Raw genomic sequence first — 111,367 nt, 5'->3', positions numbered from 1 at the left:
CGCCGACCTGATGCGGTCGCAAACCGTGCAGATGTTCCACGACCACGTGCTGGTCAAGGAGCCGGGCACCTCGATGGCGACGCCCTGGCACCAGGACGGGCCCTATTACTTTGTCGAGGGGCGGCAGACCGTCAGTTTCTGGTCGCCGCTGGACCCGGTGACCGAGGCGACGCTGCGCTGTGTGGCCGGGTCGCATCGCTGGGAGAAGGAGGTTCTGCCGACCCGCTGGGTGTCCGAAGAGGGGTTCTTTGCCGATGAAGGCCAGTACATGCCGGTGCCCGACCCCGAGGCCGAGGGGATGCGGATCGTCGAGTTCGAGATGGCGCCGGGTGATGCGGTGGCGTTTGACTATCGCACCCTGCACGGCGCGCGCGGCAATACCAGCAATTCGCGGCGCCGCGCCTTCTCGCTCCGGCTGGTTGGGGATGACGCGCGCTATGTGGAGCGTCCCGGTCGTACCTCGCCGCCCTATCCGGGGCACGACATGATGCCCGGTCAGCGCCTGCGCGAGGATTGGTTCCCGGTGCTGCTGCGACGCTAGAGGGGGCGCTGCCCCCGGCGCTGGCGCGCCTCCCCCGGAGTATTTATGGCGAAATGAAGGGACAGGCCGGGATCAGAACCACTGTCCCGGTTCCATCAGCCCCAGATCGAGCAGCTGGCGGGAATGCCATTCGAAGGGGGTGGAGTTGTGCCAGCGGAAGCTGTGGATCTCGAAGGTTGATCCGGGGTTCTTCTTCAGCGCCTTGGCGGTGCGGAAGGAACAGATCGCCGCCGTCAGGTTGTGATGCCAGGGACAGGCATAGGTGTTGTATTCCTGGTCGTCGAAAGTGTGATCGGGACGCAGATGCAGGCCGGGCGCCGATTTGAACAACGAAATGCGGTCGATCTTGCGGCTGTCCTTGGGGATATGTTCCTCGTAGCGCCAGCGCACGCCGCCGAAGAAATCGAGCTGCCGTTCGCGCGGATGGCCGGTTTCCGGGTCCTTGCGGGCCTGGGCGTAATAGCCGGATCTGTCCAGAAAGGCGCGGTCGAGCGAGACCCCGATGGGAAAGGCGCTGAGGTCGTCGGCATAGAGGTCGATGACATAGGTCAGCATGGCATCGCGCCGCTCTTCGCCGTGAAAGGCCAGCATCTCGCCGATGCTGCGGGTCTCGCAGAACGGATAGAAAAGGTATTCGGCGTTGAAGCAGTAATACATCCAGATGCCCGGCGCCGCGGCGATGATGCGGTTGATGGCATTGGTCACCGCCAGGCGCGGGCCGCAATCGAAGGGGATGCGATGGACCCGGTTTTCCACGTCGGGGGGCAGGGTAAAGGCATCGGGCATCAGCGCCAGCACCGATTTGAACCCGCATTGGATATGGTGGCGCATGGTGGTGGCCAGTTCGACATCGTCCTCGACGAAGATCATCGCCACCGGCCCCTTGGCCAGGGCCTCGGCCCCGGTTTTCAGGAAATGATCGAGTGAGGCGTATTCCATGCCTGTCCAGCCTGCCTTGCGTCTTTGCCTGTCTGGCATTCTGGGCCAACTTCGGTTAATTGCGCGTGCATTGCAAGCGGCGCCCGAACCCTGTAGAGGCCGCCGCTGATCCCGCGAAAACAAAGGTCCGTCCGATGTCCGACCCCAAGAAGCTGTTTATCAAGACCTATGGTTGCCAGATGAACGTCTATGACAGCGAGCGCATGGCCGAGGCGCTTGGCGGGCAGGGCTATGTCGAGACGCAAAGCGTCGAAGACGCCGACATGATCCTGCTCAACACCTGCCATATCCGGGAAAAGGCAGCGGAAAAGGTCTATTCCGAACTGGGCCGGTTCAAGGGGCTGAAGGCCGCCAAACCCGATCTCAAGATCGGGGTTGCGGGCTGCGTGGCCCAGGCCGAGGGTGAAGAGATCATGCGCCGCCAGCCGCTGGTCGATCTGGTGGTCGGGCCGCAAAGCTATCACCGCCTGCCGGAACTGGAGGCCAAGGCGCGCGCCGGGGAAAAGGCGCTGGACACCGATTTCCCCGAGGAAGACAAGTTTGAAAAGCTGAAAGGCCGCCCCAAGGCGAAGCGCGGCCCGACCGCGTTCCTGACGGTGCAAGAGGGCTGTGACAAGTTCTGCGCCTTTTGCGTGGTGCCATATACCCGCGGTGCCGAGGTCAGCCGGCCCGCCGACCGCATCCTGCGCGAGGCCAACGAACTGGTCGAACGCGGCGTGCGCGAGATCACGCTGCTGGGCCAGAACGTCAATGCCTATCACGGCGCGGGGCCGAACGGCGACATGACACTGGCCGGGCTGATCTGGGAGCTGGACAAGATCGACGGGCTGGAGCGTATCAGGTTCACCACCAGCCATCCCAATGACATGAGTGACGACCTGATCGAGGCGCATGGCGCCTGCGCCAAGCTGATGCCCTATCTGCACCTGCCGGTGCAGGCGGGGTCGGACAAGATCCTGAAGCGGATGAACCGCAGCCATACCGCCGAGAGTTATCTGCGGCTGATCGAGCGTATCCGGGCGGCGCGTCCCGACATCCTGATGTCGGGCGATTTCATCGTGGGCTTCCCCGAAGAAACCGAGGCCGATTTCCAGGCCACGCTCGATCTGGTGGAAGAGGTGCGGTACGGCTATGCCTATTCCTTCAAGTATTCGACCCGCCCCGGCACTCCGGCGGCCGAGCGCGCGCAGGTCGACCCGGCCGAGGCCGACGACCGGCTGCACCGGTTGCAGGCGGTGATCACCCGCCACCAGCGCGAGATCCAGGACAGCATGGTCGGGCGCGAGGTCAGTGTCCTGTTCGAAAAACCCGGTCGCCTGCCCGGCCAGATGGTCGGCAAGAGCGAATACCTGCACGCGGTCCACGTGCAGGATCCGGGTCTCGAGGCCGGGCAGATCGCCCGCGTTCGGATCGTCGCCTCGGGCGCCAACTCGCTGGCGGGCGAGCTGGCCTGAGCCGATATCGGATCAGTGCGACGGCGGCGTCTTGGCCACGATCTGAAGAAGCGACGAGCGCATGTAGTCGTGCTGGCCAACGCCCCATTCATCGCGGCAGATGCGCTCGCCGATGGCATGGGCCTCGGGATAGGTATACCCCATCCGCACCAGATCCTCGACAAACACCGCGTTGGGCCGATCCCAGATCACGCTGCTGGTCGGTCCGCGAAAGCAGCTGATGGTGATGTGATGGACATCCGACCCCGGTTTGGTCGGGCGCTGTTGCGCCTCGGGTGACGTCGCCATGACAGCGGTTAGCGCCAGGGCAGCCCCGGCGCGCAGATAGGCTTTCATGTCAATACCCCCACGTCTGACAAGAAAAATGTAGCGCCGCCACACAGCCCGTGACAGCGCACCGGTCCCGGAGGGGAACCCGGCACCGTCGATGCTAGCCGATCCGGAGGAGTCGCGGAAGCCACCGCTTCAGGGAGTTGATCGATGGTGATTGTCAACTGGAGCGAGAGTAATGCGTGGCAAGAAACGCTTCTGTTTCCAATCGCTCCTCAATCGCCTTGCAGAGCCGGATCGGCAGTTCACGTGGGGTGACGAGAATCGGATCGGTACGAACCCGCAAAACCCGCCCGAGAGCCACCGATTCGTTACAATTTCGGGGAAACATTGGTGAGTGTCGACAAAAACGCCACAATATCTGGTGGATTTCGCTTCACAGAAATGTCGAATTTTCCTAAGCTTGCACCAGTTTCGCGTCCGGCGAGCGGCCCTTGTCCGCCGCATGTCGGCAGTGGGGGAACCAGGTGAGGAATTTTCGGTGACTGATTTCAAACTCAAGAGCGTGGCTGCCGCGCTTGCAACCGTCCTTGCGCTGACCGGGATTGCGACGACCCCGGCTGTCGCACAATCCAGCAGCGGGGGCACCACCCGGACCATTATCGGCGAGCGCTATGTGCCGACCATCTGGGTCGATCCCGATGGCTGCGAGCATTGGGTGATGGATGACGGCGCCGAGGGTTTCATGACCCCCCATGTCCGCCGCGACGGAACCCCGGTCTGCCGCCGGGGCGCGCTGTGCGGCACGATGCCGACGGACCAGTTCTTTGCGACCGACAGCTATCGCATCTCGTCCGAGGGACAGGCGCGGCTGCGTCAGTTCTTTCAGGAGACGGGTGCCAACGGTTACATCATCACCGGCCATACCGACAGCCGGGCCTCGGATGCCTATAACCTGCGGCTATCGGTCAACCGGGCCAATTCGGTTGCGCGGGTGGGCCGTGCTTCGGGCGCCCGCATCGTCGATGTGCGCGGTTACGGCGAGCGTGATCCGCGCGTGCCAAATACCAGCGCCGCGAACATGGCGCAGAACCGCCGCGTCGAAATCATCTGTGTGAACTGAGGAGAGCGACATGAAACTGATCAAGGGGATCGCCCTTCTCGCGGCTCTGGGTGGGCTTGCCGCCTGTGAAGCCACCGACAAGACCCGTGACCGCGGCATCGACGCCAAGGACCTGTCGCAGCTCAAGGCCGGTATATGGGTCGACCCGACCGGCTGCCAGCACTGGATCATCGACGACGGTCTTGAGGGCTATCTGTCGCAGCGGATGGATCGCCACGGAAAGCCGGTCTGCGACGACTCGTTGCCCAAGGGCGTGGCCACCGGCCCGTTCAAGGAAGGTTCGAATATCGTCGACGCGATCTGAGTGCCGAACATGTCATCAAGGCCGCCCCACGGGGCGGTCTTTTTGTTTCAAAAGGGTGAAAACTTTGCGGTCCCGCTTGCACCGACCGCAATATCTTGGCTACGCTTGTCCCAGGACTGCGACTACAGGAGAGCGGATGGCCATCAGCGCCCTCACACCACCGCAAGACAGCAGCACCCCTGCGGAGCTGCAACTCGAATTCCCCGATAACCGGCTGTTGATAGATTTGTGCGGCGAGCATGACCGCCACCTTGTGCTGATCGAACAGGTACTGGGTGTGCAGATCGTGCGGCGCGGCAATCTGCTGTCGGTGCTGGGCGAGGCCGGCGCGCGCGACCGCGCCGCCGAGGTGCTGGAGGCGCTGTACGAGCGCCTGCAATCGGGCCGCCCGGTCGAGGGCGCCGATGTGGACCGCGAATTGCGCATGGGACGCGGCGAAGAGGCCAGGGATACTCCGGCGGAGGACCAGCTGGAGATGTTTCTGGGCGGCCGGATCGAGATCAAGACCCGCAAGAAGCCGGTCGAACCGCGCACCGACGCGCAAAAGGCCTATGTCAAATCACTGTTCGAGAACGAACTGGCCTTTGGCATTGGTCCGGCGGGCACCGGCAAGACCTATCTGGCGGTCGCGGTGGGTGTGTCGATGTTCATCAACGGTCTGGTCGACCGTATCATCCTCAGCCGTCCGGCGGTCGAGGCGGGCGAGAAGCTGGGCTATCTGCCGGGCGACATGAAGGACAAGGTCGACCCCTATATGCAGCCGCTTTATGACGCGCTGAACGATTTCCTGCCGGGCAAGCAGGTGGCCAAGCTGATCGAGGAAAAGAAGATCGAGATCGCGCCGCTGGCCTTCATGCGGGGGCGCACGCTGGCCAATGCCTTTGTGGTGCTGGACGAGGCGCAGAACGCCACCACCATGCAGATGAAGATGTTCCTGACCCGTCTTGGCGAGGGCAGCCGCATGGTGATCACCGGCGATCGCAGCCAGGTCGATCTGCCGCGCGGGGTGACCTCGGGTCTGGCCGATGCCGAACGGCTGTTGAAGCCGGTGCCGGGCATCAGCTTCAACTATTTCACCTCCAAGGATGTGGTGCGACACCCGCTTGTCGCCGCCATCATCGAGGCGTATGAGGCCGACACGGGCTGAACGGAGTTGGGTTTGTGAGTAGGATCGCTGGGTATTTGGCGGCGCGGAGCGTGGAAGCATGACGCTGGATCTGACGCTGGAGGATTCGCGCTGGACCATCCTGCCGCCGCTGGCTGACCGGGCGATTTCGGCGACGCTGGCGCAGATGGGGCTGGACCCAGAAGTTTGCGAAATCAGCTTGCTTGGCTGCGACGACGATCGCATCGCCGCGCTGAATGCCGAATTCCGAGACAAGCCCGCCCCCACCAATGTCCTGAGTTGGCCCGCCGAGGATCTGGCCGCCGAGGAGCCGGGCGGCGAGCCCATGGCGCCCGAGGCCGATTTCACCGGAGCGATTCCGCTGGGCGATATCGCCATCGCCTTTGACACCTGCCAGCGCGAGGCCGAGGCCGCGGGCAAGCCAATGGACGACCATGTGACACATCTGATTGTTCATGGCCTGTTGCATCTGCTGGGTTATGATCACATCCGTGACGAAGACGCCACGCTGATGGAGGGTTTGGAACGCCGGATACTTGGCAATCTGGGCCTTGATGACCCATATAATATGGAGTGAGGGGCCAAGGGGCCTCGATTTGGAACAGGATTGATGGGCGACATAGAAGGCAGTTCTAGCGCAGCGCAAAGCGCGCAGCCGGAGGAAACCGGCGAAACGAACGCAGACAAGACAGGGTTTTTCACCCGTATCATGGATGCATTTTCATCCGGTGAAAGCCACCAGGAACAGGCCCCGAACGGGGCCACGACGGCGCCCACCCCGGTTCCGGGAATACTCAACCTGCGCCGCATGCGGGTCGAGGATGTGGCGATCCCCACGGCCGAGATCGTGTCGGTCCCGCTGTCCATCTCGAAGGAGGAGCTGGTCCAGATCTTTCGCGATAGCGGCATGACCCGTATTCCGGTCTACGAGAACACGCTCGATACCCCGCTGGGCTTCGTGCATCTCAAGGATTTCGCGCTCACCCACGGGTTCAACGGCAACTCTACGGTGTTCGATCTGGGGTCGATGCTGCGGCCATTGCTGTTCGTGCCGCCGTCGATGCCGATCGGGGTGCTGCTGACCAAGATGCAGACCGAGCGTCGCCATATGGCGTTGGTGATCGACGAATATGGCGGGGTCGACGGCTTGCTGACCATCGAGGACCTGATCGAACAGGTCGTCGGAGAGATCGAGGACGAGCACGACACCGACGAGGCGCAGACCTGGATAAAGGAACGGCCCGGCTGTTATATCGCGCAGGCGCGGACGCCGCTTGACGAGTTCGAGACCGAGATCGGTCGTTCGCTGACCAGCCACGAGGATGTGGACGAGGAAGAGATCGACACGCTGGGCGGCCTCGTCTTCATGCTGTCGGGCCGGGTGCCCGCGCGGGGCGAGGTGGTGCCGCATCCCGATGGCGTGGAATTCGAGGTCATGGATGCCGACCCGCGCCGGATCAAGCGCTTGCGGGTGATGATCCCCGACGCCGCCGAATGAACTTTGTTGCAGCTTGGCCGCTGAGCCAGCGTATGGCGCTGGCAGCGGTGCTGGGGGTCGTGGCCGCGCTTGGCCTGGCGCCGTTATCGCTGTGGGGCGCCACCGTCGCCGCATTGCTGGCGGTGCCCGCACTGTTCCTTGCGGCGCCGGGCTGGCGTCAGGCGGGCTGGACCGGCTGGGCCTTTGCCACCGGCTATTTCGGCCATGCGCTGATCTGGATCGTCGAGCCGTTTCTGGTGGATGTGGCGCGGCATGGCTGGATGGCGCCGTTTGCGCTGGTGCTGATGGCGGGGGGGTTGGCCCTGTTCTGGGCCGTGGCCTTTGCGCTGGCGGCGCGGCCCGGGCTGGGGCCTTTCCGGCGGGTGACCCTGCTGGTCCTGACACTCGGCCTGATGGAACTGGCCCGAGGATATGTGTTCACGGGCTTTCCCTGGGCCGGTCTGGCGCAAATCTGGGTCGAGACCGATATGGCCCTGCTGCTGGCCTGGATCGGGCCCAACGGTCTGGCGGTGTTGACGCTTGCGGCGACCATGATCCCCGGTGCCGGGCTGGCGCGGGGATTGAGGGGGCGTGTGCTGCTCTCCTGCGCCCTGCCGCCGCTGGCGCTGGGTCTGGCCGTGCTGGCCGCGGATGCGGCGCGCGTGCCGGTTGAAAGCAGCGGCAAGGTGGTGCGTCTGGTGCAACCCAACGCGCCGCAGCATCAGAAATGGGATCCCGATTGGTATCCGATCTTTCTGGAGCGCCAGATCCGCTATACCGCTGCCGACACGCCACCCGATCTGGTGGTCTGGTCGGAATCGGCGTTGCCCTACTGGTTGGAGGAAGCCGGGCCGGTGCTGGAGCAGATCGCCGCCGCCGCGCGCGGCGCGCCGGTGCTGCTGGGGGCGAACCGGGCCGAGGGGCCACGCATCTACAACGCGCTTGCGATGATCGGCCCGGGCGGGCGGGTCGAGGCCACATATGACAAGCATCATCTGGTTCCGTTCGGCGAATACGTTCCGTTGGGTGATCTGCTGGAGCAATTCGGCATCGCGGGCTTTGCCGCTCGCAGCGGGCGGGGCTTCAGCGCCGGTCCCGGGCCGGAAACCTTGCCCATCCCGGGCATTGGCGCGGCGCTGCCGCTGATCTGTTACGAGGCGGTGTTCCCGCGATATGCGCGTGGCCCGGCCGGGCGGCCCCGGCTGCTGGTGCAGGTCACCAACGACGCCTGGTTCGGCACCTGGGCCGGCCCGTATCAGCATCTGGCTCAGGCGCGGATGCGGACCATCGAACAGGGTCTGCCGATGGTGCGCGTGGCCAATACCGGCATCTCGGCGATGATCGATCCGCAAGGGCGTATCACCGCCGCACTGCCACTGGGGCAGGACGGCTATGTGGATGCGGATTTGCCACGGGCCTTGCCGCCGACACTCTATAGCCGGACCGGCGATCTGCCCTGGCTGCTGGTGCTGGTTTTGCTGGCTGGTGCAGTGCGGATACAGGGCTGGGCGCTGCGTCCAAATAGCGATTGACCTTGCCAATGGCCCCGCGTATCCCGGCTTGGACCTGCCACAACGGCTTCCTGGCGTGGCGAGGGAAACCTTTAATGGAGCACTTTTCATGTCCCGACAGAACTACATCTTCACTTCGGAATCCGTCTCCGAAGGGCACCCGGACAAGGTGTGCGACCGTATCTCGGATGCGGTGCTTGACGCCTTTCTGACCGAAGAACCCGAGGCGCGCGTCGCCTGTGAAACCTTTGCGACCACCAACCGTGTGGTGATCGGTGGCGAGGTGGGCCTGTCGGATCAGGCGAAGCTGCGCGAATACATGGGCCGGATCGACCGGATCGCCCGCGACTGCATCAAGGATATCGGCTACGAGCAGGACAAGTTCCACCACGAGACGGTGGAGATCACCAATCTGCTGCACGAACAGTCGGCCCATATCGCCCAGGGCGTCGACGCCGCCGAAGGCAAGGACGAGGGGGCTGGCGACCAGGGCATCATGTTCGGCTATGCCACCACCGAAACACCGGCGCTGATGCCGGCGCCGATCCAGTACAGCCACGCGATCCTGCGCCGCCTGGCCGAGGTGCGCAAGAACGGCACCGAACCGGCACTGGGGCCGGATGCGAAATCGCAACTCTCGGTCATCTATCGCGACGGGCAGCCGGTCGGCGTCTCGTCGCTGGTGCTGTCGACCCAGCATCTGGACCCCGCCCTGACCAGCGCCGATATCCGTGCCATCGTCGAACCCTATATCCGCGAAGTCCTGCCCGAGGGCTGGTTGACCGCCGAGACCGTCTGGCACGTCAATCCGACCGGTAAGTTCGTGATCGGCGGACCCGATGGCGATGCCGGCCTGACCGGGCGCAAGATCATCGTCGATACCTATGGCGGTGCCGCGCCGCATGGCGGCGGCGCCTTCTCGGGCAAGGATCCGACCAAGGTGGACCGCTCGGCCGCCTATGCCGCGCGCTATCTGGCCAAGAACGTGGTCGCCGCCGGCATGGCCGAGAAATGCACCATCCAGCTGAGCTATGCCATCGGCGTGTCGGCGCCGCTGTCGATCTATGCCGATACCCATGGCACCGGCACGGTCGCCGATGCCGAGATCGAGGCGGCAATCCCCAAGGTCATGAACCTGACCCCGCGCGGCATCCGCACCCATCTGGGTCTGAACAAGCCGATTTACGAGCGCACCGCCGCCTATGGTCATTTCGGTCGCGAGCCCGAGGCCGATGGCGGCTTCAGCTGGGAGCGCACCGATCTGGCCGAGGCGCTGAAAAAGGCGGTCTGAACCGGCGCATCGTGATCGACAAGAGGGCGGCCAGTGGGCCGCCCTTTTTCGTGGATCAGGGTGTTTCCGCTTGACCCGCGCGGCGTGGTTTTTCACCCTTGCGGAAACCATGAAGGAGACCCCGCATGCGCCAATTTGCAAGGCTTTCGCTTGTCGTGGGGCTGACACTCGGCTGGGTGATTGCGGCGGGTGCCAAAGCGGACGACCCGGTGTTCCGCGTCGCGGGCGATACGCTGATCTATGACACCACGCAGGAGCACGAAGCGGGCGGTTCGACCGATATCGAGGTGGCCCATATCGACCGGCTGCTGGAGTTGTTGCGGCAGAACCCCGAGATCCGGGTGCTGGACCTCAACAGCACCGGTGGCAGCCTGTATGCCGGGCGCGAGATGGCGCGGATCGTGCTGGATTTCGACCTCGATACCCTGGTGTCGGGCGAATGTTTCAGCGCTTGCGTGCGTATCTTTTTGGCCGGGGCCGGGCGGCGGATGCTGTTGGGCGCCAAGATCGGCTTTCATCAGACCACCTGGTCACCCCGTTCGGTCGAGGAGTATTATACCGCAAATCGCGAGGCCGATGGCTGGGAGACGCCGTTCGATTTCGTCTCGTGGGTCTATGAGGATACCCAGAGCGAGGTGCATGACGATCTGGTCTATATGATCGACCGGGGTGTGGATGCGGGGTTTGCGGTGCGAACCAAGGGCGTGCGCGCGGATGACAGCTGGTACCCCTCGCGGCTGGAACTGACCCGCGCCGGGGTGCTGCGTGAACGTGCCCGCGCCGCCGAATGAGGCACCGGGCCGCGCGGCAGACCCTTGCACCGGGCGCGCGGGCGCAGTAACCCCGCGGCCATGAGCAAGACGACACCCGACCGCCCGCGCCGCAACTTTTACGGCCGCATCAAGGGCAAGACCCTGAAACCGAACCAGCGGACCTATCTGGACGAGGACCTGACGCCCCTGTCGCCGGGTCCGGTGAGCTGGCAGGACAATCCCAGCCGCCAGCCGCTGGATCTGGACGCGCTGTTCGGCGGGCGCGAGACCTGGCTGGAGATCGGGTTCGGCGGTGGTGAGCACCTTGTGCATCAGGCGGCCTCGAACCCCGGTATCGGCATCATCGGTGCCGAACCCTATATCAACGGGGTGGCGATGCTGTTGGGCAAGATCCGGGCGGCAGGCGCTGACAATGTGCGGGTGCATCCGGGCGATGTACGCGATCTCTTCGACGTGCTGCCGGCGCAGAGCATCGCGCGCGCTTTCCTGCTCTATCCCGATCCCTGGCCCAAGAAACGACATCACCGCCGCCGCTTTGTCACGCCCGAGCATCTGGAACCGCTGGCGCGGGTGCTGAAACCGGGTGCCATCTTTCGCGTGGCCACCGACATCCCCGACTATGTGCGCCAGACGCTGGAAGAAGTGCCGCGTGCTGGTTTCGAATGGCTGGCCGAGGCACCCGCCGACTGGCGCCAGCCCTGGGGCGACTGGATCTCGACCCGGTATGAGCAGAAGGCGCTGCGCGAAGGCCGGGTGCCGCATTACCTGACCTTTCGCCGGTTGGAGGGCTGAGGCAAGGGGGCGCTGCCCCCCGCGCCTGCGGCGCGTCCCCCGGAGTATTTTCCGCGGAATGAAGAGGGGGGTCGTGCGCCGGTTCCCGCTGGACCCTGACGGGGCAATTGGGTAATCGCGGGGGGAGTTTTTGCGAAGGAGCGCGCATGTCCGGACACGGCACCCCCATCCCGATGACCTCGCATCCCTGTGGCCCGCTGAGCGGCGTGGCCGAGGTGCCGGGCGACAAGTCGATCTCGCACCGGGCGCTGATCCTTGGCGCGATGGCGGTGGGCGAGACCCGTATCACCGGCCTGCTCGAAGGCGAGGACGTGCTGGACACCGCCAAGGCGATGCGGGCCTTTGGCGCCGAAGTGACCCGGCACGCGGATGGGTCGTGGTCGGTGCACGGGGTAGGCGTGGGTGGCTTTGCCGAGCCGGACCAGGTGATCGATTGCGGCAATTCCGGCACCGGTGTGAGGCTGATCATGGGGGCGATGGCAACCTCGCCCATCACGGCGACCTTTACCGGCGATGCCAGCCTGAACAAGCGGCCGATGGCGCGGGTCACCGATCCGCTGGCGTTGTTTGGCGCACAGGCGGTGGGTCGCGAGGGTGGCCGGCTGCCGATGACCATCGTGGGCGCCGCCGATCCGGTACCGGTGCGTTACGAGGTGCCGGTGCCGTCGGCCCAGGTGAAATCGGCGGTGCTGCTGGCCGGGCTGAACGCACCGGGTCAGACCGTGGTGATCGAGAAGGAGGCCACCCGCGACCACTCCGAGCGGATGCTGGCGGGGTTTGGCGCCGAGGTCACGGTCGAGGACACCGTTGAGGGCCGGGTCATCACCCTGACCGGGCGGCCCGAGTTGCAACCGCAGGTGATCGCGGTGCCGCGCGACCCGTCGAGCGCCGCCTTTCCGGTCTGCGCTGCGCTGATCACGCCCGGCTCGGACGTGCTGGTGCCCGGCATCGGGCTGAACCCCACCCGCGCGGGGCTGTTTACCACGCTGCGCGAGATGGGCGCCGATCTGACCTATGAGAACGAGCGCACCGAGGGCGGCGAGCCGGTGGCTGACCTGCGCGCGCGCTATTCGCCCGACATGAAGGGCATCACCGTGCCGCCCGCGCGCGCGGCCAGCATGATCGACGAATACCCGGTTCTGTCGGTGGTGGCCGCCAATGCCCAGGGCGTGACCATGATGGGTGGCGTCAAGGAACTGCGCGTCAAGGAAAGCGACCGGATCGACGCCATGGCGCGCGGGTTGCGCGCCAATGGCGTGACCGTGGAAGAGGGCGCCGACTGGTGGGCCGTGCATGGTCTGGGTATCGGCAAGGTGCCGGGCGGCGGCACCTGCGAGAGCTTCCTCGATCACCGCATCGCCATGTCCTTCATGGTGATGGGCATGGGGGCCATGGCGCCGGTTTCGGTTGACGATGGCAGCCCGATCGCCACCTCTTTCCCGATCTTTGAGCCGCTGATGGGCGGTCTGGGCGCAAAGCTGGAGCGGACATGACGTTTACGGTTGCAATCGACGGGCCCGCCGCAGCGGGCAAGGGCACGATTTCGAAAGCTGTCGCAGCGCATTTCGGGTTCGCCCATCTCGACACCGGGCTTCTCTATCGCGCGGTGGGTCGCCGCACGCTGAAAGGTGAGGCGGCCGATGCAGCCGCGCGCGCCCTGCGGCCCGAGGATCTGGAGCGTGATGACCTGCGTACGGCCGAGGTGGCACAGGCCGCCAGCAAGGTGGCGGTGATCCCCGAGGTGCGCGCGGCGCTGGTCGATTTCCAGCGTGCCTTTGCCCGCCGGGCAGGCGGCGCGGTGCTGGACGGGCGCGATATCGGAACGGTGATCTGCCCCGAGGCCGAGGTGAAGCTGTTTGTCACCGCCAGCGCCGAGATACGCGCCGAACGCCGCTATCTGGAACTGACGGGCAAGGGCCACGACACCACGCGCGAGGCGGTTCTGGCCGATGTGCGCGAACGTGACGCCCGCGATGCGGACCGCGCCACCGCGCCGATGAAACCGGCCAAGGATGCGGTGTTGTTGGATACCAGCACGATGGACATTCCCACCGCGCTGTCCGCCGCGATTGCCGAGATCGAGCGGAAGATGCCCGCGAAGGGTTAATTCCTTCGCGGGCGGGTCGGGGCGCCGGGAAGCGCGCCCCTGAGGCCGGGATCAGAGGTCGCCCACCGCGACATGCTTGATCTTGGCCCAGTTGCCATCGGCGGTGGCGGTGGTGCCGGCCACGTCCTCAAGGAACTTGTCGCGGGTCGCGGTGTTCAGGAACAGGAACAGCTTGCCATCCGCCAGAACGTATTTGTCCGGGTCGCCGTCGAACTTCTTGCCCACGGCCACGCCGTACGAGCAGAAACCGCCGTGCTGGGGCAGGTAACGGGCCGGTTCCGATTGGAATTCCTTGAGGTTCTCTTCGGAGGTGAAATAGTAGGATGCCCCGTCGATGGTTGCCGAGTAGTTGGCAAAGCCCTCGACCGGGTTGCCGTCGCGCACCAGGGTCACAAGGTCGACGCCATGCACGGCCAGCGGCGCGCCGCCAGCCGAGATGCCGTTCGAGACGTTGACTTCGTCCGCGGCAAAGGCGGGGGCGGCCAGCATCGGCAGCGCAGCAATCAGGGCAGTGAGTGCGAAAGTCTTCATGTTGAGATCCTTCCAGTGTGGTTTCAACCGGGCGGACCGGCCCGGTGACCAACAGATAGAGGCCGCAACGTGAACCTGTTATGGCAGATGGTTCCGAAAGATTTGCAGATCGTACAGAGATTAGAATGATCGGTATGGTGCGAGGGTAGGTTTACATAGCCGCCGCCAGGCCTGCCACGGCAACGCCCAGATAGTTGCCCACCGCATAGCCCAGGATCGCAATGGCGATGCCAGGCACCAGCAGCGCCCGGTTGCGCAGCGCGCCGCAGATCACCGGGATGAAGGGCACCGACATGATCGCGGCGCCCGACGCGACCAGATATGTGTCGCGGTCGATCCCGAACAGGCGGCAGAGCAGCGCGTGCAGCGCCATCGCCCCCAGCAGGATAAAGGCGAAGTAACCGCCAAGGGCCCAGTTCATCCCGGTCAGCACCGACAGATCCAGGAGGGTGGCCGAGCTGAGGCAGAAAATCAGGATCAGGTACATGCCAAGGTGAAAGCTGGTCGGGCTGGTATGCAACCGGGGAACAAAGGCGCCCAGCAGGCCGAATGTGGTGATCAGAAGGATGGTCGCGGTGCCGGACCACGCCGCGGGCAGCAGGCCGGCCAGCGCCACCGCCACACCGACACACAGCCCTGCCGCGCCAAAGGCGAGCGCTGACCCCGCCAGCCCAGAACGCTGGATCAGCCGCGCATATCCGCGCGCGCTGTCATCGGTGATATGGGAGGTGTTGGCCGCATGAGCGCCTTGGGAGTGGGGCTCAAAGGGCGGCAGGATCAACCCGGCCAGTCGCTGGCCCACAAGTACGATGACCAGCATGTAGCCGATGGAAAACACGATGTCATAGGTCACCATGCTCAGGAACAGCGCGTCGCTGACCCCGGTCGCGCTCTTGATTGCGCCCATGTTGACCCCGCTGCCGGTATAGGCGCCCACCGCCATGCCCGCGACCTGCGGCAGGTTCTCGACCCGGCCCTGAAACAGCAACACCCCCAACAGGCTGGCCACACAGACCGAGACCAGCGACAGCGCCATGGCCAGCCCGGCACCGCGCGCCTCAGACAGGGCGCGGCGCAGGTTGGCGGCAAACAGGATGAGCGGCAGGGCCAGCGCCACGCTCACCTCTTGCAGCGTGGTCTGCATGTCGGCAAAGGCGCTCAGGTCGAGGCTCAGCGCCAGCGCAAAGCCGGTGGCAAAGGTCAGCGGCACCACGCCGATCCGGTCCAGCGCCGGTATCCGCGCCGCCAGCCAGATGATCAGCGCAGGGAGTATCAGCAGGATCAGGGCAAACGGCATCGGCGTCTCCTAATGTGTCTCGTGCCAGACCGGCCACCAATCGGTGATCGCGGTGCCGTCGAACACGGCGATATCGCCGAATTGCAGGAACAGCGCCTCGCTCTGGCGCGGGCGGAAAAACAGGAAATCACCGGGTTTCAGGGTGCTGCTTGCAGGCAGATCATACATTTCCTGATTGCTGGAATGCCCGAACAGGGGTGATCGCCGTGCGCCTGCCGGGTGGCAGGGATCGGCCAGCCAGTTGCCGCCATAGATGAAACAGGCCTTTTGCGGTGACCGCCCCATGAGGCGCAACACCCGGCTCAGCCCCGGCGCCATCGGGATATCGGGCCGCTCCACGGTTTTCAGCACCGGCGTGGCGATAAAGGTGGCCGGTTGCAGCGCCTCCAGCGCGGGCAGGTCGAAATCGGTCGGTTTGACCAAGGCCGAGGCCAGCGCCACCTCGGTTTCCGGTCCGGTCCCGTCATAAAGCATGAAGGTCGTGCTGCCGCCGGTGTTATTGATCAGCTTGGCGGCGGCCTCTGGCCCCAGCGTCTGGACCGCCAGCGCATGGAACCGGGCATAGGCCGCCCGCGCCGCATTCAACGCACGCGCCGGGCTGGCGATCAGGCGGGGCAGGCGGGCGATATGCGGCTCATACCCCATCAGCCCGGTCAGGTGCAGGTTGGGATCGTCGCGCAGGCGGGTCAGGGCGGCGGTGAACTCCCCGGCACGGTCCAGCGAGAATCCGCCCCGATGCAACCCGATATCCACCTCCAGACAGATGCGCAGGCGGCGGCCCGACTGTGCCGCAAGCGTGGCATATTCCGTCAGTCGTTCCGGGCTGTCGATCAGCCAGTGCACTTGGGCGTCCAATGCGGGCGATATGCCTGCCACGGCACCCACCGGCATCGGCTTGCCGAGCAGGATATCGGCCTCTGGAAACGCCGCCGCCGTCTGCTGGACAAAGGGCAGGTGAAAGCTCATCAGCCTGCTGGTCTCCAGCCCGTCCATCACCAGCCGCAGCAGGTCCGGCGCGGGCAGCGATTTTTCGACCACGCGCAGCGCCAGACCGGGCGCCGTCATCCGGCGCACCGCCGCCATATTGGCGGCCAGCCGTTCGCTATCCACCACCAGCGTCGGCAGGTACCGCCCCGCCGCGACCAGTGCCGCCTGCAACTTCTGAAAATAGGCCTCAGACATCCCCGGCCCCAAACAGCGCGGCGGTATGAGGATTAAGGAACTTGCCCGCCGGATCAAGCCGCGCCCGCAGCGCGGCGAACCGGTCGAAATCGGGATAGAGCGCAGCCAGATCGGGGGCGGTCAGTGCATGCAGCTTGCCCCAATGCGGCCGCCCGCCATATGCGCGCAGGATCGGTTCAATCGTGTCAAACAGCATGTCCAGCGGTTCCGAGGCCAACTTGTGCACCGCGACCGAGACCCGCGTGCCGTCGTTGAAGGGCGACAGCCACGCGTCGTCCTGTCCGGTGAACCGCACCTCCATCGGGAAAAAGCTCTCCTTGCGCGACTCCAGCGCCGACACCACCGCGCGCACCGCCTCTTGTGCGCGGTCCTCAGGCAGGTGGTATTCCATCTCGTTCATCCGGGTGGCGCGGGCGGTCGAAAGGAGTTTCCAGTATTCGTCGGTCGTATCCTCCAGCACCCCGTCGGCGGGCACCTCCAGAGCTACATAGGCGCCAAACGCGCGGCGCCGCAGCCAGGGCCACCAGCCCAGGATATCGCGCAGATCCTTGAGCGTGGCGATCCAGTCCTCGTCCTCGCTGGGCACCCGCCCGGCGATCTCTCCCTGATACAGGTCATGGGTGATCACCGCCGCATAGCCCAGATTGGGCAGCACGTAGAATTCGAAGTTGCGATGCGCGGCGGCCAGATCGTGCATGCGCGCGATCGCCTCATTGGTGGGCAGGATGAAGAGCTTACGGTTCAGCGCATAGCTGGGAACCAGTTTCAGCGTATAGCGGGTGATCACCCCCAGCGTGCCCAGCGACACCCGGCCCGCGTCGAAGAGATCCGGGTCGCTGTTGCGGGTCACGTCGCGGATGGTGCCATCGGCGGTGATCAGGCGGAACCCTGTGATACAGCCATGCAAGGCCTGCAATCCGCGCCCGGTGCCATGGGTGGCGGTGCTGAACGACCCGGCCAGGGTCTGCACGTCGATATCGGGCAGGTTGGCAAAGCCCAGACCGTGTTCAGCGGCCAGCATTGCCGCCTGCCGCAGCCGGGTCCCGGCGCCAAAGGTCGCCATCCCCGCCGCCGCATCGACCGAGATCAGGCCCGACAGCCGCCCGGTATCGAGGATCATATCCTCGCAAGGTACCAGCGCCGAAAAGGAATGGCCCGATCCCACCGGGCGAATGCGACCCGGCCATGCGGCGATGCGGGTGGCCAGTTCCTCTTCCGAGGCGGCAGAGTAAATCTGCTCCGGTGTGGCCACCTGATATCCCGACCAGTTGCGCCAGATCTGGCGGCCCGGTGGGGCAGGGGGGATCTCGGGGCTGTAACCGGGCCGGGTGAAATCGCGGCTCAGCCAATGGGCCTGCATCGCTACGGGTACCGCCAGCCCAGCCAGCGCGCCATAGCCCAGCAATTTGCGCCGTGTCAGTGTCATTGCTTCCCCTCCCCGGACATGAAGATGATCAGCGCAGTCAGTTGATCGTCCGAACAATCGAGGCAGAGGCCCATCGCAGGCATGTTGCCGAACCCGTTGCGCGCCGATAGCAACAGGCCATGATCCCCGCGCTCTTTTTCCCGCGCCGCCCAGGCAGGGGCAAAGCCTGTCAAAGGCGCCTGCGCTTCGACCAATGCGTGACAGGCCATGCAGGACCGCTCATAGATCGCTGCCAGTTCCGGGTCGGTCGGGCGCAGGGTCTCGGCCCGGGCTATATCGCTCGCCTCCGGTTCCGGAGGTGCCCCGTCACCGGAAAGCCACCACCAGAGCGCCGCCAGAACCAGTGCCGAGACCAAGAGGATCAACGCGCGCATCAGGTCTCCTCCGCAGGAGAGCGCCGCAGGTAGAGCGACAGATAGGCATCCAGCGCGCGGACCATCTCGTCGTGATACTGTGCCTCCAGCGCGGGGGTGGCCTGTCGTGCCATCCGGTCCTCCAACGTCAGGGCGATCTGCACGGCGGTGGTCGCCACCACCTGCGGGTCGCCGCCGGTAAACCCGTCGAGCCCGCGTGCCCAGCGGTCGGTCAGAAAGCCCACCAGTTCCGCATTGTCGTCATCCTCGACGCTCTGCACCCCGCGCAGCGAGGCCAGCAACAGCAGGAGGCCCCGGTAATAGGGATGTTCGGCCATGAACACGCGGATCCCCTCCAGCGTGCGGCGGATGCGCAGCACCAGATCGGGTTCATCTTCGGTGGCGGCAATCGTCTCCATGAAATGTTGGCGCAGGTCGCCCGCGGCGCGGGCCGACAGTTCGTCCAGCAGATCGCGCAGGGTGGGAAAGTAGCGATAGATCGAGCTGACCGGCACGCCCGCCCGCTCGGCAATCAGCGAGGTGTTCAGATCGCCCGGCGGCCGCTCGGCCAACAGCGCGGCGGCGGCGTCCAGGATATCGGCAACCCGCTGGCGTGCGCGGGCCTGTTTCGGCGTCGCGCGGGTATGCATCGGGGTGTCGGTTTCAGATGAAGCCATGGCTCCGCTCTCCTCTCGTCAGAAAGCGGAAACTTTTTCCGAAAAATTTTCAACTTCTTTCGCGCCTGACGTGGCGGCAGGTGCTCGTCAGGCGAAATTGACCGAGACCGCGCCAAAGGGGCCGAAATCCGCCTCGATCCGGGTGCCGGGCGGGCATTCGACCGGGCGAATGAAACTGCCCGACAGCACGATATGGCCCGGTTCAATGCTTTGCCCGTATTGCGCCATGCGGCGGGCGAGCCAGACCACGCTTTCGACCGGATCGTTCAGCACACCGGCACCCAGCCCGGTTTCCTCGATCTCGCCATTGCGAAAGGTCAGCGCCCCGACCCAACGCAGGTCAAAGGCATCGGGCGCATGGCGCTGCTTGCCCAGCACCACGCCCGCATTGGCGGCATTGTCGCTGATCGTGTCGCAGACATTGCGCGCCCGCCCTGTTTCGGGATCGACCCGCAGGATGCGGGTGTCGAGGATTTCCAGCGACGGGGCGACATAGTCGGTGGCGGCCAGCACATCGTCGCGTGTCACATCTGCCCCGCCCAAAGGGGCCTTCATCACAAAGGCGATCTCGGCCTCGACACGGGGCTGGATGAACCGCCCCTTGGGCACCGTGGCGCCATCGTCAAAGGCCATGTCGTCGAACAGGATACCGCTGTCGGGAATGTCGATGTTGAGCGCATATTGCATCGCTTTCGAGGTCAGCCCGATCTTCCACCCGATCACGTGGCGCCCGGCGGTCTGCTTATGCGCCGCCAGTGCCTGTTGGATGGCATAGGCATCGTCCATGTCCATGCCCGGATAGGCCAGCGACAACAGCCCGATCTGGCGGCCGGTTTCCTCGGCCTCGATCAGCCGCGCGGCGGCATCGGCGTGCTGTTCGGGCGTCATGCCTCGTCCTCCACCCCGTTGACCAGCGTGCCGACGCCTGTCACCTCGACCTCGACCATGTCGCCGGGTTTCAGGTAGCGCGGCGGGTCGAACCGCGCGCCCGCGCCGGTGGGGGTGCCGGTGACGATGATGTCGCCGGGGTTCAACGTGGTAAAGGTCGAGATATAGGCGATCTCTTCGCGCACGGAAAAGATCATGTTGGCCAGCGCATCGTCCTGCCGCACCTCGCCATTGACGCGGGTGGTGATCCGCGCCGCGTCGATCTGGGCGGGATGGGTGAAGGGCACGATCCACGGCCCGATCGCGCCCGACCGGTCCCAGTTCTTGCCTTGTGTCACGTTGAACTTGGCATGCCGCACCCAGTCGCGAATGGTGCCCTCGTTGCAGACGCTCAGCCCCGCGATATGGTCATAGGCATCCTCGGCCTGGATGCGCCGCCCCCCCTTGCCGATGACCACCGCCATCTCACCCTCGTAATCCAGCGTGTGGTTTTCGGGCGGGCGGATCAGCGGCTGGCCATGTCCGACAAAGCTCGAGGCAAAGCGGGGGAACAGCGACATGTATTTCGGCGCGGCGCTGCCATCCTTGTATTCCGCATTGCGGTCGGGAAAATTGACGCCGACACAGATGATCTTGCCGGGGTTGGGGATGGGCGGCAGATAGGTGAAATCGGTATGCGTCACCGCCCGACCCATCGCCGCCTTGGCGAGATCGTGCAGCCCCCCCGCCGCGATCACCGCGCGCAGGTCGGGCCAGTGCGGGAAATCGGGCGACAGCGCCACGAACCCGTCGTCACGGATGATGCCGTAAAGCTCCTGCCCGTCGGCGGCAATGGTGGCGAACTTCATGCTGTTCCTCTCGTCTGGCCCGGAGATCAAACCGGGAAAATCACGTTGGTCTGCCCGGTGCCGGAGGAGGGGAAGTACTCGGTCACCACCTCACACGGCTTGTCATAACTGTCCCAGCCAAGCGCACCGTAGAGCATCGCGGTATCGTGCATAGACCCCTCGCCGCAGCAAAAGCGCGCATAATCGCCCAGCATCTTGAGGAACGTGGCATGATCGCCGCGTTTCCACATCTCGAGCACATGCAGGTCCATCTGCCGGTTGAACTCGGAACTGATGGTAAAGGTGCCATTGTTGGCGGCATAATCCTTATTGGGCCAGATCTTGTGCGACAGCGAGCCGGAGGCCACCAGCAAAACCTTGCTATCGCTGGCCTCTACCGCGGCGCGGATCGCCTCGCCCACGATGCGGCTTTCGTCATGGTCATGCACGGTGCACCAGGCCGCGACCGACACCACCTTCATCCGGTGTTCCCGGCTCAGGAACCGCATCGGCACCAGCGTGCCGTATTCCAGTTCCAGACTGTCCAGGTGATGGGCCAGCGTATAGGCACCGCGCGCGCTGGCCTCTTTGGCGATGGCATCGCCCAGGCCCGGATTGCCCTCGTAGTCATAGGGCATGTTCTGGATGAACTGAGGAAACTCGTTCGAGGTGAACAGACCCTGAAACCGGCTGTTTGCGTTGATGTGGAACCCTGCATTGATCACCCAATGGGTGTCGCAGATCACCACGGTATCGGCGCCGAGCGCGCGGGCGCGGCGGGCGATTTCCAGATGCCCGTCGATGGCCGCCTGCCGCTTGCCCTTCACTGGCCCCTCCTGCTCCGACATCAGCATTGTCGGCACATGGGTGCATTTGGCGGCAAGGACGATCTCTCCCATTTCTCTCCTCCGTCACGGGATGGTCGCGCGTTTCCCGGTGAGTGGTTCAGGCGCCGAGGCGCTGGATCTTGTGCTGGCCGGTGGCAAAGCCGATGTGCTTCTGCTCCATGTAGAATTCAAATGACCAGTCGCCGCCGTCGCGGCCGATACCGCTGGCCTTGACCCCGCCAAAGGGGGTGGGCAGATGGCGCACATTCTCGGAGTTCACCCAGATCATCCCCGCCTCGAGCTTGTCGGTAAAGCGCAGCGCGCGGGTCAGGTCATTGGTCCAGAGATAGCCGGTCAGCCCATAGGGCGTGTCATTGGCAATCTTAAGCGCCTCTTCTTCCGTCGAGAACGGGATCGAGGTCAGCACCGGGCCGAATATCTCTTCGCGCGCGATGCGCATGTCGTTATGCGCGCCGGTGAACAGGGTGGGGCGCACGAAATAGCCTTGATCACCGACCACCTCGCCACCCGCCGCAACGGTGGCGCCGTCCTGGCGCGCAATGTCGAAATAACTGGTGACCTTGGCAAAATGCTCCTCGCCGATCAGCGGCCCGATCTCGGTCGCCGGGTCCAGCGGATGGCCCACCTTGATGTTGTTCACCCGCTCGACCAGCCGCGCCTCGAACTCTTCGCGGATCGTGTCCTGCACCAACAGGCGCGACGACGACGTGCAGCGCTCGCCGTTGATCGAGTAGATCATGAAGATCACCGCATCCAATGCGCGCTCGATATCGGCATCGTCGAAAACGATCACCGGGTTCTTGCCGCCCAGTTCCAGGTGCACACGCTTCAGCGTGTCGGCCCCCTGTTTCACGATCATGCTGCCGGTGCGGCTTTCGCCGACAAAGGCCACGGCCTTGATCAGCGGATGTTCGGTCAACGCCTTGCCCGCATCCTCGCCAAACCCGTTGACCAGGTTCAGCACACCGGGGGGCAGGCCCGCCTCCTCGGCGATCTCGATCAGCAGCCGCGCGCTCAGCGGGCTGAGTTCGGCGGGCTTGTGCACCACCGTGCAACCGGCGGCCAGCGCAGGGGCAATCTTCCACGTGGACAGCATGAACGGCGTGTTCCACGGCGTGATCACCCCCACCGGGCCTATCGGCACGCGGGTGGTGATGTTCATCAGCGTCGGCGATTTCAGGTGCTGGCCATCGCGCGCCTGCACCACCTGATCGGCGAAATAGCGGAAATTCTCGGCCCCGCGCAGCGCCGCCTTGGACATGAAGCGCCAGGCCTGCCCGGTGTCCCAGCATTCACACAGCGCGATTTCCTCGGCCCGCGCCTCGATCCCTTCGGCGATGCGGATCAGGATCGCGCGCCGCTCGGTCGCGGGCATGTCGCGCCAGGCGGGATAGGCCGCATGCGCGGCCCGTGCTGCCGTATCCACATCGGCGGCATCGGCCCGCGCCACCGAACAGATCACCGACCTGTCGACCGGAGACGTGCTGTCGAACCGGCCCGCGCCGCCGGGCATGTCCTGACCGCCGATCCGGTTCATCACCCCGTCGCGGCGGAATCGCTCCAGATGTCGGTCAAGATCGGCCAGCCGTGCGCTGAGGTCGGGCATCGGGAATGTCTCCTGCGGTGAGCTTATTATTCACATGTTAATGAAAATAACAGTGCGAGTCAACCCGGCGGCAGGCGTGACACTGCTGCGCTGCGGCATTTTCGCCCGACCTGTTTCGGCAAATTTGCAAATCTGGATTGGAAAAATGCCTGTTAGCGACCAAACAACCGGGAAAATCCGACACAAATCTGCCAAGTGTGTTTGATTTCGCCGCCCCCCTCCCGTAAAGCTGCGCGCCAAGCGGGACATTATTCAAATCAGATGCCTCGGCATCATGCGAAGCTCTCAGGGTTTCCGGGTATTTGCCCGGGCCGTCCCATGAAATAGGTAGGGCCCGCGACGGGATTCGGACACGAGAAGACGTAGCGATCATATGCAGAATTTCAGATTGAAAAAGGGATTGGACCTGCCGGTGAAAGGCGCACCGGTTCAGACCATTCATCCCGGCCCGACAATCGGCTCGGTGGCCGTGCTGGGTGCCGATTATCTGGGGCTGAAACCCCGGATGCTGGTTCAGGAAGGCGACGAAGTGCGCCGGGGCACGCCGCTCTTTTGTCACAAGGACGCGCCCGAGGCGATGATGGTGTCACCGGTGACGGGCCGTGTCGCCGCGATCAACCGGGGCGCCCGCCGGGTTCTGCAAAGCGTTGTGATCGAGGTGACCGATGCCGCCGATCCCGGCCTCGATTTCGCCACCACCGGCAATGGCAAGACGCGTGAAGGGCTGATCGAGAAGCTCTGTGCCGCGGGTCTCTGGACCGCGTTCCGCACCCGGCCCTATTCCAAGATGCCGGTGCCGGGCGATACGCCCGACGCGATCTTTGTCACCGCGATGGACAGTGAACCGCTGGCCGCGGATGCCGCCACCATCATCGCCGACGCGGGCAGCGCCTTTGCCAGCGGTCTGGCAGCGGTCGCGCTGCTGAGCGACGGGCCGACCTGGCTGTGTCACAAGCCGGGTGATGCGATCCCGGGCGGCGATGTGGCGGGCGTATCGGTGGCCACCTTTGACGGGCCGCACCCGGCGGGCCTGGCGGGCACCCATATCCATTTCCTGGCGCCGCTCTCTTCGGAAAAATCTGTCTGGACCATCGGCTATCAGGACGTGATCGCCATTGGTCGGTTGATGGAAACCGGCCATCTCGACCCGTCAATCGTGATCGCTCTTTCCGGCCCCGCCGCGCGCGAGCCGCGCCTGATCCGTACCATCATGGGCGCCTCGACCGGCGATCTGACCACCGCCGAGATCTCGCTTGACGCGCCGGTGCGTGTCATCTCGGGCTCGATCCTGAGCGGACGGCAGGCCGAGGGGCCGTTTGGCTATCTAGGTCGGTTCGCCCGGCAGGTGACCCTGATCGAGGAAGACCGCAAGCAGCATACGATGGGTTGGATCCTGCCGATGCCGTCGAAATTCGCGGTGCAGCCGGTGCTGGGTTCGGCCTTTTCGCGCAAGCTCTATGCTTTGACCTCGAACCTGAACGGGGGCCGTCGCGCCATGGTGCCCACCGGCACGTTCGAAGAACTGATGCCGCAGGATTACTTGCCCACTCAGCTCTTGCGCGCGCTTCTGGTGATGGATACCGACACCGCGCAGGCACTGGGCGCGCTGGAGCTGGACGAAGAGGATCTGGGCCTTGTCGGCTTTGCCTGTCCGGCGAAATACGAATACGGGCTGGCGCTGCGCGACAGCCTCTCCAAGATCGAAAAGGAGGGCTGAGCCCATGGGGTTGCGCAACTTCTTTGACCGGATCGAGCCGAATTTCACCAAGGGTGGCAAGTACGAAAAGCTGTTCCCCATCTACGAGATGGTCGAAAGCTTTATCTACACGCCCAAAACGGTGACCACGGCCGCACCGCATGCCCGGTCTTATGTCGATATGAAGCGGATCATGACCTATGTCGTGATCGCCACCATCCCCTGTATCCTGTGGGGGATGTGGAACACCGGCTATCAGGCCAATTCGGCCATCGCCATGCTGGGCACCGATGCGGCCACCGGCTGGCGCATCGCCATCCTCCAGGCGCTTGGCATCTCGCTGGATGCGGCCAACCCGCTGGCCAACGTGGCGCACGGGTTTCTGTATTTCCTGCCGATCTACCTGACCACGCTGATCGTCGGCGGTATCTGGGAGGTGGTTTTCGCCACCGTGCGCGGGCATGAGGTGAACGAGGGCTTTCTGGTCACCTCGATGCTCTACACCCTGATCATGCCGGCCAGCGCGCCCCTGTGGCAGGTGGCGCTTGGCATCTCGTTCGGGGTGGTGATCGGCAAGGAAGTGTTTGGCGGCACCGGCAAGAACTTTCTCAACCCCGCGCTGGTCGGGCGTGCGTTCCTGTATTTCGCCTATCCCGCCAACATGTCGGGCGACAGCGTCTGGACCCCGGTCGACGGGTTTTCCGGCGCCACCGCGCTGGCGGTGTCGGCGGCGGATGGCTATCAGCAGCTGGCTGCCAATGGCATCACCTGGATGGATGCGTTCTATGGCACCATTCAGGGCAGCTTTGGCGAGACCTCGACGCTCGCCTGCCTGATCGGGCTTGCCTTCCTGCTGATGACCAAGATCGCCAACTGGCGCCTGATCGTGGGCTGCATGGCGGGCATGATCGGCTTTTCGCTGCTGCTCAATGTCATTGGCTCCGACAGCAACCCGATGTTCGCCATGCCCTGGTACTGGCACCTAGTGCTGGGCGGCTATGCCTTTGGCCTGGCCTTCATGGTGACCGAGCCGGTTTCGGCCAGCCACACCAATACCGGCCGCTACATCTATGGGGCGCTGATCGGGGTGATGGTGGTGCTGATCCGGGTGATCAACCCGGCCTTCCCCGAGGGGATGATGCTGGCCATCCTGTTCGGCAACGTCTTTGCGCCGCTGATCGACTATTTCGTCGTGCAGGCCAATATCAAACGGAGGGCGCGCCACCATGTCTGAGACCGAGAGCAAGGGCGTGATCGCCCGTTTCCTCGCCGCGCCGCCGGATTCGGTGGGTAAGACCATCTTTGTTGCCGTCGCCGTCTGTCTTGTCGCCTCGATGATCGTGTCCTCGGCCGCCGTCGCCCTGCGCCCGGTGCAAGAGGTCAACAAGCTCAAGGACAAGCAGATGAACATTCTGCAGGTCGCGGGGCTGTTCGAGCCGGGCCAGAACGTGGCCGAGGCCTTCAAGGCGTTCGAACCTCAGGTGCTGGAACTGGCCACCGGCCAGTTTACCGACCAGTTCGATGCGGCCACGTTCGATGACAAGGCCGCCGCCAACGATGCCGCGCTGAGCCGTGCATTGACCGAAGATCCCGCCGGGATCGGCCGTCAGGCGCTTTACCGCACCGTCTATCTGCTGCGGGACGAGGCAGGCGGTATCGACAAGGTGATCCTGCCGATCCACGGCTATGGCCTGTGGTCGACGCTTTATGGTTTCATCGCGGTCGAAGAGAACGGCAACGACATCTTTGGCCTGCAATTCTATCAGCATGGCGAAACGCCGGGCCTGGGCGCCGAGGTAGACAACCCGCGCTGGAAGGCGATGTGGAACGGCAAGAAGCTGCGCGACGATGCGGGTGAACTGCAAATCACCGTCGCCAAATCGCAGCCCGCCGCCGGTGCCGATTTCTATGTCGACGCGCTGGCCGGCGCCACGCTGACCTCGGTCGGGGTGGACAACCTGGTGCGGTTCTGGATGGGCGAGCAAGGCTATGCGCCCTTCCTCGAGGCCCTGAAAGCGGGAGAGATCTGATGAGCCAGACCAAGAAAGAACTGCTGGTCGATCCGCTGGTCGACAACAACCCGATCACGCTTCAGGTGCTGGGCATCTGCTCGGCGCTGGCGGTCACCTCGTCGCTGCAAGTGGCCTTTGTCATGGCGCTGGCGGTGACCTTTGTGACCGCGTTTTCCTCCTTCTTCATCTCGATCCTGCGCAACCAGATCCCCAGCTCGATCCGGATCATCGTGCAGATGGTGATCATCGCCAGCCTGGTGATCCTGGTCGACCAGATCCTCAAGGCCTATGCCTTTGAAATCTCGAAAACCCTGTCGGTCTTTGTGGGCCTGATCATCACCAACTGCATCGTGATGGGCCGGGCCGAGGCGTTTGCGATGAAAAACCCGCCGGTCGCCTCGTTCATCGACGGGGTGGGCAACGGGCTGGGATATGGCCTGATCCTGATGCTGGTGGGCGTGATCCGCGAGCTGTTCGGCTCGGGCAGCCTGTTCGGGGTGACTATCCTGCAAACCGTCAACAATGGCGGCTGGTATGTGCCCAACGGGCTGTTGCTGCTGCCGCCCTCGGCGTTTTTCGTGATCGGCCTGTTGATCTGGGCCTTCCGCACCTGGAAACCCAAGCAGGTCGAGGAACGTGAATTCAAGATCCAGTCGGTGGAGGCGCATTGATGGAAGGGCTGATTTCCCTCGCGGTCAAGGCCGTATTCGTCGAGAACCTGGCGCTCAGCTTCTTTCTCGGCATGTGTACCTTCATCGCGGTGTCCAAGAAGATCTCGACCGCACTGGGCCTGGGTATCTCGGTCATGGTGGTGCAGGCGATCACAGTGCCGGCCAACAACCTGCTGCTGAATACGCTCTTGAAACCCGGCGCGCTGGCCTGGGCGGGCTTTCCGGATGTGGACCTGACCTTTCTCGGTCTGATCTCGTATATCGGGGTGATCGCGGCGATGGTGCAGATCCTCGAGATGATCCTCGATAAGTACTTCCCGCCGCTCTACAACGCGCTTGGCATCTTCCTGCCGCTGATCACGGTGAACTGCGCCATCCTGGGCGGCTCGCTGTTCATGGTGGAGCGTGATTACAACTTTGCCGAGGCAACGACCTATGGCCTGTCCTCGGGCTTTGGCTGGGCGCTGGCGATCACCGCGATGGCGGGCGTGCGCGAGAAGCTGAAATATTCCGACGTGCCGGACGGGCTTCAGGGTCTGGGCATCACCTTCATCACCGCGGGGCTGATGGCGATGGCCTTCATGTCCTTCTCGGGCGTCAAACTGTAAGGAGGCGGACAGATGGAAACCTTTTCGCTGGGCGTCGTCCTCTTTACCCTGATCGTGATCGCGCTGGTTGGCGTGATCCTGATGGCCCGCTCGCGGCTGGTCTCGACCGGCAATGTGAACATCACCATCAACGGGGAAAAGACCATCTCGGTCCCCGCCGGTGGCAAGCTGTTGCAGACGCTGGCGGCGGAGAAACTGTTCGTGCCCTCCGCCTGTGGCGGCGGCGGCACCTGCGCGCAATGCCGGGTCAAGGTGCATTCGGGCGGCGGCTCGATCCTGCCGACCGAGGAAAGCCATATCACCAAGCGCGAGGCCGCCTGTGGCGACCGCCTGTCCTGTCAGGTCGCGGTCAAGCAGGACATGGATATCGAGGTGCCGGAAGAGGTGTTCGGCGTCAAGAAATGGCGCTGCAAGGTGCGGTCGAACGACAACGTCGCCACCTTTATCAAGGCGCTGGTGCTGGAACTGCCCGAGGGCGAGAACGTCAATTTCCGTGCCGGCGGCTATATCCAGATCGAGGCGCCCGCGCACCAGCTGTCCTATACCGATTTCGATGTTCAGGACGAGTATCGCGAGGACTGGGACCGCTTCAATCTGTGGCAGTACAAATCCGTCGTGGACGAGCCGGTCGAGCGCGCCTATTCGATGGCCAACTACCCCGAAGAGAAGGGCATCATCATGCTCAACGTCCGGGTTGCCTCGCCCCCACCGGGCAGCAGCGACATTCCGGCGGGCAAGATGTCGTCCTACATCTTCAACCTGAAACCGGGGGATGAGGTCACCATCTCGGGCCCCTTCGGCGAGTTCTTTGCCCGCGATACCGACAAGGAAATGGTGTTCATCGGCGGCGGCGCCGGCATGGCGCCGATGCGCAGCCATATCTTCGACCAGCTGAAGCGGTTGAAATCCAAGCGCAAGATCTCGTTCTGGTATGGCGCACGGTCCAAGAAAGAGATGTTCTTTGTCGAAGATTTCGACATGCTGGCCGCCGAGAACCCGAATTTCGAATGGCATGTGGCCCTGTCGGACGCGCAGCCCGAGGACGACTGGAAAGGGTATACCGGCTTCATCCACAACGTGCTGTTCGAGGAATATCTCAAGAACCACCCCGCGCCCGAGGATTGCGAGTTCTACATGTGCGGACCACCGATCATGAACCAGTCGGTGATCAACATGCTGCTGGATCTGGGCGTGGATCGCGAAGATATCATGCTCGACGATTTCGGGGGATAAATTGGGAACCGGCGCAGCAATGCGCCGGTTTTTTCATGCCGGGGCTGCCCATGGTTCGTTCCGGGCACATCGCCTCGGGATCAGTTCTTTCGAAACAACGGTTTTCCAGGCTCCGCCGGTCAAGAGCATCAGGCTCGGCACAACACACTCATACGGCAGAGATGCGTCCGGTTCCGCGAACGGTTTCTAAAGACGGGACACACCGCTACCGGGCTGACCCGGTTCAGGCCGATGTCAACCGAACGAGGTACGTGTCCGGTTGGCAAAGGCCACCAGCGACAGCATCACCGGCACCTCGACCAGAACTCCGACCACCGTGGCCAGCGCGGCGCCAGAATTCAGGCCGAAAAGGCTTATCGCTACCGCCACCGCAAGCTCGAAGAAATTCGAGGTGCCGATCAATGCACAGGGGGCTGCGATCCGGTGCGGAACCCGCAGCGCCCAGGCCGATGCATATGCCATCGCGAAGATACCATAGGACTGGATCAGGATCGGCACTGCGATCAGCGCGATAACCTGAGGCCGGTCAAGGATCACCTGCCCCTGAAGGCCGAACAGGATGACAACCGTCGCGATCAGGCCCAGGATCGACCATGGCTTGACGCTGTCTCGGAACCGGTCGATGCGCTCTGCACTGCCAAGCCGCCGACGCGTCCAGATACCTGCCGCCAGCGGCAGCGCAACAAACAGCACGACCGAGAGAAACAGCGTCTCCCATGGCACGGCGATATCCGTGACGCCCAAGAGAAAGGCAACGATGGGTGCAAAGGCGAAGACCATGACCACATCGTTTACCGAAACCTGCAACAGCGTATAGCTCTCGTCACCACGTGTAAGCTGGGACCAGACGAACACCATTGCCGTACAGGGCGCAGCCCCAAGCAGGATGAGCCCAGCAATGTATTGTTGTGCATCTTCGGGTGCGATGAGATCGGCAAAGACATAGTCAAAGAACACAACGCCAAGCGCAGCCATCGTGAACGGCTTGATCAGCCAGTTCACCGCCAACGTGATTGCCAAACCCTTTGGCTGTTTTGCCGCGCCTTTGAGGCTGCCGGGATCGACCCCCACCATCATCGGGTAGACCATCGCCCAGATCAGAACCGCAACCACCAGGTTGACGTTGGCAATTTCGGCGGCGGCAACCGCCTCTACCAGACCGGGAACCGCGCTGCCCAGCAGGATCCCGGCGGCCATCGCCAGCGCGATCCAAAGAGAGAGATACCGCTCGAAGACACTCATCGTAGGTCAAATACTTTGCTGCGCGAACCAAATCGAGAACTTGCGCTCGCAATTTCTAGAACATCGGCGCCTTTTCCCCTATCCCGGTTTTCGCCGTGACCAGCAAGGATGACGCGCTTCGCAAAAGCCGCCTTCGACTTCAGATCTGGTTTCGGGGTCCGACCCTAGCCGACGATCATCTGCTTCATCTTCAACGCCTCGTATTCAAGCTCGCGCAGGCGGAAATTCACCACGTCGCCGATGGTCACCATGCCGCAGAGCTTGCCGTCGCGCAGCACCGGCAGGTGACGGAACCGGCCTTCGGTCATCCGTTTCAGCACCGCGTTCAGCGTTTCGTCCGGCTCACAGGTCTGGACTTCGCGGGTCATCAAGCCCTCGACCTGTTGCGGCAGCGTCTGGCCGGGCGTGTCCGCCATGCGGCGCACGATATCGCGTTCGGACAGGATACCCACCAGGGCGCCGTTCTGGTCGGTCACCAGCACCGCCCCGATCCGCTTGTCCTTCAACACGTTGACGACCTGCCCGATCGTGTCGCCCGGCCGGACCGAGAACACCGCGTCGCCCTTGCCGCCAAGCAGATCGGCAACGGTCGATTGTGACTGCGCCAGGTTCGAACTGGCCGACTGGCTATAGGTCGTCTTGTCGGCCTTGTCGCCACGGGTTGGGGCCTGATATGAGGATGGGGCCATGGGCTGGGTCTCCTGCTTTCTTGTTGCGGGTCAGCCCATCTTACCCCGGCATCCCGATCCGCAAAGGGCCAATCGGCCGCAGCCAGGACAAAACCGCAGCCAGCCCATGTTCGACACCCTGTACCTGACCCCGGCCAGCGCGGCGCTGATCTTTTTCATGGTCGTCGTCTGTGGCCATGGCTACCGCAAAAGCTGGAAGGCCGAGCCACCGGCACCACGCTGGCATCTCTGGGCCTATGGGGTGCCGGCGGCAATCGGCCTTCTGACGCTGGCCTTCCTGCCGCTCGAGGGCTGAGCAGGTTTGACTCCACCGCGCCGCTGGCCTATGCCGCAGCAGCGAAATATCCGAGGTTGGCCCATGTCCCGTTGGCTTGCACTGCCCGTTGCCCTCATGCTGTCCGGCTGTCTTTTCGATGCCGAGCCGGAGGTGGTGAAACTCTCTGGCGACACGATGGGAACGACCTATCATATCACGGCCATCGGCGAAGACCTCGACCCCGAAGCGCTGGGGGCCGCGGTCGATGCGACATTGGCCGACGTCAATGCCAAGATGTCGAACTGGGATCCGAAATCCGAAGTTTCGACCTTTTCGGCCCGCGCGGACACGGCGCCGATGCAGGTCTCGCCGGAATTCGTCACAGTGATCGGGGCCGCAAACGAGGTTCATGCAAAATCGGGGGGCAAGTTCGACATCACGCTGGGCCCGCTGATCGAGCTATGGGGCTTTGGCCCGCGCAAGCCCGAGGATCCGATCCCCTCGGATGCCGAGATTTCCGCTGCGCTTGAGGGCGTTGGTCAGGCAAGGCTGCTGACGCTGGATACGGCCGCCGGCACCCTGGCCAAGGCGCGGCCCGAGACAGGTATCAATCTGAGCGCAATCGCCAAGGGATACGGTGTCGACGCGGTGGCCAAGACGCTGCGCGGGTTCGAGATCGACGACTACATGGTCGAGATCGGCGGCGATCTGGTGACACGCGGCAAGAACGACAAGGGCGAGGCCTGGCGCATCGGCATCGAGCGGCCCGACCATGGCGCGCAGAGCGTGCAACTGGTGGTGCCTGTCAGTGATTACGGCATGGCCACCTCGGGCGATTATCGCAACTATTTCGAGCATGAGGGTCAACGCTATTCCCACATCCTCGATCCGGTCACCGGGCGCCCTGTCACCCATCGCACCACCTCGGTCACCGTGATTGCCGACAGCGCCATGATGGCCGATGCCTGGGCCACCGCGATGCTGGTTCTTGGGCTGGACCAGGGGCTGAAGGTCGCAGAGGCGCATAAACTTGCCGTGTTCTTCATCGAAAGGGATGCGCAGGGCGTCGCCGAGGCTTATATGACGGCGCAGAGCAGCGCATTTGCCGATCTGCTGAACGACACCGACTGACACCGCGAAAGGGTTTCGCCATGACGACCTTCCTGCTGGCCTTCTTTCTGCTGATGATCGTCGTGCTGGGAATGTCTCTGGGCGTGATGCTGATGGGCAAGCGGATCAAGGGCAGCTGTGGCGGGCTGAACGCGATCTCGGGCGCGGATCGTTGCGTCGTCTGTTCCAAGGAGATCGATCCCGACAGCCCGCTGCGCGAGCGGCTGCAATGCCCGCGCGCCCGCAAGATGGCGGAACAGATGCAGCAGGCCGATTGACCCCCCGCAGGATCAGTCGCGTACCAGGAATCCCGACGAGATATTGGTGGCCATGCGAATGGCCTGGGTACGGTTGTCGCAATTGGATTTCGACAGGATCGACTTGACCTGAGAGTTGATCGTGTCCAGCGAGCGTCCGCGTTCTTCGGCGATCTGCTTGTTGGTCTTTCCTTCTGCCATCAATTCGAACACCGCGCATTCGGCCTCGCTCAGATCGAACAGGGCGGCAATCGTAGGCATTTCCAGCCGATAGGTGCGGCTAGTATCTGTGCTCATCAGCAGGAACCCATCCACGGCGCCGTCACCCAGTTCATCTGCTTTGTGAAGCGGCGAAATATCGATGCACAGCGCGTCGCCGATAGAGGCGGGCGCCCGCTGATCGGCCTCCAGCGCCTCCTTGCGGGGGCGGGCACCGAACCTGCCGTGTTGCAGCGGGCTGCCCAGCAGGGCCCGTGCCCGGCTCAGGTCGTCATCGCTGCGAAAGTTCAGCTTGCCATGTGGGTCGCGGCGGAACACGCCGCTTTCTTCGGTCTGCCGGCGGAATTCCTCGTTCCCGGCAACGACATTCATGCGATTATCCAGCACGCAGAACCCCACGTCCAGCTTGTCGAGCGCGCTTAGCACCGTCTTGTGCCGCTTCATCACGGCCTGTACCGGGCGTCCGATGCTGAGAGCCTTGGCGATATGCGGCAGCAGCCGCGAGGCTCGCGCCAGGCGTTCCGGCAGATCGTCAGAGGCGTCGGACCCGAACTGCATCGAGAACCGGTCGTGGAACAGCTGATCCTTGTTCAGCAGCGCGCCACAGCGGTAACGGATGCCGTATTGCATCATCGTCTTCTGGTTGGGGCGTGCCAACAGTTCGGCTTCGGACGACGCCAGAACCGAGTCCGGGATCAGCTGAATGTCGTCCGAGGCGCGGGAATGACGCGCAAAGATGGCCTGATCGGCGATCTCGAGATCGTTGTGCTGGCTCAGATACCCTTCGACCAGTTCCATCTGGTAGGTGTCGCTGAAATGCGAGGCCAGCAGATGCGGCCGGTCTCCGGGCGTTTCGACCTCGAAGATCATTGCGCCGATGCCACCGGCATAATGCGCGATCCGTGTCAGAAGATCCGGCCATTTTCCCGGGTCCAGCGCGGCATCGTATATGGAAAGAACGAGTTGATCGTGCTGGTCAGTTGGGGCCATGGGTCTTGGTGATTCGGCTGGACTTCTAAGGAATATAGCGTGTTTCACCATTTCGGGTGATTATTGTCACCTGTCCAAGCTTTACCCTACGTCCCATTGATAGCTGAGAGTGAGTGGCTTGGCGAAAATCATAGTCGTGCTGAGTTGGTGCCCGTTCAAGGCCGTTCACCGAACCGTACAGGGTCCCGCCGGGGAAATTACGACCCGGTCCTGAGCCTAGAGCGGTTGGAAGCGGGTCACCACTCAGCATTCCATGTGATTTGAGACCTCAGGGTTTAGAGACCAAATAATTGAAAAAGATATTTGAAAAACACGCAGGAGCAGCGGCAGAGTGGTGTTGCCGCCCTTTCGTTTCCATCCCCTTGGGGCAAGAGACGCGTACGGGGCAGAAGACCGGAGATAGATTGATGATTTCGAGACATGTGATTGGTATCGCCCTGGCAACCGGGCTCGCCGCCATTGCCGCGCCCGTTGCACTGGCGCAATCGGGGTGGAGCGTCTGTCGCGACGTCGAGTGCCTGGATCAGGGCTGGAACGATGCGCAGCGCCGCTGGTGGTATACCACCACGCAGGGTTCGCGTCTGTTGCCGCTGTCCTGGATGCGTGCGCTGGAACAACCCGGTGACGGGGATGGGGCGATCCGCGCCTTTCTGGACCGTGCCTATATGGACGAGCTGGGCTATATCGCCAATCCCGACCCGGTGCACAATCCCGAGGGGCTGCCGCTGGGCTGGGTCGTGGATCAGGACAAGACCCTGGATGCCGACCTGATGTGCGATACCTTCCCGGAAACCTGCGATGCGCTGACCATGCGTGAACCCTGGGTCGGGCTGACCTGCTCGGCCTGCCACACCAACGAGATCACTCATCAGGGCCGCCGCCTGCGGGTCGAAGGCGCGCCGACGCTGGCCGATTTCCAGCGGATGGAAGAGGACCTGTTGCAGGCGCTCAAGGACACCGTCGCCGATCGTGACCGGTTCGACCGTTTCGCGCGCGCGGTGCTGGGGTCCGACCAGACGATCGACGGGCGCGAATCGCTGGAGCTTCAGCTCAATGAACAGATCGTCTGGCAACAGGCGCTGGCTGACAAGAACGCAGCACCCAAGGTACGCTATGGCCATGCCCGGCTGGATGCGCAGGGCCATATCCTGAACAAGGTTGCGCTGACCATCCGCCACCCGAACCAGATCACCAATGTGCTGGCCGACGCGCCAGCCAGCTATCCGCATATCTGGAACACCTCACAGCAGGACCAGCTGCAATGGAACGGCATCGCGCCGCGCATGTTCAAGATCCGGTTCCTGGGTGAGAATACCGAGCTGGGCGCGCTGGTGCGCAATACATCCGAGGTGATTGGCGTCTTTGCTCATCTCGAAACGGACAAGTCCAAGGTCCTGCGCGGCTACCCCTCCAGCGCCCGGGTGCGTGAGTTGATTTCGCTGGAACGCCAGCTCGAAAGCCTGCAATCGCCGCGCTGGCCCGAGGAGATGCTGGGTGCCATCGACTGGGATCTTGCAGCGCGCGGGCGCGAGGTCTTCACCCGCAAGATCGAAGGTGAAAGCTGCGCCGACTGCCACAGCCACATGGCGCCGACCGATACCAGCAGCAATATGAAAATCAGCATGACGCCGCTGGCAGAGTTGGGGACGGATGTGTTCACCACCTGCAATACCTTCCTGCATCGCTCGAAATCGGGCAATTTCGGCGGCCAGCTTGTGGACACGAAATTCACCCGCATCGACCGGGACGAAGACTATACCCGCCTGATGCTGGTCAACGCGACCGTGGGCACCATCCGCGGCAAACTGTTCGAGGTTCTGGCCGCGATCCTGGGCGAGGATGACCGACCCAGCGGGATTCGCACCGAGACCGGGCTGGTGACCGAATACCTGCCCGGTGTCAGCGACGCGAAGAAGAAGGCCGATGCCGAGGAATGCCTGACGCAGGAGCATCCCCTCTTGGCCTACAAGGCCCGTTCGCTGAACGGGATCTGGGCCACCGCGCCCTATCTGCATAATGGTTCGGTGCCGACGCTCTATGACCTGCTGTTGCCCGCGCGCATGCGCAACGTCGCCACCGCGCTTGACGCGGAACTGCCCGAGGACGCGGCCACCCGGCCCGAGGTCTTTGGCGTCGGCAGCCGCGAGTTTGACCCGGTCAAGGTCGGTTTCGTGTCGGGTCTTGACCAGAACCCGTTCACCTTCCGCGCCCGTGGCGAGGATGGTGAGCCGATCCCGGGCAACTTCAATTCGGGCCACGATTATGGCACCGCGGGTTTGAGCGAGGAGGACCGCCGCGCGTTGGTCGAATACCTCAAGACGCTGTAACCAGGCAGTGCGCCTTCGGCGCGCTCGGGATCTCGTCGTCGTTCCTCCTCCTCGGCGCGGGACGAGAGGTGACGTATCCTCGCCCCGGCTGCGCGGTTTGCCGGGTGCGGCGCCTCCGGCGGGAGTATTGTGAACCAGAAAGAAGCAGGGGTCTTCTGGTTTCTTTCTGGTGGGAAATACTCCAGGGGGTCTGGGGGACTGGTCCCCCAGCGCGGTCGTCAGGATCAACCGCCCAGATGGGTGCCCAACAGGTAGACAAGCGCGCAGAGCGCCACGCTGGCGAGGATGTTGACGGCGGCGCTGGCGATCGAGCGGGCGCGATGCAGGTCGAGCGTCTGATAGGCAAAGCTGGAGAAGGTGGTGAAGCCGCCACAGAAACCGAGGATCAGTTGGCGGCTCTGGTCCGGGTCCGTTGCGCCGCTTGAGGGTTGGCCGAGCCAAATACCCAGCAGCAGGGTACCGAGCACATTGACCAGCAGGGTTGCGAACGGCAGGTCATGTGTCACGCGACGCGCGACCCAGTGGCGCAGGACCGCCCCGAGACCGCCGCCGAGTGCAAAGAGCGCATGCAGGGCAACGGCCGTCATCGTCGTACCTCGCGGCCGCGCCCCAGCGCTTCACCCAGGATGGCGGCGGCAAGGCCCGCCGCGATTTCCACCGTCATGGCGACGAGGCCGATGGACCAGCCGCCGGAATTTGTGAGCCGGTCCAGTTCGAGGATGAATGAGGAAAAGGTCGAAAGACCGCCACAGAACCCCACTGCGCCCAGATGAAGCAGATGGGGGTGCAGCCGGTGGCGGATGGCAAAAAGCCAGCCGAGCACGAAACAGGCGGCGGTGTTGATGCCGAATGTGGCGGTGAGGAAGGGTAGTCCTGGCAGTTGGGTACCCAGCACCTCGCGCAGGACAGAGCCGATTGCCCCGCCCGCGAATACCGCCAGATAGCTGCCCGCCTTTTGTCTCATCGGGTCCGCATAGCGGGGTGTGCGCCCGTTTTCAATTTCGCGCCGTTGCCGGAAGGTCGAGAAGCTCACGTGCCTGTTGCCAACTGGCGACGGGGCGCTGATATTTCTCGCAAAGGTCGACGCTGCGCCGCACCAGCGCGGCGTTGGAGGGGGCAAGCGTGTGCCGGTCGAGCCGGATATTGTCCTCTAGCCCCGTGCGGGTGTGTCCGCCCGCAGCGATGGCCCATTCATTCACTGCCAGTTGATTGGCGCCGATGCCGGCGGCGCACCATTCGGCCTGCGGCGCACGCGTCTGCATCATCCGGACGTAGAAATCGAACACTTCGCGATCGGCGGGCATCGCGTTCTTCACCCCCATCACGAATTGCACATAGAGTTTGCCGTGGAGCAGCCCGCGTCCGTGCATGTCGATGGCGCGCAGGATATGGCTGAGGTCGAAGGCCTCGATTTCCGGGGTGACCTGATGGGTCCGCATCTCGGAGGCCAGCCAGTCGACCAGGTCGGGCGGGTTCTCGTAGACCCGCGTGGGGAAGTTGTTGGACCCGACCGAGAGCGAGGCCATGTCAGGTTTCAGTGGCAACATGCCACCGCGCGCCCGACCGGCCCCTGACCGACCGCCGGTCGAGAGTTGCACGATCATACCCGGGCAATGCGTGTGCAGCCCCTCCATCAGCCGGGCAAAACGGTCTGGATCGCTGGTGGGGGTGCCGTCATCATTGCGCACATGACAATGGGCGATGGTGGCGCCGGCCTCGAACGCCTCATGTGTGCTCTCAATCTGTTCGCTGACCGAGATCGGCACGGCGGGATTGTCGGCCTTGGTGGGAACGGAGCCGGTGATTGCAACGCATATGATGCAGGGCTTGTCCATGGGCGGTCTCCGGTCTCAGATATCGAAAAAGACGGTTTCCTGCGGGCCTTGCAGGTGAATGTCGAAACGGTAGAGCGGTTTGCCCTCGCGTTCGCCTCGGACAGCGATCAGGGTCGCGCGGCGGTTTTCCCATTCGATCAGGTTCAGCACCGGGTCGGCGGCATTGGCCTCGGACTCGTCGCTGAAATAGAGCCGGGTGTTGAGGCCGATATTGATGCCGCGCGCCACAATCCACAGGGTCAGGTGCGGTGCCTGCTTTGAACCGTTGCGTCCGGGTACCGGGCCGGGTTTGACGGTGTCGAAACCCCACTCGCCGGTCTCGAAATCGGTAATCACCCGGCCCCAGCCGCGAAACCCTTCCTCGACCTCGCCGGCGTGTTCGGGATGGGCATGGATGCCGGCGGCATTGGCCTGCCAGACCTCGATCAGTACATCCTTGACCGGGCTGCCGGTGCCGTCGATCACCCGGCCCTCGACCCGGATACGCTCTCCGGCGGCATTGGGTCCGGCGATGTCCCAGCCCAGTTCACGGTCATAGATGTCGAAACCGGCGGCGCCTGGGGCCAGGCCGATATGGACATAGGGACCGGCAGTCTGGGACGGGGTTTCCTTCAGGTAGTCGAGTCTCTGGGCCATGATCATCTCCTCTTTGTTGCGTTTCCCAACCGGAAATCTGGGCTTTATTTCGCGGGAAACGCTTCAGTTCCCTTCAAGCCGGTTTTCGAACAGGGTCGAGCGGCGCCCGCGCAGCACCACGTCGAAGCGATAGGCCAGACAGTCGAAGGGGATCGCGGCATTCATGTCGAGCGGAGCGATCAGGCGGTCGATGGCGGCGGGGTCGGGGATGGTGTTGACGATCGGGCATTTGTGGATCAGCGGGTCGCCCTCGAAATAGAGTTGGGTGATCAGCCGCTGGGCAAAGGCGGTGCCGAAGATCGACATGTGGATATGGGCGGGTCGCCAGCTGTTGACCCAGTTGCGCCAAGGATAGGCGCCGGGTTTGACGGTGCGGAAGTAGTAATAGCCGTTCTCGTCGGTCAGGATGCGACCGCAACCCCCGAAATTGGGGTCAATCGGGGCGAGATAGGTATCTTTCTTGTGGCGATACCGCCCGCCCGCATTGGCCTGCCAGATTTCCACCAGCGTGTTCGGCAGGGGTCGAGAATTTTCGTCGAAAATTCTCCCATGCAAGAGGATCCGTTCGCCGATGGCGCTTTGGCCCGTCTGGGCGTAGTTGTGGATCAGGTCATTGTCGCCGTCGCCAATATCGGCATGGCCGAAAACCGGGCCGGTTATCTCGCTCACCGTGTTCTCGAGGCTGATCAATGCCTGCCGGGGAGAGCGCGCCACCGAGGTCTTGTAGTCGTGGACATGCGCGGGCGGGTGCCAGGCGCGGTCACGCTGGTAGAATTCGCCGGGTTTGGTCATCTGGGCCGTCTCCTCTTGGCTGGGCCGTTCGCGCTCCGGTCCGCTCATTCCGCTTCCATCTCGTCATAGGTCTGCCGCGCCAGCTTCAGCGCCTGATTGGCGCGCGGCACGCCGGCATAGATCGCCACATGCTGGAAGGCCTCGAGCACGTCCTGCTTGCTGGCGCCGGTCCGCGTGGTGGCACGGATGTGCATGGGAATTTCGTCGAAATTCCCCAGCGCCGCCAACAGCGCCAGCGTCAGCATCGACCGTTCCCGGTCGCTGATCCCGTCGCTGGCCCAGACCGTGCCCCAGGCGCCTTCGGTGATCAGGGTCTGGAACGGGCTTTCGAACTCGGTCCGGTTCGCCTCGGCCCGGTCGACATAAGCATCCCCCAGCACCCGGCGGCGTACCTTCATTCCGTTGTCATAGCGTTCAGACATTCGTCTTCCTTTCCGCCACGCCCTAGTAGGGCAGACCGACATAGTTCTGTGCAAGCACCGTTTGCGCATCGCGGCTGTCGCGCAGGAATTCCAGCTCGGCGCGCTGGATGCGCAGGTCGAATTCGGTCTGCTCGGGAAAACGGTGCAACAGCTTGGTCATCCACCAGCTGAACCGCTGGGTTTTCCAGATGCGGGCCAGTGCCTGTTCGGAATAGCGATCGATCCCCTCGGTCTCGCCGGTCTCGAACACCTGCACCAGCGCGTGATACAGGTAATGGATATCGCTCGCCGCCGTGTTCAGCCCCTTGGCGCCGGTTGGCGGCACGATATGGGCCGCATCGCCGCACAGGAACAGCCGCCCCCAGCGCATCGGTTCGCAAACAAAGGACCGGAGCGGTGCGATGGATTTCTCGATCGATGGCCCGGTGACCAACCGGTCCCCCACCGCGCGTGGCAGCCGCTGGCGGAACTCGGTCCAGAAGGCATCATCGCTCCAGTCCGTGACCTTGTCGGACAGCGCACACTGGATGTAGTAGCGGCTGAGCGTGGCGTTGCGCATGGAACAGAGGGCAAAGCCGCGCTCGGACAAGCTATAGAGCACTTCGTCGCTCACAGGTGGCGTTTCGGACAACAGCCCCAGCCATCCAAACGGATAGACCTGTTCATATTCCTTGCGGATGCCGGCCGGAATGGTTTGTCGACTGATCCCGTGGAACCCGTCGCAGCCCGCAACATAGTCGCAGTCGATCCGGTGTTCGGTGCCGTCACTGCTGTAGGTGACATAGGGTGCGTCGCTGTCGGCATCGTGGATCGTGACACCCTCGGCATTGAACACCGTCTTGCCGCCCACAGCATCGCGGGCGTCATACAGATCATGCGTCAATTCGGTCTGGCCATAGACCACCACGTGTCGCCCGATCAGATCCTCGAAACTGATGCGGATCTGTTCTTCGCCATGGGCCAGGATGGTGCCGTGATGCACGAAACCTTCGCGGTCCATCCGCTCGGCGACACCGGCCTCGCGCATCAGGTTGACGAATCCCGCCTCAAGCACACCGGCCCGGATGCGGCCCAGCACATGCGCGCGTGACTGGCGTTCCAGCACAACCGTGTCGATGCCCTTGCGATGCAACAGCTGCCCCAGCAGCAAGCCCGAAGGGCCACCTCCGACAATCACTATTTGCGTGCGCATCGTGTCTCCTCCCATTGGGCAGAGGATGAATGATTGAATGCGTGATGTAAAATGAGTAAAGAGGCAGTTTAATTTCCAAAATAGGAAAGTAAATGATCGACCGTCGCATCAAGTTCCGCCACATCCAGTGCTTTGTGGAAATCGCGCGCGAGGGCAGTCTGAAGACGGCGGCGGAGAAACTGTTCCTGACCCAGCCGGCCATGTCCAAAACCCTCAAGGAGTTGGAAGAGATCACCGGCACCAACTTGATGCGCCGCAGCCGGGCGGGGGTGGAACTGACCAAGCCGGGCGAGGTGTTCCTGCATTTCGCACGGATGTCGCTGGCCAGCCTGCAACAGGGGCTCGACGGGATCGAAACCGAGGGGCGCCGTCAGCGGGAAACGCTGTCGGTGGGGGCCTTGCCCAGCGTGGCGGCCTATCTGATGCCGCGCGCGGTGGGTGAATTCGCGCGACTGGCACCGCATGCGTTGTTGCGGATTCAGGACGGGCCGCATGGTTATCTGGTCGAACGGCTGCGTTTGGGAACGTTGGATCTGGTGATCGGGCGGATGGGGCCGCCCGAGACGATGCAAGGGCTTTCGTTCACCCAGCTCTATCAGGAACAGGTGGTGTTTGTGGTGCGCCCCGGTCATCCGCTGCTGGCTGCGCCCGATCTGGCGCGGGTGGCTGACTGGCCGGTGATCTATCCGCCGCCCGGCGCCGCGATACGGCCCCTGGTCGAACAGATGCTGATCGCAAACGGGATCGGCGAGTTTCCCAACCGGCTGGAAACCGTCTCGGGCGCCTTTGGCCGGGTGCATACACGCCGCTCGGATGCGGTCTGGATCATCTCGCGCGGGGTGGTTGCCAACGAGATTGCCGAGGGGCGACTGGTGGCGTTGCCGTTCCAGACCGGGCTGACCAGGGGGCCGGTGGGGTTGATGACGCGGCCCGACCGGCCGGATAGCCCGGTCGCGCAGCTCTTTGCGCTGGCGTTGCGGAATGTGATCGCAGCCGGGGCGGGGGCCTGACCAAAGTCAAGTAAGCGGCGCGGCGGGACGCATAGGACTCGGGCCAGACGCAATCCCGTGCCCGAGGTGCTTATGCCCCGCCAGACCGACATACCGGACCCGATCCGCAGCGCCCTGCGCCGCGTCGGCGGTGTTTTGGGCATCGTGCTGATGGTGCTGCAACTGCTGGCGCCGCAACTGGCCCAGGCTAGTGAGGGCGCGTGGATCGAGATCTGCTCGGAAGAGGGCGCGGTCTGGATCCAGATGCCGGTCGAGGGCACGGATGATCCCTGCCCTGATTGCGGCGATTGCCTGATGTGTTCGACAGCGGTTGATTTCATGACGCCCGCCTATGGCGGTGTCGTCGAACCGGTCCTCCTCGACGCCCGGCAACGGACCCGAACCGACATGTCGGCTCGGGTGGTGTGGAACCGGCTCTGGCCCGAGACCCGTGGCCCCCCAATCCAAGACAAGAGAGGTGCGATGTGCTGATCACACGCGTCATCCGGGTTCTGTTGACCCTTCTGTTTCTGGCCCCCATCCCGGCGCTGGCCAGCGACCTGCCCCGGTTTCTGGCCGCTCTTGCACCCGCCGATCTGGCCCCCGGCGCCGACGCCTTTGGCCCGCTGCGCGAGGATGTGCCGGTGGCGCCGGTGCTCAAGGGTGGCGAGACCGTTGCCTGGGCCTTCCTCACCTCGGATTTCGTGGGCACCACCGGCTATTCCGGCAAGCCGATCCATGTGATCGCCGCCATCGACGCCGACGCGGTGCTGACCGGCGTCAAGCTGGTGGAGCATTCCGAACCGATCGTGCTGATCGGCATCCCCAATTCCAAGATGGTCGCCCTGACCGAGGGCTATCAGGGTCTTGACCTGAAGCGCGAGGCCGAGACCGGCGGCGAGGGGCATGATCTCGACATCATCTCGGGTGCCACCGTCACCATCATGGTGATCGACGACAGCCTGGTGCGCGCAGGGCTCAAGGTGGCCCGCGCGCTGGGGCTGGGCGGCCTGTCGCCCGCCACCCCCGAAGGTCCGCGTCGCGAGATCGACATGGGCCAGACCGGGACCAGTGACTGGTTCACCCTGTCGGGCGACGGCTCGGTCCGGCGGATGACCCTGGACATCGGTCAGGTCAACGCGGCCTTTGAGGCCACCGGCGACGGCCGCGCCATCAAGCGCCCCGAACCGGGCGCGCCCGAGGATACGTTCATCGACATGCACCTGGCGCTGGTCTCGGTCCCCGAGATCGGCCGCACCCTTTTGGGCGAGGCGGAATATGCCAACCTGCAAAACTGGCTTGAGCCGGGCGAGCAGGCCATTCTGGTACTCGGGCGCGGCGCCTATAGCTTCAAGGGATCGGGCTACGTGCGCGGCGGCATCTTCGACCGGATCCAGCTGATCCAGGGCGACAGCGCGGTGCGCTTCTTCGACCGCCAGCAGCGGCGCCTGGGAGCGGTCGCGGCGACGGATGCCCCTGCGTTCTCGGAACTTGACCTCTTCAAGATCCCCGCCGATGCCGAATTTGACCCCGCCGCCCCCTTCCGCCTGCAACTGTTGGTGCAACGCGCCGTGGGTGCGGTGGAGAAAAGCTTCCTCACCTTCGATCTGGGCTACCGCCTGCCGGAACGCTTCCTGCTGCCGGCCGCCGCCCCGGCGGTGGTCGAGGACGCGGGCGACGAAGCCGCCGCCAAGGCCGCGCTGTGGCAACGGATCTGGAAGGACCGCACCGTCGAGATCGGCATCCTGAGCGTGATGCTGCTGGTGTTGACGGCGACCTTCTTCTTCCAGTTCCAGGCCACCATGAATGCCCGCGTCTTCTACTGGTTCCGCATCGCTTATCTGACCGCAACGCTGTTCTTCATCGGCTGGTACGCCAATGCCCAGCTGAGCGTTGTCAACCTGATGGCGCTGGCGGGCAGCCTGCGCACGGGCTTCAGCTGGGATGCGTTCCTGCTTGACCCGCTGGTGTTCATCCAGTGGTTCGCCGTGGCCGCCGCGCTGATCTTCTGGGGTCGGGGTGCCTATTGCGGCTGGCTCTGCCCGTTTGGCGCGCTGCAAGAGCTGACCAACAAGGTCGCCCGCGCCTTGCGCCTGCCGCAATGGACCCTGCCCTGGGGCCTGAACGAGCGGCTATGGCCGGTGAAATACATGATCTTCCTGGGTCTGTTCGGTCTCAGCTTTGTTTCGATCCCGCTGGCCGAAACCTATGCCGAGGTCGAGCCGTTCAAGACCGCGATCATCCTCAAGTTCATGCGCGACTGGCCGTTTGTGGTGTTTGCGCTGCTGCTCTTGCTGATCGGCCTTTTCATCGAACGGTTCTATTGCCGCTACCTGTGTCCGCTGGGCGCGGCGCTGGCGATCCCCGCCCGCATCCGCATGTTCGACTGGCTGCGCCGCTACAAGGATTGCGGCAACCCCTGCCAGACCTGCGCCAACGAATGCCCGGTTCAGGCGATCCACCCCACGGGCGAGATCAACCCGAACGAATGCATCACCTGCCTGCATTGCCAGGTGCTCTATCAGTCCGAGGCCAAATGCCCCGTCGTCATCCGCCAGATCAAGCGGCGGGCGCGCACAGGGACGGTCGACCCGAAACTGACCCTCGGACACCCACCGGCGAACCATCCAAACGCCAAACCGCAAGAAGCTTCCTGAAAGGAGGAACGATCATGTCGGACCACGAAAACAACCTGAGCGTCACCCGCCGCGGCCTGCTGGGCGCGACAGCCACCGGGGCCGTTCTCGCCAGCACCGGGCTGGGGGCCACCCTGATGACCGCGCGCGAGGCATCCGCCGCCGCCAAGGCCAATCTGGAGCCCGGCGAGCTGGACGAATATTACGGCTTCTGGTCCTCGGGCCAGACCGGCGAGCTGCGCATCCTCGGCATCCCCTCGATGCGCGAGCTGATGCGGGTGCCTGTGTTCAACCGCTGCTCGGCCACCGGCTGGGGCCAGACCAACGAGTCGCTCAAGGTGCTGACCGAGGGCCTGCTGCCCGAGACCAAGCAGTACCTGGCCGCCAATGGCAAGAAGACCTATGACAACGGCGACCTGCACCACCCGCATATGTCGTTCACCGATGGCACCTATGACGGGCGCTACCTGTTCATGAACGACAAGGCCAACACCCGCGTGGCCCGCGTGCGCTGCGACGTGATGAAATGCGACAAGATCATCGAGATCCCCAACGCGCATGACATCCACGGCCTGCGGCCGCAGAAATACCCGCGCACCGGCTATGTCTTTGCCAATGGCGAGCATGAGGCGCCGCTGGTCAATGACGGCCAGATCCTCGACGATCCGTCGCAATATGTGAACATCTTCACCGCGATTGACGGCGACAGCATGGAAATCGCCTGGCAGGTGATCGTGTCGGGCAACCTCGACAACACCGATTGCGACTATCAGGGCAAATACGCCTTCTCGACCTCGTACAACTCGGAAATGGGCATGAACCTGGCCGAGATGACCGAGAACGAGCTGGACCATGTGGTTGTGTTCAACCTCAAGGAAATCGAGGCCGGCATCGCCGCGGGCGACTATCAGGAGCTGAACGGCGTCAAGGTCGTCGACGGGCGCAAGGGCGCGGGCAAGAACTATACCCGCTATATCCCGATCCCCAACAGCCCGCATGGCTGTAACGCCGCCCCCGACAGGCGCCACATCATGATCAACGGCAAGCTGTCGCCCACCGTGTCGGTGATCGACGTCGAAAAGGTCGATGCGCTGTTCTCGGACAATGCCGATCCGCGTTCGGCCATCGTGGCCGAACCGCAGCTGGGTCTTGGGCCGCTCCACACCGCGTTCGACAACAAGGGCAACGCCTATACCACCCTGTTCCTGGACAGCCAGGTGGTGAAGTGGGACATCGCAAAGGCGATCGAGGCCTATGCCGGTGCAGATGTCGACCCGATCCTCGACAAGGTCGATGTGCAGTATCAGCCGGGCCACAACTCGACCTCGATGGGCGAAACCGCCGAGGCCGACGGCAAATGGCTGATCTCGATGAACAAGTTCTCGAAGGACCGGTTCCTGAATGTCGGCCCCCTGAAGCCCGAAAACGAGCAGCTGATCGACATCTCCGGCGACAAGATGAAGGTGGTGCATGACGGTCCGACCTTTGCCGAGCCGCATGACAGCATCATCGTGCACCGGTCCAAGGTGAACCCGGTCAATGTCTGGGATCGCAACGACCCGATGTGGGAAGACGCCCGCCAGCAGGCCGCCGCCGATGGCGTCGACCTTGAGGAAGGCGCCGAGGAACCGATCCGCGACGGCAACAAGGTGCGGGTCTACATGACCTCGGTCGCGCCGACCTTCAGCCTTGAGAAGTTCACGGTGAAACAGGGCGACGAGGTGACAATCTATGTCACCAACCTCGACGATGTGGATGACGTGACCCACGGGCTGTGCATGGCCAACTTCGGCATCGCGATGGAAGTGGCGCCGCAGGCCACCGCCTCGGTCACCTTCATCGCCGACCGTCCGGGCGTGCACTGGTTCTATTGCCAGTGGTTCTGCCACGCGCTGCACATGGAAATGCGCGGCCGGATGTTTGTCGAACCGCGGGGGGCATAAATCATGCGCTGGCCCCTGTTGATCGCTTCTCTTTTTGCCACGCCCCTTTGGGCGGCGGATTGGGACGTGCCCAACCGGGCGGGGGCCATCTCTGGAACAATGGCCCAGGCGGCGGATGGCGACACCCTCCGCCTGGCGCCCGGCACCTATGCCGAAACCCTGGTCCTGTCCCGGCCCGTTACCCTTGACGGGATGGGGCAGGCCACCATTGACGGGCAGGGCGCGGGCAGCGTGATCACCGTGACCGGCCCGGATGTGATCTTGCGAGGATTGACCGTGATCGGCTCGGGCTCGGACCATGACGGGATCGACAGCGGTATCCAGTTAACCAAGACCGCCCGCGCGCCGGTGGTTGAAAACAACGTGCTGATCGGCAATCTCTACGGCGTCGATATCCACGGCGCCAAGGATGCGCTGGTCAAGGGCAACCGGATCGAGGGCCGCCAGGACCGCCATATGAACGCGCGCGGCAACGGCGTCTATGTCTGGAACGCCCCCGGCGCGGTGGTCGAGGACAACGATATTCAATACGGGCGCGATGGCATCTTCGTGAACTCCTCGCGGCGCAACATCTTCCGCAACAACCTGTTCCGCGACCTGCGCTTTGCCGTGCATTACATGTATGCCGACAATTCCGAGGTCACGGGCAATGTCTCGATCGGCAACGACCTGGGCTATGCGGTGATGTTCACCAGCCGGGTCAAGGTGGTTGACAATGTCTCTATCGGCGACCGCGAACACGGGGTCATGCTGAACTATGCCAATGACAGCGTGATCTCGGGCAATGTGGTGAAGGGGGCAAAGGAGAAATGCACCTTCCTTTACAATGCCAACAAGAATGAATTCACCGACAACTGGTTCGAAGGCTGCGGCATCGGCATCCATTTCACCGCCGGGTCCGAGCGGAACCGGATCGTCGGCAACGCCTTTGTCGGCAACCGGACCCAGGTGAAATATGTCTCGACCCGCTGGGTCGAATGGTCCGAGGACGGGCGCGGCAACTACTGGTCCGACTTTGCCGCCTATGACGTCAATGGCGACGGCATCGCCGACGCCCCCTATCGCCCCAACGACAGCATGGACCATGTGTTGTGGACCCAACCGGCAGCCAAGCTGCTGCTTGGCTCCCCCGCCGTGCAGCTGGTGCGCTGGTCGCAATCCGCCTTTCCGGCGCTGTTGCCGGGTGGGGTGATCGACAGCAACCCGCTGATGCATGCCCCCGAACCCTTAGCCCTGAAGAAGGTGCCCCATGACGGATAAGGCCCTGATCATCCATCAGGCGGTCAAGGATCGCGGCAGCGCCCGCGTTCTGGACCATATCGACCTGACCCTGGCCCCAGGTGAGCGCGTGGCGCTGCTGGGCCATAACGGTGCCGGCAAATCGACGCTGATCAAATCCATCCTCGGCCTGACCCGGATCGACGAAGGCAGCATTCGCATCGGTGATGCCACCCCCGGCAGCGCGCAGGCGCGGCGCGAGACCGCCTATCTGCCCGAAGCGGTCTCGTTCCATCCGGCCCTGACCGGGCGCGAGCAACTGACGCTGTTCGCGCGCCTGTCCGGCGAGCGGGCCCATGTGCCCGGTCTGCTGGAGCGGGTCGGGCTGGCCGACGCGATGGACCGCCGCATCGGCGCCTATTCCAAGGGGATGCGGCAGCGGTTGGGCCTGGCTCAGGTGCTGCTGGGCAAGCCCCGCGTGGCGCTTCTGGACGAGCCGACATCGGGGCTCGACCCGATCTCGCGGCAGGATCTCTATGCCATCATCGACGAGTTGGCGGGGCAGGGGGCGGCGGTGCTGATCGCCAGCCACGCCCTGACCGAGGTCGAGGCCCGCACCGACCGCATCGCCATCCTGCGCAAGGGGGTCAAGGTGGCCGATGACACGCTGGCCAACCTGTCGGCGCTGGCGGGTCTGCCGATCCGCCTGCGGGTCAGGGCGCGCGAAAACGCCGATGCGCTGGCCGCCCGGCTGGGCGGCAGCCGGGTCAACGGTGCCTCGGTCGAGTTGCTGTGCGATCCTGCCGACAAGATGACCGCGCTGCGCAGCATCGCCGCCATGGGCGAGGCGGTTGTCGATGTCGACATGACCCCGCCCCGGCTGGAGGACCTCTATCGCCACTATGCAAAGGAGACGTTGCAATGACCCGTTTTCTTGCCGTTGCCCAAACCGAAATGCTGATCCTGCGCCGCAACCGCTGGCTGTTGGTCGCGACCCTGATCATGGTGCTGTTCGCGCTGGCGCTGACATTCGCGGGCAGCGCGCCCACCGGCACGCTGGGGGTCGACATGCTGACGGTCTCGGTGGCCTCGATGACCACGCTCAGCGTCTATCTGGCGCCGCTCTTGGCGCTGATGATCTCGTTTGACGCTGTGGCGGGCGATATGGACCGGGGCAGCCTGCCTTTGCTGCTGTCCTATCCGGCGGGGCGGGGCGAGATCCTGCTGGGCAAGTTCGCCGCGCATCTGGCCGCGTTGGCATTCGCCATGACCGTCGGTTTTGGCGCCGCGGGTGCGGTGGCTGCCTGGTTCGGTGGTGCGGGTCCTGAAAGCCTGATGGCGCTCTTGCGCCTCATCCTAACCTCGATCCTGCTGGGCGCTTCCTTTCTGGCGCTGGGATACCTGCTGTCCGCGACCGCCCGAGGCTCGGCCGCGGCGGCGGGTCTGTCGGCCGGGCTCTGGCTGGTTTTTGTCGTCCTTTACGATCTTGGCCTGTTGGGGGCCGTGGTCATGGACAAGGGCGGCAGCTTCACCCAATCTGTCTTCCCCTGGGTGATGGTGGCCAACCCGGCCGACGCCTTTCGGCTGTGGAACATCGCCGCGACCGAGGGGGTTGCCATGGCCTCGGGCATGACTGGCGCCGCGCAGGCGCTGCCGGTCTGGGCCGCGCCTGCCTCGCTGCTCATCTGGCCGGTGCTGGGGCTGTGGCTGGCCCGCGCCGCGTTCCGGAGGGTCGAACCATGAGAACCCTTGCCCTGATCGCGCTGATTGCGCTGGCCGCCTGCAAGGAGGAAGAGGCCGCCGCGCCGCCCGCACCGGTCGATCTGACCGAAAGCGCGCTCAGCTATTTCTGTCAGATGAACGTCGCCGAACATGGCGGACCCAAGGGGCAAATCCACCTCAAGGGGCATCCGGCGCCGCTGTTCTTTGCCCAGGTGCGCGACATGGTGGCCTATCTCAAAAGCCCCGAGCGCGAGGCCGAGATCACCGCCATTTATGTCAGCGACATGGGCGCCGCGCTCAGCTGGGCCGAGCCGGGGCCGGGCAACTGGATCGCCGCCGACAGCGCGTTGTTCGTCACCGGCGCCAGCGTGGCGGGCGGCATGGGCGCGCCTGAACTGGTGCCCTTTGCCACGCCCGAGGCCGCCGCGCGGTTCATCGCGCGTCATGGCGGTCAGGCGCTGCCCCTCAAGGACATTCCCGATGCCGCGGTCCTGGGTCCGGTCGACCTGACCCAGCCGCTGGCGACACCGGTGCTGTAACCCCGCACCCGCAACCCCGAGAGAAGGAGAAACCCATGTTCAAAAACCAACTGATCCTGACCGTCCTGGCCGCCGGGCTGGCTTTGCCCGCCCTGGCCGATGGCGATGCCGACAAGGGCAAGAAGGTGTTCAACAAGTGCAAGGCCTGCCATGCGGTCGGCGAAGGCGCGGCCAACAAGGTCGGGCCGCAGCTGAACGGCATCATCGGCGCCGTTGCCGGTCAGGTCGAAGGGTTCAAGTATTCCGACGCCCTGATCGAGGCCGCCGCCGGAGGTCTGGTCTGGGATGATGAGAGCCTGGCCGCCTTTCTGGCCAAGCCCAAGGATTTCATGAAAGGCACCAAGATGTCCTTTGCCGGGCTGAAGAAGGAGGATGAGATCGAGAACGTCATCGCCTATCTGAAAGAGTTCTGAGCCTTTCGGGCGGGACGGTTGCCGTCCCGCCCTGAGGTTCAGGAACTAGCCTTCGAGAGATACCCACAGTACCCGCGCGTCCTCGTCGCTGGTCGAGACGCAGCCATGGCCCATACCGCTGTCGTAATAGACGCTGTCGCCCGCCTTCATCGGCAGGGGCCGGTAATGTTCGGTATAAAGGGTCAGCTCGCCGCTCAGCACGAACATGAACTCCTCCCCCCGGTGGCGCACCCAGGTGTCGAACTCGCTGACATCGCGCGCCTTGATCGTGCTGATATAAGGCAACATCCGCTTGCTGGTCAGTTCGGTGCACAGCAGTTCGTGATCATAGGTGCGGGTGACCTGATGTTCGCCCTGATCCTTGCGGGTGAAATCGCGGCGGCCCGAGATGTCGCTCTTGCCCGATTGCACGAACAGTTGTGGCGTCTCCAGATCCAGCGCCTGCATCAGGCGGCGGATGATGTCGAAGCTTGGCCGGGTCTGATTGTTCTCGATCTTGGACAGGGTCGAGCGGCCGATCGCGGCCGACCGCGCCGCTTCCTCCAGCGTCAGGCCCTTGTCCTTGCGGGCGTCACGAATCATCTTGCCCAGCGTTTCGCCATCGGGCGCTTCCAGCATGTCGGGGCTCATCCCCTCGTCGTCGGCCTGTATCGGCTCCATCGCAGTTGTCCTTGTTTTCCCGATCTCCCTGCGAAGCAGCCTAACCCATTCAAATTTTCTCATGCAAATCTTTTGTTGCTAATAGGGGAAAAGTTTCCTATAGGAGAAATACCTTGTGTGCGACGGGATACAAATGTCGCGCCAGCAGGGCATTCAGGGGGGTTCTCGTGAGCGAGCGCGTTTCGTCACTGATCTGCAAGAGGGAGCGCCAGCCTGGCCGCGCCCCAACCGTGGGCCACGGGCTCACCCCCAAGAAACTGCCGTTCCGGTCCGCGCCTGTCACCGGACTCTCTCTCCTCCTCCCGGCCTGTACGGGCGCGGGCCGGAACGGGTTCTTCTCCGCCGCATCCTGTCTTTCAGTCCAAGGGACCCCCCAGTCATGACCGATACGCCCAAACGCACCCCGCTTTACGACCTGCATGTCGAGCTTGGCGGCAAGATGGTGGATTTCGCCGGATGGGAAATGCCGGTGCAATACCCGATGGGGATCATGGGCGAGCACAAGCAGTGCCGCGAAAAGGCGGCTCTGTTCGATGTCAGCCACATGGGGCAGGTGATCCTGCGCGGAGAGGATATTGGCGCCAAGCTGGAAAAGCTCTGCCCGCAGGTGTTTTCCACCCTGCCCGAAGGCAAGGCGCGCTATGGCTTCTTCACCAACGCCCAGGGCGGCATCATGGATGACCTGATCGTGTCGAATGCGGGCGAGTATTTCTTTGTGGTGGTGAACGCGGCGCTGCGCCATCAGGACATTCCGCATATGGCGGCGCATCTGGACGGGGTCGAGGTGACCGAGATCTTCGACCGCGCGCTGGTTGCGGTGCAGGGCCCCAGTGCCGAGGATGTGGTGGGCCGTCTTTGCCCCGCAGCGCGCGATCTGAAGTTCATGGAGACGATGCTGGGCCAGATCGACGGCGTCGAGTGCCGCATCTCGCGGCTGGGCTATACCGGCGAGGACGGTTACGAAATCTCGATCCCCGAAGGCGAGGCGATCCGCATCTCGCGCCTGTTCCTGGCGCATGAGGATTGCGAACCGGCCGGTCTGGGTGCGCGCGACAGCCTGCGGCTGGAGGCGGGGCTTTGCCTTTACGGCAATGATATCGACAACGAGACCTCGCCCATCGAGGCGAGCCTGCTCTGGGCGATCCAGAAACGCCGCCGCGAAGAAGGCGGATTTCCTGGCGCCGAACGCATCCTGAAGGAAATCGCCGAAGGCGCCCCACGCAAGCTGGTCGGCATCAAGCCCGAAGGCCGGGCGCCTGCCCGCCAGCATGTGGAGATCCAGAGCCTTGACGGCGAGACCATCGGCGAGATCACCTCGGGCGGGTTTGGCCCCACCGTTGGCGCGCCGGTGGCGATGGGCTATGTCGCCAGCGCTCATACGGCACCGGGCGACAAGGTCAACCTGATCATCCGGGGCAAGGCCCAGCCTGCCGAAATCGTCTCGCTGCCCTTTGTTGCGCAGAATTACAAACGCTAACACATCCCTGCCGCGCGGCAGGGGCGCAAAGCCTTGTAAAGGCTTTGTCCACAAGGTTTTTACAAAACCTTGCCCCCGCCCGAGGTAACTGAAACACACCATCTGAAGGATCGACCAAATGACCATCTATTACTCCGAAGATCACGAATGGCTCAGCGTCGAGGGCGAGATCGCCACGCTGGGCATCACCAAACACGCCGCCGACCAGTTGGGCGAGGTGGTGTTCATCGAGCAGAAAGAGGCCGGTGACGACTTTGCCCAGGGTGACGAGATCGGCGTCATTGAGTCGGTCAAGGCCGCCTCGGAAATCTACGCCCCGGTCGATGGCGAGGTGGTCGAGGTGAACGAAGACCTGGCCGACAATCCCGGTGCCCTGAACGACAGCCCCGAAGGCGACGCCTGGATCTACAAGATCAAGCTCAGCGATCCGTCGCAGCTTGACGGTCTGATGGATCTCGCCGCCTATAACGACATGATCGGCTAAGCCGCCGGCCGCCGGCCCTGCCGGCGGCGCCAACCGCCTGACGAGGACCCAGAGCCATGGCCTTCAAACTCACCGATTACGAAGCCTACGATTTCGCCAACCGCCGCCATATCGGACCCAGCCCGCGCGAGATGGCCGATATGTTGCAGGTGATCGGCTTCAAGACGCTCGACCAGCTGATCGACGCCACCGTGCCGCCGTCGATCCGGCAGAAAGAGGCGCTGGACTGGGGTCCGGCCATGACCGAGCGCGACGCGCTCTATCACATGAAACAGGTGGCCTCGAAGAACAAGGTTCTGACCTCGCTGATCGGCCAGGGCTATTACGGCACCACCACCCCGGCGCCGATCCTGCGCAACATCCTGGAAAACCCGGCCTGGTATACCGCCTATACCCCCTATCAGCCGGAAATCAGCCAGGGCCGACTTGAGGCGTTGTTGAACTTCCAGACCATGGTCAGCGACCTGACCGGGCTGGACGTGGCAAACGCCTCGCTGTTGGACGAGGCCACCGCGGCGGCCGAGGCCATGGCCATGGCGAAACGCTCCAGCCGGTCCAAGGCCAACAACGCGGCCTTCTTCGTCGACAAGAACTGCCACCCGCAGACCGTCGCGGTGATCCGCACCCGGGCCGAGCCCTTGGGCGTGGATGTGCAGGTGGGCGACCCGTCCGAGCTGGAGGCCGGGGCGGTGTTTGGCGCCATCTTCCAGTATCCGGGCACCTATGGCCATGTGCGCGACTACACCGCCGAAATCGCGGCGCTGCACGAACATAACGCCATCGCCATCGTTGCCGCCGACATCCTGTCGTTGGCGCTGCTGAAATCGCCCGGCGAGATGGGTGCCGATATCGCCATCGGTTCGACCCAGCGCTTTGGTGTGCCGATGGGCTATGGCGGCCCGCACGCGGCCTATATGGCCACCACGGACAAGCTCAAGCGGGCGATGCCGGGCCGGATCATCGGCGTCAGCATCGACGCGCGCGGCAACAAGGCCTATCGCCTGGCGCTGCAGACCCGCGAACAGCATATCCGCCGCGAAAAGGCCAATTCGAACGTCTGCACCGCCCAGGCGCTGCTGGCGGTGATGGCCTCGATGTATGCGGTCTATCACGGACCCGACGGGATCAAGGCGATCGCGCAATCGGTACATCGCAAGACCTCGCGCCTGGCTGCCGGGCTGGAAGAGCACGGGTTCAAGGTTGAACCCGACGTGTTCTTTGACACCATCACCGTCGATGTTGGCCCGCTGCAAAAGACGGTGATCGAGGCCGCCGTGGCGCGTGGCGTCAACCTGCGCAAGGTGGGCAGCGACCGGATCGGCATTTCGCTGGACGAACAGACCCGCTCCGAGACCATCGAGGCGGTCTGGGGCGCCTTTGGCATCGACAAGAAGGATGACAGCGTCAAGAACCGCGCCTATCGCCTACCCGATTACGCGCTGCGCGATACGCCCTATCTGACCCATCCCATCTTCCACAAGAACCGGGCCGAGGCCGAGATGACCCGTTATATGCGGCGTCTGGCCGATCGCGACCTGGCGCTGGACCGGGCGATGATCCCGCTGGGCAGCTGCACGATGAAGCTGAACGCCACCATCGAGATGATCCCGGTGACCTGGCCGGAATTTGCCAACCTGCACCCCTTCGTGCCCGAGGATCAGGCGCAGGGCTATCTCGAGATGATCGACGACCTGTCCGAGAAACTGTGCCAGATCACCGGCTATGACGCGATCTCGATGCAGCCCAATTCGGGCGCGCAGGGGGAATATGCGGGCCTGATGACCATCCGCAACTATCACGCGGCTCAGGGGCAGGGGCACCGCAACATCTGCCTGATCCCCACTTCGGCGCATGGCACCAACCCGGCCACCGCGCAGATGGTGGGCTATCAGGTGGTGCCGGTCCGCTCGGACGATCACGGCAATATCGACCTAGCCGATTTCCGCGCCAAGGCCGAGCAGCACAGCGCCAATCTGGCGGCCTGCATGATCACCTATCCCTCGACCCATGGCGTGTTCGAGGAAACCGTGCGCGAGGTCTGCGACATCATCCATGAACATGGCGGCCAGGTCTATATCGACGGGGCCAACATGAACGCGATGGTGGGGCTGGCGCAGCCGGGTGAGATCGGCGGCGATGTGAGTCACCTGAACCTGCACAAGACCTTTTGCATTCCGCATGGCGGCGGCGGCCCCGGCATGGGTCCGATCGGGGTCAAGGCGCATCTGGCCGAGCATCTGCCGGGTCACCCGGAATATGGCACCGCCGTGGGCCCGGTTTCGGCGGCGCCCTTCGGCTCGCCCTCGATCCTGCCGGTCAGCTGGGCCTATGTTCTGCTGATGGGCGGCGCGGGCCTGACTCAGGCCACCAAGGTGGCGATCCTGAACGCCAACTATATCGCCGCGCGGCTCAAGGATGCCTATCCGATCCTCTACACCTCGGCGACGGGGCGGGTGGCGCATGAATGCATCCTCGACACAAGGCCGCTGAACGACGAGGCGGGCGTGACGGTGGACGACGTGGCCAAGCGCCTGATCGACAGCGGGTTCCACGCGCCGACGATGAGCTGGCCGGTGGCGGGGACGCTGATGGTCGAACCCACGGAATCCGAGCCCAAGGACGAGTTGGACCGGTTCTGTGACGCGATGCTGTCGATCCGGGCCGAGGCGCAGGAGATCATCGACGGCAAGATCGACGCCGAGAACAACCCGCTGAAACACGCGCCCCATACGGTGCGTGATCTGGTGGGGGATTGGGATCGTCCCTATAGCCGCGAACAGGCCTGTTTCCCTCCGGGTAACCTGGGCGTCGACAAGTACTGGCCGGCGGTGAACCGGGTCGACAATGCCTATGGCGACCGTCACCTCGTCTGCACCTGCCCGCCGATGGAGGCCTATGAAGAGGCTGCCGAGTAAGATCATGATCCGGGGCGGGCGCCAGCGTCCGCCCCGTTTTTGACAGCACGGGGAGGATAGCATGATCTGCCCTGACCAGGCTCGCGCCGCGCATCCGGCGCGGGACATCGACATCATTCTGCCCGATGCCAGCCCTCCCTCGGCGGCGCGGATGCTGGCCGACCTGTTTCGCACCACGAACGAAATCCTGGGCGCACCGGTCTATCGGGTTTCGGTACACCGGCTTGCCGCGCAACCTTGTGCCGATCCGCGCCGCTGGACCCGGCGTACCGTCATCCTTTTGGGCGATATCCGTACCCGCTGGAGCGTGACCGACCCGCTGCGCCCGCTGTTGCGGGTGCTGCTGGCGCAGGCGCCGCGCCGGGTGCTGGTGGGGGGCGCGGTCTTTCTGCTGAGTGATGCCGGTTTGGCCCGGGGCTGCGCGCTGGCGATTCACCCCAATTTTCGCGCTGCTGCCGCAGAAGAAGGTCTGGAGGCGCTACCCGACGCGCCTCTCTCGGGGGTGGCGGGTCCGGTTGCAAGCGCGGTCAGCGGTTTTGCCGCGGTGCCACTGATGCTCGACCTGATCGCCGAGGATCACGGGCAGGTCACCGCCAACGCGCTGCGCGCCTATCTGGGCCTTCCCGCGCCCGAGGCGCAATCGCGCAGCCGTCTGAGTCTGGGCCTGTTGCAAAGGGCGCGTGGTGACCGGTTGATCGACCGCTCGCTGGCGTTGATGCAGGAGCATATCGAAGAGCCGCTCAGAATCGGTGATCTGGCACGGATGCTTGGCGTATCGACCCGCAAGCTGCAACGCCAGTTTCTGGAACTGACCGGCGAGGGACCGCTTTCCGTTTATCGAGCGCTGCGGATCGAGCGGGCGCGGCAATTGCTGGAACAGACCAATTTGCCGCTGGTCGAGATCATCGCGGCGACCGGATTTGGCACCCATTCCAACCTGGCCCGGTGGGTGCGCAAGGAGCATGGTGTCAGCCCGCACGCTTTGCGACAGCGCGCCATGTCCGGGCGCGCAGCATAGATTACACGCGAACGGGGCGGCCAAGGCCGCCCCGTCCTGTTTGCAACGCGTCCCGGTTCAGTTCAGGTCGAACCGGTCGGCATTCATTACCTTGACCCAGGCGGCGACGAAATCGGCCACAAAGCTGGCCTCGGCATCGTCCTGGGCATAGCGTTCGGCCAGCGCGCGGAGCTGCGAGTTGGAGCCGAACACCAGATCAACCCGTGTCGCGGTCCAGCGCGGCGCCCCGCTTGCGCGGTCGCGGCCTTCGTAGACGCCCTTGCCCGACGGTTTCCACTCGGTCCCCATGTCCAGCAGGTTGGTCAGGAAATCGGTGCTCAGCACGCCGGGACGGTCGGTCAGGACCCCATGGGACGAACCGCCATGATTGGCGCCCAGAACCCGCAGACCGGCGACCAGAACCGTCATTTCCGGCGCGGTCAGACCCAGAAGCTGGGCACGATCGACCAGCATCTCCTCGGGCGAGGTGGAAAGCTCGCGCGCCTGATAGTTGCGGAACCCGTCCATCACCGGTTCCATCACCTCAAAGCTCTCGGCGTCCGTCTGCTCGGCGCTGGCATCGCCCCGGCCCGAGGTGAAGGGCACCTCGATCTGGTGACCGGCGGCCTTTGCCGCTTCCTCGACACCGGCGCAGCCCGCCAGCACGATCAGGTCGGCCATCGACACCGATTTACCGCCGCTGTTGAACCCGGCCTGGATCCCTTCGAGCACGCCCAGCACGCGGGCCAGTTTCGCGGGCTCGTTGACGTCCCAGTCCTTTTGCGGGGCCAGGCGGATACGGGCGCCATTGGCACCGCCGCGCATGTCAGAACCGCGATAGGTCGAGGCCGAGGCCCAGGCGGTCGACACCATGTCGGACACGCTCAGGCCCGAGGCCAGGATCTGTGCCTTGAGCGCAGCGGCATCCGCCGCGTCGATCTGGGCACCGGCGGGAACCGGGTCCTGCCAGATCAGTTCCTCGGCGGGCACTTCCTTGCCCAGATACCGGGCGCGCGGACCCATGTCGCGATGGGTCAGCTTGAACCAGGCGCGGGCAAAGGCATCGGCAAACTCGTCGGGATTGGCATGGAACCGGCGCGAGATCTTCTCGTATTCCGGGTCCATCCGCAGCGACATGTCGGCGGTGGTCATCATCGGCGCGTGGCGTTTGTCCGGGTCAAAGGCATCGACAACCATATGCTCGGGCTTCACGTCCTTGGCACGCCACTGGTTTGCACCTGCCGGGCTTTTGACCAGTTCCCACTCATAGCCGAACAGCACGTCGAAATAACCCATGTCCCACTTGGTGGGGTTGGGTTTCCAGGCGCCTTCGATGCCGCTGGTGATCGCGTCACCGGCCTTGCCGGAGCCATAGGTGCTGAGCCAGCCCAGGCCCATCGCCTCGACCGGGGCCGCCTCGGGTTCAGCGCCCACATGGGCGGCATCGCCCGCGCCATGCGCCTTGCCGAAGGTGTGGCCGCCCGCAACCAGTGCCACGGTTTCTTCGTCATTCATCGCCATGCGGGCGAAGGTTTCACGCACGTCGCGTCCCGAAGCGATGGGGTCGGGGTTGCCATCCGGGCCCTCGGGGTTCACGTAGATCAGGCCCATCTGCACGGCGGCCAGCGGGTTTTCCAGATCGCGGTCGCCCGAATAGCGGCTGTTGGGCTTGTCCGAGGTGGCAAGCCATTCGCCTTCGGACCCCCAATAGATGTCCTCTTCGGGTTCCCAGATGTCGGGGCGGCCGCCGGCAAAACCGAAGGTCTTGAAGCCCATCGACTCCAGCGCCACGTTGCCGGCGAGGATCATCAGGTCGGCCCACGAGATCTTGTCGCCGTATTTCTTCTTGATCGGCCAGAGCAGGCGGCGGGCCTTGTCGAGGTTGCCGTTATCGGGCCAGCTGTTGAGCGGGGCAAAGCGCTGGTTGCCGGTGCCGCCACCGCCGCGCCCGTCGGCCAGGCGATAGGTGCCCGCGCTATGCCAGGCCATGCGGATGAAGAGGGGGCCGTAATGGCCATAGTCGGCGGGCCACCAGTCCTGGCTGTCGGTCATCAGCGCGGTCAGATCGGCCTTGAGCGCGTCGAGATCGAGCGACTTGAACGCCTCGGCATAGCTGAAATGGGCGCCCATCGGATCCGATTTGGACGAATGCTGGTGCAGCAGTTTCAGATTGATCTGGTTGGGCCACCAATGATGGTTGCGCATGCCGCTGCCTGCGGCATGTCCATGCATCACCGGGCATTGGCCTGCGCTGGGGGCGTCGTTTCCGTCCATGTCTGTCTCCGATCGTGAGTTGATAGAATGGGTTCAAGCACCAGAAGGAACCGGCACTGACCGGGGCATCCTGATGTCATGAGGCGAGACTAGCAAAGGAAATTGATCGGAATAAGTTGCATTTTCCGATCTATTTCATAATGAAAAACTATTACTCTTCGCGTGTATGATCGCGGATCGCTTCGGCCAGCACATCGACCGTGTCCATGACAGGCGGGGTACTGGGCAGGCTGTCGGCAATCAGAGAGAACTCGGAGCAGGCGACAAAGATGAGCGCTGCGCCTTTCTCTGCCAACTCCTCTGCCGCGCTGGTCAGGATCGCGCGCGCGGCGGGCACCGGCCCTTCGGCCTTGATGGTGCGAATCGCGGTCAGCATGCGGTCGGCATCCTCTGGCCAGAGCGGGGTCAGTTCGGCCTCGTCGAGGGCAGCGTCAAAGACGCCTGCCATCCGCACGGCGGGCGAGGCGAGCAAACCCACCCGCGCCCCCGGCGCCAGCAGGGCGCGCGCGCGCGCAACTGACAGGGTCACCATGTTCAACAGCGGGATCGACACCGCCGCCTCGATCGCGGGGGCATAGTGGTGCGCTGTGTTGCACGGCATGCCAAGCGCGGTGGCACCGGCCTGTTCCAACCGCTGCGCCATCCGGGCAAGGGTAGGGCCGGGATCGGTGCCGGTGCCCTGGATCAGATGCGCGATGCGCGAAGGCACCTGCGGGTTCATGTCGATGAGCAGCGGCAGATGATCGGCATCATCGGTCGCCTTTACCGTTGCCAGCAACCGCTGTTGCAGCAGGATCGTCGCCTCGGGGCCCATGCCGCCAAGGATACCGACCACGCGCCGGGTCATGCCGGGCACCGGTCAGGGCAGGGGAGAAGGCTGGGCATGTCGGTGTCCTTTCGGTTCGTATGCATCAGTGGGCTGCGCTAACGAAAGCTGCAACCGGGCGGATAGGCAAGGGTCAGCCGCGCATGCGGGCATGGTCGGGATCATAGGGCGAAGGCGCGATCACATGCGCGGTCACCATGTCACCGCAGAGATCCAGCATCATGCTGCTGCCCGGCGCCGCCATCGCGGGATCGACAAAGGCATAGGCCAGGTTCTTGCCGATCCGATAGCCCCAGCCGCCGGACGTCACGGTCCCGACCACCTGTTGCCCCTGCATCAACGAGGCGCCCGGATGCGCGGGGGCGTGGGTGGTGTCGACATACAGGGTCACCAGCTTTCTGCCGGGGTCCTTGCCTTGCCGGTCCAGCAGCGCCTGCTTGCCGATGAAATCGCCCTTGTCGAGCTTGACGAACCGGCTGAGCCCGGTCTCGAACGGATCGAATTCGGTGATCAGATCGGCTTTCCAGTGCAGGAACCCTTTCTCCATGCGCATCGAGTCCACCGCGCGGGCGCCGAACAGGGTCAGGTCATGCTCCGCACCCGCTTTCCTGAGCGCCAGATAGGCGGCATAGAGCGCGGCATTGGGGACGTGGATCTCATAGGCCAATTCGCCCGAGAAACTGACGCCCAGCACAGTGGCAGGCGCAAAGCCGATGAAACATTCGCGCACCGAGAGCCAGGGAAAGGCCGCGCGCGACCAGTCGCCTCGGGCGCAGGCTGAAAGCACGTCGCGCGCCCGGGGACCGGCCAGAACCAGGATGGTCTGGTCATTGGTGAGCGAGCGGAGATGCACGTCCTCATCCGCGCGCAGGTGGCTTTGCAGCCAATCCATGTCATGAAACTCGCTGGCGGCGGCGGATCCGTACCAGACCCGGTCAGGGCCCCGATCCGAGGCAGGCAGGTTCGCCACCGTCGCCTCGCCCTTGATCCTGCCATGATGGTTCAGCAGATAGCACAGCCCGACCCGGCCTGCGCGTTTGGGTACGGCGCCGCAGATCATCCGGTCAAGGAAGGCGTGCCGGTCGGCACCGGTGATCTCGATCCGGTTGAAGCCGTTCACCTCGGCCAGGCCGACGGCGGTCTGTACCGCGTGTACCTCGGCCCCGATCAGGTCAAAGGCCTCGTCAAAGGTAAAGCCGAGCGTTGGGTGAAAATCGGGCGCAGGCTTGATGTAATCCACCCGCTCCCATCCGTTGACAACGGTGAATTCGGCGCCCTCGGCGGCCAGAACCGGGGTCAGTGGAGTTGTCTTGGCGGGGCGTCCGGCGGGGCGGTGTTCATGCGGAAAATGAAAGCGGAACTCGTTCTGATAGTCCTCAACGGCTTTCAGCGCAGTCAGTTCCACATTGGCGTGTCCGGTGAACCGGCGCGGGTCGATCACCCAGGTGTCATAGCAGGCCTCGCCATGTACGATCATCTGCGCCAAGAGCCAGCCATGACCGCCACCTTCGCCCAGACCGGCACGCAGGCCGATGGCGCAGAACGCGTTACGCTTGCCGGGAATGGGGCCGATCAGCGGGGCGCCGTCGATCGTATAGGTAATCGGGCCGTTGACGATGGCGCGGATACCGGTCTCGCGCAGGGCGGGCATGCGGGCAAAGGCCCCTTCGAGCACGTCCATCACCCGATCCACATCGTCGGGGCAAAGGGCGTTGACGAAATTCGGGTCGATCCCGTCCATGCCCCAGGTCTTGCACGCCTGCTCGTAGAAGCCGATCAGCAACCCGTTCTTTTCCTGCCGGCAGTAATAGTCCGAGATCGGGCAGCGGATCAGCGGCATGCGGTGGCCTGCCGCCACGATTTCCGGGATATCCTCGGTCAGGAAATACTGATGCTCCATCGAGGCGACCGGGTGATGCACGCCCATCATGGCGCCCACCTCGTTGACGCGGTAGCCGCAGGCATTCACCACGATGTCGCAGTCGATATCACCGTGTTCGGTATGCACGGTCCAGGTGTCGTCCTTGTGCTGGGTCAGCGCGGTCACCGGCGTGTTGCGATAGATCTCGGCCCCGGCCTTGCGCGCGTGATAGGCCAGCGCCTGGCACAGCTGGGCCGGGTCGATATCGCCATCCAGCGGATCCCACAGCCCGCCCAGCAGGTTCTCGGTCGAGATCAGCGGGTGGCGGCGGGCGCATTCGGCGGCGTCGATCACCTCGAAATGCACATCCATGCCGCGTGCCATCGAGGCGAAATGACGATAGCCCTGCATCTGCTCGGGCGTGTTGGCCAGCCGGATGCCGCCATCGCCATGGTGATAGTTGATCGGGTATTCCGGGTTCTCGGCCAGCGCCTTGTAGAGCGCGATGGAATGGCTTTTCAGGCCCACCATGGTCTGGTTCATGCCGAAATTGGTCACCTGTGCCGCCGAATGCCAGGTGGTACCGCTGGTCAACTCGTTGCGTTCGACCAGAACCACATCCGACCAACCCTCTTGCGTCAGGTGATAGAGGGTCGAACAGCCGGCAATGCCGCCGCCTATGACAACGACCCGTGTACGCGATTTCATGTGCGCTGCCTCCAGAACTCCCGCCCGATTAGGGCATGGGTTTCTCGTCACCGGCAACAACCCGTTAGCGGATCAAGCAACACCAAAGAAAGTTTTGGAAGTTCGAAATCCGTGCCCTCCCCGTGCCGGGGAGGGTGCCGGTTCAGAACCGCAGCGACAGGCAGGACATGCCGCCATCCAGCTTGGCGCATTCACTGTTGTCGATTTCCACAACCTCGAATCCGGCCTTGTCGAGTGTCTCGGCTGTTTTCGGAAACCCGGCGGGCATCAGCACCAGATTGTTGAACCGGATCGTGTTGGCGGCGGCCTCTTCTCCCGGGGCGGTGTGGATCACCCGGTAACCTTCGAAACAGCCCGAGGCATCCAGCCGCTGGGTCGCCAGAATGGTCTCGCCATCCAACAGCGAGCAGTCGGTCTTGAAATGCAGCACGCCGGGCGGGGTAAAGACCTCGCGCAGGGTATGGCCCCAGTCGGCGACGATACCGGCCAGTTCGGCCACCCCGGCGGCATCGGTCCGGTCGGAACGGCCCACCAGGATCTCGCGCCCGGTGACCAGGATATCGCCGCCCTCGATATGGCCGGGGCCGGTGATTTCGCGTAGCTCGGCGTAACAGGCGCGCAGGGTCGGGGCCATCTCGGCCACCTCGCCCATGCGGCTGGGGGCGCCCGGGCGCATCAGCACTGCGCCCCGGGGCAGGCAAAGCGCGGTATCCTCGACAAACAGCGCGTCGGGATAGGCATCGAGCGGCGGCAGTTCGATCACCTCGGCACCGGTGCTTTTCAGGGTGGCGACATAGTGGTCATGCGCCTTTTGCATGCGGGCCAGATCGGGTGTGCCGATATCCTCGGCCCTGAGCCCGTCGATAACGCTGGGCGCGGGGCGGCGGGTGATCGCGCGGGTGAATTCATAGGTCGGGTCGGTCATGGCGGATCAATCCTGTTCCGGCGCATAAGGCGCGTCGATTTCGATGAGCGTGGGACCGGCATGGCGCCGGGCCTTGGCAAGGGCAGAGGCAAAGCCCGCCGGATTGTCGGCGGCGCAAATGCTGTAGGGCATGCCGCAGGCGGCGGCGATGGCGGTAAAATCGGGCGGGGTCGGGTCGCAACCGACTACCTCGACACCCACCGCGCGCATCGACATGTCGATTTCGCGATAGCCGCGACTGTTCCAGATCACGAATGTGATGGGCAGCGCCTCGTCGCGGGCGACCATCAGCTCGGTCAGGCTGAACTGCGCTCCGCCATCGCCCGCGATACAGATCACCGGCGTTTCGGGGGCGGCAATGGCGGCGCCGATGGCGGCAGGGATACCATAGCCCAGGGCACCGAACCCGGTGGCGGCGTTGAACCAGCCGCCGGGGTGGTCGTGGTCGTAAACAAGGTTGCCGGCATAGATCGGCTGGGTCGAATCCCCCACCATCAGCGCGCCGGGCACCGCATCGCGCGCGGCTTCCAGCATCTCGACCATGCTGCGCATATAGGGGCCGATTTCCTCACGCGCCGCGTGCCGGGCGGCGCTGGCGCGGGCGGCGCCGTCGTGGTTGCGCGTACCCTCGGACAGCCGCGCCAAAAGCCCCGCCACGGCGGCACCCGCGTCGCCCCGGATCGTCAGGTCGGCGGGGTGGCGGGCAAGCTGAGCGTTGCAGATGTCGATGCGGATCAGCCCCGCCATCTGTGGCATGGTGCCGGTGGCATACATGTCGTAATCGGTCGGGCCCAGCTCGGTCCCGATGGCCAGCACCCGGTCGGCGCCTGCGATCAGGTTGCGCACCGCATCAAGGCTGGGGCTGGCGGCAACGGTCAGGGGATGACCATGCATCAACCCACGCGCGTTCACCGTCTGCACCACGGGCGCATCCAGCCGTTCGGCCAGCGCCAGAACAGCCGCTTCAATGCCCTTTGCCCCACCTCCGATCAGGATCACCGGGCGTCGCGCGGCGTCGAGCCGCGCGGCGGCAGTGTCGAGCAACGTGGCCTCTGGTTCATCGGGCTTTGCGGGCGCAGCGGCGGGCAGGGCACCGTCGAAATCGATCCCGGCCACGTCCAGCGGTACCTCGATATGACAGGGACCGCCGCGACCTGTTGCGAGCCGGTCAAACACCGATCCCAATGCCGGGGCCAGTTGATCCGCCTGCGAGACGCGATGCGCCTCCAGCGCCACCTGCGAGACCAGCCCCAACTGGTCGGGCAATTCGTGCAGATGCCCCATGCCGCGCCCCAGGCTGGCGCGGGTGTTCACGCCCGAAACCACGAGCATCGGCACGCTGTCGGCGCGGGCCTGTCCCATCGCGGTCAGCGTGTTGGTCACCCCCGGTCCGGTGATGACAAAGGCCACGCCGGGCCGCCCCGAGGCCCGGGCATAGCCATCGGCCATGAACCCGGCGCCCTGCTCGTGGCGCGGGGTGACATGACGGATACCCGAAGCAGCCAGACCGCGATACATCTCGATCGTGTGTACACCGGGAATACCGAACACACAGGTCACCCCGCGTGCGGCAAGACCTGCCACCAGCGCCTCTCCCACAGTTGTCATCAGGCGTCCTCGCTCTGGAATTGGGCCGCATGGGCGGCGATGCGCTCGCAGGCGGTGTCAAAGGCCGCGTCTCCTGCGGTCAGCGCCACCCGGACCCAGCCGTCGATCGTGTCGCCGAACGAGGCGCCCGGCATCACCGCCACTCCGGCATGATCCAGCAGGTGTTCGGCATAGGCCTCGCCCGTCATGCCGGTGCCGGTGACATCGATCATCGCGAACATGCCGGCCTGCGGTTTCAGCACGCGCAGGCAGGTCTGCCCGTTCAGCCGCGCCGCCAGCCGGTCCGCCCGCGCGGCGAACCGCGCCCGCATGCCCGGTGCAACAGAGGAGCCGTTGCGCACCGCCGCCTCGGTCATGTCGGCGATAAAGGGCTGGTTGCCGAAGAGCATGGTTTCCGACAACGGCAGCAGCGCGGCGGTGAACACCTCGGGTCCGATGCACCAGCCACTGCGGAACCCTGGCGCGGCGTGGGATTTCGAGATCGACGAGACCACGATCACCCGGTCGGCCAGATCGGGCCGGGCCAGCGGCGAGGTAAAGCGTTGCCCGTCGAAAACCAGCTGCTCGTAAACCTCGTCCGAGATGATCCACAGATCATGCTTGCGGGCGAGGTCGCCAATTGCGGCGATATCCTCGGGCGTCAGGATGGCGCCAGTGGGGTTGTGGGGCGTGGTAAGCAGGATGGCGCGGCTGCGCGGCGTGATGCGCGCGGCGATATCGTCGGCTGAAATGCGAAACCCGTTTTCGGGCCGCAGCGGCACCGGCACCAGATCGGCGCCGGTGGCGCGGATCACCCCGGCATAGGTGGCATACATGGGATCGCCCACCAGCACCTCGTCGCTTTCCTCGGCCACGCCCATCAACACCGCGTAAAGCGCGGTCTGGGTGCCCGGAAAGCACATGACCTGCGCGTCCGAAATCGCCCGCCCGGTGCTGGCGCTGTAGCGTTCGGCAAGCGCCGCGCGCAGGCCCGGCTCGCCCGCGCCGTCGGAATAGGTGGTGCGCCCGGCGCGCATCGCGGCCTCGGCTACATCCATCAACTCGGTCGGTGGCGGCACGTCCGGCTCGCCGATGGTCAGGCTGATCACATCGGCGCCCTGGGCGATCATCGCCTTGGCGCGCAGGTAGATGCCCCATTTGGCGCCGCCCAGATCGGCCAGGCGGCGGGTAATGGCGGTGGTTTTCATGCCTCTTCTCCCGGATCGTTCAGGGTCAGTCCCAGAATGGCGCCGACCGAGGTCAGGCCGATGTTCACAAGTTCGCCCGGATCAAAGGCATCGGGCAGCGCTCCGCCCTCCAGCCAGAGCCCGTCGATGACGGCGTTACAGGCGATGGCCAGCGCGCGCAGCCGCTCGGGCGTGGGGGTTTCACCTGCCTCTTCCAGCGCAGGGGCGATCAGTGCCTGCAAGCGGTCGCGAAAGTCGTAATAGGTGCGGCTGTGCACCTCGGCCATGCGCGGGTCGCGCTGCACCATGTTGAGGAACCCGGCCCACAGACCCACTGCCTGTGGGCTGCTGACCGGGGGGGTCAGGCTGGCGCGCACAATGCGCGCCAATTGGTGCGCCGCCGGTTCGCCCGCCCGGCTGGGGCCTTCCATCGTGGCATCGGTCAGCTGGCTCATATGTGCCTGATAGGCGGCATAGATCAGCTCGTCTTTGCCATCGAAATAGTGCCGGATCAGACCCAGCGTCACGCCTGCCTCGTCCGCGATGCCGCGCACGGTCGCTGCCTGCACACCCTTGCGCCCGATCAGGGTCAGCGTCGCCCGGATCAGCGCCTCGCGCCGGTGTTCGGCGGATTCGCGGGTAAAGCTGCGGCGTGGGCTGTCCAAGGGTGGGGCCTCCTGCGGGGTTAAAAGCGGGCTTGATTTGCGTCGCTCATGTTGTTATACAGTTGTATAAATATAAGCAGAGCCGGGCCGAAAAGGCAACCGGAAAGTCAGGGGGATGGCGTGACAGCAACGCAGGAACTGACGCCCGACGCGGGGGCCGCCAGCGATTTGGCGGGGACATTGCTGATCGAGGATTTGCATAAATCCTTTGGCGATCTCGAAGTGCTCAAGGGCGTGTCGCTGACCGCCAACCGGGGCGATGTGATCGCGATCATCGGCGGCTCGGGCTCGGGCAAGTCGACCATGCTGCGCTGCATCAACTTTCTGGAAACTCCCAGCTCGGGCCGGATCGTGATCGGCGGCGAGGAAATCCGCATGCGCGCCGATGGCACCGCTGCCGACCGCAAGCAGTTGGAGCGGGTGCGCACCCGGCTGGCGATGGTGTTCCAGTCGTTCAACCTGTGGACCCACCGCACCCTGCTGGAAAACGTGATCGAAGTGCCGGTGCATGTGCTGAAAGTGCCGCGCGCGCAGGCGATCGAAAAGGCGCGCGCGCTGCTTGCGCGGGTGGGCCTCGCCGAGAAGGAGGACACCTATCCGTTGTTCCTGTCCGGCGGTCAGCAGCAACGCGCAGCCATCGCGCGCGCTCTGGCGGTGGACCCGGCGGTGATGCTGTTTGACGAGCCGACCTCGGCGCTGGACCCCGAACTGGTGGGCGAGGTGCTGGGCGTGATGCGTGATCTGGCTGCCGAGGGACGCACCATGCTGGTGGTCACGCATGAGATGAACTTTGCCCGCGAGGTCGCTGACCATGTGGTGTATCTTTATCAAGGCCGGATCGAGGAGCAGGGGCCGCCCGACCAGATCTTTGGCAGCCCGCAATCCGAGCGGCTGAAACAGTTTCTGAAATCCATCAACTGAACCCCAAGAATGAAAAACAGGGAGACCAACATATGAACATCAAGACATCGCTGCTGGCCGGTCTGGCCGCATTGGCCCTGGGCGCGGGCGCCGCGGCCGCCGAAGAGGTCAAGATCGGCATCGCGGCCGAACCTTATCCGCCCTTCGCCTCGCCCGATTCCGCGGGCAACTGGGTCGGCTGGGAGGTCGAGGTGATCGACGCCGTCTGCAAGGCCGCCGCACTGGATTGCGTGCTGACGCCGGTCGCATGGGACGGCATCATCCCCTCGCTGACCGGCAAACAGATCGATGCCATCATGGCCTCGATGTCGATCACCGAAGAGCGGATGCAGACCATCGATTTCTCGAACCCCTATTACAACACGCCCGCCGTGATCGTGGCCGACAAGTCGCTGGATATTGATGCATCGCCCGCCTCGCTGGCCGGGAAGATCATCGGGGTGCAGGCTTCGACCATTCACCAGGCCTATGCCAACGCGTATTTCGGTGATGCCGAGATCCGTGTCTATCAGACCCAGGACGAGGCCAATCAGGACCTTTATGCCGGTCGTATCGACGCCACCCAGGCCGACAGCATCGCCATGGCCGATTTCGTTGCAACCGATGCGGGCCAGTGCTGCGAGATCAAGGGCAACGTGGCCAATGACGAAGCGATCCTGGGCAAGGGCGTAGGCGCCGGAGTGCGCAAGGGTGACGATGCGCTGCGCGAGGCGCTGAACAAGGGTATCGCCGCGATCCTCGCCGATGGCACGCACGAGGCGATCACCGCGCGTTACTTCACCGCGCCCATCTACAGCGAATAATCGCAGTCGATGGAGGGGCTTCTGGACCTGCTCGGCCTGGCGAAAAGCGCCGAGCTGTTGTCGCTGTCACCACCGGGCTGGGGGATGAACCTGCTGCGCGGTCTGGGCAAGTCGCTCCAGATCGCGTTCGGGGCCTTTGGTTTCGGTCTGGTGATCGGGCTGTTCGGAGCCTATGGCAAGCTTTATGGCGGGCCGGTCATCCGTGACCTGCTCGCCATTTACACCACCGTTGTCCGGGCCGTGCCCGAACTGGTGCTGATCCTTATTCTCTATTTCGTCGGCACCGACCTGATCAACCGAGCGTCCGAGGCGCTGGGATATGGCCGGGTCGAGATCAGCGGCGTTGCCGCCGGTATCTGGGTGCTGGGCGTGGTTCAGGGCGCCTATTCGACCGAGGTGCTGCGCGGCGCCATCCTGGCGGTGCCGCAGGGCCAGATCGAGGCGGCGCGCGCCTTTGGCATGCCGCCGGTGATGCTGATGCGGCGGGTGACCATTCCGGCGATGCTGTCCTTTGCCCTGCCGGGGCTGGCGAACCTGTGGCTGATCGCCACCAAGGATACCGCGCTGCTGGCGGTTGTGGGCTTTAGCGAGCTGACACTGGAAACCCGGCAGGCGGCATCGAGCACGCGGGCCTATTTCACCTTCTTCCTCGCCGCGGGCGCGCTGTACCTGATGGTGACGCTGATGTCGTCCGCGCTGTTCCAGCTGCTTGAGCGGCGGTCGCGGCGCGGGCAGCCCTCTCTCAAGGGGGCGGGCCGATGATGCGGATGATCCGTCCGATGCTGATGCCGCACCGGCTGGTGCTGATCGCGCTGGCCGTGGCGCTGGTGGTATGGTGCGCCCTGACGCTGCGCTGGGATTGGCTACCGAAGTATCTGCCGCTGGCGATGGAGGGGCTGTGGCGCACTGTCTGGCTGCTCGCGGCAAGTACATTCCTGGGCTTCCTGCTGGCGGTGCCGCTGGGTTTTGCCCAGGCGGTGGGGCCCTGGTACCTGTCGACGCCTGCGCTGGTGTTCTGCACCCTGATCCGGGGCACGCCGCTGCTGTTGCAGATCTGGCTGCTCTATTACGGGTTGGGTTCGGTCTTTCCCCAGATCGACGGTATCCGAGACAGCGTGTTGTGGCCCTATCTGCGGCAGGCCTGGCCCTATGCTCTGCTGGCCCTCACCCTCTCCTTTGCCGGGTACGAGGGTGAGGTGATGCGTGGAGCATTCGCGGGGGTCAACCGCGGCCAGCTTGAGGCCGCGCGGTCCTTCGGGATGCCTCGTTTCACCCTTTTCCGCCGCATCTGGCTGCCGCAGGCGATCAACAACGTGCTGCCGACGCTGGGTGGCGAGACCATCCTGCAACTGAAGGCAACGCCGCTGGTGGCGACGATCACGGTGGTCGAAATCTTCGCAGTATCGTCGCGGGTGCGGCAGGACACGTTCGTGATCTACGAACCGCTCCTGTTGCTGGCGCTGGTCTATATGGTCATCGCGGGGCTGATCGCGCTGGCGTTCCGCTGGCTGGAGAACCGGGTACCCACGCGGCGCCCCGGCAGCTGATCGCGCGTCACGACACGTTGCCCATCACAAACCCATGGTGTAGGTCTGTCCCGATCTATCGAACAGGCACCCGTGACGATGAGCCGTATTTCTCATATCGAGCTGGATGACAGCAACCTTCCCCCGCCCACGCCCGAGATCGAGCAGGAGCGCAAAGTCGCGATCTATGATCTGCTGGAGGAAAACAGCTTTGCCCTGCCAGCACGCGACGACCGCGCGGTGCCAGACGGGCCCTACCGGGTGAACCTGTCGATCCGCGACAAGCGGCTGGTCTTCGATATCCAGACCGAGGACGAAGAGAAGGCGGCCGAATTCCACCTGTCGCTGGGCCCGTTCCGGCAGGTGGTCAAGGATTACTTCCAGATCTGCGAGAGCTATTTCAACGCGGTCAAGACCCTGCCGCCCAGCCAGATCGAGACCATCGACATGGCCCGGCGCGGCATCCACAACGAGGGCAGCCGGGTGTTGCAGGAACGGCTGGACGGCAAGGCCGAGATCGACACCGACACCGCCCGGCGCCTGTTCACCCTGATCTGCGTTCTGCATTTCGGGGGCTGAATGGTGCACCCGCTTCCGCAGTCGGTCCTGTTTTGCTGCGACCACAACGCGGTCCGCTCGCCCATGGCGGAAGGCATCATGAAGAAATTCTATGGCACCGGCACCTATGTGCAATCCGCCGGTGTTCATAACGACATGGAAATCGACGGGTTCTGTATCGCCGTCTGCCAGGAGATCGACGTCGAACTGGCGCGTCACCGGTCGCGATCCTTCGACATGATGCAGGAATGGGGTGACGACCTCAGCTCTTTCGATCTGGTGGTGGCGCTGTCGCCTGCCAGCCAGCGCCGGGCGCTTGAACTGACCCGTTTTTTTCACCTCGATGTCGAATATTGGCCAATTATGGACCCTACCGGACTGGGCGAGACGCGGGCGGAGAAGCTACACCACTATCGTCAGACCCGCGATCAGATCATCAAACATCTGAAAGAGCGCTGGGGAGAGCCAACGGAGAGATCATGAGCGAGACCGTCAAACGCTATTTCGACGCCTTCAACGCGGGCGATGTGCAGGGCATGCTGGACTGCCTGTCCGAGGATGTGGCCCATCACGTGAACGAGGGCCAAATCCGTGTCGGCAAAGAGAAATTCGCCGAATTCTGCGCCCATATGAACCGCTGCTACAAAGAGCTGTTGACCGACATCGTCGTGTTCGAGGCCGAGGGCGGCACCCGCGCGGCGGCGGAGTTCATCGTCAACGGGACCTATCTGCAAACCGATTCCGGCCTGCCCGAGGCTCATGGCCAGACCTATCGTCTGCCGGCGGGGTCGTTTTTTACGCTGACGGGTGACAAGATCTCGCGCGTGACGACGTTCTACAACCTGGCCGATTGGGTGAAACAGGTCTCGAATGGCTGAGGTGACCGAGGTTCGGGCGCTGACCGGCGCGGCGCTGGACGCCGCGCTGGACGATGTGGCCCGGCTGCGGATTGCGGTGTTCCGCGCCTGGCCCTATCTTTACGACGGTGACCTGGACTATGAGCGGAAGTATCTGCAAGCCTATCGCAACAGTGATCGGGCCATCGTGGTTGGCGCCTTTGACGGCGACCGGTTGATCGGCGCCTCGACCGGCATGCCGCTGGCCGATCATGCCGATGATTTTGGTGCTGCCTTTGAGGGTACCGGTCTGACACTGGAGGAGGTGTTTTATTGCGCCGAATCCGTGCTTTTGCCCGAGTATCGCGGCCACGGTGTAGGCCACCGCTTCTTTGACCTGCGCGAGGGCCATGCCCGCGCGCTGGGTTTTGCCAAATGCGCCTTTTGCGGCGTGCAGCGCCCCGCCGATCACCCGCTGAAGCCCGACAGCTATCGCTCGCTCGATGCATTCTGGCGCGCGCGGGGATATGAGAAACTGCCCGGAGCCGTGGCGCATTTCAGCTGGAAAGACCTCGATCAGGACCACGAGACCGACAAGCCGCTGCAATTCTGGCTCAGGGAACTCTGATTCCACCCTTGGAGAGACCGCAGATGAAAATCGCCACCGCCGCCTATCCGCTCGACTGGCTCGACAGCTGGGCGCAATACGAGGACAAGCTGGCCCATTGGGTATCCGAGGCCGCGGCGCAAGGGGCCGATCTGCTGGTCTTTCCAGAATACGGCGCCATGGAGCTGAGCACGTTGGCCGGGCCTGCGGTCGCTGCCGATCTCGAAGGGTCGATCCGCGCGGTCAGCGAGCGGATGGAAGAGGCGGCGACCGTGCACCTGCAGCTGGCCGCGGAACATGGCGTGCATATCCTGGGTGCATCGGCGCCGGTTGATCCCGGTGCAGGTCGTCCGGTGAACCGGGCGGAACTTTACACGCCCGCCGGAGGACGTGACCATCAGGACAAGCAGATCATGACCCGGTTCGAGCGCGAGGATTGGGACATCGCGCCCGGCGGGCCGCTGAAACTGTTCGACACCGCTCTGGGTCGGATCGGCGTTTTGATCTGTTATGACAGCGAATTCCCGCTGTTGGGCCGGGCTTTGAGCGAGGCCGATATCCTGCTGGTTCCGTCCTGTACCGAGGCATTGGCGGGATACAGCCGCGTTCGGATCGGTGCGATGGCACGGGCGCTGGAAAACCAGTGCGTCACCGCCATGTCCTCGCTTGTGGGTGACAACGACTGGTCCGAGGCGGTGGACCGCAATACCGGCATGGGCGGCATATTCGGCCCGCCTGACAAGGGCTTTCCCGGCACCGGCATCCTGGCCGAAGGACAGATGAACCGGGCTGGCTGGACCTATGCCGAGGTCGACTTGTCGGCCATCGCCCATGTGCGCGCCGATGGCGGTGTCCTGAATCGTAGCCATTGGGTCGAACAGGACGGGCGGGTCGGTTCGGTCACAAACTCTTGCCTGCGCGCAAAAGCACCCTTGAATTAGGGGGGAAATGAGCGCATTTAAGCGCCAGTGCCTGCGGATTCCGCGGGCTAAACGCAATGATGGAGACAACATGGCCAAGGAAGATACGCTCGAATTTCCCGGTGTCGTGAAGGAACTCCTGCCCAATGCGACGTTCCGGGTCGAGCTTGAAAACGGCCATGAGATCATCGCGCATACGGCAGGCAAGATGCGCAAGAACCGCATCCGTGTTCTGGCTGGCGACAAGGTGCAGGTCGAGATGACCCCCTATGATCTGACCAAGGGTCGGATCAACTACCGCTTCAAGTAACGCCTTTCGCATGGCGTTCATTCTCGGATCGGGCAGCCCAAGGCGGCTGGACCTGCTGGCGCAGCTTGGCATCACGCCGGATGCGGTGCGCCCACCCGAGATCGACGAGACCCCGGCCAAGGGCGAGCTGCCCCGCACCTATTGCACCCGCATCAGTCGTGAGAAGGTGGCCGCCGTCGAGGCCGGACCGGACGATATCGTGCTGTGCGCCGATACCACCGTGGCGCTTGGCCGTCGTATCCTGGGCAAACCGGCAGACGCGGTAGAGGCGGCCGAGTTCCTGCATTCGCTGTCCGGGCGCCGGCATCGCGTGATCACCGCTGTGGCGGTGCGACGCGGTGGCCGTCTGTGGGAGCGGGACGTGGTAAGCCAGGTCAAGGTCAAGCGACTCTCGGACCCCGAAGTGAACCGGTATCTCGCCACTGACGATTGGAAGGGCAAGGCCGGGGCTTATGCCATTCAGGGCCCGGCTGGCGCGTTCATTCCATGGATCTCGGGTTCGTTCAGCGCCATCGTCGGCCTGCCGCTGGCGGAAACCGCCGCCCTTCTGGCCGCTGCGGGACATCCTAAATTCAAAGGTGACATATGAAGGGCCGCACCATCGTACTGGATCATATCGCCGGACGCGAGGCTGCGGCGCTGATGGTCGATGGTCAGCTGGACGATTTCCTGATCGCCAGCGATGCGCCGCCCCCCGGAACCATCTATCGCGCCCGCGCCGATCGCCCCGTCAAGGGTCAGGGCGGAATGTTCCTGACCACCCCCGATGGCCCGGCCTTTCTGCGCCAGGTCAAGGGGCTGGCCCCCGGCGCCCATCTGCTGGTGCAGGTCACCGGCTATGCGGAGCCGGGCAAGGCGATTCCGGTCACCGCCAAGCTCTTGTTCAAAAGCCGTTATGCCATCGTCACGCCCGACGCGCCGGGCCTGAACCTGTCGCGCAGCATCCGTGACGAGGCCGAGCGCGACCGCCTGCTGGAAATCGCGCATGATGTGATGGAGGGCCATGGCTTTGGCCTGATCCTGCGCTCGTCTTGTGCCGAGGTCGCGGCCGAGGTGATTGCCGAGGATATCGAGGCGATGATCTCTCAGGCCCGGCAGGTGCTGGAGGACGATGGCAAGGGTTGCGAGACCCTGATCGAAGGCGACGGCCCGCATGTTCTGGCCTGGCGCGACTGGACCGATCCGGCCGAAGTGGTGACCGAGGCCGGCGGGTTCGAGGATCATGGCGTGCTCGACGCGCTGGAGCGGGTGCGCGGCATCGCCGAGCCACTGCCGGGCGGCGGCCACCTCTATATCCAGCCCACCCGCGCGCTGGTGGCGGTGGATGTGAACACCGGCAGCGATACCTCGCTTGCAGCGGGTCAAAAGGCCAATTTCGCCTGCGCGAAACTGCTGCCGCGCGCCCTGCGCGTGCGGGGCCTGGGCGGCCAGATCACGCTGGATCTGGCGCCCATGGCCAAGAAGGACAGGCGCGGGTTCGAAGCCGCCCTGCGGGCCGCGCTGAAGGCCGATAGCGAAGAGACCACGCTGGCCGGCTGGACCCCGCTGGGTCATTACGAACTGCAACGCAAGCGTGGTCGGGTGCCGGTGTCGGAGGCGCTGTCATGAGTTGCCCGATCTGCGGGTCCGAAACCGTTCCCGCCTATCGTCCCTTCTGCTCGAAACGCTGCGCCGATCTTGATCTGGCCAAGTGGTTGAATGGCTCCTATGCGATCCCGTCTTCGTCTGAAGAGGAAGACGAAGCCCTTGATGATGAGGCCGAAACTCAGGCCAAGCTGCGGCACTGAAAAAACTTGAAAAAGCCTCTGGACACCGCCTCGGCCACGTCCTAGAAGGCCTCCACCCAGCGGCAGAAGCCGTTCCCGTGCCCGGGTAGCTCAGGGGTAGAGCAGTGGATTGAAAATCCTCGTGTCGGTGGTTCGATTCCGCCCCCGGGCACCATAAATACTCAATCAAAGCAAGAAGTTATTCCTTTTCATGCGAGCTGTAGCAGCAGCGCGCTTTGCTGTGGGTATCATTTGGGTAGCATTTACGAGCTAAACCTAAGACCTTTGCAACCGAACGAAGAAAGTCCCTATCGGGTTATCACAGCGTTGACTCCCACGCTTTCAACTCTGAGATCGCAACAGCGAGCTGCCTTTGTGGAGAAACACTTCCATCTTTCGCAACATAGGCGACCGGGCCACCTTTATGGATGATACCCAGAACCTCATGATCCTCGTTCATCAACGGGCCTCCAGACATGCCCTGCCCAAGCATCTGAGAAACCTCAATTAACGGAACTGCGCTTCTTGTCATCAAGGAGCTTATGCTTCCCCTTCTAACGTTGAGCCGGTCACCGGGGCCGTAGGTTGGAAAACCAGCGGCAAGAGTAACTGCACCAGTTGTCGGGGAACCCGCGTATGCCTCCAACTCAAAATATTCCGTCGACGCTATCGAGTGTTCGAGAATTGCGAGGTCGCGATGCGAGCAAATATGCTTTACTTCTACCTTGAACCGGTTTGAGGTCCTCAATGGATGAAAAACCTCGATCTCAGATGCCCCATCGACACAGTGCGCTGCGGTCACCAGACCGACGCCCTCAAGGAAAAATGCGGTTCCTGTGTCGTCATTGGTTTCCACCACCCATATAGCGCGATCCGCTCTCTCAGTCTCTGTTGGGTGGACCTTGATAGGATTTTTGGAAAAGCACTGATTATAGCGTTTGGCCAGACCTCGAAACACGGGGTCGGATTGTCCCTTCACAAATCCGACCCATGAAATTTTGCCCTGAAGGTGGGCTTGAATGCTGCGGGGTTTTCCCAAGCGCTTACCCAGTTCCGCCTGCGCCGCTACAGGTCCAAACTTCTCGATCTTAAACAGTGCGGAGCGGATGTTGCGGACATACCTCCGGTCCACGTTGAGACCTTCATTAATCTTGATCCCCGTTGCCATCCTGCGTGAGTTCTTGTCCGCGTAGTGAATCTTCTCAGGATTCAATTCAAACCCGTTGTTCCCAAGAATAGAGAGCAAATCGCCTGACAACTTTTCGAGGGGCAATCTCCCGGAGTCTGGGCGGTCGCCTTCGAACAGAGCCGTCGGAGGCTGAAAGCTCGAAAGCGTAATGTCGTCAGCGTATCGCGTGTAGAGCAGTCGATGCTCTTTAGAAAAGCCCATCAGGGACTTATCAAGCCGGAAGCAGATCATGTTGGAGATCACCGGGCTAGAGGGCGCTCCCTGCGGCAAACAACCATTATTCGTGCAAAGTCGGGCAATAGTTTCCGCCACATCGGAATCCATGCCGATGCTCTCAAGCAAGCCTTGCACGCGGGCTTCTGTGATTGTTGGGAAAAAGTTCTTTATGTCTACGTTGAGGATGAACTTGCGACGCAAATGGGACTCGGCATTTGACCTTACGGACCTATCAGCGACAAACCCATGAACAGGTTTACGAGGATGATATAGATCAGAAAGACTGCGAGCGATTTTCTGTTGCAGCATCTTCAGGCGATAATCAGGAGCGCTGATTAATCGAACTTTTCCTGACCCTTTTGAGATGTTGAAGTGTGAATACATCCGATGGCGAAACCACCAGATCTTCTTTAGCTCTGCCGGGGAGACGCCGAGGTGTTTGAGAAGTTCACTCTTTGATGACAGTTCAAGTGGGATTTTTGCCCGGCTCGTGCCGCCAAATAAATAGAAAGCGCTAGGCACGAGGTTCCCCCTCCAATCACGCCATGTGCACGAAGCATAATGTGGCGCGCACGATTCTTGTGTAGACGTTTGCTCTTAGGCCGCAGTTTCGACAGCCCGTTTGCGAGGGGAAACCTCGTAGGGGGATCGTTGCTCAAATTTTCATAACGTTCAACTCAAAATGGAATGAATATCAGTAGGTTGCAGCAAGTACGGTGCCCGATCTATGTGCGGCCTTGCTTTGACGATGGCCGACTGATGAGATTGAAATTGTCGGGAACACAGCCTATGGTGCTCACCTGCCTAGCTACAACAAGAACTAGTGGTGCCGTGTCTTGGTCAAGAAAATCCATGCGTCGGGGATAAAAGGTGAACAAGGGATAGCGCACATCCGCAAGGTTGTGGCCGCGATGGAGTACCTGTTCTACGAATCCGGTGGGGTCGAAGCTGGTATTGACGGTTCCATTGAAATCCGCGACCCGGAAACGGGCGAAGTTGCCAACCAGATTGTCCAGTTTCAGAGCAAGGCAACAGGCAATCGGTTGCCCGGGAATAGCAGCGGCGGATTTCACTGGCCCTGCGACGAGCGCGACATCGACTATTGGACGTTCGGCACCGCGCCGGTGGTCCTGATCGTAGTCGATCTGACCGCAGACCGTGCCTACTGGAAGGATGTGCGCACTTGGTTCAGCGACGCGCAGAACAGAGCCAGCCGCAAGGTGCAGTTCGACAAGACAGCCGACCTGTTCACCGCCGACGCCGCGAGGGCGTTGCGCGAGGTGGCTGCCACTGCACGCCCGGGCAGCTACTACTCGGCCCCACGTCGAACCGAAGAATTGACGACCAATCTGCTGCGCGTCTCGGCTATGGCGACGAAGCTCTACTGGGCACCGACCGACGCCAAGAGCGTGGCCGAGTTCTGGCGCAGGGTGAAGGAACACGACCCTTATCCGCCTGGCGAAGCAATCCTTCGCGGCGGGGCGGTCCTGTCGTTCCGCAATCTAGACGAGTCGCCGTGGCGAGAAGCCTGCGACACGGGCGCTATGGAAGAGTTCGACACTGAGGAATGGGCGCTGTCGGACGACCCGGACAGGGAACGAGATTTCGTGGACCTGCTTAACCGTGCCATGAAAGAGATGGTGCGTCGCGATATGAGCTATGACCGCGACCACTACACGCTGTATTTTCGCCCGAATCCCGGCAAGCGGGATCGCAAGATAACTTACTTCGCAGAAAAGAAAAATGCCGACCGCTTTGTCGCTAAGCAGTACAAGGGTTTCTGGCGGCACTCGGCGTTCAGTTGGCAGTTCATTCGTATAGGGGACGAGTGGTTTGTGCAAATTACGCCGACCTACCACTTCACTTGGGACGGCAGGCAGAGGGACAAGTTCGGCGGCGAACATCTGTCAAAAATCAAGCGCATGGAGTGGAATCCCGATGTTCGCGGCCAATTTGGCATGTGGCGAGCCTACCTCTGCGCGGACGTACAAGAGGATATGTTTCGGCAGGCATATCCGTATCTGACACTCGCTCCCGCCGAGAAGCTGGTGGCAGACTTCGGAGTGCCCGACGACCTTTGGAAGCCGGTGCGCGCCACCCCGCCTGACACGGAGGGCCTGCTCCTTTGATGAAGTTGTCACATCTGCCTGAACCTGAGTTGGAATTTGGGCAGGCACATCGTCACATCGATATTCGGTTCGGCTTGATGGACTACGGCCCTCTGGACGCAGGACAGACCGGTGCCCCTTCTGCCGTTCGTGTCGGCCTAATAGGCGACACAGAGACGGTGGAGGGCACTCAGGGCTGGTTCGCACGCTGCGCCATTGGCATCGATGGCAAGGCCGAAACCCGACTAACCAACCTATATCCGCCCTTCCCCGGTTGCACGGCTGACGGCCCGTTCCGCGTGCCCTTCACCTGCGACGAGCAGGACACCCGCACGATACCGTCGAGGGCCTTTAACAAGTTAAAGAACACCAACCCACTGGACCTCGCAGATCGCTACGCCGACCTGTTTGTCGCAGAGTTGCGGGCGCTAGCCGAAGGGAACACTCAGCCAGACGTGGTGTTGATCGGCCTGCCGGTAGACGTAATCGCTGCGGTGAACGTGACCGGCGACGATGATGACGTGGTAGAGGGAGCGGCTACACCCTCCGGTGTGGACTTCAGAGCGCGGCTCAAAATCGCAGCTATGGAATTTGGTATACCCATCCAGATCTTCTGGCCCACGCTGTACGACCCGACAATCAAGATTCCTAGGAAGACGAAGGCTGATAGTTTCCGCGAGGTGCAGGAGGACGCAACTCGCGCATGGAACTTGTTCACGGCGCTTTACTACAAGGCGGGCGGCCTGCCTTGGCGTCTTGCGCGGGACTCCCGGCAGATGCGCTCTTGCTTCGTGGGGATCAGCTTCCACGAGTCACAACGTGGCGAGTATCTGGAAACCAGCACTGCGCAGATGTTCGACGAGCGCGGCGAAGGCATGATCCTGCGTGGTGGACGCGCCGCCAAGCTGTCGGACGACCGGCGGCCCTATATGACAGAAGCTCATGCGCACGATCTGCTTTCCCGCTCGATGCAGGCATACTACGACCAGCATTCGCAGTATCCGGCGCGCGTTGTGCTGCATAAGACTTCGCCCTTTCACCGGGAAGAAATGGCAGGTTTCGACGCCGCCGTAGAGGAATGTCGGATCGATAACTTGGATTGCATGGCAGTGGCCCCATGCGCCTTCCGCCTGTTCCGTAATGGGCAGTTCCCGCCCTTGCGCGGCACGCTGATGCGCTTGGACCGTGACCGGGCGGTGCTGTACAGCCGGGGCGGGGTGGATTTCTTCAAGACCTACACCGGCATGTACATTCCCAAGCCGTTGATGATCCGGTCGCAGGCCCCATCGCAGCCGGTGACCCACAATGCCGCGGAAATACTGGCATTGAGCAAGATGAACTGGAACAATACCCAGTTTGACAATCGAGACCCAATCACAATTGCAGCATCACGTAAGGTTGGAAAAATTCTCAAATATGTTTCTGAGGGTGACCGGGTCCAAACACGATACAGCTTTTTTATGTGATGAATGGACTGTTATTCTGTTCGCACAATTCCTCGGTGCACTAAAAAAGGCGACGCAACAGCGCCGCCTCTAAATCGCCGGAAATGGGTGTGCCCCTACTTTGTTTGCGCCGATGGCGCAGTCAGAGCCCTCCGTGCCTCCTTTTCGGCAGCAGACCCTTTCGCCCATTGCCACGGGGTGCGCGGTTTCCTCGCCTTCGCCAGTTCGGGGTTCGCCTTGGCGTCGCTGGCGGCGGCGCGCAGGCGTTCGCGAGCCTCGCGCGGGTCGATCTTGAGTTCGTCGCAGATGGCCTTGAGCGTCACGATATCGGTCATGTCGATCTCCTAAGTTGCTGATGCAGATCGATAAGACGCAAGATCGGAGCGTGTCAGGGATAACCCTAGTACGGCTTGAAGATTTCCGAGACGTCCACACCGAGTGCCTTGGCGATGCGCTCGACCACCAAGATCGACGGGTTGCGCTTCCCGGTCTCGACGCCGCTCAGATAGGTCTGGTGAATGTCCGCGCGATGGGCGACCTCTTCTTGCGAAAGGTCCTTCTCCCTCCTGATCCTCTGGATATTTCTCGAAACGCGCGATTGAATTGACATGCGCGGCATGGCGCATGGCGGTCACGCTCTCGACCATAGACTATGAGTCATATTCGACTTAGGCTGACGGAAGGCCCGAAGTCACTGGCGACATTCAGGAATGCAGGAAGAGGCAGGGGGACGTGCGCCCTCGTGGTTGACTCATAGTCTATCTGACGAGGCGAGGGCCGTCCTGTCGCCAGAGACCCTGCTGCTGCCCGATCATGTCTTGGATTTCATCGACCGGCACGCGATCACGCACGGCGTCTATGGGTGGTGGTTTGACTACGGCTTGCCTCTTGTGCCGAGAGACGGATGTATCGAGCGTGACGGGAAGCACCTGCTCTATATTGGCATTGCACCCCCGAAAGACCGGCCAGTGCGGCGAGATGGGCCAACACCTTTGAAAAGCAGGCTTTGGCGCAACCACCTACGCGGGATGGTGCGCACCTCGACCTTGCGTTTGTCGCTTGCGGCCCTTCTTGAGCAAGAGCTTGATCTTGCGTTCTGGCGCGACAAGCGAAACCGCGTTCGGATGGACCGCCACCACGAAGACAAGCTATCGGAATGGATTGCCACACACGCCGCGATCTCGGTCGTCCAGCATGACGAACCGTGGTCCCTTGAGGAAACGCTCATCAGGACCGGGCCGCCCTTGCCCCTCAACCTGAGCATGTCCGGGCATCCGTTCAGATCGACGCTGAGCGACCTGCGCCGCGTGCTGGGGCGAAACTGACTGCGCCTGCAAATAACCCCGAGGATCGAGAGCGAAACGCGCGCGCGGCGGCGTTGTGTTGAGCCAGGAACGCCGGGGCGTGCCTCGGACATGGTGATACCGTCGCAATCCCGGCTGGCGCGCTGTGCGCCGCGCCCATAGCGATCATCCCGACATCTGCACGGACGCGGTGCATCGGCATGGCTACCCGTGTGGTCTCCCTCGACCGAACGGGAATTACCCTGACGGGCGACGGTCCCCGATCTTATTGCGCTGGCATCGAAACCAGCTAGCGAGGAAATCGGCGATGACGACCAAGGCAACATGGGCCTTCAACGGCCAGACGAAAACCATCTTGGGCAACTGGCACCGTCTGTGGTGCCTGCTGTTCGGCCCGTTCTACTACCTGTTCAAGGGCATGTTTCTGTGGGCGATCTTGTCGTTCTTCACGCTCAACGGCCTGTGGGTCGGCTTCCCACTGTTCAATCGCGCCATCGTGCTGCGCCACTACCATCGCAAGGGGTGGGTGCAAGATTGACCGCCCGAGCAGTTTGCCACCCGAGTGGAACCCGGCGCGTGATACCGAAACCCTGCGCGAATGCGGACTGCATGAAAAGGCACGGCAATTTGGGTCCGGCTCGCATCCGACAGACTGATAGATAGTCAACGGGTCGGTTCGAGGCGTTCCGCGCGGTGCCCTATGCGGCGCAGTCACAAGGCGACCACAGGGGGATGGGGGGAGGCGTTTTTTTAATGGCGCGCACCCTGTGGACAGACTGGGGGGCATATCGACTGCCGAGATTTTCGGCCCTGAGCCGCTGCCGCCCCGAAATGAAGTTGCTCAAGCTTCTCATCTTTCTCACCGATTACGTGACAACCTTGGATTTCGATGTTGCTCACGATATTTCTGAGAATGTTGATCAGCTTGAGCATCTTCGGCGCTAGGACTCGGCGAGTTTCCAAATCCACGTCTTCCCCTTCTTCTCGGACTTCACACCCGCCTCGCGCTTTGCCCGGTTCAGTGTAGGGCGCGAGATTTCGGCGTCAGCGGCCCGTATGAAAAGCTCCGCCGAGGGCATCGGCCCCTTTGCCAGCACCTCGCGCAGGAACTCGACTGCCCGCGCTTCCTCGCTCTGGTCATCTTGCCCCTGTCGCTCAAGATCATCGGCGGAATAGTGGGTGGTGCCGCGCCATTCGATCACCGGCAGCATCGCCATGTTGGTGGACATTGTGCGGCGCAGGTCATGAATGATCCACGGCTCCGTGCCCTCGGGCAGTGCTTTGTCCAGCCGATCCTTCAGGCGACCGAAGCCCGATACAGGCGACTTGCCGGTGGTCGTGAACACATAGTCGGAATTGAAGAACCTCGGCGTCCTGCGCAACACCTCAAGCATCGCGTCGGTGATCGGAACCGTATGTTGCCTGCCGTTCTTAGCCCGCGATGAAGGCAGCGTCCAAAGTCGTTTTTCAAGGTCCAATTCCGACCAGCGCATTTCAGCGATCTCGGCGCGTCTCTGGCCGCTGAGCATTAGGAGCCTCATGCAATCACCGAAAGGATAGCCTTCGTCGCCACAGACCGCCCACAGCGCGCCCAGTTCATCGTCGGTCAGCACGCGCTCGCGCGGTTGTTCCTTGGCCCGTGGTTTCATCCCGGAAATGGGGGAGGCATCAATAATCCCGCTTTCAACACACCAGCTCATGAGATGCTTGAGGTGGGCCAGCGCGCGGTTCGCGCTGACCGGGGCCGACTTGCCGATCACGTCGCAGGCTTTCACGACATCAGCGCGCTTGATCTCGTCGATCCGTCTGCCATGCAAGTTGGTGAATTTCGCCAGCAGGGCTTCCTTGCGTTTCCAGTCGCGGTTGTGAACCTTGGCGTGCTTCTCGATGTAGTCGGGGATTACGTCGCCCAGCGTGGGCTTAGTTTCGACTTCAATGCCGGTGCGATCCTCGAAGTGACCTGTCTCGATTTCGTAAAGAACCTGTTGCACCCGCTTCCGCGCATCAGCCAGTGATATGATGGGGAACCGCCCGATGGTCAGTCGCCGCATTTTGCCGTTGATGCGCTTGTGCAGGCAGAACGTCTTGGTGCCGGACGCGCTGATGCGCAGGACAAGACCCGGCATCAACTCGTCCCGAAAATCGAGACGTTTCGACGGATCGGGCTTCTGGCCCTCGATGAATTTGGTGGTGAGTTTGCGTTTCATAAGCCCATGATAAGATGGGCGGACAAGCCGCGTCAGGGACAACTCTAGACCAATTGAGATAGCTTGAAACCAAACGTTCAAGCCCTGCCTAAAGGTCAAGCATGGTCTTGAACGTTCTGGAGATTTCGAGATGATGCAACTGTACCACGGCTTGGAGGACAGTATGTCATTTCCCCTCTCTGATCTTGCAGGACCCAATTGGCGGACATTGATTGACCAGCTTTACTTGAAACTGAAAGCAGAGATGCAGGGGAACGATGGCTTCGTGCGCCGGGTAAAGGTTGCGCGGGAAGCGCAGCGCAAAGCGGATATCCAGAGCGCGATTGGCCAATTTCGGGGACTAAACGACCTCACCAAGCTAGACGTTGCCGTTGATCAACTGGCCGATAAGTTTCTGAGCATCAACAATAGCTATTCGCAAGAGCTATATTATGATCACCTGCCGGCGCTTGGCGATGGCGTTCTCAACGCTGGTAAACCTGAAATCGCCCTAATTTCTTCTTTCTTGGCTGATCCTCAAGCATCAGAGACGGTTAAGGATCGCGTAAGGGCGCTGGTGGCCCGCGTCATTAACGAGTCCTTGTCGCAGGCCAACAAGAGTAACGCTGGCGAGGCTGGTGAGAACCTTGTCCGCGCGATACTATCTGCGGCGGGTCTCACTAAAGACACGCACTATCGCGAGCAATACAAATCAAAATCTGGTTCTGACACTGACTTTGTTTTCCCCTGTGTTCCCGATCAGCAGGATCAAAAAGTGGAACTGTTCATGGCTGTTCAAATGAGTAGCAATGACCGCGCACGGCTAACCGCAAGCGAATTGAAGATCGGTGGAAAACCTTTTGTGTTCAGTGGAAATGGGCTTAAGGCGAGCAAGAAAAAACTCAAGGATATTGGCGCCCAAATTATAGAGAGCCAAAAGGCGAACAAGGTGAACCTTGTCTGCTACGGACCAGAGCTTAAGCGAGAAATTGATCGCCTAAAGAAAGCAGAAAAAGCCACCGCGAATGATGCCAAGAAGAAAGAATTACGCGAGCGTAGGGATTATTTTGAAAATTATACTTGGAGCATTGCTGAGTTCGCGGAGCACGTAAAGAAGCGGTTCTCTTGAGAGACGTAAGGCGCTTAAGCTTGATACCTATCGAGAATTGCGCGGAAATGCTTGCCAACCGCTTCGGCAAGACCGACAGGGACCGCGTTGCCGATCTGCGTGTACTTTGGAACCTCGCGGTCGAACAGGCCTTCGAGGGGGTTCCCTGCGCGACGTAGGCCCCCGGTCGTGCGCTTCCCGGCGAACTGGTACCAATCAGGGAACATTTGAAGACGTGCCCATTCGCGCACCGTCAACGCGCGCGGCTGGCAGAAATGCACGTAATCATCTGCGAGCGAAGTCGCCGTGATGTTTGGCTGGGTATTTCCCCACCGGGCACGCAACACGCGCTGCGAGAATTTCTTGGTTTGAAACTGCTCCGGGATTTCCCCGTCGTTATCCAGCATGTGCTGGAACTTCGCGACGATATTCGGCTTGTGCTTGCTGTACTCCTGTTCCGTTAGGGTAACGGTCTTGGAGTGGAACCACGAGGGGGCTGTCCTGAGCTTGCGCTGTAGATCGTTCTGCGGTGCCCTCGGATAGGCCTTCGTGACGAACGGGCCTTTCGGGAAATCACCGCTCGCGAGGATGCCGGGGATACTTTCGTCGATCAGGTCACCGAGCAAGTCGATCAAGTCGGGGAAGCCACCCGTGGGCCGTGGTAGGAAGCCGCATTTCACCGCGTCCTCGGGGTGAGCGGACGGGTCAAGGAAATCGCAGGCCTCCAGAACGTCGTGCCGCACACCCACCAGCAGCACTCGGGGCCGGTTCTGCGGCACCCCGTAGTCCTTGGCTTTCACGAGCGAGTACCGAACCGTGTAGCCCGGTATCGAACGGAATTCCGCGAGAACGTCAGGGAAGATCTTGTCCGTACCTCCGCGGGTCCACTTGGCGTTCAGTAGCCCTTGAACGTTTTCGAAAAGGAAGATGCGGGGACGCAGACGCCGGATGACATGCGCCATGCGCACGAACAGGTGGTTCGACGGCAGGTCGGCCTTGTCCACGTCATACGAGCGACGAATGCCGATACCCGAGTAGCCTTGGCAGGGCGGACCACCGGCCAGCACGTCAAGGTTCGACCCGGCTCCCGCGCGTTCGGTCGCGCCCTTGTCGAACGACAGGCCAAGCTCGGGCAGGTTCTTGAGGTCGGCAACCAACTGGTCCAGACGCGGGCCACTTAGCTTGTTCGCATCGTTGCACCGAAGGTCCTCGTTGGCAGAGAAGTGCATACCCCCGAGGACGTGGTGCCGATTCTTGAGATATGTCGCCATCGCGTCCGGGTTCAGTTCATTCACGAACACCGGCAGGAAGTCCGCGTTCTCGAACCCCATCGATAGGCCGCCACAGCCCGCGAACATGTCCACCATGTGCATCGGGCGACGGTTCGACCCCGTTATGGGGGCCGAGTCATCCGTTGCGAGGTCACGGGGTGTGGTGGCTGTTTCGAGCATGTTCCAGAAGGTCAGTTGTTGTGGTTTCAGATGCAGCATATCTTGTTTGGGCACCGGTGTGAACGACTAAACCTGCCCGATTGTCGTGCTTCCTGACTAAGATAGTCTTAACGCGACAGGCAACAGAGAAAAAGAACGAAAAAAGAACACGCAGAGATGCCCGAGCACGATAGCTCCCAAGCCCTGACGCCATTCGAGAAGCGCACGTTGACCCGCCTGCGAGGTGTCTTGCTTTCGTGGTGGGGCGAGCACGGGGAAGCATTCCCGTGGCGTCGGTCCGAGGCCAGCATCTACGAGCGCGTCTGTGTGGAGGTTCTGCTGCAACGCACCCGGCGAGAAACCGTGTCGGCGATCTACGCTGACTTTTTCGAACGTTTCCCCGACTGGCACGCCCTTGCATCGTGTCCCGAGGAGGAGCTTGGCAAATACCTCCAACCCCTCGGCTTGTGGCGTAGAAGGGCTGCCTCGCTAGGCGCGCTTGCCCGGTATGCCGACGAACATCGTGGCGTTTTCCCAAGCACCGAGAAGGAACTAGCAAGGGTGCCAGCAGTCGGACAGTACGTTGGCAATGCCATACTTCTCTTCCAGCACGACAAGCCGCGTCCGCTGGTCGATGTCAACATGGCCCGTGTGGTCGAGCGCGTCCTGAGACCACGCCGCCTTGCGGACATACGGCATGACCCTTGGTTACAATCAGCCGCGGCTTGGCTAGTCAGGTCATTGCCGGTGGAGACCAACTGGGCCGTTCTGGATTTCGCGGCCAAGGTTTGCCGTGCGCGCAACCCCCGTTGCGACGAGTGCCCACTGGCGCGCCAATGTTCCTTCGTGAAGGTCTCGAGAAAAGGCAAACAGACGTCATGATGCCCCCATGGGTATCGCTGGGGTAGCAGGAGCAGCGTGCTTGAATGTTCCGGCGTGAGACAGGTCGAGACATTCTGCCATGCGCAAACGTCAAGATTTTCAATCGGCTACGTTGCAGGTTGAGCGATCCTGAAACAGAGTGCGCGGATCACAAGGCTAATTGAAAATCCTCGTGTCGGTGGTTCGATTCCGCCCCCGGGCACCATTAACTCAGGACATGACTGAACATATCGGCCCTTAAATAGCCGATAAATAAAGATAAAAATATCACATTTGCCTCAACGCTGAACATTGTGGTATATAGTTTCACACGTATCAGGGTGGGCCAAAAGGTGGGCTAAATTGACGGCCTCCAACGCGCTAACGCAGATGAAGGCAAAGAACTTCGGCAAGGGCAAGTATGCCGACGGTCGAGGCTTGTGGCTGGTGAAGTCGCGCAAAGATGCCGGGAAGTGGATCCTTCGAATCGTGATCGACGGCAAGCGCCGGGAAATGGGGCTCGGTGCATGGCCGGATGTGTCGATTTCTGAGGCTCGCGAGAGCGCCAGTGAGGCACGCAAGAAGCTCCGACAGGGTACCGATCCCATCCAAGACCGACGTACTCAAAGATTGCGGTCAAATCGTTTGACGGTAGCCGATGCGGTGCAGGGGTGTTTCGAAGCGCGGCAGGCCGAGCTCAAAAGAGATGGCAACGCCGGACGTTGGATGTCGCCTCTAGCAGTGCACGTGTTGCCCAAGATCGGCAGCCTGGCGATTGAAGATGTCGACCAGCACGAGTTGAAGCGCGTGATGGAGCCGATCTGGCACGAGAAGCCTGATACAGCCCGAAAAGCCATGAACCGAATGAACCTGACCTTGAAACACGCCGCCGCGCTAGGGCTGGACGTAGACCTTCAGGCGGTCATGAAGGCACAAGCACTGCTCGGAAAACGAAGGCATACAACCAAACACATTCCATCACTGCCATACCAAGGAGCTCCGGCGTTCTACAAATGGCTATGTGAGAAGCCGTTTGTATCGGCGTTGGCGTTGCGCTTTCTTATCCTGACCGTGGCCAGGACCAGTGAGGTGCGATTTGCTACGTTTTCCGAGATCGAGCGTGATGTCTGGGTCATTCCGCCCGAAAGGACCAAGACGTCGAAGGAACACCGGATTCCGCTTTCCGAGGCTGCATTATCAGTGATCGATCGCGCGCGCCAGGAGCCGGATCAGGAGTTGTTGTTTCCAACAGCTCGCGGCAATCCGATGTCAGACGCGACGATGAGCCGGTTAATGGAACGGGAGGGGTACGATGCCCGCCCGCACGGATTTCGGGCAACGTTTCGCACTTGGGTGGAAGAGCAAACTGACACGCCCTATGAGGTAAAAGAGAGTGCGTTGGGACATCAGATTGGCAGCGAAGTCGAACGTGCATACCAAAGGTCCGATCTATTGGATAAACGTGTGCATCTTATGCGCGATTGGGCAGAGTTCCTCGGGATTGGAGTGACCAGTTGAGCCGACCAATGCGCTGGCGGGCAACTATTCATGGTTGAGTGCCGCCTTCAGAAGGGTATGATAAGCTGAGGTATAACATTGGTTGCTCATCATGAAAATCAAACAGGTTTCCATTCGAGGTTTTAGACGACTAGAGAATATCACTGTGGATTTAGAAGAATCCGAGACTATTTTCGTCGGCCCCAACAACAGCGGTAAGACAACCGCCACAGCTGCATTCCGATGCTTCCTGGGCGAAAAGCAGTTCACTTTACATGATTTTTCAACATCGAAGCTGTTGGACTTCGATGGGTTTGATCCGGAAAACCCTGATAATGTACTGCCATTCATCGAATTTGATGTCTGGTTTTCTATAGATCCAGACAACATCGCTTTTGGTCGAGCATTTTCTCTCTTGCCGAACTTGTCGGACGATTTTTCCGAAGTTGGATTGCGATGCAAATTGGAGGCAAAAAGTGCGAAAGATCTGTGGGCGGACTATGAGGCAAATTGTCCTCGTGACAATGAAGGAATTCGAAAGAGTCTAAGCCATTTCCTCGGCTCCAAAAAAAATCTGTCCAAGCACTTCGAGCTGAATTATTTTTCTCTGGAGAAGACTGAGGATGGGCTTGTCGTTACACCCTTGGAGTCTTCCGAAGGGAAACGCTTGATCAAGTCCCTGGTCAGGGTTGATTTCATAGATGCACAACGGAACCTGGATGAGGGAGAGGTCGGACGAGGAAACCGTCTCTCAAGTGCATTTGCCTATTTCTACGAAAAGAACCTGGAAAAACCTGAAGCTGAAGAAGAAGCGTATCGTGTAATAAACGAAAACAATGAGAGACTGACGGACCACTATCGGGTTCATTTCGAGCCGTTGATGAATGTTATTCGCGATTTGGGCGTACCTTCGGCGCACGACAGGGATCTCAAGCTTGTATCCGCCCTCAGTGCTGAAACTGCCCTCAAAGGAAGTGCAGATCTGATGTATGTAGATCCTGCTTCGCTGCATGAATTACCTGAAGCGTATAATGGATTGGGTTTCAAGAACCTGATCTTCATGGCGGTACAGATCAGCCACGCTCATCTCCAGTGGATAAATACCGAGAAAGATCGGCCTCTGTGTCAACTTATCTTCATAGAGGAGCCAGAGGTTCATTTACACGCACAAGTACAACAAACCTTTATCAGCAATATCTGGGATCTTTTGAACCGCGCCTCTGAAGACGCGGGGACGCCTTCACCCCAACTCGCGATTACGACGCATTCTTCGCACATTTTGGATGCAGCGGACTTTGCCAAGATCCGATATTTTCGCCGATGTCCGTTTGCGCGTGAAGCGGCTGAAGGCATCCAACGGAATAGTGGCACGACTATACATAGCCTTAGAGACTTCACGCCAGAGCCCGTTGAAATCGAGGGTGCGGAAGCAACCGGTCCAGAGGTGCTCGACTTCCTGAAAAAGTACCTGAAGCTGACTCATTGCGATTTATTCTTTGCAGATGCAGCCGTTCTCGTTGAGGGAACAGTCGAAAAACTGCTGCTTCCCGCAATGGTCCGGCGAAGTGCAAACGGCTTATTATCGAAGTACCTAACGATCCTCGAAGTTGGCGGCGCATATGCGCATCGCTTCGTGGGTCTCCTGGATTTCCTGCATATACCTTACTTGATTGTCACGGACATTGACTCCGTTGATCCAAACAATGGGCGCAAGATTTGCCGCACAGATGCTGCTGGTGCGGTATCTTCAAATGTAACCTTAAAAGGCTTCTTAAACGACGTTTCGATCGAAGCCCTCAAAGAACTGGGAGCCGAAGAAAAAGCAAACGAGTTGCGCTTTCTGGCATATGAAATGCCGGTGGTGATTGTTCACGAGGGTGAGGCCATAGCCGTTCATGGGCGAACTCTGGAGGAAGCATTTGTTTACGAAAACCTTGCCTTAGTGGCCAATCGAGATTTGGCTGTCTCAGTTACCATCCCTGACAATCCCAATGATGTGTTCGAAAGCGTGTACAAGCAGGTCAAAAAGTCAGGTTTCAAGAAGACTGAGTTTGCGATGGATGTCCTGTCGTCAACATCTGAATGGGCAACCCCCGAATACATCGCCGAAGGCCTCAGGTGGCTTGAGCAGACTTTGACCCCTCAGCCGCAGGAATAGACCGTTGACATGTCGAAAAAACTAGAACCTACAGTTGCCGACTTAGAAATCCAGGACTGCATTCGCGCGGAAAAGAGTTTTGCTGTGGTAGCTGGCGCGGGTTCAGGAAAAACAACGTCGCTTGTGATGGCGTTGGATTTCGTACGCGATGAGTTCGGGCGAAAACTGAGAAGAGACGGTCAGAAAGTTGTCTGTATCACCTACACAAATCGTGCAGTCGAAGTGATCTCTACACGGCTGCGCTTTGATGATCTCTTCCTCGTGTCGACAATTCATGGATTCTTGTGGGGTGAAGTAAAAGGGTTTCAAGCTGATATTCGCGAGATCCTAAGGGCAATCATCATCCCTCAACACATTGAAAAAGCGAAAGAGAAAGATACGGGTAAAGATACGAAATCAGCCAGAGACGCGCGCGCGAAGGTGGCCAGGCTGGAGGCCGAACTTGAGGCGTTGGATGCTGTAGAACGCTTTGACTATGACGACCAGGCGATCAGTCGGTATGATCTTGGCCAGCTGAACCACGATGATGTGATTGCTGTGGCAGCGAACATGATCGTGGAACGCCCGCGTCTAAGGAAGATTTTGGGATTCAAGTATCCGTACATCTTTGTGGACGAGGCTCAGGACACATTCCCTAGCGTTGTGGAAGCGATCAATCTGATCTGTGCTGAACAGGGACTGCCGGTCGCAGGCTACTTCGGCGATCCAATGCAGCAGATCTATGATAAACGCGCAGGTTCTTTCGCGTCCGAGGACACCCTTGAGGTTATCAACAAGGTCGAAAACTACCGATGTTCCAAAGCGGTGATCACGCTATTGAACAAACTACGTGATGACGTGCAGCAGGTGCCAGCCGGTCCAAACCAAGAAGTTGAGGGAAGTGTTCAGCTGATGCTCGTCAACGCAGAAACCCCTGAAGCTCCTAGAGGACGATACTCGCCCGAACAGCTTGAACGTGCCGCTGCCCGGTTTCAAGAAGCCCTGGCGAACTGGGGATGGGAAGACAATCATGAAGCCAAGCGGCTATTTCTCGTTCGTCAGATGATCGCAAGACGTCTCGGGTTCTTTGAGCTGAACAAGCAGTTCACTGGGGTGTATGCCTCATCGAAAGCTCAAGACGAATACGAGAACGGCACACACTATCTGCTCAAACCGTTTTTGGACTGCATCTGTCCCTTGGTTTCCGCAACCAGAGACGGTGATAATCGAAGAGCAATCGATGTACTGAGGTCGACAAGCCCTGCATTTGATGTCCTCGGAGAAAACAAAGACGCGCCGTTGAGTGAAATGATGCATCGTTCCCGAGATCTGTCACTGCAACTCCTCGATATGTGGGACGGAGCGACTGTTCGAGACATCTTGGGTTTCTGTATTGAACAAAGACTTTGCCGCATTTCAGAACGGCTCTCAGGTGACCTCAGTAGGCAGCCGCGCGCCGAAGAATACGATGCCGATGTCCATCAAGAAGAAAAGTCGGATTGGCTTGCCGATGAGTTTCTTCAGAAGGGGACGGAGGGGCTTGAGGAGTACTGTGACTTCATTTGGGAGAACACGCCATTCAGCACTCAGCATGGCGTGAAAGGTGAAGAATACGACGATGTGATTGTTGTGTTCGATGATGTCGAAGCCGCTTGGAGCCAATTCAGTTTCACTAAGACACTGACTCCTCAAACATCCGGAGGGCCGACAGAAGGTCAGCTCGAAAAAAGCAGGAAGCTGGCGTATGTGTGCTTTTCCCGCGCCATGAAGAATTTACGAATATTACTCTTTACGCCAAATGCCGAAGCGGCAAAGAAGGAGCTAATCAAAGCTGAACTCTTTACGGACGAGCAGATCGCAATTTTACTATAACGTCCTGAAAATAGATATTTTGAGGTTATTTCTTGGAAAGCACCAAGCTCGATTCCATCAACTCATTCAGCTTCTCTTTATCTCGGGCAATCGAAGTGGAAATGTATCTCGCGTCGGTCAGAAGAAGCGCAACAAGATGGAACAACTCGAGACCAAGTCGCGGCGTCTGGCCTGTGGTTGCTTGGAAATTAACCATGGGCTCCACCACCTTCAGTTGAAGGTTTCGAAAAAACTCAGAGAGATAGTCTATTGCTTCAGGGTTCCCATCGGTCTCATGAACAAAAAGTTCGTCAAACACACCGATCCAAGGATCTACAAAGCGATGCAGAACGCGCTCAACGAAATCAACCGAATTTTCGAAACGCTCCAGAGTCTCCTTGGCAAAATTCTCGCATTCGAGTTCGAAGTTGGGATCGATAATCTTGAAATCTGGGTCGACCGACGCCACCGCAGACATTTCTTCAAGCACGTATTCTGCCCAGTCACGATTCTCTCGTATAAACTCATTGATGGTGGTGTACTTGTCATTGAAGGCTCTAAGGGCCAAAATCGTATGGGATCCGTTCAATACTACGAGCTTCATTCTCCTGTAGTCTTCGATGTTGTTTACGCAAGTTACAATTCGCGAAGTTCGTTCTTTTAAAATATCTGGAACGTTGTCGTCAGGCTTTGGCTGTAGAAGCTCACGTGAAATGTGATTTACGGATACTTCGGTCTCACCTTTATGCCCCTTGTTAGAAATATAAAGTTTGGCATATCGTTCGGCCTCGATTTGAACACCATTGGATTGATCCGGATTTACTGTGCAAATCCTGTCGACGACGGCGTCAATAAAAACAAAGTGGGTATTCAGGGCGGATGCGATTTCAGGGAATTCTCTTTTCAGGAAGTCTGAAGCTTCTTTTGATGTGAAACTATTTTCTAGAGCGAGGAAATAAATTGGCGACTTCACCCGTCCTGCCGCAACTTCTTCAATTATCTCCCTAAAGGCACCAACGTAGGTAAGCAAAGCGTTGCGCATCTTGACTGATGTAGAAAAAAAGACTCGATCCCCGGGCTCCAAACAGGACGCAAGGCCCATACTTTGTCCATCGCCATTAAGTTCAATACATTTATCGACCACAATATGTTGACTTGGATAACCGTCTGAATGATTGATGGTGTATTGGCCGCCAGTTTCCATGAGAGAAGCGATACAGCGCCCTCCCAAACCGTTGGATTTTCGATTCACCACGATGACGGTATTGCCAGTTGCTTTGGAGAGAGAAACTGAAAACCCAAGTCCAAACGCACCACTGCCAATATGGAAGTGTTTCATACAGGCTCCCCAACAAAAAGGAGTCCGCTAAGGCGCGAACTCCATGTTCTCAAATCTTTCAAGATTCTTCCTTAAATAGTCCACACGCTTACGGAAGTAAGCATTAGTATGGTAAAGAAGATCTAGCTCTTCTCTCTTGCGTTCACTCAAAGACTCTGGGCGAAAGGCAAAAGCCGTGGCTTCGATTACCGTCACCGGCAATCTTGATTTTTTTGTTGGGGGAAGAGCTCTATTGGGGAACAGTCGTGAATGGACCGGCTTACCGGTGCCGCGCTTGTAGGTCATAGCGGTGCTGCCCGTTGTAGTTTTTCCGCCCATTTTCAACCTATTATGTTGCAAAAAAGTTTCACTTTCCCAGAAAAGACATAGAATCGTGGTGGTGTCAAACTACACTGATCTGCTCGTAGGCGTAGTTTTGCGATGTTTCGAAAATACAACACCGATCTATTCGGTAAATTGCGCACTTTCAACGACTTAACTTGTATCAGATCAAGCAACGTCACTCTGGCCAGGAGGCGGTCTATTGCTCGTTCCTCGGATCTCCGGGCCGGAGAATCTCGGGGTCTTCAGATGGTCGAGAAGTGGGCCGTCTTGGGTCGCAACACAGGACTGACCGTTTGGCTAGGCAACGAGTCATGTCCCAAGGCAATTTTGTTCGAGAACTGACACGGCAAAGCCCGCCTTGTGGGACGGGTAGTCCCAAAATCGCGAAAATACGGCTCTGTTGAGCCGTATTTTTCGGTTCGAAGTCGGTGTTTTCGGCCTGATGTCGGAATTCGCCAAAATTAAGTGAAACCGGCTCAGCTGAGCCGGTTTCTAGGGTTCGAATTCTCGTTTAGTTTTGTTCCGATTTGGACCCGTTTTAAGCAGGTTAGGACAAGGTATCAGTGACGCTCTGCATGAAGCGGACACCCTCTAGGATTGCTGATGGTGCGCTGCTACTTGGTTCACCAGTCTTGGGTCCCTCTCGAAGTGAGACCAACCACTCAGCGGGGTCCGAGATCAACTCCCCATCCAAGACGCGGGGGGTGACGAGGCAATTTCGGATCAGTTCACGCTTCTTCGGTGACGGCGCCGCGTCATACAGAGATGAAAGATCGGCTGCCAATTCGATGAGCGTTTTCAGATCCATTTCCTCAGCGCGGCTGCGTTCCAGCGCATCGAGTTCTTCTCGCAGCTGCTGCCGCTCAAACTCGACATTCTGTTTGCGCATTTCGTAGGCCGGTTTGTCGATCGCGCCATCGACCAGGAGGTCGGTCAATCGGTCAAGGCGGGCAGCGGCATCGGACATCCGTAACCGCAGCGACTTTTCGACATCGTCAAATCCATCCTTGTTGAGCCAGGTGCGTAGATTGGATTCTAGAGTGACTTGATCTTCAGGTGAGATTTCCAAGCTGGCCAGTTTTTCGCGCAAGGCTTCTTCCAGACGATCTTCCCGAACAGCACCGCGCCCGCATCTCGAAGTGTGACAGCGGTAGTAGACGTGGGCTTTTTGGTGCTCACCAGTCAGAACTCGACCGCAAGCACCACAGGTAAACAAGCCCCGAAACAACAATTCGTGCTTGGTTGATTTCTTGGCAAAGCGCTTAGCCTTAATCGCGGCGACACGCCGAAACTGAGTGGTCGAAACCAGCGGCTCATGTGCGCCGTCGTAGAGCTTGCCGCGAACGAGCATATTTCCGCAATAGAAAGGATTGCGGAGGATGCTTTCGATGTTGCGCCGGACTACCGGTCGCTCGCCGAAGCCTTTGAGGCCGCGCCGCCGCATTTCTTCGGTCAGGCTGGTGATGGAGTAGTCACCGCTGCAATAAAGCTCAAAGACCTGGCGTACCAAGGGCGCTTTGATCGGATCGATGGTTTTGACGTTGCCGCCGCCGGTATCAAGATATCCAAGCGGCGCTCGGAACGGATAGACGCCATTCTTGATGCGCCCGTAGATGCCCTTTTTCACCTCTTGGCTGAGGTTGCGGCTGTAGTCGGCAGCAAGGGCCATCTGGATGTCGGCCAATAACTGCCCGCCACGCGTGCCGAAATCGAGGCTATCTGCCGCGAAATACACATCAATGCCCAACTTGGCCACATCGTGCAGCCGGGACCAATCCGAGAAGTTGCGTGCGGTCCTGTCCACCTTGTGAAGAACAAGCCCTTCGGCAGCTCCCGAAACCAAGGTATTCATCATCTCGCCGAAAATTGGACGACCGGTTTTCGAGGCCGTTTCCCGCTCTTCGAACCACTGGACGATCTCTAGGTTGTTTTGACTCGCAAAGCCCGTGATTGCGTCTTTTTGGGCTTCTAGAGAGGCGCCGTCACCTTGCCGCTCTGTTGAAACCCGGATGTATCCAAAACAGGGCTTCATGGGTCTTCTTCGTTATCGCCCGACTCTACCAAATCCTCGGAAAATTGCGAATCAAGCCATGGCCAGTTGCCAGTTTTCTTGAGGTGTTCATACACTGCTTTGCAGAGGTTGAGATGTCGTTGAAGATGTTCGTCCTTGTTCATGTTCCCATTCTACGGACCACGGAATACAGGCATAGGCAGCCACAAACGACCACAAGCGATATCGTATCACCATAGAAAATGCGGCCCGGTGTTGGGCCGCATTGAGAGCGCATTATTGCGCCGCCAGTTCAGCACTAGCTGTAGCATTGCCATTGAGGCATGTCGCATCGATCACATCATGCAACCGGCTTGTGAGCGCCGGTTGTTCGGCAATCCTGCCCTCCAACGCGTGAGTCACACAGTTGAAGAGTCGCCAGGCGGTCTTCACGCCCCAATCGTGGGGCGGATTCTCCCAGCGCTCCATCACCGACGCGATGCGGGTCACGGTGATGACCTCGGCACGGTAGAGCTCCAGGACGGCATGATCGACGAGCGACTGCGAGAGGTTCGCCGACCGGTAGCGCGAGATCACCCGATGTTGGGCTTCACGCTGGTCCGCCAGCGGTTCAATCAGATCGCCGACCAGGCCGGGCAAATCGCGCTTGGCCTGCGCTGTGTGTTTACGGCGCACGACATGATCGGCGATGAAGGCCAGGTTGTCGCAGACGAAGACCCTTGATCCGAACGAGATGCCGATCGGGAAGGTCTTGTCGTGGCTGTTTCGCAGACCCACCGTGTCGGTGTAGTCGCCGTAGGTGCTCCGAAGCGACAACACCCCGAAATACCGCATTCCATCCGGCGTCACCCCGTGGTGTTCTTCTTCCACGGTATGGCCGTAGAAGCCGAGGGTGAGCCGGACCACGTCCACCAAGCGGTGGTGTGGAATCGGCACATGGGTTTGTGTCGCCTCCGGTGTTTCCAACTGGCGAAGGCCGTCATAGTCAAGCGGGCTTGCGCCCGCGTGCAGCATGAGCGTCATGGCTTGTCTCCATTGATGTTTGGGAAAGGAACGATGTCCGAAGCCCATTCTACGCCCATGCCGCCACGGTCCTAGGCGCACAGATATCGCTGCATCCGATCACTGCAACGGCGGGTCCATCGTGGCCGAGAAGGTGCGAACCCGCTCACCGCGCACCATCAACTGAATGAAAGCCCGATAGTTCGGAAGATTAACCAGATCGGGGATTTCCACGGTTCCGAGTTGCCGGTGAAAGGTTGGGGCGTCCTGCGCGCCAAGGCGAAACACCACCAAGCTACCGGCGTTACCGGTGGCTGCCTCGAACACCTCACGATCGGTCTGCACGATATGCTGATGCGCCAGGACAAGCCCGAGCCCGTATTTCCGAGCCTCAGCCAGCATTCCGGCAAAAACCGATGTCGTGAAGGAATGGAATTCGTCAATGTACAGAAAGAAGGGGCGGCGGTCATCTTCCGGCAGGTTGTGCCGGGTGAAGACGGCATTGAGAACGCTGCTTACGATTAGGCCACCCATGACATTGGCGTTGTCGCTGCCCAAACGGCCTTTGGCGAGATTGACGATCAGGCACTGCCCGTCATCCATGATCCGGCGAAAACGCAGCGGCTCTTCTGGTTCGCAGATCGCTTTGCGCAAGGTTGGGTTTGCCAAGAACGCCCCGAGCTTGTTGGCAATCGGCGCGACGCCATCGACCGCCGTCTGGTAGTTCATGTTGGGGTATTCCTTGGTCCAGAAGGCAAAGACCTGCGGATCGGTGACGCGGGCCACCACCGAACGGCGAAAATCCTTCTCGACGAAGAGACGCCCAATTTCCCGGATATCGGCCGAGGGCTGCTCCAAGAGCGCCAGAACGGCGTAGCGCAGCAGGTGCTCCATGCGAGCGCCCCAGGCGTCCTTCCACTGCTTCTTAAGGCTCTCGATGAAACCCGAGGCCACCAGGGGCCGATAGTCGGCACCAACGCGGGTCAGCGGGTTGTATCCTAAGGGGCTCTCAGGATCGGCGACATTCCAGTAGATGTGCGGCGTATCGAGCGTTCGGCTGAGTCCTTCGGCCAGATCGCCATGAGGGTCGACGAGGCAGAAGCCGATGCGGTTCTTTGCGTCCTGTCGCGCTAGGTTGGCCAGCAAGGTGGATTTACCGGTGCCGGTCTGACCGATGATGTACAGATGCATGAGCCGGTCGGCGAGGCGGATGCCAAATGAAAAATCGCCATAGCGATAATGCGCTCGGCCGAGCGTGGTGACGTGATCCGGATTGAAGTGCATCCGGCCATTGTCCGATGCCGAACCCCGCGACCCTAGTTCACCGGCCAGCCTGCACCAGGATATCGCTTCCGCCGATGCCCCGGCTCCTAGCCGGAAATCCACTCCGAGCTATCATTGCACCAGAACGTTCCTTCCCAGGTCGCCTCTCTCCGGGTGGCGCGGGTCATTCCGACCTGCGCACCCGAAAAGGAGGTGACTATGGGAATTATGCAAGATGATGATGTCGGCGACATTGGCGCTGTGCCGGTCTGCAAGAGCTGCGGCTCGGAACGGGTGGCGCTCGATGCCTGGGCATGCTGGAACCCGGAATATGGGCTTTGGGAGCTGGAGAACGTTTTCGACGATGCGCATTGCCACGCCTGCGAGGGTGAGACGACGCTGGTCTGGAAACGCCTCGACGGGGCTGTACCGCGCCAGGCGATCCGCGAGCTCAATGACAGGTTCCGGCGCGACGGACTGGGCAACGGCTCGGTCATGGTGACGAGCGGGGTGCAGGCATTTGGCGCGGAGTTCGTGCTGAAGGCGGTTCAGGCGGTTCGGACCTTTGACCAGTTTTCAGAGGACAACGATCCCTGGGGCGAGCACGATTTCGGCGCGGTCGAAGTCGATGGCGCTCGGATCTTCTGGAAGATCGATTGTTACGATCCGACGCTGACCGCTGGATCGGAGAATCCGGCCAACGAAGCTCTTACCCACCGGGTCCTGACCATCATGCTCGCTGGTGAATACTGATCAAGCCGCCCCAAAAGAGGGGCGGTTTTTTCCAGGCAAAGTGATGTTTTTGGATTTCCTTGAGTTCCAAGCACCTACAAAATATCCAAACTGTGTATCAGTCCATTATGGACGCAGATATTTTCGTCCATGTTCATGACCTTTACGTCACTGTCATAGGCAAATACCCGGTGGTTTCCGGTTGTGATATTTCCAATTACGTTGAAATGGAAAAGCAGCTTTAGGACTTGGCTTTCAGTCAGAGTTTTGTTGCTAGATGAGTTCTGATTCAAATACTCGCGATACCTATCGTTGAACTCTTTTCTGGTAAAGATTGGCTTCCTAATCCTTGACAACACTCCAAGGATCTCAGCTACATCGTCGAGAACAGGGAAAAGTTCATCAATTACCTCCCGGCGCATGTATGCCGAGTGCCCGGATCCTGAATCTTTGATGTCTATGTTGTTAATCTTTTCATTACCTCTTGATAGCGCGACTTTTGCGCACTCTCTAACATGACTGATGATATCCCTCGGACGCAGAAACGTTCGACTAGTCAGAAACTTGAATGTGTCAATTGAGCCTCGCCTTGAAGACCCAATGCTGGTCTTGCGGACACCGAACACCTCGTCCCAAGCAGAGGAAACATCAACCGTCTCGCCCGTGGTGGTTTGGATCGCCCTTGAGAGTCTGAACTGCACCAGTTCACGCAGCTGACTTTCATCCCATTTCAGTGTCACCGCACGATCTAGCCATTTGTTTTTGTCAACGTCCCGACACAGGTCAAAGATGTCGTCTCGCAAGAAAATAATCGGCCGAATGTTGATGTCGGTGTTTGCAAATTCAGCCCTGATAACCTGAACTGCTTTGAAGAGACTGATCAATAATTCAAAATATGAATCCTTTCTGTCAGGGTTGAGAACATCCCGATAGTCTTCGTCCAATTCGTCAAAAATTACATAGTACTCACTGTCATCGATAACGGAGTGAATGAACTCCCGCATCGCTTCGTTTGCCTTAACATAGTCAAATTCCGCTGACTCTCCGTCAGATTGGAAGCCGCCACCAAATCCCGCCAAGTTGAGGCTGTAACTTTGGCTTGTGATTGTTTTGACTGATCGAGCAAGCGCACCTTGAACGTCGAAATCAAATGACTTCCGTAGGTCGAATCCACATCTGCTTCTGACTAGCTCGTTTTCCGCGAGCATCGAACAAATGTAGTGATAAATCACATAAATCCAGAGGGTTATATATTGATTGGGGCGGTTGTAGGCATCGTCTGCATGCCCATACAGCGAGTTGAAAGGGAAGTTTTTGAACGAAAGCAGTCGCGAGAACTGGTTGTAGGACTTCTGATTGTGCAGGTATTCTGCAATCGCGGTTTTCCCGGTCCCTTTGCGCCCTATCACATAGTTCTTTCTGCCGTCTTCGATATCGGAAACGTCGCCAAAGTGGAAAAAGTAGACTGAGCTATCTTCGTCTTTCGCTTCAATTGACCAGCGAGAAATTTCTCGTAGCACAGGTGAGTCCGACATGAAGTTTCCCAATGAAATGCATGATTTACCGGAATCCTTGACTATTTTGGAGCCAAGATCAAGCCAGTCATCGAGCACGAAGATTGGTTTTTGCGCGTTGGCACGAACCTGAAGGCGATGAGTGATAAGGACAGTGCCGATTCTGCGACTACTGAAAGAAAACTGCTGCGCCGCCGTCATCACCAATAACGGTCAGATATCCTTAGCCTGGATCGCTCACCGTCTAGCTTTCAGTATGGAAAATTCGATATCCTGGGTTCCGACAGGAACAGCATAGAAAACCACCCGAGACGCACCACCAGAGCGGTATGGCGATCACCGGAAAGGTTTCACCTTTCCGGCGTTGAGCACGGCCATGCCGCTCTGGTGGTTTTGTTGTCTATGAAGGTGGTGAAACATAGAAAATGGGGATACTGCGCCTCCTAGTTCGGGACGCGCATCTTTCCTAGACTGAGGCTCTATCAGTAACCAAGTAATTCATATGACAACAGAATTCGCACTCGACCTCAGTCTGGCGCGGCGCAAGGCGGGGTTCGTGCAGAGCGATATCGCTCATTTATTGGCGTCGCATCAATCACGGGTTTCCGAACTGGAGCATGGCGGCAAGCTGCCAACACTAACGGAGATAGTGACCCTGTCGCTGATCTATGGCCGGTCGTTCGAGAGCTTGTTCTCGATGATCATGGCGGATGCGCGGCGTGATCTTCAGAAGCGGGTTGGGACGCTGCCCAAAGATGTCCGGAATTTCGTTGGGACGTTCAATCGGTCGGCGTCGATCGAGCGCCTGCGGGATCGATTAGCAGCTGAAGAAACCGACCATGGCGGGCCTTAGGATGCTGTCGGTGGCGGCGGCATCCGGGCGGGTTGGATATGTCTATTTGGTCGGTGGCAGGCTCAAGGACTGGCGCATGTCCGGCAAGGCGGCGGAATCGCCGAGCGCGGCAGCCGAGCAGACCCAGAAATGGATCAACCGCCTGAAGCCCGAGGTGGTCGTCACGGAGAAACCCGAAGAAGCGGCCAAGAAGGGCGAAAAGACCAAAGAGATCATCGGGGCCATCGCCCGCACCGCAGAACACAACTATGTTCTCGACGTATCCGTGAAGCGGGAACACGATTTTGCGAACAAATATGAAGAGGCTGAAGCTCTGGTAAAACGGCACCCTGAGATCGAGGCCTGGTTACCAAAGAAACGCCGTTTCTTCGACAACGAGCCGCGCAACACCGTTCTTTTCGAGGCACTTTCCCTGGCAGAGGCTGTCATGCGCGGTGGATCGACCACGCTTGGGGCGGCGATGGGCTAGGAGAACCGAGGCTTGAGTCTTCAAGCTGCTACCATTTTGGAGACTACGAGCGACAGTTGACTCACGATTACCTTGGGTTGCATGATTTTTTTGTAGCTCAGAAGGGGAAATCGCCATGCAATCCTATGCTGCCGCACGAAATCTGTTCAGTTTCCTTGGCTTTTGCGCGTGGTGTCTGATCTTAGCTGGGGGCGGGCTTGCTTTCGTGAGCGGTTCAACCGTTGCCGAAATGACCAGATACGGGCAGATGAACGAGCTCAAGGTTGTCATGGCTTTGATACCGGGTCTCGGTATTTCCTTAGTTGGACTGCTCTGCTTGGCATTGGTCCAAATTGGTCGCGCTTCCGTGGACTCTGCAGAGTATGGTCAACAGGCCCTAAAGGTTGCTAGGGACCAGTTGGAGGTTTCCCGACAGGCGCTTCACATGAACGGCGCGGCACCTCAAAGTTTTGCGTCCAGACCCAACGGTCAAGATGGCCAGGAACGGAGTTGGTCGTTCGATACAGCTCAGCCCGAACAAGAACGCCATACAAAAGTCCCGGAACTAATCACGGAAAACGAACTTATGCAGTTGGACGAAAATGGCTTTCGTCGGCTTGAAAACAAGGCAAACCAGCTTGAGTATCGCGGCCATGTCTTCACGTTGAACAACGGAAAATACGATCTCGCCGGACAAACCTTCTACAGCGCGAAAGCTCTGAAGAACTACCTGAATATTCTAGAACCTAACGAATAATCTTCACTATGATGCCCCATACGATACCCCCAACCTCTATGGGTATCGTGTATGTGGATACATTGCGGAAAGGATCTGAACATTGTTAAACAATTTGTGTCGGCAATTTCCCGTGACTTCATATCTGAATCCTATCGGATACATTGTTCCCCCGACCACCCACCCCTCGTAGACTGATCTGGTTGCGGCGCTTTCTCATGCGGGTATCTATTTCCCACCACACCATCCGAAAGGGGCTCCTCCTGAAATCAACCTATCATGAGGTCCATCTTTCGGTTGCCTTCACGCATGAAGAGAAACAGATCATCCGGCAGCGAAACCTTTCGAAGATAAAGCTCCTTGATCGAAGACCAGCCAACGCACGGGTCGATGATCGGGATGAGAAGTTCGAATTGAAGGTGGGCGACCTGATGAATGGGCGCATTGATCGGTTTTTGTGCGCGAACCCGAGCCAGGCAAAAATCTACGAAGACAATCTTCTCGATGTGCTAGCCCAGATGAAACTCTGGCTCGATGACAACGCCGAAACCGGCACACGCACCGTGGTCGAATTCTGATGTCGCGCGATCCGTTCTCGGACACGATCGGATTGTTCCTCGTCTTCGCGATCGTCGGCACGCTTCTATTGATCGCTGTTTTTGTTACACCGATTGCGATAGCCGGGATCGTGGCCTACGTCGGCTATCGCCTCTATTCTGAAAGCCCGGCTCGCCTGGAGCGCATCGCCCGTGCCGAGACGGAAAAGCTATACGCCCATGCGCTGGCAGGCACTGTTGAACTCACCGATGTAGAGATCGACGATGCCCTTTCCCGGCACTGGCCACCAGATTTGCCCAAATCCTTGCGCCTGCAACTTTTGGATGTGGGGCGCAGGCTGTTTGAGCAGGAGGGACTCAGCCCCGAAGTGCCCCCTCCGCCAGCTCTGTGCAATTCGGTGGAAGGCGCGCGCTACCGTGACATGCTCGCCAAAACTGGCCAGGCGCGAAGCGACCGCACCATGGTACTCTCGGCACTCGACGTCATTTCCGAGGCCCTTGCGCCAATCGCAAATGCCGTTCCCCCTATCGAAGGAGACGTGCTGGTCGAGGTTACACAGTTTGTCCAGCCACTCGGGCAGACGGTGCAAAATGTAATCGCACCTTTTTTCCGCGACAGCGACTACATGCATTTCAAGGCACTGCGCCAAAGGCTCGATGCCAATCTCCAGGCGACCCATAGAACCAACCCGATCTTTCCTTCGGACTACAAAGGCGACGATGTCGTCGATACCTATCTGCGCGGCACGCACCTGAAGGACCTGTTTACGTTGAGGACGCCGTTCTCGATTCCCGAGGGTCGCCGCTTCGAGCATACCCACATCATCGCTGGCTCCGGCCATGGCAAGACTCAGACCCTGCAATACTTCATCGCCAAGGATCTCAAGGCTGTCGCCCGAGGTGATAAGACGGTGGTGGTGATCGACAGCCAAGGTGACATGATCAACACGATCCTGAAGGCGGACATCCTGAGACCGGATCAGATTGTGCTCATTGATCCCGAGGACATACATTACCCGGTTTGCCTCAATCTCTTCTCAGTCGGTCAGGACCGTCTCGAAGATTATGACCCGCTCGAACGAGAGCGGCTCACCAATTCCATCATCGAGCTTTACGACTTCGTGCTGGGTTCGCTGCTTTCGGCCGGCATGACCGCCAAGCAAAGCGTGGTCTTCCGCTACGTGACCCGTCTCATGTTCCATATTCCCAATGCCACCATCCACACGCTCAGGGAATTGTTGGAACAGGGCGGCACCGAAATACACCGTTCTTCGATCGCACGGCTCGAGGGCACACCTCGTCGTTTTTTCGAAACCGAGTTCGACAGCAAGGAATTCGCCAACACTCGCACCCAGGTGCTGCGCCGTATCTACGGTGTCCTGGAGAACCAGACCTTCGAGCGGATGTTCTCTCACCCGCAATCGAAGTTCGACATGTTCGAGGAGATGAACAAAGGCAAGCTTATCCTCATCAACACGGCAAAGTCGCTCCTCAAGGAACAAGGCACGGAAATCTTCGGGCGGTTTTTCATCGCGCTCATTGCCCAAGCTGCCCAGGAGCGCGCCACGCTTGCTGGATCCGACCGGCTACCGGTCATGGTCTATATCGACGAGGCACAGGACTATTTCGATCCCAATATCGGCATCATCCTGAGCCAGGCTCGCAAGTACAAGGTTGGCATGGTCATGGCGCACCAGTATCTTGGCCAACTCTCACAGGGCCTGCAGGAGGCGTTCGAGGCCAATACAACCATCAAACTCGCGGGCGGCGTCTCGGCTCGGGATGCCCGTGCCCTCTCGGGTCAAATGGGCACAGACGCCGAAACAATCCAGCACCAGCCCAAGGGCACCTTCATTACTTTCATCCGAGGATTGACGGACAGAGGCGTACCGATGAGTTTTCCGTTCTTCGTGCTTGAGAAGATGCCTAAACGTTGGCCTGAGCAATTGCAGGCGATCCGGGATCGCAGTCGCGCGGCATATGCTGAACCTTGGAAAAACGATCAAAAGCCGAAAGATGACCGCCGAGACGCTCCGGAAGGAACACCATCTGGCACCGATGGTGGCTTTGCGCAACACACGGGCGAAAAGGACACGAAAGACGTCCAGGCAAAGCAATCGCCTGATCCGGAAAATGCCGCTGCATCAGGGGATGGCTCGGAGGTCAAGCCTGAAAGAAGGCGGCGAGATCCCGCGCCCTCGGACATACGGCAATCAGACCCCAAGTCGAAAAAAGCATCGGCGCAATCGAAAAGTCGAAAAAGGGCCGTTCGCAATGACTCCGGCGACGGGAGCGTCGATATTGGCTGGGAACAACTGAAGAAAGCCATGGGGCCAAGCTTTTCGAAGCCCGATGAGGTGGAGAGCGATTTGGACGGCCCGAACGACAAAAATCACCCCAAGGACCCAACGGAACCGTCGGACGAGCTTTAACCGTTGGTCTGGAGATTTCGGTTCGTTGGTTTCTCAGTTCCAAGATGCCTTGGAAGCGGTTCCTCCCCAAAAAGGTGTATGTTGACCAATCGCGTGACGGCACATTGGATTTGTGTGTTGCGTGCCGGATACAGTTTCATGCGCCACTGAACATGCTCCTCGCGACCCGCTGACGAAATTGGCGGCACATACAGCAACCTGCCCGAGCGGACCCAGAACAGAAAAAATCGTGAGATCCAGGACAAGCACCGCGTTGGGACGCGCTGGTTCGTATAAAATGAAATCATGACACAGCCTAAAACGGATCGCCTCGGTCGTGCGACCTTCCACTATGTCGCGCCGGACCGTACTGTCCGACCGACAGCGCGTGAACTGCGCTGGTTCAAGCATATCGAGCGTCACGGCCCGCAGAGCTCGCAGTACTTGTTCGAGCTTACGCGCGACACGCACCGCTGCATGGATACGGCGCTGCGCCAGTTGCAAAAACTCCGCGCGGGAGGCTATCTCACCCTGCCACCGCAACAACGTGCCACCGAGCGGGCCGAATTCAACCCCTATATATATGACCTGTCTCAGAAGGCCCACGACCATCTCGCCGATTTAGGGATCGCAGAGCCGACCGTCCGGCCAACAGGCCACTGGTGGCACGCCTACCTCACGGCATGTGTAACCAGCTCCATCGAAATTTGCGCAACCCGAGTCGGCATTCGCTATATTCCGGCTCATGAGATTCTCGCGCGGAACAATGCCTCAATCGCGATCCCACACGGCAAATCGATCCTAATTCCTGATCAGCTCTTTGCGCTCGACTATGGTGGCCGGTACAGTGCTCGGCCAAGGCCAGCCTGCAACCAGTGTAGCGGGCAACGGCCTTCTTGCGCTGTGCGTGCAGATTTGAGCGGTATCGCCACATTGCTTGGAAAAGCAAACCAGTTTGAATTTTGGTTGACCGAACGAGAGACAGGTATGCCGCAGATGGTCTCAGTCACAGTTTCTGCAAAGCAGTCGTTCATACACGGTGCAGCGATCGACCGCTACGAGCCCAAAGCGGTCTTTGTTGGCGCATTGCTTTTACTTAATCTGGAAGTCCGGCGGCTTTCAGTTGCTCGGCAAGCCTTGCATTTGCAGACTGATCACCAGCGTAGCCCATACCACTGACAGCAACACCGATTGTCATAGTTGGGTACAATTCAGTGAGCCTTCGAACCGCTTCGGATGCGCTATCTGGCTTGTTGAGTGCAATGTTGCTGGCAACCTGGAATACTTGGCAGGCTGAATAACCCGGCGTCTTGGCAAGACAGTCGCTCGCGGCCTCTAGAGATGCATCGTATTCACCCTGTCCCCACAACGCGCGACTCATCGCAGCATCATAGTAACTGGGTCTGATCGGGTTCAGCTCGAAAGCCTTCCGCGCTGTTTCGACCGCTTTGTCGAACTCACCGATATTGGCATATGCACGGCCTAGAAACAGGATGTTGTCTGCATCTCCTGGCCCGAGTTCCACCGACCTTCTCGCGGCTTGAAGCGCGCCTTCAGTATCGCCAACCCAAGACCGAAGTATACCAAGTGCCTGAAATGCGGTCGCCAGCGTCGGGTCGATTTCAATGGCCTTCTCGATCTTCGCTATCGCCGATGACAGATCGGCTGGCCCGAGGTCCGAAGCCCAACCGAAGGCAATGGCTATACCTTCAACCCAACCGAGGTATAGCCAAGCCGGTGCATAGTCCGGGTCCAGTTCGATCGCGCGAGAAAGATCTTGTCTAGCCAATTCCGAATCTACAGGGTTCAGCCGATGCTTCCGCGCGACGCCACGCAAAGCGAGTTCATAGACGTCCAAGGTTTCCGGCGGCCGCCTCAGAATTTCACCCTTTTCGATTTCGCGAACTTCGGAGAAAAGAGAGCCGACAATCCGTTCGACGATGTCGTCCTGCGTATCGAATACGGTTTCCGCTGTGCTCTCATAGGCTTCGGCCCAGACATTCCTCCCACTTTTCCCGTCGACCAACTGCGTCGTGATCCTGAGATGATCGCCGCTGCGCCGGACACTGCCTGTGAGCAAGTAGTAGACGCCAAGTTGTCGAGCAATCTCGGCGGCGTCACTCGTTTTCTCTGCCACAGCAAAAGATGCTGACCGCGCCATCACTGTAAGCTCGGCATTGCGCGCAAGCTGCGTAATGATGTCTTCGGACATGCCATCGGCGAGATAGCGATAGTCTTCGTCATCTCGGAATGTTTCGAACGGCAGAACCGCGATTGAGGGCCGGTCGGGTAGCTGAAAATCCGCACGCCCCCCAAAAGAATTTTGATCTTGATACCACCATATTCCAACGCCGGTGATCGCGATCAGGATCAGAACCGCAAACACCAAACCGATGCGGCGTGCCAGATGTCGTCTGAGCAGGGGCGGTCGCTTCCTGGCTACGCCATCAGTTTGAAAACCGAAGACCCGTATGGGATCAGCAACATTCTTCAGCGTTTGCAGTCCAAGGTCGCGAAATTGGCCATTCACCTTTCCCTTGACCTGATCATGGGCGCTTTGGGAAAGAAGTATCCCACCGGGCTCTGAGAGGCTTTCAATACGCGCCGCAATATTCACGCCGTCGCCATAAATGTCGTCGCCCTCGACGATCACATCGCCGATATTGATGCCGATGCGGAAATCGATGCGCTGCTGCTGCGCGGTCCCGGCATTGCGATTTTCCATTCCGCTCTGAATTCCAACTGCGCATTGCAGAGCGCTTACGGCACTTGGAAATTCGACCAGAAGACCGTCACCCATCAGCTTGACGATGCGCCCGCCATGTTCAGAAACCAGGGGAGCGATAAGGTCCTCGATATGTGAACGCAGCGCGGTCAATACGCCCGTTTCGTTCGCACCCATCAAGCGCGTGTAGCCCACAACATCCGCCGCGAGAATTGCCGAAAGCCTACGTTCCATTCTCTCTTCCCTTGGGGACGAAGGCTAACTCACGCAGTCTGGCCATGCCAGAATGAAAGCTCGCTTTTCGTCGCTTTGCATTCCTGCACGCGAGAACTTGCTCCAAAGCAGGCAATTCGAGGACCGCTTCGTCCGCTAAGCGGCCACACTCCCGTGCCTTGTCGAACGTCCGCTATAACCACCCAAAGCCAGCACTTGTTTTCCAAACACTGTTGCTGAAAGTGTGTTCAAGCACAGTGTTTCAGGTTAGTGTGTTGAACACAGTGTTTTCCCAAGCCAGCGCAGCCAAAGCGCATCACACAGTTTATCGCACACCTCAAATTTGCCCAAAATACCCATTTAAAATCAACGCTTTAAAATAAACACAAGTCTTGAAAATCCTCGTGTCGGTGGTTCGATTCCGCCCCCGGGCACCATTCAAACTCTTGATATTGCTCGATATTCATTCTTGAGCCTTTCAGGGTTTGACAGTTTTCGTGAAGGGTTTGACAACTTTTGATCGGCGTTCGTTCTCCTTTTCGAGTGTTTCCATCGTGAGCCGGTTGCGGTCCGCAAGGTTGGCGGACCGGGAATAGTGACGGGCCATCGACGGGGTTTTCTGCCCCAGCAGGTCCGCAATCTGGCGTTCCTCAAGCCCCGCCTCGCGTAGCGTCGTGGCCACGGTATGCCGCAGCCCCTTGAGGGTCAGACCGGGTTGCACAGCTTCCTCAGCTTCCAGCTTCTTCTTGAAGCGGTGCCACACCGTCGAAAATCCGTTGTAGGTCCAGGGCTTCCCGGTGGACGTGGCAAGGATCGTCACTGCGTCGTGGGCCGGTGCAGCGTCCAGAGCGGCTTGCAGCGTCGGGCCGATAGGAATGGCGACCTCATGCGCCGTCTTGCCCCGGACGCCCCAGATCGTGTTGCCGTCGATCTGGCGACGGGTCAGCTTGAGCGCATCGGACGGATCAAGGCCGGTGTTCATAATCAATGCGACCGCCACCCGGACGTGGGGCGCAGCCCGATCCAGCACAACGGCGCGTTCCTCGACCGTCCAGGGCCGGTTGGCATAGGGCCGATCTTTCGGGCGCGGCTTGGGAATAACACCTTGCGCATAGTCCCGGTCGATCAGACCTTTCGGAATGGCATAGCGGAAAACTTGGCTCAGGAAGGTGCGGACCATGTTTGCCCGCCGCCAGCCGATCTTGCCCGCCGCCTTGTCATGGATACCCGACACAAGGGGCGTCGTGATCGCGGAAACGGGCGTGTCGCGGATCGGGTGCAGGAAGTCAGCGCATTTGCGATAGTCGCGCTTGGTGGCGTCCGCCAGATTGCCAAAGTGCTCAGTCTGGAAATAGGCATTGACCAGCCCGCCAAGCGTTCCCGGCTTTGGGGCTTGAGCCTTCCTCGTCTCGGCAATGGCCGCAATGCGGGCGCATTCCGCGAAAAACTCGGCCGATCCCAGCGGGGTCTTTTCCAGGTCGATCTTGTGGCCCGTGGCGCGATGATAGCAGCGCGGTTTCCCGTGCCGATCATCGAATATCTTGAAGCCCTTTACCCTGATCCGCGTCATTACAGCTTGTCAAGAATGGCGTCTTGCGTTGCCATCTCAGCCCCTTCCTTCATCGCATCAATCCACTTGTCCAGATCGCGCTTGTCCCAAAGGACCGTGCCGGGGCGCATCTCGACCGGCTGGACCGGGCATGTCGTCTTGAAGTGTTTGACAGGCAGGCCGGTATAGTCCGCCGCTTCCGCCTGTTTCAGCATCCGCTTTTCGATAACGCTGATATTGAGATTTGTGTTAGCCATTGACGCCCTCGCGTGCCAATTGCTGGAAAGCCTTCAGCGCGTTTGAATAGATCACCCGTTTCACCGCGCCAAAAAGTTCGTGATGTTCTGTTTGCTTTTCGACACGAAACTCAAACTTCCAAGCGTAATGCTCGGGAGCGCGTTCCTCGTTCGCAACCATTTTGTAGCCGATCTTTATCCATTCGGAGTATCGGGCACCGTGGAGAAGGAATGAGACTTCATAGGCTCCAGACTCGTTCTTTTTCATAGCCAGAACAAAACGGTTGCGGCGAGAGCGATGGCTGAGAAGAAGGTTTCC

General features: G+C 61.1%; 111 protein-coding genes, 1 tRNA gene and 1 riboswitch (1 of these 113 cut by a window edge). Of the genes, 67 read left to right on the top strand and 45 right to left on the bottom strand.

Features of this window, described 5'->3' with window-relative positions; translation table 11 throughout:
* Positions 1 to 541, top strand: the 3' portion of a protein-coding gene (locus tag AC2FLM_RS06900; protein WP_234144288.1) for a phytanoyl-CoA dioxygenase family protein. Its footprint begins 257 nt before the window's first position; 541 of the gene's 798 nt are visible here — the last part of the coding sequence; its start codon lies off the left edge, out of view; its stop codon occupies positions 539 to 541.
* A gap of 72 nt (positions 542 to 613) precedes the next feature.
* Here the strand turns inward: AC2FLM_RS06900 and AC2FLM_RS06895 are convergent, their stop codons facing one another.
* The gene (locus AC2FLM_RS06895; protein WP_234140334.1) at positions 614 to 1,480 is read right to left on the bottom strand and encodes a hypothetical protein; all 867 of its coding nucleotides are present in this window, start codon (positions 1,478 to 1,480) and stop codon (positions 614 to 616) included.
* A 134-nt stretch (positions 1,481 to 1,614) separates the two neighbouring features.
* Between AC2FLM_RS06895 and miaB the strand changes: the two genes are divergently transcribed.
* The gene (gene miaB / locus AC2FLM_RS06890; protein WP_496856755.1) at positions 1,615 to 2,934 is read left to right on the top strand and encodes a tRNA (N6-isopentenyl adenosine(37)-C2)-methylthiotransferase MiaB; all 1,320 of its coding nucleotides are present in this window, start codon (positions 1,615 to 1,617) and stop codon (positions 2,932 to 2,934) included.
* Between the two features lie 12 nt (positions 2,935 to 2,946).
* Here the strand turns inward: miaB and AC2FLM_RS06885 are convergent, their stop codons facing one another.
* The gene (locus AC2FLM_RS06885; protein ID WP_234143694.1) at positions 2,947 to 3,270 is read right to left on the bottom strand and encodes a hypothetical protein; all 324 of its coding nucleotides are present in this window, start codon (positions 3,268 to 3,270) and stop codon (positions 2,947 to 2,949) included.
* Between the two features lie 439 nt (positions 3,271 to 3,709).
* On the opposite strand from AC2FLM_RS06885, the gene AC2FLM_RS06880 reads away from it, so the two are divergent.
* The 11 genes from AC2FLM_RS06880 to AC2FLM_RS06830 all read left to right on the top strand — a co-directional run bounded on the left by AC2FLM_RS06880 (position 3,710) and on the right by AC2FLM_RS06830 (position 13,708).
* Complete coding sequence (locus AC2FLM_RS06880; RefSeq protein ID WP_235789805.1) at positions 3,710 to 4,327, top strand: OmpA family protein; 618 nt, start codon at positions 3,710 to 3,712, stop codon at positions 4,325 to 4,327.
* Between the two features lie 10 nt (positions 4,328 to 4,337).
* Positions 4,338 to 4,631, top strand: coding sequence for a hypothetical protein (locus AC2FLM_RS06875; protein ID WP_234140264.1), 294 nt, complete (start codon positions 4,338 to 4,340; stop codon positions 4,629 to 4,631).
* Positions 4,632 to 4,767: 136 nt separating this feature from the next.
* Positions 4,768 to 5,778: a PhoH family protein gene (locus AC2FLM_RS06870; RefSeq protein WP_234143695.1), complete on the top strand. Its 1,011-nt coding sequence runs from the start codon at positions 4,768 to 4,770 to the stop codon at positions 5,776 to 5,778.
* 58 nt (positions 5,779 to 5,836) lie between these two features.
* A complete protein-coding gene (ybeY, locus tag AC2FLM_RS06865; protein ID WP_496856753.1) occupies positions 5,837 to 6,334 on the top strand; it encodes an rRNA maturation RNase YbeY in 498 nt (165 codons plus the stop codon).
* 33 nt (positions 6,335 to 6,367) lie between these two features.
* Entirely contained in the window at positions 6,368 to 7,255 is an 888-nt protein-coding gene (locus AC2FLM_RS06860) for a hemolysin family protein (protein ID WP_234140261.1), read from the top strand.
* Positions 7,252 to 8,766, top strand: a complete 1,515-nt coding sequence (lnt, locus tag AC2FLM_RS06855; RefSeq protein ID WP_496856752.1) for an apolipoprotein N-acyltransferase — start codon at positions 7,252 to 7,254, stop codon at positions 8,764 to 8,766. Before AC2FLM_RS06860 ends, lnt begins: the two co-directional genes overlap by 4 nt.
* A gap of 31 nt (positions 8,767 to 8,797) precedes the next feature.
* Positions 8,798 to 8,848: riboswitch (SAM-SAH riboswitch) on the top strand.
* 6 nt (positions 8,849 to 8,854) lie between these two features.
* Positions 8,855 to 10,036 (top strand): methionine adenosyltransferase, encoded by a 1,182-nt coding sequence (gene metK, locus AC2FLM_RS06850; RefSeq protein ID WP_496856750.1) that lies wholly within the window; start codon positions 8,855 to 8,857, stop codon positions 10,034 to 10,036.
* A gap of 125 nt (positions 10,037 to 10,161) precedes the next feature.
* Positions 10,162 to 10,827: a COG3904 family protein gene (locus AC2FLM_RS06845; RefSeq protein ID WP_496856748.1), complete on the top strand. Its 666-nt coding sequence runs from the start codon at positions 10,162 to 10,164 to the stop codon at positions 10,825 to 10,827.
* Between the two features lie 60 nt (positions 10,828 to 10,887).
* Positions 10,888 to 11,601, top strand: a complete 714-nt coding sequence (trmB, locus tag AC2FLM_RS06840) for a tRNA (guanine(46)-N(7))-methyltransferase TrmB (RefSeq protein WP_234140253.1) — start codon at positions 10,888 to 10,890, stop codon at positions 11,599 to 11,601.
* Positions 11,602 to 11,747: 146 nt separating this feature from the next.
* Positions 11,748 to 13,094 (top strand): 3-phosphoshikimate 1-carboxyvinyltransferase, encoded by a 1,347-nt coding sequence (aroA, locus tag AC2FLM_RS06835; RefSeq protein ID WP_234143699.1) that lies wholly within the window; start codon positions 11,748 to 11,750, stop codon positions 13,092 to 13,094.
* The gene (locus AC2FLM_RS06830) at positions 13,091 to 13,708 is read left to right on the top strand and encodes a (d)CMP kinase (protein ID WP_496856745.1); all 618 of its coding nucleotides are present in this window, start codon (positions 13,091 to 13,093) and stop codon (positions 13,706 to 13,708) included. The genes aroA and AC2FLM_RS06830 overlap by 4 nt, the downstream gene beginning before the upstream one ends.
* Positions 13,709 to 13,759: 51 nt before the next feature.
* Here the strand turns inward: AC2FLM_RS06830 and AC2FLM_RS06825 are convergent, their stop codons facing one another.
* From AC2FLM_RS06825 to hpaE, 10 genes are all read right to left on the bottom strand, one after another.
* Positions 13,760 to 14,239, bottom strand: coding sequence for a YHS domain-containing (seleno)protein (locus AC2FLM_RS06825; protein WP_496856743.1), 480 nt, complete (start codon positions 14,237 to 14,239; stop codon positions 13,760 to 13,762).
* A gap of 151 nt (positions 14,240 to 14,390) precedes the next feature.
* Positions 14,391 to 15,536 (bottom strand): DUF819 family protein, encoded by a 1,146-nt coding sequence (locus AC2FLM_RS06820; protein WP_496856741.1) that lies wholly within the window; start codon positions 15,534 to 15,536, stop codon positions 14,391 to 14,393.
* Positions 15,537 to 15,545: 9 nt separating this feature from the next.
* The gene (locus AC2FLM_RS06815; RefSeq protein WP_496856739.1) at positions 15,546 to 16,718 is read right to left on the bottom strand and encodes a DSD1 family PLP-dependent enzyme; all 1,173 of its coding nucleotides are present in this window, start codon (positions 16,716 to 16,718) and stop codon (positions 15,546 to 15,548) included.
* The gene (locus tag AC2FLM_RS06810; protein WP_496856737.1) at positions 16,711 to 18,144 is read right to left on the bottom strand and encodes a D-arabinono-1,4-lactone oxidase; all 1,434 of its coding nucleotides are present in this window, start codon (positions 18,142 to 18,144) and stop codon (positions 16,711 to 16,713) included. Before AC2FLM_RS06810 ends, AC2FLM_RS06815 begins: the two co-directional genes overlap by 8 nt.
* Entirely contained in the window at positions 18,141 to 18,518 is a 378-nt protein-coding gene (locus tag AC2FLM_RS06805; protein WP_496856736.1) for a c-type cytochrome, read from the bottom strand. Before AC2FLM_RS06805 ends, AC2FLM_RS06810 begins: the two co-directional genes overlap by 4 nt.
* Positions 18,518 to 19,174, bottom strand: a complete 657-nt coding sequence (locus AC2FLM_RS06800; RefSeq protein WP_496856734.1) for a TetR/AcrR family transcriptional regulator — start codon at positions 19,172 to 19,174, stop codon at positions 18,518 to 18,520. Before AC2FLM_RS06800 ends, AC2FLM_RS06805 begins: the two co-directional genes overlap by 1 nt.
* Before the next feature lie 87 nt (positions 19,175 to 19,261).
* A complete protein-coding gene (gene hpaH, locus AC2FLM_RS06795; RefSeq protein ID WP_496856733.1) occupies positions 19,262 to 20,062 on the bottom strand; it encodes a 2-oxo-hept-4-ene-1,7-dioate hydratase in 801 nt (266 codons plus the stop codon).
* Entirely contained in the window at positions 20,059 to 20,910 is an 852-nt protein-coding gene (locus AC2FLM_RS06790) for a fumarylacetoacetate hydrolase family protein (RefSeq protein ID WP_496856731.1), read from the bottom strand. Before AC2FLM_RS06790 ends, hpaH begins: the two co-directional genes overlap by 4 nt.
* Positions 20,911 to 20,936: 26 nt before the next feature.
* Positions 20,937 to 21,788, bottom strand: coding sequence for a 3,4-dihydroxyphenylacetate 2,3-dioxygenase (gene hpaD / locus AC2FLM_RS06785; RefSeq protein WP_496856729.1), 852 nt, complete (start codon positions 21,786 to 21,788; stop codon positions 20,937 to 20,939).
* 46 nt (positions 21,789 to 21,834) lie between these two features.
* Complete coding sequence (hpaE, locus tag AC2FLM_RS06780; protein WP_496856727.1) at positions 21,835 to 23,343, bottom strand: 5-carboxymethyl-2-hydroxymuconate semialdehyde dehydrogenase; 1,509 nt, start codon at positions 23,341 to 23,343, stop codon at positions 21,835 to 21,837.
* Positions 23,344 to 23,716: 373 nt separating this feature from the next.
* Between hpaE and AC2FLM_RS06775 the strand changes: the two genes are divergently transcribed.
* Genes AC2FLM_RS06775 through nqrF form a run of 6 tightly spaced genes read left to right on the top strand, consistent with a single transcriptional unit; the run spans position 23,717 to position 29,563 of the window.
* Positions 23,717 to 25,060, top strand: coding sequence for a Na(+)-translocating NADH-quinone reductase subunit A (locus AC2FLM_RS06775; protein WP_496856725.1), 1,344 nt, complete (start codon positions 23,717 to 23,719; stop codon positions 25,058 to 25,060).
* Between the two features lie 4 nt (positions 25,061 to 25,064).
* A complete protein-coding gene (locus tag AC2FLM_RS06770) occupies positions 25,065 to 26,273 on the top strand; it encodes an NADH:ubiquinone reductase (Na(+)-transporting) subunit B (RefSeq protein ID WP_234140227.1) in 1,209 nt (402 codons plus the stop codon).
* Complete coding sequence (locus tag AC2FLM_RS06765) at positions 26,266 to 27,069, top strand: Na(+)-translocating NADH-quinone reductase subunit C (protein ID WP_496856723.1); 804 nt, start codon at positions 26,266 to 26,268, stop codon at positions 27,067 to 27,069. The genes AC2FLM_RS06770 and AC2FLM_RS06765 overlap by 8 nt, the downstream gene beginning before the upstream one ends.
* Positions 27,069 to 27,722, top strand: a complete 654-nt coding sequence (locus tag AC2FLM_RS06760) for an NADH:ubiquinone reductase (Na(+)-transporting) subunit D (protein ID WP_234140225.1) — start codon at positions 27,069 to 27,071, stop codon at positions 27,720 to 27,722. Before AC2FLM_RS06765 ends, AC2FLM_RS06760 begins: the two co-directional genes overlap by 1 nt.
* Entirely contained in the window at positions 27,722 to 28,330 is a 609-nt protein-coding gene (nqrE, locus tag AC2FLM_RS06755) for an NADH:ubiquinone reductase (Na(+)-transporting) subunit E (RefSeq protein ID WP_011241816.1), read from the top strand. Before AC2FLM_RS06760 ends, nqrE begins: the two co-directional genes overlap by 1 nt.
* A gap of 12 nt (positions 28,331 to 28,342) precedes the next feature.
* Entirely contained in the window at positions 28,343 to 29,563 is a 1,221-nt protein-coding gene (nqrF, locus tag AC2FLM_RS06750; RefSeq protein WP_496827015.1) for an NADH:ubiquinone reductase (Na(+)-transporting) subunit F, read from the top strand.
* Between the two features lie 234 nt (positions 29,564 to 29,797).
* On the opposite strand, the gene arsB is transcribed toward nqrF, so the two are convergent.
* Together arsB and AC2FLM_RS06740 are read right to left on the bottom strand one after the other, a co-directional pair.
* A complete protein-coding gene (arsB, locus tag AC2FLM_RS06745) occupies positions 29,798 to 30,805 on the bottom strand; it encodes an ACR3 family arsenite efflux transporter (RefSeq protein WP_496856721.1) in 1,008 nt (335 codons plus the stop codon).
* Between the two features lie 164 nt (positions 30,806 to 30,969).
* Positions 30,970 to 31,494, bottom strand: a complete 525-nt coding sequence (locus tag AC2FLM_RS06740) for a CBS domain-containing protein (RefSeq protein WP_496856719.1) — start codon at positions 31,492 to 31,494, stop codon at positions 30,970 to 30,972.
* 106 nt (positions 31,495 to 31,600) lie between these two features.
* Here AC2FLM_RS06740 and AC2FLM_RS06735 point away from each other — a divergent pair, with 106 nt between their 5' ends.
* The 3 genes from AC2FLM_RS06735 (at position 31,601) to nqrM (ending at position 33,138) form a co-directional block, all read left to right on the top strand.
* Complete coding sequence (locus AC2FLM_RS06735) at positions 31,601 to 31,789, top strand: hypothetical protein (protein ID WP_496856717.1); 189 nt, start codon at positions 31,601 to 31,603, stop codon at positions 31,787 to 31,789.
* A gap of 63 nt (positions 31,790 to 31,852) precedes the next feature.
* Positions 31,853 to 32,881 (top strand): FAD:protein FMN transferase, encoded by a 1,029-nt coding sequence (locus tag AC2FLM_RS06730; RefSeq protein ID WP_496856715.1) that lies wholly within the window; start codon positions 31,853 to 31,855, stop codon positions 32,879 to 32,881.
* A 20-nt stretch (positions 32,882 to 32,901) separates the two neighbouring features.
* A complete protein-coding gene (gene nqrM, locus AC2FLM_RS06725) occupies positions 32,902 to 33,138 on the top strand; it encodes a (Na+)-NQR maturation NqrM (RefSeq protein WP_234143715.1) in 237 nt (78 codons plus the stop codon).
* 12 nt (positions 33,139 to 33,150) lie between these two features.
* Here nqrM and AC2FLM_RS06720 read toward each other — a convergent pair whose 3' ends face one another.
* A complete protein-coding gene (locus AC2FLM_RS06720; RefSeq protein ID WP_496856713.1) occupies positions 33,151 to 34,326 on the bottom strand; it encodes a helix-turn-helix transcriptional regulator in 1,176 nt (391 codons plus the stop codon).
* Positions 34,327 to 34,733: 407 nt separating this feature from the next.
* Here AC2FLM_RS06720 and AC2FLM_RS06715 point away from each other — a divergent pair, with 407 nt between their 5' ends.
* Positions 34,734 to 36,653, top strand: coding sequence for a di-heme-cytochrome C peroxidase (locus AC2FLM_RS06715; RefSeq protein ID WP_496856711.1), 1,920 nt, complete (start codon positions 34,734 to 34,736; stop codon positions 36,651 to 36,653).
* Positions 36,654 to 36,877: 224 nt separating this feature from the next.
* On the opposite strand, the gene crcB is transcribed toward AC2FLM_RS06715, so the two are convergent.
* From crcB to pobA, 7 genes are all read right to left on the bottom strand, one after another.
* Positions 36,878 to 37,240 carry a fluoride efflux transporter CrcB gene (gene crcB / locus AC2FLM_RS06710; protein ID WP_496856710.1) on the bottom strand — a complete coding sequence of 121 codons (363 nt, stop codon included), beginning with the start codon at positions 37,238 to 37,240 and terminating at the stop codon, positions 36,878 to 36,880.
* A complete protein-coding gene (locus AC2FLM_RS06705; RefSeq protein WP_234217184.1) occupies positions 37,237 to 37,617 on the bottom strand; it encodes a FluC/FEX family fluoride channel in 381 nt (126 codons plus the stop codon). Before AC2FLM_RS06705 ends, crcB begins: the two co-directional genes overlap by 4 nt.
* 31 nt (positions 37,618 to 37,648) lie before the next feature.
* On the bottom strand, positions 37,649 to 38,488 hold the full coding sequence (locus AC2FLM_RS06700) for a 3-oxoadipate:acetyl-CoA acetyltransferase (RefSeq protein ID WP_496856707.1): 840 nt from the start codon (positions 38,486 to 38,488) through the stop codon (positions 37,649 to 37,651).
* Between the two features lie 15 nt (positions 38,489 to 38,503).
* Positions 38,504 to 39,124: a protocatechuate 3,4-dioxygenase subunit alpha gene (gene pcaG / locus AC2FLM_RS06695; RefSeq protein WP_496856705.1), complete on the bottom strand. Its 621-nt coding sequence runs from the start codon at positions 39,122 to 39,124 to the stop codon at positions 38,504 to 38,506.
* A 63-nt stretch (positions 39,125 to 39,187) separates the two neighbouring features.
* Entirely contained in the window at positions 39,188 to 39,916 is a 729-nt protein-coding gene (gene pcaH, locus AC2FLM_RS06690) for a protocatechuate 3,4-dioxygenase subunit beta (protein ID WP_496856703.1), read from the bottom strand.
* A 44-nt stretch (positions 39,917 to 39,960) separates the two neighbouring features.
* Positions 39,961 to 40,338 carry a 4-carboxymuconolactone decarboxylase gene (pcaC, locus tag AC2FLM_RS06685; RefSeq protein ID WP_496856701.1) on the bottom strand — a complete coding sequence of 126 codons (378 nt, stop codon included), beginning with the start codon at positions 40,336 to 40,338 and terminating at the stop codon, positions 39,961 to 39,963.
* A gap of 22 nt (positions 40,339 to 40,360) precedes the next feature.
* Positions 40,361 to 41,530 (bottom strand): 4-hydroxybenzoate 3-monooxygenase, encoded by a 1,170-nt coding sequence (gene pobA, locus AC2FLM_RS06680; protein ID WP_234140155.1) that lies wholly within the window; start codon positions 41,528 to 41,530, stop codon positions 40,361 to 40,363.
* Positions 41,531 to 41,622: 92 nt separating this feature from the next.
* Between pobA and pcaQ the strand changes: the two genes are divergently transcribed.
* The 9 genes from pcaQ to AC2FLM_RS06635 all read left to right on the top strand — a co-directional run bounded on the left by pcaQ (position 41,623) and on the right by AC2FLM_RS06635 (position 50,990).
* Entirely contained in the window at positions 41,623 to 42,540 is a 918-nt protein-coding gene (gene pcaQ / locus AC2FLM_RS06675; protein WP_496856699.1) for a pca operon transcription factor PcaQ, read from the top strand.
* A 72-nt stretch (positions 42,541 to 42,612) separates the two neighbouring features.
* Complete coding sequence (locus tag AC2FLM_RS06670) at positions 42,613 to 43,011, top strand: DUF2946 family protein (protein ID WP_496856697.1); 399 nt, start codon at positions 42,613 to 42,615, stop codon at positions 43,009 to 43,011.
* On the top strand, positions 43,005 to 45,176 hold the full coding sequence (locus AC2FLM_RS06665; RefSeq protein WP_496856695.1) for a 4Fe-4S binding protein: 2,172 nt from the start codon (positions 43,005 to 43,007) through the stop codon (positions 45,174 to 45,176). The genes AC2FLM_RS06670 and AC2FLM_RS06665 overlap by 7 nt, the downstream gene beginning before the upstream one ends.
* 14 nt (positions 45,177 to 45,190) lie before the next feature.
* Positions 45,191 to 47,098, top strand: a complete 1,908-nt coding sequence (nosZ, locus tag AC2FLM_RS06660; protein ID WP_496856693.1) for a TAT-dependent nitrous-oxide reductase — start codon at positions 45,191 to 45,193, stop codon at positions 47,096 to 47,098.
* 3 nt (positions 47,099 to 47,101) lie between these two features.
* Complete coding sequence (locus tag AC2FLM_RS06655) at positions 47,102 to 48,358, top strand: nitrous oxide reductase family maturation protein NosD (protein ID WP_496856691.1); 1,257 nt, start codon at positions 47,102 to 47,104, stop codon at positions 48,356 to 48,358.
* Entirely contained in the window at positions 48,348 to 49,241 is an 894-nt protein-coding gene (locus AC2FLM_RS06650; protein ID WP_496856690.1) for an ABC transporter ATP-binding protein, read from the top strand. The genes AC2FLM_RS06655 and AC2FLM_RS06650 overlap by 11 nt, the downstream gene beginning before the upstream one ends.
* Positions 49,238 to 50,059, top strand: a complete 822-nt coding sequence (locus tag AC2FLM_RS06645) for an ABC transporter permease (protein WP_496856688.1) — start codon at positions 49,238 to 49,240, stop codon at positions 50,057 to 50,059. Before AC2FLM_RS06650 ends, AC2FLM_RS06645 begins: the two co-directional genes overlap by 4 nt.
* Complete coding sequence (locus AC2FLM_RS06640; protein ID WP_496856686.1) at positions 50,056 to 50,577, top strand: nitrous oxide reductase accessory protein NosL; 522 nt, start codon at positions 50,056 to 50,058, stop codon at positions 50,575 to 50,577. Before AC2FLM_RS06645 ends, AC2FLM_RS06640 begins: the two co-directional genes overlap by 4 nt.
* Before the next feature lie 35 nt (positions 50,578 to 50,612).
* Positions 50,613 to 50,990 carry a c-type cytochrome gene (locus tag AC2FLM_RS06635; protein ID WP_496856684.1) on the top strand — a complete coding sequence of 126 codons (378 nt, stop codon included), beginning with the start codon at positions 50,613 to 50,615 and terminating at the stop codon, positions 50,988 to 50,990.
* A 45-nt stretch (positions 50,991 to 51,035) separates the two neighbouring features.
* Here AC2FLM_RS06635 and AC2FLM_RS06630 read toward each other — a convergent pair whose 3' ends face one another.
* Positions 51,036 to 51,650 (bottom strand): helix-turn-helix domain-containing protein, encoded by a 615-nt coding sequence (locus tag AC2FLM_RS06630; protein WP_234140145.1) that lies wholly within the window; start codon positions 51,648 to 51,650, stop codon positions 51,036 to 51,038.
* A 379-nt stretch (positions 51,651 to 52,029) separates the two neighbouring features.
* Between AC2FLM_RS06630 and gcvT the strand changes: the two genes are divergently transcribed.
* The 4 genes from gcvT (at position 52,030) to AC2FLM_RS06610 (ending at position 57,544) form a co-directional block, all read left to right on the top strand.
* Positions 52,030 to 53,127 carry a glycine cleavage system aminomethyltransferase GcvT gene (gcvT, locus tag AC2FLM_RS06625; RefSeq protein ID WP_234184868.1) on the top strand — a complete coding sequence of 366 codons (1,098 nt, stop codon included), beginning with the start codon at positions 52,030 to 52,032 and terminating at the stop codon, positions 53,125 to 53,127.
* 118 nt (positions 53,128 to 53,245) lie between these two features.
* Positions 53,246 to 53,611, top strand: a complete 366-nt coding sequence (gene gcvH, locus AC2FLM_RS06620) for a glycine cleavage system protein GcvH (protein WP_234143734.1) — start codon at positions 53,246 to 53,248, stop codon at positions 53,609 to 53,611.
* Between the two features lie 56 nt (positions 53,612 to 53,667).
* Positions 53,668 to 56,526 (top strand): aminomethyl-transferring glycine dehydrogenase, encoded by a 2,859-nt coding sequence (gene gcvP, locus AC2FLM_RS06615; protein ID WP_496856681.1) that lies wholly within the window; start codon positions 53,668 to 53,670, stop codon positions 56,524 to 56,526.
* A 61-nt stretch (positions 56,527 to 56,587) separates the two neighbouring features.
* Complete coding sequence (locus tag AC2FLM_RS06610) at positions 56,588 to 57,544, top strand: helix-turn-helix domain-containing protein (protein ID WP_234221170.1); 957 nt, start codon at positions 56,588 to 56,590, stop codon at positions 57,542 to 57,544.
* Between the two features lie 57 nt (positions 57,545 to 57,601).
* On the opposite strand, the gene katG is transcribed toward AC2FLM_RS06610, so the two are convergent.
* The 7 genes from katG to AC2FLM_RS06575 form a co-directional block, all read right to left on the bottom strand.
* The gene (gene katG, locus AC2FLM_RS06605) at positions 57,602 to 59,797 is read right to left on the bottom strand and encodes a catalase/peroxidase HPI (protein WP_496856679.1); all 2,196 of its coding nucleotides are present in this window, start codon (positions 59,795 to 59,797) and stop codon (positions 57,602 to 57,604) included.
* 151 nt (positions 59,798 to 59,948) lie between these two features.
* On the bottom strand, positions 59,949 to 60,644 hold the full coding sequence (gene cuyB / locus AC2FLM_RS06600; protein WP_496856677.1) for a cysteate racemase: 696 nt from the start codon (positions 60,642 to 60,644) through the stop codon (positions 59,949 to 59,951).
* A gap of 112 nt (positions 60,645 to 60,756) precedes the next feature.
* Positions 60,757 to 63,192, bottom strand: a complete 2,436-nt coding sequence (locus AC2FLM_RS06595; protein ID WP_496856675.1) for a GcvT family protein — start codon at positions 63,190 to 63,192, stop codon at positions 60,757 to 60,759.
* A gap of 142 nt (positions 63,193 to 63,334) precedes the next feature.
* A complete protein-coding gene (locus AC2FLM_RS06590) occupies positions 63,335 to 64,117 on the bottom strand; it encodes a dimethylarginine dimethylaminohydrolase family protein (protein WP_496856673.1) in 783 nt (260 codons plus the stop codon).
* Between the two features lie 6 nt (positions 64,118 to 64,123).
* Positions 64,124 to 65,725, bottom strand: coding sequence for a 5-guanidino-2-oxopentanoate decarboxylase (locus tag AC2FLM_RS06585; RefSeq protein ID WP_496856671.1), 1,602 nt, complete (start codon positions 65,723 to 65,725; stop codon positions 64,124 to 64,126).
* Positions 65,725 to 66,912 (bottom strand): pyridoxal phosphate-dependent aminotransferase, encoded by a 1,188-nt coding sequence (locus AC2FLM_RS06580; RefSeq protein WP_496856669.1) that lies wholly within the window; start codon positions 66,910 to 66,912, stop codon positions 65,725 to 65,727. Before AC2FLM_RS06580 ends, AC2FLM_RS06585 begins: the two co-directional genes overlap by 1 nt.
* Positions 66,909 to 67,556: a TetR/AcrR family transcriptional regulator gene (locus tag AC2FLM_RS06575; RefSeq protein ID WP_496856667.1), complete on the bottom strand. Its 648-nt coding sequence runs from the start codon at positions 67,554 to 67,556 to the stop codon at positions 66,909 to 66,911. The genes AC2FLM_RS06580 and AC2FLM_RS06575 overlap by 4 nt, the downstream gene beginning before the upstream one ends.
* 138 nt (positions 67,557 to 67,694) lie before the next feature.
* On the opposite strand from AC2FLM_RS06575, the gene AC2FLM_RS06570 reads away from it, so the two are divergent.
* From AC2FLM_RS06570 to AC2FLM_RS06505, 14 genes are all read left to right on the top strand, one after another.
* Positions 67,695 to 68,477 (top strand): ABC transporter ATP-binding protein, encoded by a 783-nt coding sequence (locus tag AC2FLM_RS06570; protein ID WP_496856891.1) that lies wholly within the window; start codon positions 67,695 to 67,697, stop codon positions 68,475 to 68,477.
* A 32-nt stretch (positions 68,478 to 68,509) separates the two neighbouring features.
* On the top strand, positions 68,510 to 69,280 hold the full coding sequence (locus AC2FLM_RS06565) for a transporter substrate-binding domain-containing protein (RefSeq protein ID WP_496856665.1): 771 nt from the start codon (positions 68,510 to 68,512) through the stop codon (positions 69,278 to 69,280).
* 9 nt (positions 69,281 to 69,289) lie between these two features.
* On the top strand, positions 69,290 to 70,042 hold the full coding sequence (locus AC2FLM_RS06560; protein WP_234140126.1) for an ABC transporter permease: 753 nt from the start codon (positions 69,290 to 69,292) through the stop codon (positions 70,040 to 70,042).
* A complete protein-coding gene (locus AC2FLM_RS06555; RefSeq protein ID WP_496856663.1) occupies positions 70,039 to 70,827 on the top strand; it encodes an ABC transporter permease in 789 nt (262 codons plus the stop codon). Before AC2FLM_RS06560 ends, AC2FLM_RS06555 begins: the two co-directional genes overlap by 4 nt.
* 78 nt (positions 70,828 to 70,905) lie before the next feature.
* Positions 70,906 to 71,385 (top strand): UPF0262 family protein, encoded by a 480-nt coding sequence (locus AC2FLM_RS06550; RefSeq protein ID WP_234140125.1) that lies wholly within the window; start codon positions 70,906 to 70,908, stop codon positions 71,383 to 71,385.
* A gap of 3 nt (positions 71,386 to 71,388) precedes the next feature.
* Complete coding sequence (locus AC2FLM_RS06545) at positions 71,389 to 71,847, top strand: arsenate-mycothiol transferase ArsC (protein ID WP_144084117.1); 459 nt, start codon at positions 71,389 to 71,391, stop codon at positions 71,845 to 71,847.
* The gene (locus tag AC2FLM_RS06540) at positions 71,844 to 72,242 is read left to right on the top strand and encodes a ketosteroid isomerase-related protein (RefSeq protein WP_496856661.1); all 399 of its coding nucleotides are present in this window, start codon (positions 71,844 to 71,846) and stop codon (positions 72,240 to 72,242) included. The genes AC2FLM_RS06545 and AC2FLM_RS06540 overlap by 4 nt, the downstream gene beginning before the upstream one ends.
* On the top strand, positions 72,235 to 72,828 hold the full coding sequence (locus tag AC2FLM_RS06535) for a GNAT family N-acetyltransferase (protein ID WP_496856659.1): 594 nt from the start codon (positions 72,235 to 72,237) through the stop codon (positions 72,826 to 72,828). Before AC2FLM_RS06540 ends, AC2FLM_RS06535 begins: the two co-directional genes overlap by 8 nt.
* Before the next feature lie 23 nt (positions 72,829 to 72,851).
* Complete coding sequence (locus AC2FLM_RS06530; RefSeq protein WP_496856657.1) at positions 72,852 to 73,748, top strand: carbon-nitrogen hydrolase family protein; 897 nt, start codon at positions 72,852 to 72,854, stop codon at positions 73,746 to 73,748.
* Positions 73,749 to 73,818: 70 nt separating this feature from the next.
* Positions 73,819 to 74,037, top strand: coding sequence for a translation initiation factor IF-1 (infA, locus tag AC2FLM_RS06525; protein ID WP_005978431.1), 219 nt, complete (start codon positions 73,819 to 73,821; stop codon positions 74,035 to 74,037).
* Positions 74,038 to 74,047: 10 nt separating this feature from the next.
* The gene (locus tag AC2FLM_RS06520; RefSeq protein WP_496856656.1) at positions 74,048 to 74,626 is read left to right on the top strand and encodes a Maf family protein; all 579 of its coding nucleotides are present in this window, start codon (positions 74,048 to 74,050) and stop codon (positions 74,624 to 74,626) included.
* Positions 74,623 to 75,645: a ribonuclease E/G gene (locus AC2FLM_RS06515; RefSeq protein ID WP_496856654.1), complete on the top strand. Its 1,023-nt coding sequence runs from the start codon at positions 74,623 to 74,625 to the stop codon at positions 75,643 to 75,645. Before AC2FLM_RS06520 ends, AC2FLM_RS06515 begins: the two co-directional genes overlap by 4 nt.
* On the top strand, positions 75,642 to 75,824 hold the full coding sequence (locus tag AC2FLM_RS06510; protein WP_234140119.1) for a DNA gyrase inhibitor YacG: 183 nt from the start codon (positions 75,642 to 75,644) through the stop codon (positions 75,822 to 75,824). The genes AC2FLM_RS06515 and AC2FLM_RS06510 overlap by 4 nt, the downstream gene beginning before the upstream one ends.
* A gap of 79 nt (positions 75,825 to 75,903) precedes the next feature.
* Positions 75,904 to 75,978, top strand: a tRNA-Phe gene (locus AC2FLM_RS06505).
* A 144-nt stretch (positions 75,979 to 76,122) separates the two neighbouring features.
* Here the strand turns inward: AC2FLM_RS06505 and AC2FLM_RS06500 are convergent.
* Positions 76,123 to 77,730 carry a reverse transcriptase domain-containing protein gene (locus AC2FLM_RS06500; protein WP_496856652.1) on the bottom strand — a complete coding sequence of 536 codons (1,608 nt, stop codon included), beginning with the start codon at positions 77,728 to 77,730 and terminating at the stop codon, positions 76,123 to 76,125.
* Positions 77,731 to 78,044: 314 nt separating this feature from the next.
* Here AC2FLM_RS06500 and AC2FLM_RS06495 point away from each other — a divergent pair, with 314 nt between their 5' ends.
* Both AC2FLM_RS06495 and AC2FLM_RS06490 read left to right on the top strand, forming a co-directional pair.
* Positions 78,045 to 79,337, top strand: coding sequence for a DUF4365 domain-containing protein (locus AC2FLM_RS06495; RefSeq protein WP_496856651.1), 1,293 nt, complete (start codon positions 78,045 to 78,047; stop codon positions 79,335 to 79,337).
* The gene (locus AC2FLM_RS06490; protein WP_496856649.1) at positions 79,337 to 80,782 is read left to right on the top strand and encodes an argonaute/piwi family protein; all 1,446 of its coding nucleotides are present in this window, start codon (positions 79,337 to 79,339) and stop codon (positions 80,780 to 80,782) included. The genes AC2FLM_RS06495 and AC2FLM_RS06490 overlap by 1 nt, the downstream gene beginning before the upstream one ends.
* 95 nt (positions 80,783 to 80,877) lie before the next feature.
* On the opposite strand, the gene AC2FLM_RS06485 is transcribed toward AC2FLM_RS06490, so the two are convergent.
* Together AC2FLM_RS06485 and AC2FLM_RS06480 are read right to left on the bottom strand one after the other, a co-directional pair.
* Positions 80,878 to 81,096 carry a hypothetical protein gene (locus AC2FLM_RS06485; protein WP_496856648.1) on the bottom strand — a complete coding sequence of 73 codons (219 nt, stop codon included), beginning with the start codon at positions 81,094 to 81,096 and terminating at the stop codon, positions 80,878 to 80,880.
* A 65-nt stretch (positions 81,097 to 81,161) separates the two neighbouring features.
* Positions 81,162 to 81,380: a helix-turn-helix domain-containing protein gene (locus AC2FLM_RS06480; protein WP_496856647.1), complete on the bottom strand. Its 219-nt coding sequence runs from the start codon at positions 81,378 to 81,380 to the stop codon at positions 81,162 to 81,164.
* 199 nt (positions 81,381 to 81,579) lie between these two features.
* Between AC2FLM_RS06480 and AC2FLM_RS06475 the strand changes: the two genes are divergently transcribed.
* The 3 genes from AC2FLM_RS06475 to AC2FLM_RS06465 all read left to right on the top strand — a co-directional run bounded on the left by AC2FLM_RS06475 (position 81,580) and on the right by AC2FLM_RS06465 (position 83,010).
* Entirely contained in the window at positions 81,580 to 82,086 is a 507-nt protein-coding gene (locus AC2FLM_RS06475; protein ID WP_496856646.1) for a GIY-YIG nuclease family protein, read from the top strand.
* Between the two features lie 286 nt (positions 82,087 to 82,372).
* Positions 82,373 to 82,603 carry a hypothetical protein gene (locus tag AC2FLM_RS06470; protein ID WP_496856645.1) on the top strand — a complete coding sequence of 77 codons (231 nt, stop codon included), beginning with the start codon at positions 82,373 to 82,375 and terminating at the stop codon, positions 82,601 to 82,603.
* Positions 82,604 to 82,818: 215 nt separating this feature from the next.
* Positions 82,819 to 83,010, top strand: a complete 192-nt coding sequence (locus AC2FLM_RS06465; RefSeq protein WP_496856644.1) for a hypothetical protein — start codon at positions 82,819 to 82,821, stop codon at positions 83,008 to 83,010.
* Here the strand turns inward: AC2FLM_RS06465 and AC2FLM_RS06460 are convergent.
* Complete coding sequence (locus tag AC2FLM_RS06460) at positions 83,007 to 84,272, bottom strand: tyrosine-type recombinase/integrase (protein ID WP_496856643.1); 1,266 nt, start codon at positions 84,270 to 84,272, stop codon at positions 83,007 to 83,009. The genes AC2FLM_RS06465 and AC2FLM_RS06460 overlap by 4 nt on opposite strands.
* A 130-nt stretch (positions 84,273 to 84,402) precedes the next feature.
* On the opposite strand from AC2FLM_RS06460, the gene AC2FLM_RS06455 reads away from it, so the two are divergent.
* Positions 84,403 to 85,380 (top strand): hypothetical protein, encoded by a 978-nt coding sequence (locus tag AC2FLM_RS06455; RefSeq protein WP_496856641.1) that lies wholly within the window; start codon positions 84,403 to 84,405, stop codon positions 85,378 to 85,380.
* Positions 85,381 to 85,394: 14 nt separating this feature from the next.
* On the opposite strand, the gene AC2FLM_RS06450 is transcribed toward AC2FLM_RS06455, so the two are convergent.
* Positions 85,395 to 86,849 carry a DNA cytosine methyltransferase gene (locus tag AC2FLM_RS06450; RefSeq protein WP_496856640.1) on the bottom strand — a complete coding sequence of 485 codons (1,455 nt, stop codon included), beginning with the start codon at positions 86,847 to 86,849 and terminating at the stop codon, positions 85,395 to 85,397.
* Between the two features lie 117 nt (positions 86,850 to 86,966).
* On the opposite strand from AC2FLM_RS06450, the gene AC2FLM_RS06445 reads away from it, so the two are divergent.
* The 4 genes from AC2FLM_RS06445 (at position 86,967) to AC2FLM_RS06430 (ending at position 93,156) form a co-directional block, all read left to right on the top strand.
* A complete protein-coding gene (locus AC2FLM_RS06445; protein ID WP_496856639.1) occupies positions 86,967 to 87,671 on the top strand; it encodes an HhH-GPD family protein in 705 nt (234 codons plus the stop codon).
* A gap of 342 nt (positions 87,672 to 88,013) precedes the next feature.
* Positions 88,014 to 89,168 (top strand): tyrosine-type recombinase/integrase, encoded by a 1,155-nt coding sequence (locus AC2FLM_RS06440; protein WP_496856638.1) that lies wholly within the window; start codon positions 88,014 to 88,016, stop codon positions 89,166 to 89,168.
* Between the two features lie 91 nt (positions 89,169 to 89,259).
* A complete protein-coding gene (locus AC2FLM_RS06435) occupies positions 89,260 to 91,305 on the top strand; it encodes an ATP-dependent nuclease (protein ID WP_496856637.1) in 2,046 nt (681 codons plus the stop codon).
* Between the two features lie 9 nt (positions 91,306 to 91,314).
* The gene (locus AC2FLM_RS06430; RefSeq protein ID WP_496856636.1) at positions 91,315 to 93,156 is read left to right on the top strand and encodes a UvrD-helicase domain-containing protein; all 1,842 of its coding nucleotides are present in this window, start codon (positions 91,315 to 91,317) and stop codon (positions 93,154 to 93,156) included.
* Between the two features lie 25 nt (positions 93,157 to 93,181).
* On the opposite strand, the gene AC2FLM_RS06425 is transcribed toward AC2FLM_RS06430, so the two are convergent.
* From AC2FLM_RS06425 to AC2FLM_RS06405, 5 genes are all read right to left on the bottom strand, one after another.
* Entirely contained in the window at positions 93,182 to 94,474 is a 1,293-nt protein-coding gene (locus tag AC2FLM_RS06425) for a mannitol dehydrogenase family protein (RefSeq protein ID WP_496856635.1), read from the bottom strand.
* A gap of 871 nt (positions 94,475 to 95,345) precedes the next feature.
* Positions 95,346 to 96,830, bottom strand: a complete 1,485-nt coding sequence (locus tag AC2FLM_RS06420; protein ID WP_496856633.1) for a recombinase family protein — start codon at positions 96,828 to 96,830, stop codon at positions 95,346 to 95,348.
* Positions 96,827 to 96,973 (bottom strand): hypothetical protein, encoded by a 147-nt coding sequence (locus tag AC2FLM_RS06415; protein WP_496856631.1) that lies wholly within the window; start codon positions 96,971 to 96,973, stop codon positions 96,827 to 96,829. The genes AC2FLM_RS06420 and AC2FLM_RS06415 overlap by 4 nt, the downstream gene beginning before the upstream one ends.
* Positions 96,974 to 97,085: 112 nt before the next feature.
* Positions 97,086 to 97,832, bottom strand: a complete 747-nt coding sequence (locus AC2FLM_RS06410; protein WP_496856629.1) for a DUF932 domain-containing protein — start codon at positions 97,830 to 97,832, stop codon at positions 97,086 to 97,088.
* 99 nt (positions 97,833 to 97,931) lie between these two features.
* Complete coding sequence (locus AC2FLM_RS06405; protein WP_496856628.1) at positions 97,932 to 99,095, bottom strand: type IV secretory system conjugative DNA transfer family protein; 1,164 nt, start codon at positions 99,093 to 99,095, stop codon at positions 97,932 to 97,934.
* Between the two features lie 198 nt (positions 99,096 to 99,293).
* On the opposite strand from AC2FLM_RS06405, the gene AC2FLM_RS06400 reads away from it, so the two are divergent.
* Positions 99,294 to 99,827: a DUF3768 domain-containing protein gene (locus tag AC2FLM_RS06400; RefSeq protein ID WP_234222065.1), complete on the top strand. Its 534-nt coding sequence runs from the start codon at positions 99,294 to 99,296 to the stop codon at positions 99,825 to 99,827.
* 74 nt (positions 99,828 to 99,901) lie between these two features.
* Here AC2FLM_RS06400 and AC2FLM_RS06395 read toward each other — a convergent pair whose 3' ends face one another.
* Positions 99,902 to 101,521, bottom strand: a complete 1,620-nt coding sequence (locus AC2FLM_RS06395; RefSeq protein WP_234222066.1) for a P-loop ATPase, Sll1717 family — start codon at positions 101,519 to 101,521, stop codon at positions 99,902 to 99,904.
* A gap of 301 nt (positions 101,522 to 101,822) precedes the next feature.
* Between AC2FLM_RS06395 and AC2FLM_RS06390 the strand changes: the two genes are divergently transcribed.
* The 6 genes from AC2FLM_RS06390 to AC2FLM_RS06365 all read left to right on the top strand — a co-directional run bounded on the left by AC2FLM_RS06390 (position 101,823) and on the right by AC2FLM_RS06365 (position 107,504).
* Positions 101,823 to 102,173 carry a helix-turn-helix domain-containing protein gene (locus tag AC2FLM_RS06390; protein ID WP_234222067.1) on the top strand — a complete coding sequence of 117 codons (351 nt, stop codon included), beginning with the start codon at positions 101,823 to 101,825 and terminating at the stop codon, positions 102,171 to 102,173.
* 1 nt (position 102,174) lies between these two features.
* Positions 102,175 to 102,642: a hypothetical protein gene (locus AC2FLM_RS06385; RefSeq protein ID WP_234222068.1), complete on the top strand. Its 468-nt coding sequence runs from the start codon at positions 102,175 to 102,177 to the stop codon at positions 102,640 to 102,642.
* A gap of 115 nt (positions 102,643 to 102,757) precedes the next feature.
* Positions 102,758 to 103,378, top strand: coding sequence for a hypothetical protein (locus AC2FLM_RS06380; RefSeq protein ID WP_234222069.1), 621 nt, complete (start codon positions 102,758 to 102,760; stop codon positions 103,376 to 103,378).
* A gap of 197 nt (positions 103,379 to 103,575) precedes the next feature.
* On the top strand, positions 103,576 to 103,935 hold the full coding sequence (locus AC2FLM_RS06375) for a hypothetical protein (RefSeq protein WP_234222070.1): 360 nt from the start codon (positions 103,576 to 103,578) through the stop codon (positions 103,933 to 103,935).
* Positions 103,935 to 106,346, top strand: a complete 2,412-nt coding sequence (locus AC2FLM_RS06370; protein WP_496856624.1) for a type IV secretory system conjugative DNA transfer family protein — start codon at positions 103,935 to 103,937, stop codon at positions 106,344 to 106,346. Before AC2FLM_RS06375 ends, AC2FLM_RS06370 begins: the two co-directional genes overlap by 1 nt.
* 285 nt (positions 106,347 to 106,631) lie before the next feature.
* The gene (locus AC2FLM_RS06365) at positions 106,632 to 107,504 is read left to right on the top strand and encodes a replication-relaxation family protein (protein WP_496856622.1); all 873 of its coding nucleotides are present in this window, start codon (positions 106,632 to 106,634) and stop codon (positions 107,502 to 107,504) included.
* Here the strand turns inward: AC2FLM_RS06365 and AC2FLM_RS06360 are convergent.
* From AC2FLM_RS06360 to AC2FLM_RS06345, 4 genes are all read right to left on the bottom strand, one after another.
* Positions 107,422 to 109,284: an adenylate/guanylate cyclase domain-containing protein gene (locus AC2FLM_RS06360; protein WP_496856620.1), complete on the bottom strand. Its 1,863-nt coding sequence runs from the start codon at positions 109,282 to 109,284 to the stop codon at positions 107,422 to 107,424. The genes AC2FLM_RS06365 and AC2FLM_RS06360 overlap by 83 nt on opposite strands.
* Before the next feature lie 457 nt (positions 109,285 to 109,741).
* Entirely contained in the window at positions 109,742 to 110,833 is a 1,092-nt protein-coding gene (locus AC2FLM_RS06355) for a tyrosine-type recombinase/integrase (RefSeq protein ID WP_496856618.1), read from the bottom strand.
* Positions 110,833 to 111,069, bottom strand: coding sequence for a hypothetical protein (locus tag AC2FLM_RS06350; protein ID WP_496856616.1), 237 nt, complete (start codon positions 111,067 to 111,069; stop codon positions 110,833 to 110,835). Before AC2FLM_RS06350 ends, AC2FLM_RS06355 begins: the two co-directional genes overlap by 1 nt.
* On the bottom strand, positions 111,062 to 111,367 hold a 306-nt coding region (locus tag AC2FLM_RS06345), incomplete at its 5' end, for a hypothetical protein (protein ID WP_496856615.1). The genes AC2FLM_RS06350 and AC2FLM_RS06345, both read right to left, overlap by 8 nt.

The organism is Ruegeria sp. SAZD011 (assembly GCF_059612545.1).
Note: the sequence above shows the minus strand (reverse complement) of the source record. Positions and strands in the feature narration are given on the sequence as shown.

Bases quoted from the DNA above. Each gene is read 5' to 3' on its own strand.
- nosZ (WP_496856693.1), top strand. From the start codon at position 45,191: ATGTCGGACCACGAAAACAACCTGAGCGTCACCCGCCGCGGCCTGCTG.
- AC2FLM_RS06535 (WP_496856659.1), top strand. From the start codon at position 72,235: ATGGCTGAGGTGACCGAGGTTCGGGCGCTGACCGGCGCGGCGCTGGAC.
- AC2FLM_RS06730 (WP_496856715.1), top strand. From the start codon at position 31,853: ATGTCCCGTTGGCTTGCACTGCCCGTTGCCCTCATGCTGTCCGGCTGT.
- AC2FLM_RS06520 (WP_496856656.1), top strand. From the start codon at position 74,048: ATGGCGTTCATTCTCGGATCGGGCAGCCCAAGGCGGCTGGACCTGCTG.
- AC2FLM_RS06590 (WP_496856673.1), bottom strand. From the start codon at position 64,117: ATGACCGACCCGACCTATGAATTCACCCGCGCGATCACCCGCCGCCCC.
- AC2FLM_RS06630 (WP_234140145.1), bottom strand. From the start codon at position 51,650: ATGGAGCCGATACAGGCCGACGACGAGGGGATGAGCCCCGACATGCTG.
- AC2FLM_RS06380 (WP_234222069.1), top strand. From the start codon at position 102,758: ATGCAATCCTATGCTGCCGCACGAAATCTGTTCAGTTTCCTTGGCTTT.
- AC2FLM_RS06350 (WP_496856616.1), bottom strand. From the start codon at position 111,069: ATGGCTAACACAAATCTCAATATCAGCGTTATCGAAAAGCGGATGCTG.
- hpaE (WP_496856727.1), bottom strand. From the start codon at position 23,343: ATGCCCGACCTCAGCGCACGGCTGGCCGATCTTGACCGACATCTGGAG.
- AC2FLM_RS06555 (WP_496856663.1), top strand. From the start codon at position 70,039: ATGATGCGGATGATCCGTCCGATGCTGATGCCGCACCGGCTGGTGCTG.
- AC2FLM_RS06365 (WP_496856622.1), top strand. From the start codon at position 106,632: ATGACACAGCCTAAAACGGATCGCCTCGGTCGTGCGACCTTCCACTAT.
- AC2FLM_RS06550 (WP_234140125.1), top strand. From the start codon at position 70,906: ATGAGCCGTATTTCTCATATCGAGCTGGATGACAGCAACCTTCCCCCG.
- AC2FLM_RS06415 (WP_496856631.1), bottom strand. From the start codon at position 96,973: ATGAACAAGGACGAACATCTTCAACGACATCTCAACCTCTGCAAAGCA.
- AC2FLM_RS06565 (WP_496856665.1), top strand. From the start codon at position 68,510: ATGAACATCAAGACATCGCTGCTGGCCGGTCTGGCCGCATTGGCCCTG.
- AC2FLM_RS06430 (WP_496856636.1), top strand. From the start codon at position 91,315: ATGTCGAAAAAACTAGAACCTACAGTTGCCGACTTAGAAATCCAGGAC.
- AC2FLM_RS06885 (WP_234143694.1), bottom strand. From the start codon at position 3,270: ATGAAAGCCTATCTGCGCGCCGGGGCTGCCCTGGCGCTAACCGCTGTC.
- ybeY (WP_496856753.1), top strand. From the start codon at position 5,837: ATGACGCTGGATCTGACGCTGGAGGATTCGCGCTGGACCATCCTGCCG.
- AC2FLM_RS06425 (WP_496856635.1), bottom strand. From the start codon at position 94,474: ATGAAACACTTCCATATTGGCAGTGGTGCGTTTGGACTTGGGTTTTCA.
- nqrM (WP_234143715.1), top strand. From the start codon at position 32,902: ATGACGACCTTCCTGCTGGCCTTCTTTCTGCTGATGATCGTCGTGCTG.
- AC2FLM_RS06485 (WP_496856648.1), bottom strand. From the start codon at position 81,096: ATGACCGATATCGTGACGCTCAAGGCCATCTGCGACGAACTCAAGATC.
- AC2FLM_RS06390 (WP_234222067.1), top strand. From the start codon at position 101,823: ATGACAACAGAATTCGCACTCGACCTCAGTCTGGCGCGGCGCAAGGCG.
- AC2FLM_RS06775 (WP_496856725.1), top strand. From the start codon at position 23,717: ATGCAGAATTTCAGATTGAAAAAGGGATTGGACCTGCCGGTGAAAGGC.
- AC2FLM_RS06405 (WP_496856628.1), bottom strand. From the start codon at position 99,095: ATGCACTTCAATCCGGATCACGTCACCACGCTCGGCCGAGCGCATTAT.
- metK (WP_496856750.1), top strand. From the start codon at position 8,855: ATGTCCCGACAGAACTACATCTTCACTTCGGAATCCGTCTCCGAAGGG.
- AC2FLM_RS06880 (WP_235789805.1), top strand. From the start codon at position 3,710: ATGTCGGCAGTGGGGGAACCAGGTGAGGAATTTTCGGTGACTGATTTC.
- hpaH (WP_496856733.1), bottom strand. From the start codon at position 20,062: ATGACGCCCGAACAGCACGCCGATGCCGCCGCGCGGCTGATCGAGGCC.
- pcaC (WP_496856701.1), bottom strand. From the start codon at position 40,338: ATGTCTGAACGCTATGACAACGGAATGAAGGTACGCCGCCGGGTGCTG.
- AC2FLM_RS06815 (WP_496856739.1), bottom strand. From the start codon at position 16,718: ATGTCTGAGGCCTATTTTCAGAAGTTGCAGGCGGCACTGGTCGCGGCG.
- AC2FLM_RS06515 (WP_496856654.1), top strand. From the start codon at position 74,623: ATGAAGGGCCGCACCATCGTACTGGATCATATCGCCGGACGCGAGGCT.
- AC2FLM_RS06445 (WP_496856639.1), top strand. From the start codon at position 86,967: ATGCCCGAGCACGATAGCTCCCAAGCCCTGACGCCATTCGAGAAGCGC.
- AC2FLM_RS06560 (WP_234140126.1), top strand. From the start codon at position 69,290: ATGGAGGGGCTTCTGGACCTGCTCGGCCTGGCGAAAAGCGCCGAGCTG.
- AC2FLM_RS06860 (WP_234140261.1), top strand. From the start codon at position 6,368: ATGGGCGACATAGAAGGCAGTTCTAGCGCAGCGCAAAGCGCGCAGCCG.
- AC2FLM_RS06820 (WP_496856741.1), bottom strand. From the start codon at position 15,536: ATGCCGTTTGCCCTGATCCTGCTGATACTCCCTGCGCTGATCATCTGG.
- AC2FLM_RS06700 (WP_496856707.1), bottom strand. From the start codon at position 38,488: ATGGACAAGCCCTGCATCATATGCGTTGCAATCACCGGCTCCGTTCCC.
- AC2FLM_RS06650 (WP_496856690.1), top strand. From the start codon at position 48,348: ATGACGGATAAGGCCCTGATCATCCATCAGGCGGTCAAGGATCGCGGC.
- AC2FLM_RS06510 (WP_234140119.1), top strand. From the start codon at position 75,642: ATGAGTTGCCCGATCTGCGGGTCCGAAACCGTTCCCGCCTATCGTCCC.
- AC2FLM_RS06825 (WP_496856743.1), bottom strand. From the start codon at position 14,239: ATGAAGACTTTCGCACTCACTGCCCTGATTGCTGCGCTGCCGATGCTG.
- AC2FLM_RS06635 (WP_496856684.1), top strand. From the start codon at position 50,613: ATGTTCAAAAACCAACTGATCCTGACCGTCCTGGCCGCCGGGCTGGCT.
- AC2FLM_RS06460 (WP_496856643.1), bottom strand. From the start codon at position 84,272: ATGAAACGCAAACTCACCACCAAATTCATCGAGGGCCAGAAGCCCGAT.
- AC2FLM_RS06810 (WP_496856737.1), bottom strand. From the start codon at position 18,144: ATGACACTGACACGGCGCAAATTGCTGGGCTATGGCGCGCTGGCTGGG.
- pcaG (WP_496856705.1), bottom strand. From the start codon at position 39,124: ATGGCCCAGAGACTCGACTACCTGAAGGAAACCCCGTCCCAGACTGCC.
- AC2FLM_RS06395 (WP_234222066.1), bottom strand. From the start codon at position 101,521: ATGACGGCGGCGCAGCAGTTTTCTTTCAGTAGTCGCAGAATCGGCACT.
- AC2FLM_RS06845 (WP_496856748.1), top strand. From the start codon at position 10,162: ATGCGCCAATTTGCAAGGCTTTCGCTTGTCGTGGGGCTGACACTCGGC.
- AC2FLM_RS06370 (WP_496856624.1), top strand. From the start codon at position 103,935: ATGTCGCGCGATCCGTTCTCGGACACGATCGGATTGTTCCTCGTCTTC.
- AC2FLM_RS06490 (WP_496856649.1), top strand. From the start codon at position 79,337: ATGAAGTTGTCACATCTGCCTGAACCTGAGTTGGAATTTGGGCAGGCA.
- cuyB (WP_496856677.1), bottom strand. From the start codon at position 60,644: ATGACCCGGCGCGTGGTCGGTATCCTTGGCGGCATGGGCCCCGAGGCG.
- gcvP (WP_496856681.1), top strand. From the start codon at position 53,668: ATGGCCTTCAAACTCACCGATTACGAAGCCTACGATTTCGCCAACCGC.
- AC2FLM_RS06470 (WP_496856645.1), top strand. From the start codon at position 82,373: ATGACGACCAAGGCAACATGGGCCTTCAACGGCCAGACGAAAACCATC.
- AC2FLM_RS06465 (WP_496856644.1), top strand. From the start codon at position 82,819: ATGGCGCGCACCCTGTGGACAGACTGGGGGGCATATCGACTGCCGAGA.
- aroA (WP_234143699.1), top strand. From the start codon at position 11,748: ATGTCCGGACACGGCACCCCCATCCCGATGACCTCGCATCCCTGTGGC.
- AC2FLM_RS06790 (WP_496856731.1), bottom strand. From the start codon at position 20,910: ATGAAGTTCGCCACCATTGCCGCCGACGGGCAGGAGCTTTACGGCATC.
- AC2FLM_RS06770 (WP_234140227.1), top strand. From the start codon at position 25,065: ATGGGGTTGCGCAACTTCTTTGACCGGATCGAGCCGAATTTCACCAAG.
- AC2FLM_RS06375 (WP_234222070.1), top strand. From the start codon at position 103,576: ATGCGGGTATCTATTTCCCACCACACCATCCGAAAGGGGCTCCTCCTG.
- AC2FLM_RS06435 (WP_496856637.1), top strand. From the start codon at position 89,260: ATGAAAATCAAACAGGTTTCCATTCGAGGTTTTAGACGACTAGAGAAT.
- hpaD (WP_496856729.1), bottom strand. From the start codon at position 21,788: ATGGGAGAGATCGTCCTTGCCGCCAAATGCACCCATGTGCCGACAATG.
- AC2FLM_RS06715 (WP_496856711.1), top strand. From the start codon at position 34,734: ATGATTTCGAGACATGTGATTGGTATCGCCCTGGCAACCGGGCTCGCC.
- AC2FLM_RS06585 (WP_496856671.1), bottom strand. From the start codon at position 65,725: ATGACAACTGTGGGAGAGGCGCTGGTGGCAGGTCTTGCCGCACGCGGG.
- AC2FLM_RS06410 (WP_496856629.1), bottom strand. From the start codon at position 97,832: ATGACGCTCATGCTGCACGCGGGCGCAAGCCCGCTTGACTATGACGGC.
- AC2FLM_RS06705 (WP_234217184.1), bottom strand. From the start codon at position 37,617: ATGAGACAAAAGGCGGGCAGCTATCTGGCGGTATTCGCGGGCGGGGCA.
- AC2FLM_RS06720 (WP_496856713.1), bottom strand. From the start codon at position 34,326: ATGGCCCCAACTGACCAGCACGATCAACTCGTTCTTTCCATATACGAT.
- miaB (WP_496856755.1), top strand. From the start codon at position 1,615: ATGTCCGACCCCAAGAAGCTGTTTATCAAGACCTATGGTTGCCAGATG.
- AC2FLM_RS06595 (WP_496856675.1), bottom strand. From the start codon at position 63,192: ATGAAATCGCGTACACGGGTCGTTGTCATAGGCGGCGGCATTGCCGGC.
- AC2FLM_RS06420 (WP_496856633.1), bottom strand. From the start codon at position 96,830: ATGAAGCCCTGTTTTGGATACATCCGGGTTTCAACAGAGCGGCAAGGT.
- AC2FLM_RS06640 (WP_496856686.1), top strand. From the start codon at position 50,056: ATGAGAACCCTTGCCCTGATCGCGCTGATTGCGCTGGCCGCCTGCAAG.
- AC2FLM_RS06610 (WP_234221170.1), top strand. From the start codon at position 56,588: ATGATCTGCCCTGACCAGGCTCGCGCCGCGCATCCGGCGCGGGACATC.
- AC2FLM_RS06355 (WP_496856618.1), bottom strand. From the start codon at position 110,833: ATGACGCGGATCAGGGTAAAGGGCTTCAAGATATTCGATGATCGGCAC.
- AC2FLM_RS06830 (WP_496856745.1), top strand. From the start codon at position 13,091: ATGACGTTTACGGTTGCAATCGACGGGCCCGCCGCAGCGGGCAAGGGC.
- AC2FLM_RS06530 (WP_496856657.1), top strand. From the start codon at position 72,852: ATGAAAATCGCCACCGCCGCCTATCCGCTCGACTGGCTCGACAGCTGG.
- infA (WP_005978431.1), top strand. From the start codon at position 73,819: ATGGCCAAGGAAGATACGCTCGAATTTCCCGGTGTCGTGAAGGAACTC.
- lnt (WP_496856752.1), top strand. From the start codon at position 7,252: ATGAACTTTGTTGCAGCTTGGCCGCTGAGCCAGCGTATGGCGCTGGCA.
- crcB (WP_496856710.1), bottom strand. From the start codon at position 37,240: ATGACGGCCGTTGCCCTGCATGCGCTCTTTGCACTCGGCGGCGGTCTC.
- gcvT (WP_234184868.1), top strand. From the start codon at position 52,030: ATGACCGATACGCCCAAACGCACCCCGCTTTACGACCTGCATGTCGAG.
- AC2FLM_RS06670 (WP_496856697.1), top strand. From the start codon at position 42,613: ATGCCCCGCCAGACCGACATACCGGACCCGATCCGCAGCGCCCTGCGC.
- AC2FLM_RS06385 (WP_234222068.1), top strand. From the start codon at position 102,175: ATGCTGTCGGTGGCGGCGGCATCCGGGCGGGTTGGATATGTCTATTTG.
- AC2FLM_RS06740 (WP_496856719.1), bottom strand. From the start codon at position 31,494: ATGGCCCCATCCTCATATCAGGCCCCAACCCGTGGCGACAAGGCCGAC.
- AC2FLM_RS06455 (WP_496856641.1), top strand. From the start codon at position 84,403: ATGATGCAACTGTACCACGGCTTGGAGGACAGTATGTCATTTCCCCTC.
- AC2FLM_RS06760 (WP_234140225.1), top strand. From the start codon at position 27,069: ATGAGCCAGACCAAGAAAGAACTGCTGGTCGATCCGCTGGTCGACAAC.
- AC2FLM_RS06480 (WP_496856647.1), bottom strand. From the start codon at position 81,380: ATGCCGCGCATGTCAATTCAATCGCGCGTTTCGAGAAATATCCAGAGG.
- AC2FLM_RS06580 (WP_496856669.1), bottom strand. From the start codon at position 66,912: ATGAAAACCACCGCCATTACCCGCCGCCTGGCCGATCTGGGCGGCGCC.
- AC2FLM_RS06765 (WP_496856723.1), top strand. From the start codon at position 26,266: ATGTCTGAGACCGAGAGCAAGGGCGTGATCGCCCGTTTCCTCGCCGCG.
- AC2FLM_RS06360 (WP_496856620.1), bottom strand. From the start codon at position 109,284: ATGGAACGTAGGCTTTCGGCAATTCTCGCGGCGGATGTTGTGGGCTAC.
- AC2FLM_RS06735 (WP_496856717.1), top strand. From the start codon at position 31,601: ATGTTCGACACCCTGTACCTGACCCCGGCCAGCGCGGCGCTGATCTTT.
- AC2FLM_RS06540 (WP_496856661.1), top strand. From the start codon at position 71,844: ATGAGCGAGACCGTCAAACGCTATTTCGACGCCTTCAACGCGGGCGAT.
- gcvH (WP_234143734.1), top strand. From the start codon at position 53,246: ATGACCATCTATTACTCCGAAGATCACGAATGGCTCAGCGTCGAGGGC.
- nqrE (WP_011241816.1), top strand. From the start codon at position 27,722: ATGGAAGGGCTGATTTCCCTCGCGGTCAAGGCCGTATTCGTCGAGAAC.
- nqrF (WP_496827015.1), top strand. From the start codon at position 28,343: ATGGAAACCTTTTCGCTGGGCGTCGTCCTCTTTACCCTGATCGTGATC.
- AC2FLM_RS06400 (WP_234222065.1), top strand. From the start codon at position 99,294: ATGGGAATTATGCAAGATGATGATGTCGGCGACATTGGCGCTGTGCCG.
- AC2FLM_RS06655 (WP_496856691.1), top strand. From the start codon at position 47,102: ATGCGCTGGCCCCTGTTGATCGCTTCTCTTTTTGCCACGCCCCTTTGG.
- AC2FLM_RS06450 (WP_496856640.1), bottom strand. From the start codon at position 86,849: ATGCTGCATCTGAAACCACAACAACTGACCTTCTGGAACATGCTCGAA.
- AC2FLM_RS06800 (WP_496856734.1), bottom strand. From the start codon at position 19,174: ATGGCTTCATCTGAAACCGACACCCCGATGCATACCCGCGCGACGCCG.
- arsB (WP_496856721.1), bottom strand. From the start codon at position 30,805: ATGAGTGTCTTCGAGCGGTATCTCTCTCTTTGGATCGCGCTGGCGATG.
- AC2FLM_RS06805 (WP_496856736.1), bottom strand. From the start codon at position 18,518: ATGCGCGCGTTGATCCTCTTGGTCTCGGCACTGGTTCTGGCGGCGCTC.
- AC2FLM_RS06875 (WP_234140264.1), top strand. From the start codon at position 4,338: ATGAAACTGATCAAGGGGATCGCCCTTCTCGCGGCTCTGGGTGGGCTT.
- pcaQ (WP_496856699.1), top strand. From the start codon at position 41,623: ATGATCGACCGTCGCATCAAGTTCCGCCACATCCAGTGCTTTGTGGAA.
- AC2FLM_RS06870 (WP_234143695.1), top strand. From the start codon at position 4,768: ATGGCCATCAGCGCCCTCACACCACCGCAAGACAGCAGCACCCCTGCG.
- AC2FLM_RS06895 (WP_234140334.1), bottom strand. From the start codon at position 1,480: ATGGAATACGCCTCACTCGATCATTTCCTGAAAACCGGGGCCGAGGCC.
- AC2FLM_RS06645 (WP_496856688.1), top strand. From the start codon at position 49,238: ATGACCCGTTTTCTTGCCGTTGCCCAAACCGAAATGCTGATCCTGCGC.
- katG (WP_496856679.1), bottom strand. From the start codon at position 59,797: ATGGACGGAAACGACGCCCCCAGCGCAGGCCAATGCCCGGTGATGCAT.
- pobA (WP_234140155.1), bottom strand. From the start codon at position 41,530: ATGCGCACGCAAATAGTGATTGTCGGAGGTGGCCCTTCGGGCTTGCTG.
- pcaH (WP_496856703.1), bottom strand. From the start codon at position 39,916: ATGACCAAACCCGGCGAATTCTACCAGCGTGACCGCGCCTGGCACCCG.
- trmB (WP_234140253.1), top strand. From the start codon at position 10,888: ATGAGCAAGACGACACCCGACCGCCCGCGCCGCAACTTTTACGGCCGC.